Source organism: Polaromonas sp. YR568 (assembly GCF_943369415.1).
Lineage (GTDB): Bacteria > Pseudomonadota > Gammaproteobacteria > Burkholderiales > Burkholderiaceae_C > Polaromonas.
In genome coordinates this window covers 1-111,706 of the sequence record NZ_CALRNF020000013.1, presented here as the reverse complement: position 1 = coordinate 111,706, position 111,706 = coordinate 1, and the positions used below count along the sequence as shown (strand labels likewise).

The 111,706-nt window shown below is 65.3% G+C and carries 101 protein-coding genes and 2 tRNA genes; 53 read left to right on the top strand and 50 right to left on the bottom strand.

Features of this window, described 5'->3' with window-relative positions; genetic code table 11:
* Positions 1-142: 142 nt before the first annotated feature.
* The gene (locus ACLV74_RS10575) at positions 143-265 is read right to left on the bottom strand and encodes a hypothetical protein (RefSeq protein WP_411879354.1); all 123 of its coding nucleotides are present in this window, start codon (positions 263-265) and stop codon (positions 143-145) included.
* Between ACLV74_RS10575 and ACLV74_RS10570 the strand changes: the two genes are divergently transcribed.
* Positions 264-2,699 carry an autotransporter domain-containing protein gene (locus ACLV74_RS10570; protein WP_411879353.1) on the top strand — a complete coding sequence of 812 codons (2,436 nt, stop codon included), beginning with the start codon at positions 264-266 and terminating at the stop codon, positions 2,697-2,699. The genes ACLV74_RS10575 and ACLV74_RS10570 overlap by 2 nt on opposite strands.
* A gap of 25 nt (positions 2,700-2,724) precedes the next feature.
* Here ACLV74_RS10570 and ACLV74_RS10565 read toward each other — a convergent pair whose 3' ends face one another.
* The 20 genes from ACLV74_RS10565 to ACLV74_RS10470 all read right to left on the bottom strand — a co-directional run bounded on the left by ACLV74_RS10565 (position 2,725) and on the right by ACLV74_RS10470 (position 24,707).
* Entirely contained in the window at positions 2,725-5,025 is a 2,301-nt protein-coding gene (locus tag ACLV74_RS10565) for a PAS domain-containing protein (RefSeq protein WP_411879352.1), read from the bottom strand.
* Between the two features lie 220 nt (positions 5,026-5,245).
* Positions 5,246-5,989 carry a M23 family metallopeptidase gene (locus ACLV74_RS10560; protein WP_411879351.1) on the bottom strand — a complete coding sequence of 248 codons (744 nt, stop codon included), beginning with the start codon at positions 5,987-5,989 and terminating at the stop codon, positions 5,246-5,248.
* Positions 5,989-7,029 (bottom strand): L,D-transpeptidase family protein, encoded by a 1,041-nt coding sequence (locus tag ACLV74_RS10555; protein WP_411879350.1) that lies wholly within the window; start codon positions 7,027-7,029, stop codon positions 5,989-5,991. Before ACLV74_RS10555 ends, ACLV74_RS10560 begins: the two co-directional genes overlap by 1 nt.
* Before the next feature lie 148 nt (positions 7,030-7,177).
* Positions 7,178-8,248, bottom strand: a complete 1,071-nt coding sequence (locus ACLV74_RS10550) for a pilus assembly protein PilP (protein WP_411879349.1) — start codon at positions 8,246-8,248, stop codon at positions 7,178-7,180.
* A 180-nt stretch (positions 8,249-8,428) separates the two neighbouring features.
* Complete coding sequence (locus ACLV74_RS10545) at positions 8,429-9,103, bottom strand: alpha/beta family hydrolase (protein WP_411879348.1); 675 nt, start codon at positions 9,101-9,103, stop codon at positions 8,429-8,431.
* A 48-nt stretch (positions 9,104-9,151) separates the two neighbouring features.
* A complete protein-coding gene (locus tag ACLV74_RS10540; protein ID WP_411879347.1) occupies positions 9,152-9,424 on the bottom strand; it encodes a YkvA family protein in 273 nt (90 codons plus the stop codon).
* Between the two features lie 253 nt (positions 9,425-9,677).
* Positions 9,678-9,926: a hypothetical protein gene (locus ACLV74_RS10535; RefSeq protein WP_411879346.1), complete on the bottom strand. Its 249-nt coding sequence runs from the start codon at positions 9,924-9,926 to the stop codon at positions 9,678-9,680.
* Between the two features lie 42 nt (positions 9,927-9,968).
* Positions 9,969-10,178: a hypothetical protein gene (locus ACLV74_RS10530; protein ID WP_411879345.1), complete on the bottom strand. Its 210-nt coding sequence runs from the start codon at positions 10,176-10,178 to the stop codon at positions 9,969-9,971.
* A gap of 34 nt (positions 10,179-10,212) precedes the next feature.
* Complete coding sequence (locus tag ACLV74_RS10525; protein ID WP_411879344.1) at positions 10,213-10,971, bottom strand: 2-keto-4-pentenoate hydratase; 759 nt, start codon at positions 10,969-10,971, stop codon at positions 10,213-10,215.
* Between the two features lie 90 nt (positions 10,972-11,061).
* Positions 11,062-12,339 (bottom strand): amidohydrolase family protein, encoded by a 1,278-nt coding sequence (locus tag ACLV74_RS10520; RefSeq protein WP_411879343.1) that lies wholly within the window; start codon positions 12,337-12,339, stop codon positions 11,062-11,064.
* 12 nt (positions 12,340-12,351) lie between these two features.
* Positions 12,352-12,924 (bottom strand): GNAT family N-acetyltransferase, encoded by a 573-nt coding sequence (locus tag ACLV74_RS10515; protein WP_411879356.1) that lies wholly within the window; start codon positions 12,922-12,924, stop codon positions 12,352-12,354.
* 155 nt (positions 12,925-13,079) lie between these two features.
* Entirely contained in the window at positions 13,080-14,012 is a 933-nt protein-coding gene (locus ACLV74_RS10510; protein WP_411879342.1) for an ABC transporter permease, read from the bottom strand.
* A gap of 333 nt (positions 14,013-14,345) precedes the next feature.
* Positions 14,346-15,419, bottom strand: coding sequence for an ABC transporter permease (locus tag ACLV74_RS10505; RefSeq protein ID WP_411879341.1), 1,074 nt, complete (start codon positions 15,417-15,419; stop codon positions 14,346-14,348).
* Positions 15,420-15,562: 143 nt separating this feature from the next.
* Positions 15,563-17,095 (bottom strand): ABC transporter ATP-binding protein, encoded by a 1,533-nt coding sequence (locus ACLV74_RS10500; protein WP_411879340.1) that lies wholly within the window; start codon positions 17,093-17,095, stop codon positions 15,563-15,565.
* 285 nt (positions 17,096-17,380) lie between these two features.
* The gene (locus ACLV74_RS10495) at positions 17,381-18,346 is read right to left on the bottom strand and encodes a 5'-methylthioadenosine/S-adenosylhomocysteine nucleosidase (protein ID WP_411879339.1); all 966 of its coding nucleotides are present in this window, start codon (positions 18,344-18,346) and stop codon (positions 17,381-17,383) included.
* A gap of 24 nt (positions 18,347-18,370) precedes the next feature.
* Positions 18,371-19,375 (bottom strand): BMP family protein, encoded by a 1,005-nt coding sequence (locus tag ACLV74_RS10490; protein WP_411879338.1) that lies wholly within the window; start codon positions 19,373-19,375, stop codon positions 18,371-18,373.
* A 178-nt stretch (positions 19,376-19,553) separates the two neighbouring features.
* A complete protein-coding gene (gene upp / locus ACLV74_RS10485) occupies positions 19,554-20,195 on the bottom strand; it encodes a uracil phosphoribosyltransferase (RefSeq protein ID WP_411879337.1) in 642 nt (213 codons plus the stop codon).
* A 59-nt stretch (positions 20,196-20,254) separates the two neighbouring features.
* Complete coding sequence (locus ACLV74_RS10480) at positions 20,255-21,547, bottom strand: URC4/urg3 family protein (RefSeq protein WP_411879336.1); 1,293 nt, start codon at positions 21,545-21,547, stop codon at positions 20,255-20,257.
* Positions 21,540-22,865: a GTP cyclohydrolase II gene (locus ACLV74_RS10475; protein WP_411879335.1), complete on the bottom strand. Its 1,326-nt coding sequence runs from the start codon at positions 22,863-22,865 to the stop codon at positions 21,540-21,542. Before ACLV74_RS10475 ends, ACLV74_RS10480 begins: the two co-directional genes overlap by 8 nt.
* Before the next feature lie 315 nt (positions 22,866-23,180).
* Positions 23,181-24,707, bottom strand: coding sequence for a helicase HerA-like C-terminal domain-containing protein (locus ACLV74_RS10470; protein ID WP_411879334.1), 1,527 nt, complete (start codon positions 24,705-24,707; stop codon positions 23,181-23,183).
* Between the two features lie 88 nt (positions 24,708-24,795).
* Between ACLV74_RS10470 and ACLV74_RS10465 the strand changes: the two genes are divergently transcribed.
* The 10 genes from ACLV74_RS10465 to ACLV74_RS10420 all read left to right on the top strand — a co-directional run bounded on the left by ACLV74_RS10465 (position 24,796) and on the right by ACLV74_RS10420 (position 33,985).
* Positions 24,796-25,527, top strand: coding sequence for a YebC/PmpR family DNA-binding transcriptional regulator (locus tag ACLV74_RS10465; protein WP_411879333.1), 732 nt, complete (start codon positions 24,796-24,798; stop codon positions 25,525-25,527).
* A 41-nt stretch (positions 25,528-25,568) separates the two neighbouring features.
* Positions 25,569-26,870 carry a phosphoribosylamine--glycine ligase gene (purD, locus tag ACLV74_RS10460; RefSeq protein WP_411879332.1) on the top strand — a complete coding sequence of 434 codons (1,302 nt, stop codon included), beginning with the start codon at positions 25,569-25,571 and terminating at the stop codon, positions 26,868-26,870.
* A 32-nt stretch (positions 26,871-26,902) separates the two neighbouring features.
* On the top strand, positions 26,903-27,820 hold the full coding sequence (gene hemF, locus ACLV74_RS10455) for an oxygen-dependent coproporphyrinogen oxidase (RefSeq protein WP_411879331.1): 918 nt from the start codon (positions 26,903-26,905) through the stop codon (positions 27,818-27,820).
* Entirely contained in the window at positions 27,817-28,449 is a 633-nt protein-coding gene (gene nadD / locus ACLV74_RS10450) for a nicotinate (nicotinamide) nucleotide adenylyltransferase (RefSeq protein ID WP_411879330.1), read from the top strand. The genes hemF and nadD overlap by 4 nt, the downstream gene beginning before the upstream one ends.
* A 28-nt stretch (positions 28,450-28,477) precedes the next feature.
* A complete protein-coding gene (gene rsfS, locus ACLV74_RS10445; RefSeq protein ID WP_411879329.1) occupies positions 28,478-29,308 on the top strand; it encodes a ribosome silencing factor in 831 nt (276 codons plus the stop codon).
* Positions 29,305-29,772: a 23S rRNA (pseudouridine(1915)-N(3))-methyltransferase RlmH gene (gene rlmH / locus ACLV74_RS10440; RefSeq protein ID WP_411879328.1), complete on the top strand. Its 468-nt coding sequence runs from the start codon at positions 29,305-29,307 to the stop codon at positions 29,770-29,772. The genes rsfS and rlmH overlap by 4 nt, the downstream gene beginning before the upstream one ends.
* 144 nt (positions 29,773-29,916) lie before the next feature.
* Entirely contained in the window at positions 29,917-30,519 is a 603-nt protein-coding gene (locus ACLV74_RS10435) for a Maf family protein (RefSeq protein WP_411879327.1), read from the top strand.
* 31 nt (positions 30,520-30,550) lie between these two features.
* A complete protein-coding gene (gene rng, locus ACLV74_RS10430) occupies positions 30,551-32,056 on the top strand; it encodes a ribonuclease G (RefSeq protein WP_411879326.1) in 1,506 nt (501 codons plus the stop codon).
* 13 nt (positions 32,057-32,069) lie between these two features.
* Positions 32,070-32,810, top strand: coding sequence for a polysaccharide deacetylase family protein (locus ACLV74_RS10425; protein ID WP_411879325.1), 741 nt, complete (start codon positions 32,070-32,072; stop codon positions 32,808-32,810).
* On the top strand, positions 32,807-33,985 hold the full coding sequence (locus tag ACLV74_RS10420; RefSeq protein ID WP_411879324.1) for a glycosyltransferase family 4 protein: 1,179 nt from the start codon (positions 32,807-32,809) through the stop codon (positions 33,983-33,985). The genes ACLV74_RS10425 and ACLV74_RS10420 overlap by 4 nt, the downstream gene beginning before the upstream one ends.
* Positions 33,986-34,001: 16 nt before the next feature.
* On the opposite strand, the gene ACLV74_RS10415 is transcribed toward ACLV74_RS10420, so the two are convergent.
* The 3 genes from ACLV74_RS10415 to ACLV74_RS10405 are packed head-to-tail and all read right to left on the bottom strand — an operon-like array spanning position 34,002 to position 37,907.
* Positions 34,002-34,874, bottom strand: a complete 873-nt coding sequence (locus ACLV74_RS10415) for a glycosyltransferase (protein ID WP_411879323.1) — start codon at positions 34,872-34,874, stop codon at positions 34,002-34,004.
* A 16-nt stretch (positions 34,875-34,890) separates the two neighbouring features.
* Positions 34,891-36,663 (bottom strand): lipid A export permease/ATP-binding protein MsbA, encoded by a 1,773-nt coding sequence (gene msbA, locus ACLV74_RS10410; protein WP_411879322.1) that lies wholly within the window; start codon positions 36,661-36,663, stop codon positions 34,891-34,893.
* The gene (locus ACLV74_RS10405) at positions 36,660-37,907 is read right to left on the bottom strand and encodes an O-antigen ligase family protein (protein WP_411879321.1); all 1,248 of its coding nucleotides are present in this window, start codon (positions 37,905-37,907) and stop codon (positions 36,660-36,662) included. The genes msbA and ACLV74_RS10405 overlap by 4 nt, the downstream gene beginning before the upstream one ends.
* 182 nt (positions 37,908-38,089) lie before the next feature.
* Here ACLV74_RS10405 and ACLV74_RS10400 point away from each other — a divergent pair, with 182 nt between their 5' ends.
* From ACLV74_RS10400 to ACLV74_RS10360, 9 genes are all read left to right on the top strand, one after another.
* Complete coding sequence (locus ACLV74_RS10400; protein WP_411879320.1) at positions 38,090-38,860, top strand: glycosyltransferase family 2 protein; 771 nt, start codon at positions 38,090-38,092, stop codon at positions 38,858-38,860.
* A complete protein-coding gene (locus ACLV74_RS10395; RefSeq protein ID WP_411879319.1) occupies positions 38,857-39,717 on the top strand; it encodes a glycosyltransferase family 2 protein in 861 nt (286 codons plus the stop codon). The genes ACLV74_RS10400 and ACLV74_RS10395 overlap by 4 nt, the downstream gene beginning before the upstream one ends.
* Complete coding sequence (gene tolB / locus ACLV74_RS10390; RefSeq protein ID WP_411879318.1) at positions 39,714-41,021, top strand: Tol-Pal system beta propeller repeat protein TolB; 1,308 nt, start codon at positions 39,714-39,716, stop codon at positions 41,019-41,021. The genes ACLV74_RS10395 and tolB overlap by 4 nt, the downstream gene beginning before the upstream one ends.
* A 66-nt stretch (positions 41,022-41,087) precedes the next feature.
* Positions 41,088-41,624, top strand: a complete 537-nt coding sequence (gene pal / locus ACLV74_RS10385; protein ID WP_411879317.1) for a peptidoglycan-associated lipoprotein Pal — start codon at positions 41,088-41,090, stop codon at positions 41,622-41,624.
* Positions 41,625-41,638: 14 nt separating this feature from the next.
* Positions 41,639-42,400 (top strand): tol-pal system protein YbgF, encoded by a 762-nt coding sequence (gene ybgF, locus ACLV74_RS10380; RefSeq protein ID WP_411879316.1) that lies wholly within the window; start codon positions 41,639-41,641, stop codon positions 42,398-42,400.
* Between the two features lie 336 nt (positions 42,401-42,736).
* On the top strand, positions 42,737-43,846 hold the full coding sequence (locus ACLV74_RS10375) for a YeeE/YedE family protein (RefSeq protein ID WP_411879315.1): 1,110 nt from the start codon (positions 42,737-42,739) through the stop codon (positions 43,844-43,846).
* A 28-nt stretch (positions 43,847-43,874) separates the two neighbouring features.
* Complete coding sequence (locus tag ACLV74_RS10370) at positions 43,875-44,654, top strand: ThiF family adenylyltransferase (protein ID WP_411879314.1); 780 nt, start codon at positions 43,875-43,877, stop codon at positions 44,652-44,654.
* Positions 44,655-44,758: 104 nt separating this feature from the next.
* A tRNA-Lys gene (locus ACLV74_RS10365) sits at positions 44,759-44,834 on the top strand.
* A 10-nt stretch (positions 44,835-44,844) separates the two neighbouring features.
* Positions 44,845-44,920, top strand: a tRNA-Lys gene (locus ACLV74_RS10360).
* Positions 44,921-44,989: 69 nt separating this feature from the next.
* On the opposite strand, the gene ACLV74_RS10355 is transcribed toward ACLV74_RS10360, so the two are convergent.
* The 7 genes from ACLV74_RS10355 to dapC all read right to left on the bottom strand — a co-directional run bounded on the left by ACLV74_RS10355 (position 44,990) and on the right by dapC (position 53,220).
* The gene (locus ACLV74_RS10355) at positions 44,990-45,493 is read right to left on the bottom strand and encodes a hypothetical protein (protein WP_411879313.1); all 504 of its coding nucleotides are present in this window, start codon (positions 45,491-45,493) and stop codon (positions 44,990-44,992) included.
* 58 nt (positions 45,494-45,551) lie between these two features.
* Positions 45,552-47,558, bottom strand: coding sequence for an ABC-F family ATP-binding cassette domain-containing protein (locus tag ACLV74_RS10350; RefSeq protein ID WP_411879312.1), 2,007 nt, complete (start codon positions 47,556-47,558; stop codon positions 45,552-45,554).
* A gap of 103 nt (positions 47,559-47,661) precedes the next feature.
* Complete coding sequence (gene prmB, locus ACLV74_RS10345; protein WP_411879311.1) at positions 47,662-48,567, bottom strand: 50S ribosomal protein L3 N(5)-glutamine methyltransferase; 906 nt, start codon at positions 48,565-48,567, stop codon at positions 47,662-47,664.
* On the bottom strand, positions 48,564-49,727 hold the full coding sequence (gene dapE / locus ACLV74_RS10340) for a succinyl-diaminopimelate desuccinylase (RefSeq protein WP_411879310.1): 1,164 nt from the start codon (positions 49,725-49,727) through the stop codon (positions 48,564-48,566). Before dapE ends, prmB begins: the two co-directional genes overlap by 4 nt.
* A gap of 53 nt (positions 49,728-49,780) precedes the next feature.
* Complete coding sequence (locus tag ACLV74_RS10335; RefSeq protein WP_411879309.1) at positions 49,781-50,926, bottom strand: PilT/PilU family type 4a pilus ATPase; 1,146 nt, start codon at positions 50,924-50,926, stop codon at positions 49,781-49,783.
* 240 nt (positions 50,927-51,166) lie between these two features.
* Entirely contained in the window at positions 51,167-51,994 is an 828-nt protein-coding gene (gene dapD / locus ACLV74_RS10330) for a 2,3,4,5-tetrahydropyridine-2,6-dicarboxylate N-succinyltransferase (protein ID WP_411879308.1), read from the bottom strand.
* 20 nt (positions 51,995-52,014) lie between these two features.
* Positions 52,015-53,220: a succinyldiaminopimelate transaminase gene (dapC, locus tag ACLV74_RS10325; RefSeq protein ID WP_411879307.1), complete on the bottom strand. Its 1,206-nt coding sequence runs from the start codon at positions 53,218-53,220 to the stop codon at positions 52,015-52,017.
* A 344-nt stretch (positions 53,221-53,564) separates the two neighbouring features.
* Here dapC and smc point away from each other — a divergent pair, with 344 nt between their 5' ends.
* The 9 genes from smc to ACLV74_RS10280 all read left to right on the top strand — a co-directional run bounded on the left by smc (position 53,565) and on the right by ACLV74_RS10280 (position 64,933).
* The gene (smc, locus tag ACLV74_RS10320; protein ID WP_411879306.1) at positions 53,565-57,101 is read left to right on the top strand and encodes a chromosome segregation protein SMC; all 3,537 of its coding nucleotides are present in this window, start codon (positions 53,565-53,567) and stop codon (positions 57,099-57,101) included.
* Positions 57,102-57,109: 8 nt separating this feature from the next.
* The gene (locus tag ACLV74_RS10315) at positions 57,110-58,192 is read left to right on the top strand and encodes a cell division protein ZipA C-terminal FtsZ-binding domain-containing protein (RefSeq protein WP_411879305.1); all 1,083 of its coding nucleotides are present in this window, start codon (positions 57,110-57,112) and stop codon (positions 58,190-58,192) included.
* A gap of 110 nt (positions 58,193-58,302) precedes the next feature.
* A complete protein-coding gene (locus ACLV74_RS10310; protein WP_411879304.1) occupies positions 58,303-59,712 on the top strand; it encodes a hypothetical protein in 1,410 nt (469 codons plus the stop codon).
* Positions 59,713-59,804: 92 nt separating this feature from the next.
* Positions 59,805-61,868 (top strand): NAD-dependent DNA ligase LigA, encoded by a 2,064-nt coding sequence (gene ligA, locus ACLV74_RS10305; RefSeq protein WP_411879303.1) that lies wholly within the window; start codon positions 59,805-59,807, stop codon positions 61,866-61,868.
* Between the two features lie 12 nt (positions 61,869-61,880).
* Positions 61,881-62,474: a hypothetical protein gene (locus ACLV74_RS10300; RefSeq protein ID WP_411879302.1), complete on the top strand. Its 594-nt coding sequence runs from the start codon at positions 61,881-61,883 to the stop codon at positions 62,472-62,474.
* A gap of 46 nt (positions 62,475-62,520) precedes the next feature.
* The gene (locus ACLV74_RS10295; protein ID WP_411879301.1) at positions 62,521-63,237 is read left to right on the top strand and encodes an MgtC/SapB family protein; all 717 of its coding nucleotides are present in this window, start codon (positions 62,521-62,523) and stop codon (positions 63,235-63,237) included.
* Between the two features lie 120 nt (positions 63,238-63,357).
* Positions 63,358-63,555: a hypothetical protein gene (locus tag ACLV74_RS10290; protein WP_411879300.1), complete on the top strand. Its 198-nt coding sequence runs from the start codon at positions 63,358-63,360 to the stop codon at positions 63,553-63,555.
* Between the two features lie 34 nt (positions 63,556-63,589).
* On the top strand, positions 63,590-64,129 hold the full coding sequence (gene def, locus ACLV74_RS10285; protein ID WP_411879299.1) for a peptide deformylase: 540 nt from the start codon (positions 63,590-63,592) through the stop codon (positions 64,127-64,129).
* A gap of 84 nt (positions 64,130-64,213) precedes the next feature.
* The gene (locus ACLV74_RS10280) at positions 64,214-64,933 is read left to right on the top strand and encodes a class I SAM-dependent methyltransferase (protein WP_411879298.1); all 720 of its coding nucleotides are present in this window, start codon (positions 64,214-64,216) and stop codon (positions 64,931-64,933) included.
* Positions 64,934-64,942: 9 nt separating this feature from the next.
* Here the strand turns inward: ACLV74_RS10280 and ACLV74_RS10275 are convergent, their stop codons facing one another.
* Positions 64,943-67,534 carry a [protein-PII] uridylyltransferase gene (locus tag ACLV74_RS10275; RefSeq protein WP_411879297.1) on the bottom strand — a complete coding sequence of 864 codons (2,592 nt, stop codon included), beginning with the start codon at positions 67,532-67,534 and terminating at the stop codon, positions 64,943-64,945.
* A gap of 54 nt (positions 67,535-67,588) precedes the next feature.
* On the bottom strand, positions 67,589-68,431 hold the full coding sequence (map, locus tag ACLV74_RS10270; protein WP_411879296.1) for a type I methionyl aminopeptidase: 843 nt from the start codon (positions 68,429-68,431) through the stop codon (positions 67,589-67,591).
* A gap of 202 nt (positions 68,432-68,633) precedes the next feature.
* On the opposite strand from map, the gene purL reads away from it, so the two are divergent.
* On the top strand, positions 68,634-72,641 hold the full coding sequence (purL, locus tag ACLV74_RS10265) for a phosphoribosylformylglycinamidine synthase (protein WP_411879295.1): 4,008 nt from the start codon (positions 68,634-68,636) through the stop codon (positions 72,639-72,641).
* 36 nt (positions 72,642-72,677) lie between these two features.
* Positions 72,678-73,211 carry a hypothetical protein gene (locus tag ACLV74_RS10260; RefSeq protein ID WP_411879294.1) on the top strand — a complete coding sequence of 178 codons (534 nt, stop codon included), beginning with the start codon at positions 72,678-72,680 and terminating at the stop codon, positions 73,209-73,211.
* 10 nt (positions 73,212-73,221) lie between these two features.
* Here the strand turns inward: ACLV74_RS10260 and ACLV74_RS10255 are convergent, their stop codons facing one another.
* The 7 genes from ACLV74_RS10255 to ACLV74_RS10225 all read right to left on the bottom strand — a co-directional run bounded on the left by ACLV74_RS10255 (position 73,222) and on the right by ACLV74_RS10225 (position 78,959).
* Positions 73,222-74,016, bottom strand: a complete 795-nt coding sequence (locus ACLV74_RS10255) for an ABC transporter substrate-binding protein (protein ID WP_411879293.1) — start codon at positions 74,014-74,016, stop codon at positions 73,222-73,224.
* On the bottom strand, positions 74,016-74,882 hold the full coding sequence (locus ACLV74_RS10250) for a metal-dependent hydrolase (protein WP_411879292.1): 867 nt from the start codon (positions 74,880-74,882) through the stop codon (positions 74,016-74,018). The genes ACLV74_RS10255 and ACLV74_RS10250 overlap by 1 nt, the downstream gene beginning before the upstream one ends.
* Positions 74,883-75,047: 165 nt before the next feature.
* A complete protein-coding gene (locus ACLV74_RS10245; RefSeq protein WP_411879291.1) occupies positions 75,048-75,833 on the bottom strand; it encodes a peptidyl-prolyl cis-trans isomerase in 786 nt (261 codons plus the stop codon).
* 112 nt (positions 75,834-75,945) lie between these two features.
* Positions 75,946-76,239 (bottom strand): BolA family protein, encoded by a 294-nt coding sequence (locus tag ACLV74_RS10240; protein ID WP_411879290.1) that lies wholly within the window; start codon positions 76,237-76,239, stop codon positions 75,946-75,948.
* A complete protein-coding gene (locus ACLV74_RS10235) occupies positions 76,236-76,862 on the bottom strand; it encodes a septation protein A (protein ID WP_411879289.1) in 627 nt (208 codons plus the stop codon). Before ACLV74_RS10235 ends, ACLV74_RS10240 begins: the two co-directional genes overlap by 4 nt.
* 176 nt (positions 76,863-77,038) lie before the next feature.
* Complete coding sequence (msrB, locus tag ACLV74_RS10230; RefSeq protein WP_411879288.1) at positions 77,039-77,449, bottom strand: peptide-methionine (R)-S-oxide reductase MsrB; 411 nt, start codon at positions 77,447-77,449, stop codon at positions 77,039-77,041.
* A 22-nt stretch (positions 77,450-77,471) separates the two neighbouring features.
* Positions 77,472-78,959 (bottom strand): protein adenylyltransferase SelO, encoded by a 1,488-nt coding sequence (locus ACLV74_RS10225; protein ID WP_411879287.1) that lies wholly within the window; start codon positions 78,957-78,959, stop codon positions 77,472-77,474.
* Positions 78,960-79,085: 126 nt separating this feature from the next.
* On the opposite strand from ACLV74_RS10225, the gene ACLV74_RS10220 reads away from it, so the two are divergent.
* The 19 genes from ACLV74_RS10220 to ACLV74_RS10130 all read left to right on the top strand — a co-directional run bounded on the left by ACLV74_RS10220 (position 79,086) and on the right by ACLV74_RS10130 (position 100,311).
* Complete coding sequence (locus ACLV74_RS10220) at positions 79,086-80,714, top strand: 3-(methylthio)propionyl-CoA ligase (protein ID WP_411879286.1); 1,629 nt, start codon at positions 79,086-79,088, stop codon at positions 80,712-80,714.
* A gap of 311 nt (positions 80,715-81,025) precedes the next feature.
* Entirely contained in the window at positions 81,026-82,294 is a 1,269-nt protein-coding gene (locus ACLV74_RS10215) for a branched-chain amino acid ABC transporter substrate-binding protein (RefSeq protein ID WP_411879355.1), read from the top strand.
* A 110-nt stretch (positions 82,295-82,404) separates the two neighbouring features.
* Positions 82,405-83,358 carry a branched-chain amino acid ABC transporter permease gene (locus tag ACLV74_RS10210; protein ID WP_411879285.1) on the top strand — a complete coding sequence of 318 codons (954 nt, stop codon included), beginning with the start codon at positions 82,405-82,407 and terminating at the stop codon, positions 83,356-83,358.
* Between the two features lie 92 nt (positions 83,359-83,450).
* Entirely contained in the window at positions 83,451-84,743 is a 1,293-nt protein-coding gene (locus ACLV74_RS10205) for a branched-chain amino acid ABC transporter permease (protein WP_411879284.1), read from the top strand.
* Complete coding sequence (locus ACLV74_RS10200; protein WP_411879283.1) at positions 84,740-85,528, top strand: ABC transporter ATP-binding protein; 789 nt, start codon at positions 84,740-84,742, stop codon at positions 85,526-85,528. The genes ACLV74_RS10205 and ACLV74_RS10200 overlap by 4 nt, the downstream gene beginning before the upstream one ends.
* Positions 85,529-85,610: 82 nt before the next feature.
* Positions 85,611-86,306, top strand: coding sequence for an ABC transporter ATP-binding protein (locus ACLV74_RS10195; protein WP_411879282.1), 696 nt, complete (start codon positions 85,611-85,613; stop codon positions 86,304-86,306).
* Positions 86,307-86,512: 206 nt separating this feature from the next.
* Complete coding sequence (locus tag ACLV74_RS10190) at positions 86,513-88,621, top strand: 3-hydroxyacyl-CoA dehydrogenase NAD-binding domain-containing protein (RefSeq protein ID WP_411879281.1); 2,109 nt, start codon at positions 86,513-86,515, stop codon at positions 88,619-88,621.
* A gap of 46 nt (positions 88,622-88,667) precedes the next feature.
* Positions 88,668-89,843: an acetyl-CoA C-acyltransferase gene (locus tag ACLV74_RS10185; RefSeq protein WP_411879280.1), complete on the top strand. Its 1,176-nt coding sequence runs from the start codon at positions 88,668-88,670 to the stop codon at positions 89,841-89,843.
* Positions 89,844-89,934: 91 nt separating this feature from the next.
* A complete protein-coding gene (locus tag ACLV74_RS10180; RefSeq protein WP_411879279.1) occupies positions 89,935-91,758 on the top strand; it encodes an acyl-CoA dehydrogenase in 1,824 nt (607 codons plus the stop codon).
* Positions 91,758-91,988 (top strand): hypothetical protein, encoded by a 231-nt coding sequence (locus ACLV74_RS10175; protein WP_411879278.1) that lies wholly within the window; start codon positions 91,758-91,760, stop codon positions 91,986-91,988. The genes ACLV74_RS10180 and ACLV74_RS10175 overlap by 1 nt, the downstream gene beginning before the upstream one ends.
* Positions 91,989-92,199: 211 nt before the next feature.
* Complete coding sequence (locus tag ACLV74_RS10170) at positions 92,200-92,991, top strand: SDR family oxidoreductase (RefSeq protein WP_411879277.1); 792 nt, start codon at positions 92,200-92,202, stop codon at positions 92,989-92,991.
* Positions 92,992-93,015: 24 nt separating this feature from the next.
* Positions 93,016-93,450 (top strand): PaaI family thioesterase, encoded by a 435-nt coding sequence (locus tag ACLV74_RS10165; protein ID WP_411879276.1) that lies wholly within the window; start codon positions 93,016-93,018, stop codon positions 93,448-93,450.
* A 51-nt stretch (positions 93,451-93,501) separates the two neighbouring features.
* Positions 93,502-94,518 (top strand): NADP-dependent oxidoreductase, encoded by a 1,017-nt coding sequence (locus tag ACLV74_RS10160; RefSeq protein WP_411879275.1) that lies wholly within the window; start codon positions 93,502-93,504, stop codon positions 94,516-94,518.
* 159 nt (positions 94,519-94,677) lie between these two features.
* On the top strand, positions 94,678-96,417 hold the full coding sequence (locus ACLV74_RS10155; RefSeq protein WP_411879274.1) for an acyl-CoA dehydrogenase family protein: 1,740 nt from the start codon (positions 94,678-94,680) through the stop codon (positions 96,415-96,417).
* Between the two features lie 26 nt (positions 96,418-96,443).
* A complete protein-coding gene (locus tag ACLV74_RS10150; RefSeq protein WP_411879273.1) occupies positions 96,444-97,382 on the top strand; it encodes a glutathione S-transferase family protein in 939 nt (312 codons plus the stop codon).
* Entirely contained in the window at positions 97,379-97,834 is a 456-nt protein-coding gene (locus tag ACLV74_RS10145; RefSeq protein ID WP_411879272.1) for a GNAT family N-acetyltransferase, read from the top strand. Before ACLV74_RS10150 ends, ACLV74_RS10145 begins: the two co-directional genes overlap by 4 nt.
* Positions 97,835-97,917: 83 nt before the next feature.
* Positions 97,918-98,823 carry an SDR family oxidoreductase gene (locus ACLV74_RS10140; protein WP_411879271.1) on the top strand — a complete coding sequence of 302 codons (906 nt, stop codon included), beginning with the start codon at positions 97,918-97,920 and terminating at the stop codon, positions 98,821-98,823.
* On the top strand, positions 98,823-99,662 hold the full coding sequence (locus tag ACLV74_RS10135) for an alpha/beta hydrolase family protein (protein WP_411879270.1): 840 nt from the start codon (positions 98,823-98,825) through the stop codon (positions 99,660-99,662). Before ACLV74_RS10140 ends, ACLV74_RS10135 begins: the two co-directional genes overlap by 1 nt.
* Positions 99,663-99,708: 46 nt before the next feature.
* Positions 99,709-100,311 carry a thioredoxin fold domain-containing protein gene (locus tag ACLV74_RS10130; protein ID WP_411879269.1) on the top strand — a complete coding sequence of 201 codons (603 nt, stop codon included), beginning with the start codon at positions 99,709-99,711 and terminating at the stop codon, positions 100,309-100,311.
* A gap of 2 nt (positions 100,312-100,313) precedes the next feature.
* On the opposite strand, the gene serA is transcribed toward ACLV74_RS10130, so the two are convergent.
* The 8 genes from serA to ACLV74_RS10090 all read right to left on the bottom strand — a co-directional run bounded on the left by serA (position 100,314) and on the right by ACLV74_RS10090 (position 105,527).
* Entirely contained in the window at positions 100,314-101,543 is a 1,230-nt protein-coding gene (serA, locus tag ACLV74_RS10125; protein ID WP_411879268.1) for a phosphoglycerate dehydrogenase, read from the bottom strand.
* A 99-nt stretch (positions 101,544-101,642) separates the two neighbouring features.
* Positions 101,643-102,161: an MOSC domain-containing protein gene (locus ACLV74_RS10120; RefSeq protein WP_411879267.1), complete on the bottom strand. Its 519-nt coding sequence runs from the start codon at positions 102,159-102,161 to the stop codon at positions 101,643-101,645.
* A complete protein-coding gene (locus ACLV74_RS10115) occupies positions 102,158-102,643 on the bottom strand; it encodes a rod shape-determining protein (protein WP_411879266.1) in 486 nt (161 codons plus the stop codon). Before ACLV74_RS10115 ends, ACLV74_RS10120 begins: the two co-directional genes overlap by 4 nt.
* Positions 102,644-102,672: 29 nt before the next feature.
* On the bottom strand, positions 102,673-103,185 hold the full coding sequence (locus ACLV74_RS10110) for a hypothetical protein (protein ID WP_411879265.1): 513 nt from the start codon (positions 103,183-103,185) through the stop codon (positions 102,673-102,675).
* A gap of 12 nt (positions 103,186-103,197) precedes the next feature.
* Complete coding sequence (locus ACLV74_RS10105; protein WP_411879264.1) at positions 103,198-103,548, bottom strand: GlpM family protein; 351 nt, start codon at positions 103,546-103,548, stop codon at positions 103,198-103,200.
* 72 nt (positions 103,549-103,620) lie between these two features.
* On the bottom strand, positions 103,621-104,115 hold the full coding sequence (locus ACLV74_RS10100) for a GNAT family N-acetyltransferase (RefSeq protein WP_411879263.1): 495 nt from the start codon (positions 104,113-104,115) through the stop codon (positions 103,621-103,623).
* Positions 104,116-104,148: 33 nt separating this feature from the next.
* Positions 104,149-104,919 carry a DUF1223 domain-containing protein gene (locus ACLV74_RS10095; protein WP_411879262.1) on the bottom strand — a complete coding sequence of 257 codons (771 nt, stop codon included), beginning with the start codon at positions 104,917-104,919 and terminating at the stop codon, positions 104,149-104,151.
* An 89-nt stretch (positions 104,920-105,008) separates the two neighbouring features.
* A complete protein-coding gene (locus tag ACLV74_RS10090) occupies positions 105,009-105,527 on the bottom strand; it encodes a hypothetical protein (RefSeq protein WP_411879261.1) in 519 nt (172 codons plus the stop codon).
* A 210-nt stretch (positions 105,528-105,737) separates the two neighbouring features.
* Between ACLV74_RS10090 and ACLV74_RS10085 the strand changes: the two genes are divergently transcribed.
* Together ACLV74_RS10085 and ACLV74_RS10080 are read left to right on the top strand one after the other, a co-directional pair.
* Positions 105,738-108,107, top strand: coding sequence for a Tex family protein (locus tag ACLV74_RS10085; protein WP_411879260.1), 2,370 nt, complete (start codon positions 105,738-105,740; stop codon positions 108,105-108,107).
* Between the two features lie 77 nt (positions 108,108-108,184).
* The gene (locus tag ACLV74_RS10080) at positions 108,185-109,291 is read left to right on the top strand and encodes a patatin-like phospholipase family protein (protein ID WP_411879259.1); all 1,107 of its coding nucleotides are present in this window, start codon (positions 108,185-108,187) and stop codon (positions 109,289-109,291) included.
* Between the two features lie 4 nt (positions 109,292-109,295).
* Here the strand turns inward: ACLV74_RS10080 and ACLV74_RS10075 are convergent, their stop codons facing one another.
* Together ACLV74_RS10075 and ACLV74_RS10070 are read right to left on the bottom strand one after the other, a co-directional pair.
* Entirely contained in the window at positions 109,296-110,399 is a 1,104-nt protein-coding gene (locus ACLV74_RS10075) for a porin (RefSeq protein WP_411879258.1), read from the bottom strand.
* Between the two features lie 135 nt (positions 110,400-110,534).
* Positions 110,535-110,852: a hypothetical protein gene (locus ACLV74_RS10070; RefSeq protein ID WP_411879257.1), complete on the bottom strand. Its 318-nt coding sequence runs from the start codon at positions 110,850-110,852 to the stop codon at positions 110,535-110,537.
* Between the two features lie 242 nt (positions 110,853-111,094).
* On the opposite strand from ACLV74_RS10070, the gene ACLV74_RS10065 reads away from it, so the two are divergent.
* Positions 111,095-111,568 carry an acyltransferase family protein gene (locus ACLV74_RS10065; protein ID WP_411879357.1) on the top strand — a complete coding sequence of 158 codons (474 nt, stop codon included), beginning with the start codon at positions 111,095-111,097 and terminating at the stop codon, positions 111,566-111,568.
* Positions 111,569-111,706 lie beyond the last annotated feature (138 nt).

The window sequence follows — 111,706 nt, the reverse complement described above, 5'->3', positions numbered from 1 at the left end:
GCGGCGCACTTTGAGGCAGATCCACACAGACTCAGCCCAAAAAGGAGAAAACCAAGAACTTATCCACATCGTGAGCACCTTCTGCTCACAAAGAGTGTGGGTCAATATTCGATGGAAAACTCGGGTCAGACTTCAGCGGAATTCAACAGAACCGGGGAACGATCGCGACGGGGCAGCAGATCGGCGTCAACGTCAACGGCACGCTGACCAGCCTGGTCAACAGCGGCACCATTTCGTCGGGCGTGCGGCGCGGCGTGGTGATCATGAGCTCCACCAGCATCCTGGGCACCCTGACCAACACCGGCTCCATCATCGGGCCGTTTGCGGGCATCACCAACAACGCCGGCACGCTGCAGACCTTCAACAACCTGCAAGGCGCGGGCAACGCCAATGGCGCGGTCACCTACGCCGGTACGGTGCCGGTCAACTACAACATCATCATCAACAGCCCGGGCGTCTACGGCAAGCTGAGCGGCAACGGCGTGACGGGCGCCATGAGCTTCGGCATCTACGGCACCTCGACGGTGGCCATCGGTTCTTACACCGGCGTGCTGAACAACTTCACGGCCGCCAACGTCACGGGCGCGACGACGGGCGTTTACGGCGGGCTCAACTGGGCGCTGGGCCTGGCCTCGGGCAGCACCACCGTCTGGAACCTGGTTTTTTCGGCGGCTCCCGCCAACACCAACATCACGGCCGGGGGCACCTACACGCTGGGCGCGGTGGGGGTGACCCTCAACCCGGTGTTTGACGGCGGCACGCTGGTGCTGCCGGCCAATGCCAGCTCGGCCCAGGCCTTCACGCTCAACGGCGCGGGCGGCACGCTGAGCACTTCACCGGGCGGCACGGCAACACTGTCGGGCGTGTTCTCGGGCGCCGGCGGGCTGACGGTCAACGGCGGCGGCACGCTGGCGCTGTCGGGCAACAACAGCTATGCGGGCGGCACCACCGTGGCGGCCGGCACGCTGGCTGTCAGCGGCGCCTCGCCGCTGGGCACGGGCCCGGCGTTTGTGGCGGCGGGCGCCACGCTGATGGGCACCGGCACGCTGCGCGGCGCGCTCACGGTGGCCGGCACGCTCAAGCCCGGCAATTCGCCGGGCCGCTTGGCGGTGAACGGCACGGTGACCATGAACAGCGGCAGCACCTTCCAGCAGGACATCGCGGGCACGGTGCAGGCCGGCGCCGCCAGCCCGGTGGGCGCGACGGGCTATTACTCGCTGCTGAACATCACCGGCGGGCAGTTCGTGATCCAGCCGGGCGCGACGCTGGCGCCGCGCCTGCTGAACCTGTTCACGCCCGGCGAGGCGGGCTTCGGCAGCGCGCCCTACGTACCGGTGCTGGGCGACAGCTTCCGTGTGGTCAGCGCGGACGGCGGCATCACCGGGCGCTTCAGCACGCTGGCGCAGCCGGCCGGGCTGGCGGCGGGCACGCAGTTCGTGCAGTTCTACAACCTGGGCGGCAGCAAGAGCCTGGACCTGGCCGTGATCCCCGTCTCCTACGCCACCACGCTGGTCGATGGCAACCTCAACACCCGTTCGGCGGCCGGCGCGCTCGACCGCCTGGCGGCGGCCAACCAGTCCGGCACGGCCACGGCGGCGCAAGACCTGCTGCTGGCCGTCGCCGCGACGCGCAACGCCGCCGCCTTGCCGGCCTTCACACGCGGCCTGGCCGGGGAGGTCTATGGCGCGACGCTGGCCGCCGCGCCCCAGGCGGGCCTTCTGATGCAGCAGGCGGTGCTGGCGCACCTGGACGATGCCAGCCCGGCCGCCAGCCAGTTTGCCGCGCAGCCGGCCGGCCGCGGCAGCCTGCTGGCCAGCGCGGGCGCAGGCCCGGTGCCGGGCCTGCAGCTGTCCGCGCCTGGCGATGAAACGATGGGCCCGCGCAACGACGCGGTATGGGGCGAAGTCGCCTACCAGCGCGGGCGCCGATCTGGCGACCAGCGCGCCAGCGGCTTCACGCAGGACCTTTACCAGGCGGTGCTGGGCGGGGATGTTTATGTGCGTGACGGCGTCAAGGCCGGTGCCGGCCTGGCGCTGTCGAACACCGACGTCAGCGCCGCGCAAGGGCAGGGCGTGTTGCGCCAGGGCGCGGTGTTTGCCTATGCCCGCTTGCCCGCGGCCTCGTGGACGGTGGACACCCTGGCCAGCTGGGGCGTGCAATCGACCAGGCATACGCGTGACGACGTGACCGGCCTTGGCGGCAGCCTGGGCGGCAAGACCAGCGGCCGCGATGCCTTGCTGAGCGCGGGCGTCAGCCGGCCCATGGACTGGCGCGGCATGGTGGCGTCGCCCTATGCCAGGCTGACCTGGCAAAGCCAGCACCGTTCCGCCGTGGACGAGGGCAGCGCCGCCGCCGCGTTGAAGGTGGACGGCTTTGATGCCCAGGGCCTGCGCGGCGTGCTCGGCGTGACGCTGGCTTCCACCCACAACCATCCGCTGCAGGAAGACCGGACCTACCGCTTCAACCTGGGCCTGGGCGCGGACTCGGGGAAACTGCTGAACCCCGAGCTCACAGCCTCCCTGGCGGGCATGCCCACCACCATCCGGGCGCCGCAGGCCGGCAAGGGCTTTGTGCAGCTGGGGTTCTACGGCACGCAGCGCCTGGGCGGCAAGGTGTTTGGCTACCTCGGTGTGAGCACCGAGGCGCGGCGCGGCTCCGTGCAGGGCAGCGCGCAGGCCGGGGTGCGGATGGCGTTCTGAGTCGCGGGCCCCTGCGCGCGGCCTGTCATGCGCTGGCCTGCATCTGCAGCGGCCTTGCGTTGTGGGGGCCTTCCAGGTCCGCCAGCAGCTTTTGTAAAGCGTCAATCTCCGCCGGCTTGAGCAGGTGGTGGTCAAACCCCGCTTCGCTCGCGCGGCGGCGGTCGTCTTCCTGGCCCCAGCCGGTCAGGGCCACCAGCACGGTCGGGTGGCCGGGGAAGCGGCTGCGGATGGCGCGGGCCACTTCATAACCGTTCATGCCGGGCATGCCGATGTCGAGCAGCACGACGGAGGGCTGGTAGGCGGCGAAGGTCTCAAGCGCTTCGGCCCCGTCGCGCGCCACGCGCACCTCGGCGCCCAGCATGTCGAGGATGACGGCCAGGGTGTCGCCGGCGTCGGCGTTGTCGTCGACCACCAGCACGCGGGTTTTGTCCAGGCGCGGCGCATCGGCTGTTTCATCGGGTGTATCGGCGCCGGCGGTCTTGAGCAGCGGCAGGCGCAGGGTGAATTCCGCGCCCCGGCCCGGGCCGTCGCTGTGCGCCTCCAGCGTGCCCTGGTGCATCTCGGCCAGGCGGCGCGCCAGGGCCAGGCCTATGCCCAGGCCGCCCTGGTTGCGGGCGTTGTCGCGGTTGCCGCGGCTGAACATTTCAAACATGTGCGCAATCGTGGCGGGCTCCATGCCTATGCCGGTGTCCTTCACGCTGATGCGTGCCTGCGGGCCTTCGCGGCGCACCGTCACGGTCAGCGTTCCGCCCGCATCGGTGTAGCTGGCGGCGTTGTTGAGCAGGTTGGAGATCACCTGCGCCAGGCGCACCGCGTCGCCTTCGACCCACAGCGCGTCGGGCGGCAGGTCGAGCACCAGCTTGTGCCCGGCCGACTGCACCAGGGGGTTGCTGGTTTCCACCGCGGTCCTGACGACGGCGGCGACCTCGACGGGCTCGCTGCGCAGCGACAGCACGCCGCGGCTGATGCGCGAGACCTCGAGCAGGTCGTCGACCAGGCGCACCAGGTGGTTGACCTGGCGCTCCATGATGCCGTGTATTCTGGCGAGCCTGTCGCCTTCGAGGCCGTCGCGGCGCAGCAGGGCGATGGAGTTGCGCAGCGGCGCCAGCGGGTTGCGCAGCTCGTGCGACAGGGTGGCCAGGAAGTCGTCCTTGGCCCGGTCTGAGGCGGCCAGGCGCGTGGCCTGCTCCTGGATGGACTGTTCGGCGGCCTGCCGGTCGGTGATGTCGCGGGTGGTGCCGGCCACGGCGACGACCTCGCCGTGTTCGTCAAACACCGGGGCGAAGATGTAGTCGTACATGCGCGTGCCGTTGGTGCCGCGGAAGGGGATCTCGCCGCGTATGGGCGCGCGGGTCTGGATGACCTCGTCGAGTTCGCGGTCGTGCAGGTCGGCATGCCATTGCTCGTAGCCCAGGTCCATCCACTTCTTGCCGCGCACGTCGGCCACGCCCCAGGTCTTGAGCAGGGCGTCGTTGGCGTAGAGCGCGCGGTGCTCCAGGTCGAACACATAGACGAAGTCGGGCGTGCTGTTGAGCGCGGTTTCGTAAATGCGCTTTTGCCTTTCCGACTCGGCCAGCAGGGTGCCGCGTTCGGAGGTGAGCCTGCGCTGCTCGGTCACGTTGCGGAAGTAGACCGACATGCCTTCGGGCGCGGGGAAGGTGGTGACCTCGTACCAGCGCTGCTGGTCGGGGTAGAAGGCGGTGAAGGAGGACTTCTCCCTTTCCACCATGGTGCGCCGGTAGAAGTGTTCGAACTCCGTGCCTTGCAGGCCGGGGTATTCGTCCCACAGGCCCTTGCCGGTGAGGTCGCCGGGATGTCTCTCCAGGATGCGGTGGGCCTCGCTGTTCACGTAGTCAAAGCACCACTGCCTGTCCAGCGTGTAAAAGCCTTCGGTGATGCTTTCGAGGATGGCGACGGAGTCGCGCCGCTCCCGGGCGCTGGTCTGCTCGGCCGCCTGCACGATGTAGTCGACCTCGCCGCGCTCGTCGAACGCCGGGCTATGCGTCACCGTCCAGTAGAGCTCTTCATAAGCGTCTTTCTGCGGCACGCGAACGTCGTAGCGCAAGGGCTCCATGACATGCGGCTGGCCGGTGGCCATCACCTGCCTGAAGGACGCGGTGACCTTGTCCACGCTCGTGGACTTGGGCTCGTCCGGGTTGGCGGGAAACACTTCGAACAGCTTGCGCCCGAAGATGCCGGTGTCGGTGCAGGTGGCCTTCAGGTAGGCCTCGCTGGCGCCGGCAATGGTGAAGTCCGCGTCCGCCTTGACGATGAGGACGAGGCCGGGCAGGGTGCGGATGAGGCGCTGGATGTCGGAAGGGGTCACGGTGATGGACTTGAGGGCTGCGGTTCGGGAACGCGCCTCAAGTGTTTTCCCCTCCAGGCGCTTTTATTTTTATTCTATCGAGAGGAGTGGATTTTGAAACCGTTTGCAGCGCCCGCAAGCGCTGTGGGCGCTGCATTGCGGCGTTCTCCTACAAGCCGGCCGAGTCGGCGCGGGGGGCGGCCTGTTGTCGCGGCGCCACTGGGCGCCGGCCCGGTGCCTGTTACGGCTTGGGGTCGCGCCAGACAAGGTAGGGGTTCAGCGGCGTGCCGCGCCACCATTGCTTTTCCGGCCCCAGCTTGAAGATCGCGAAGTGCAGGTGGGGTGCGTCGGGCGAGGCATTGCCGGTGCTGCCGACGTAGCCGATCACCTGGCCCTTGCGCAGGGGGGCGCCTTCGGCGAGGCCGTCGGCGTAGCGGTCCAGGTGGGCGTAGTAGTAGGCGTACCGGCCGCCCGGGTCGAACTGGTAAATCGTGATGCCGCCGGGCTTGCTCAGGAACAGCTTGACGACCTTGCCGTCTTCGACCGCGAGCACCGGCGTGCCGCGCGCGCTCATGATGTCGATGGCCTCATGCGGCGCGCCGGCCGCGCGCGACTGGGTGTAGGTGTCGCTGAGCTCGGCCGGCGCGACGCCCTGCACGGGGAGCGTGAGGGTGCGCTGGCGCAGTTGGGAAATGTCCGGGTCGTCGCCTGGGGCAAGTGCGGGTGGTGATGCGGATGGTGATGCGGATGGTGATGCGGATGGGGGTTGCAGGGCGGGCGAGGGAGTGGCGGTTTCGGTGGTCTGGGCGACCGGCGCCGGTTTGTCGGCCACCGTTGTCTGTACGGCCGGCGCCAGGCTGGCCGGCGGCGGCACCTGCGTGGCCGCCTCCTTGCGCGCGCCCAGCATCATGCCTGCGGCCACGGCCAGCAGCGCGCACACGGCCAGCGCCGTTCTTTTCAGCCGTGCGGGATTGGTGGAAGCCATCAGGCCTTGACGTTCACTTTGAAACCGGCCTTGGCCAGGGTCGCCAGGCGCTCGGCGTCCCAGTTGGTCATGTGGATGCAGCCGTTGGTTTCGGAGTGGCCCACGTTGGAGGGGTTGGGCGTGCCGTGTATGCCCCAGTGCGGTTTGCTCAGGCCCAGCCAGATGCTGCCCACGGGGTTGTTCGGGCCGGCCGCGACGTCGACTTTCTGCGCATTCTTGGGCGCGGTCTTGAGCAGCGCGGGGTTGTAGGTGAAGCCGGGGTTCTTGACTTCGTTCTTGATGGCCATCATGCCCAGCGGCAGCGGGTCGTTCTTTTCATTGCCTATGCTGATGGGGAAACCGGCCACCAGGCGCTGGGCGGTGTCCAGCACATACAGCACGCGCTCGGACTTGTCGATCTCGATGGAGGCCGCGCTCGTCGGCGTGGCGCTGGCCGCGACATTGGGCACGGTGATCTGCTTGCCGGCCTCGATGCCGGCGCCTGCGTTGAGCTGCTTGAGATAGCCCGGGCTGGTGTGGAATTTTTCGGCCAGGGCTTCGTCGAGCGACTCGTAGACCAGCGCCTTCATTTTGGCGCGCTCGTCCATCGCGACGGGGGTTTTCTCAAACGGGCCGGCGGCGTCCTTGTCGGTCACGGTGTAGGTCGTCAACAACGGCGCGCCGTCCTTGCGCAGCGAGGCCCAGGTTTCGGCGGTGACTGTGCCGGTCACTTTCAGGTCGTTCGCGGTCTGGTAGGCCTTGACCATGCGCTGCATGTTGGCGGCAAAGCGCCCGTCGATCTCGCCGCAGGAAAACCAGGCCCTGTCCAGCATGATCTGCGCCCGCGCCACGGCCGCGCCGTTGCTGCCGCTGCGCAGCAGTGGACTGTCGGTGGCGTTGTTGAAGGCTTCCATGTCCAGCGGCTGGCTGGCGGCGGCTTTGGCCCTGGGCTTGGCCGCCCAGGCGCCATGGCCCGCCAGGCCCAGGCCGGTGAAGCACAGGGCGAGGACGAGGGTGCGGCGCGGGAGATGGGCGGGAGAAGACGTGGAATTGAAGGACATGGAGACTGCTTTGGAGGTTATCTCCCCAGTCTGCGGCAAGTCGCACTCGCAGGCTGTCAGCAGACATGCCTGGCGGTGGTCAGGTTTATGCGGCGACTGCGATGCCAGGTCGCATGTCAGTGGCGGCCACTCCGGACCGCGGCCGCTGTCACCGTTCCCAGGGAGGCCGGCCCGGGAGGGGGACGGCGAGGACGGAGCGGCGCTCGGTGTTTTTGCCGTCCGGGCCCTGGGCCTGCTCGACGATGACAACTTCCTGGTCCGTGATGGAGACGATCCGCCCGCGCTCGGGGCCGAGATAATTTCCGACGCGCACCCTGTAGAGCTGGGCCGGCGGCTTTTTGTGCATCACCAGGGCAAACTTTTCGCTCCCCTGGCCCATAACGCCGACCACGGCCAGGTCCGCCAGCAGGGCGGATTCAAGCGGTTCCCGCCTGCCTTGGGCGGTGTCCGTGCCGGTGAACGGGTTCCTGCTACCCAGGGCGCTTTGCCTTGCCTTGGCGAGTTGCTGGCGGTATCCGGCGGCCTGCGCCTGCTCCAGCACCAGGTCGCCGAGATAGACCCAGCCTTCCGCGGTGACGGATGCGGCATTGCCCTTCACAAAACTGATTCGCTCCACCAGCGCCTCGCTGAGCACGGGCGCATTGACCAGGAAATCCAGCATCTGCTTGTAGGGCGCCGAGATCTTGAAGCGGACGCGAAACAGGCCGCTGTTCAGGCTGCCGACCGGGTCGGCTTTAAAGATGTCGAAACGCATGCCCTGCTGGAATGCATATTCCTGGAGGCGCAGCGTATAGGTATCGCCCAGCCTGGGTTGGGACGGGGTTGGAAGGGGAACGGCCAGGCCGTGCTGGATCCTTGCCTGGAACTCTGCCTCCGCACTGCCGGGCAAGGGCTTGACCGTATAGGGGCCCAGCCAGTGACCGGCATCCGGCGTGAGCCTGCCGGCCAGGGCGGCGGCGTCGGCCGCGCCGCTTTCGAAGCTGAAACCACCCTCCGACAGGCCTGCTTTTTTCAGCGCGCCGGGGGCGGGCAGTTGCTGCGCAACCCGGTCGAGTTCCTGTGCGACCTGGTAAAGCGCCGGGTACCGGGCCTCTTCGGCCGCGCCTTGCGCCGCCACATGGATCGCCGGCAACAAGGCCAGGGCACCAAGAAGCAGAACCCGCGCAAACGGGTCTTTGAAGGTCAAGGCTTGTGTCGCCCGGCTGTTGGCTGTTCTCACTTATGGGTCCTCCTGGCGGCAGGCGGCTTGCAGCGCACGCTCGTTGTTTGGGTGATTGCGCTGATCTTAGGGGCCAAAACCAACCCCAGGGCGGGATCGCTGCCCTGTTCTTCACGGTAAAAATAGCATTCTCAAATTTGGCTTGAAACGGCCGGGTGCCGGCGGTGATCGCGCGGGCCGCTAGCGGCGTGTCATCCACGCGGCCATGGTGTCGAGCAGTTCGTCGCGCACCTGCGCGTCGGTGCGACCTGAACGCACCAGCACATGGAAGACGTGGTCGGCGCCCTCCACGATATGCAGGGTCGCCTTTTTGCCGAGGCCTGCCGTGGTCTGCGTGACCAGGTCCAGGTCGGCGAGCGCGTCGCGCGTGCCTTGCAGAAACAGCATGGGAAGCTTGACGTCCGCCAGGTGCGCGGCGCGTTCGGTGGACGGCTTGCCGGCGGGATGCAGTGGAAAGCCCACCAGCACAATGCCCTTCACGCCGGGCAATGGCTCGGCCGCCTGCGCCTGCGTGCTCATGCGCCCGCCGTAGGATTTGCCGCCGGCAAACAGCGGCACACCCGGCAAGTGCCGCGCCGCTTCAGCGACGGCGGCACGAATCGCCGCATGCGCGACGGCGGGGGAGTCCGGGCGTTTGGAGCCTTGTTCCATGTACGGAAAGTTGAAGCGCAGGCTGGCGATGCCGCGTTCGGCGAGGCCCTCCGAGATTTGGACCATGAAGGCATGGTCCATGCCCGCGCCTGCACCGTGGGCAAACACGTAGCAGGCCCTGGCGCCGGCGGGCGCCTGCAGCCGGCCGGAGACAGAAGCGCCCGAGGGCAGCGGAATCGTCAGTGAAATGGGGCGTGTGGACATCAATGGCGCGTGCCGGGTTGGGCTACGCCATTAAAACACCGCCGGCGCTCAGCGCGAAGGTTTTGCTACCGGATCGGCGATCCCGGGCGGCAGGCGATTGAGCAGCCAGCGGATCGCCAGCGGAACCAGCACCAGGTCGTCGGCAATGCCGATGATGGGCAGGACGTCGGGGATGAGATCAATGGGCGAGAACAGGTAGAGGGCAATGGCCGCGGTCCCCCATTTCAGCCAGGCGGGCGCTTCGGGGTGGCGCAGCGCCGTCCACAGCCGGCGCGCGTCGCCGCGTATCAAAACCCAGAGCAGGGTCAGGCGTTTGAACATGAAAGCTCCTCGGGTGAAGGTGCGGGCCCGGCGGGCCGCTGGCATGCAGATGGCGCCGCTTGCCCGGGCTGCAAGGGCACCGGCAGGGCGTTACATTCGCTCGCCGGCATGCGGTTTGTTCTTCTTGCTCCTTCCCCCTTTGGGGGAAGGTTGGGATGGGGGCCTGCGGCGTTTGATGACACCGCAGCTTTGGATTGGAGGCCGGTGGCCCCCATCCCTGCCTTCCCCCAGCGGGGGAAGGAGTAAGAGGAGGTCAGTGCGCCAGATCGGCCACCAGCTTGTCCGCCGCCTGGACAGCCTCCTGGCGCGTGGGCCAGGTTCTCTCGCCGCTGTCGTGCAAAGGCGGCAGCGATTCAACGTGTATGACGTCGATGTACCAGGGACCGTCAGGCAGATGGCACAGCCTGGCCATATAGTGCCTGCCGTTGGCGACGCCGGGGACGTATTCCTCTATCGGCTCCGCTTCTTCCTGGTCTTCTGCTTCTTCTGGTTCTGGGTTCATCAGCTTTCTTTCCAAATCCTGATTATCCGCAACCGGGTACTGCTACTCCTTGAGATCCACCCCGAGCGCCGCGAGCTTTTTGGCGTAGGCATCCCGGCGTTTTGCGGCTTTGTCCGCTGTCTCGACGGCCATCTGGATCGCCTTGGGTCCTTTTTTCGCGGCCGCTGTGATCAACCCGGATTTATGGGCGGCCTCGGCCTCCGCCCTCCGGAAAGTGGCGATGAGTTCGGCATGGGCAATGGATGGATTCACGGGCTACTCTTGACTGGTTTTATTTGTTGATGGGTTATCGCACCTGAGATTCAAAACGCAATTCCACCGCGCCGACTCCCGTTATTTCACCGCGCACGATCTCATCCACGGGGGCGGTCAGCAGGCCGGTACACGAGCCGGCGGTCACGATCTGGCCTGCCCGAAGTGGTTGGCCTCGCCGGGCGCAGTGCAGCGCCAGCCACGACAGCAAGCGCCAGACATCTTGCGCGGGATTGCCGCCGAGGGTGTGGGCCGCGGATACCGCGCCGAAACGCAGGGACGCCTCCAGCGTGCGCAAGTCTACCTGTGCCGGCGCCAGCGTCGACGGGCTGCCCAGCACCAGCGCGCCGTGGCATTGCAGGTCGGCCAACTGGGCGAGCGGGTCCGCAGTTTGCCCTTCAAGCAAACGGCTCTCCACCACCTCGATCACCGGCAGCACGGCGTCGAAGGCGTCGGCCAGTTCGGCGGGTGCCAGCAACTTGCCCTGGGGGTCCAGGTCGCGGCCCAGCCGGAAGGCGACTTCGACCTCGACACAGCGCCAGCGCCAGGCGGGGCCAGTAAGCGTGACGCCCGAAGCATGGATGCCCGAGGCGGGCAGCGGTGCGCAATGGGGTTCAGTGTGCAAGTTTTTGGCGCCTACCTTCCAGCCCGCGATGGGGCCTGTCGCGGCGAGCGTGGCGTCCTGGATGGCGTAGGCGCCGGCGCGGTCGGCGGGGAGGATGTCGCGCCAGGGAACGGTCGGCCCACCGGTTCGGGCGGCTGTCAGCAGTTGCGCGGCTTGTTCGGGATTCATGCGGATCGCGCCTGGTTCTTCAAGGTAAAAGTGGCGTTTTGCACTTTTACCTTGAGGTTCAATGCCCAGGCTGGTTGGCTGGCATGGGGTTTAACGGGAAAGCATGAAACGGGTGGAGGGCAGGCGCCCTGGCAATTGCAGTTGGGCGGAAACCTCAGGCGTCTCCGCCAGCAGCGTCCCCTTCTTCCACACTTTCAAGCGGTTCGCCCGCAGCCGGATCGCCTCCACCGGGTCGCGCGCCTGCAGCAACACAAAACTCGCGTCGCAGCCCACGTCCAGGCCATAGCCGTGCAGGTGCATGACTTTGGCGGCGTTGCTAGTCACCGCGTCGAAGCAGGCGCGTATGCCTTTCTGGCTGGTCATCTGCGCCACGTGCAGGCCCATGTGGGCGACTTCGAGCATGTCGGCGCTGCCCATGCCGTACCAGGGGTCCATCACGCAGTCGTGGCCGAAGGCGACGTTGACGCCTGCGGCCATGAGTTCGGGCACGCGGGTCATGCCGCGGCGTTTGGGATAGGTGTCGTGGCGGCCTTGCAGGGTGATGTTGATCAGGGGGTTGGCGATGACGCTGACGCCGCTTTCGGCGATCAGGGGCAGCAGCTTGCTGACGTAGTAGTTGTCCATGCTGTGCATGGAGGTGCAGTGGCTGCCGTTGACGCGGCCGTGCAGGCCCAGGCGCTGGGTTTCATAGGCCAGGGTTTCGATGTGGCGCGACAGCGGGTCGTCGGATTCGTCGCAGTGCATGTCGACCAGCAGGCCGCGTTCGGCGGCGATGTCGCAGAGCAGCTTGACGCTGGTGGCGCCGTCGGCCATGGTGCGTTCAAAGTGCGGGATGCCGCCGACCACGTCGACGCCCTTGTCGAGCGCGCGCTCCAGGTTGTTGATGCCGCCGGGGGTGCGCAGCACGCCGTCCTGCGGGAAGGCGACCAGTTGCAGGTCTATGTAAGGCGCGACCTGTTTTTTGACTTCCAGCAAGGCGTCGACGGCCAGCAGGCTGGCGTCGCTGGTGTCGACGTGGCTGCGGATCGCCAGCAGGCCTTTGGCGACGGCCCAGTCGCAGTAGGCGAGGGCGCGTCCGATCAGTGCCTCGGCCTTGAGCAGCGGTTTGAGTTCGCCCCACAGCGCGATGCCTTCGAGCAGCGTGCCGCTTTCATTGACGCGCGGCAGGCCGTAACTCAGCGTGGCGTCCATGTGGAAATGGGGGTCGACAAAGGGCGGGCTCAGCAGGTAACCGGCGGCGTCCACCGTTTCATGGGCCGGTGCCTGCAGGCCGGCTTCGACGGCGGTGATCTTGCCGTTCTGCACGGCGATGGAGATGTTGGTGCGGCCGTCGGGGAGGGAGGCGTTGGTGATCAGGAGGTCGAGCATGGGGTAAGCCTTTCAGCGGCGATTTTGCGGGTTCGCGGACCAGCGCGCGCGGGGCAGGCGGTACACACAGCAGCGCCGTTCGGGGTTGTCGGGCGGGAAAGCCGGGTGGTCGAATTCGTCGGCCGTGCTCTCCTGCATGCCCAGGCGCTGCATGACGGCGCGTGAGCGGGTGTTGCGCAGCGTCGTCACCGCGACGATCTCTTCCAGGCCCAGTGATTCGAAACCCGCGCGCAGGGACAGCCGTGCCGCCTCGCTGGCCAGGCCCAGGCCCCAGAACCGCGGTGCCAGCCGCCAGCCCACTTCCACGCAGGGGCCAAAGGGCAGTTCCGGGTCGGGAATGTTGAGGCCGGTGAAGCCGGCGAATTGCGGCGCAGTCGCCGTCTCGCTGGTGTAGTCGAGGGCCCAGAATCCCCAGCCGCGCTCGCTGATCTTGCGCATCATGCGGTCCACCCAGGCGTCGCTCTCTTCGCGGGTCAGCAGCGCCGGAAAGTGCCGCATGACTTCAGGATCGGCGGTCATGGCGGCAAACGGCTCGCGGTCGGCGTCCGTCCAGGGGCGCAACCGGATGCGCGGGCTGGCCAGCATGGCCGGCGGGATGGCATTGCCGGGCGCCCATTCGATGGGGGCGGCTTCCACCCCGCCGCTCATGGCGTCCAGCAGGAGTTGCCGCTCCGCCTGTTTGCGTGCGGTTTTTTCGTTGAGGAAGGCCGGGTCGGCGCTTTCGTGTTGGCGGCTGCGCATCAGCGCTCACCCTTGCGATAAGGTTTCATCAGCGCCTGAGGATACGCCGCCTTGCGCGCCACCAGCACCAGCGCGAGGATGGACAGCAGGTAAGGCAGCATCAGATAGACCTGGTAGGGCACGTTGACCAGGCCGGCGGTTTGCAGGCGCAGCTGCAGCGCGTCGAAAAACGCAAAGAGCAGGGCGCCCAGCAATGCCTTGCCGGGCCGCCAGGAGGCAAACACCACCAGCGCCACGCAGACCCAGCCGCGGCCGTTGACCATGTTGAAGAAGAAGGCGTTGAAGGCCGACAGCGTGAGGAAGGAGCCGGCCACGCCCATCAGAGCCGAGCCGGCGACGATGGCGGCCGTGCGTGTGGCCGCGACCGAGACGCCCTGGCCTTCGGCGGCCTGCGGGTTCTCGCCGACCATGCGGATGGCCAGGCCGGCCGGCGTGCGGTAGAGCAGCCAGGCGACCAGCGGCACCAGGGCCAGGGCCAGCAGCGTGAGCGGGGTTTGCGCGGCCAGCACGTTGAGGCCTGTGCCGTCCAGCCAGTGCATGGGTGCGAAGGGCGTGACGGTAGGCGGTGTGTCGACTTTGGGGAAGCTCACGCGGTAGCCGTAGTAGCTCAGCGAGGTCGCGAGCAGGGTGATGCCCAGGCCGGCAACGTGTTGTGACAGCGCCAGACCCACGGTGAGGAAGGCGTGCAGCAGGCCGAAGACGGCGCCGGTCAGCGACGCCACACCCACGCCCACCCACAGCGGCGCGCCGGCATGGACGGCCAGCCAGCCGCTGAAGGCGCCTGCCACCATGATGCCTTCGATGCCGAGGTTGAGCACGCCGGCGCGCTCGCAGAGCAGCACGCCCAGGGTGCCGAGGATCAGCGGCGTGGCGATGCGCAATACGGCGATCCAGAAAGGGGCGGCGCTCAATATGTCCAGGAGGTCAGACATGGCAGGCCTCCGTGAGTAAACTCCCTCCCCCTCTGGGGGAGGGCAGGGGTGGGGGCCGACGGCCGTGTTGGCGCCGGCAGCCCCCATCCCAACCTTCCCCCAGCGGGGGAAGGAGAGAAATCAGAAAGCCTTGCGCGTGCAAGCTCCCTCTCCCTCTGGGAGAGGGCTGGGGTGAGGGCCGGCTGCGGTGTTGAGGCCGCTGGCCCCCATCCCGGCCTTCCCCCAGCGGGGGAAGGAGAGGATTCGGGGTCAGGAAGCGGGGATCCCTCATCCCTGCCTTCTCCCGGAGGGAGAAGGAGCAAGATTCTTTGCGTGCGGACATGGCGGTGCGCTTCATGCTTTTCTGATCTTCCACACCAACCGGTACTGCGTCATCAGCGTCGCCACCAGCACCGAAATCAGCGAAGCTGCCACGATCACATCCGCGATATAGGTGGGCACACCCACCGCGCGGCTCATGGTGTCGGCGCCCACCAGCACGCCGGCCACAAACACGGCGGCTGCTATCACGCCCAGTGGGTTCAGCGCGGCCAGCATGGCGATGACGATGCCGGTGTAGCCGTAGCCGGGCGACATGTCCAGCGTGACGTAGCTGGTGCGGCCGGCCACTTCGATGGCGCCGGCCAGGCCCGCTAGCGCGCCCGACAGCAGGGCGACCAGCACCACGGTGCGGGTGACGGGAACGCCGGCAAAGGCGGCGGCTTTGGCGTTGGCGCCCATGGCGCGTATGTCAAAACCCAGCACCGTGTATTTGAGCAAGGCCCACAGCGCGACGGCGAGGCCGCAGGCCCAGAACAGGCCGGTGTGGATGCGCGTCTGCTCGATCAGTTTGGACAGCTCCAGCTCGCCCAGCAGTGCCACGCTTTGCGGCCAGCCCATGGCGGTCGGGTCTTTCATGGGGCCGTCCAGCATGGCCGAGACAAACAGCAGCATGACAAAGTTGAGCAGCAGGGTGGTGACGACCTCGTCGACGCCGAGTCGCGCTTTCAGCAAGGCCGGCCCCAGCAGCAGCAGGGCGCCGGCCAGTGCGGCGGCCAGCATCATGAGGCCGAACAGCAGCCAGACGGGCAGCTCAAAACCCGTGCCGCCATGCAGGCCGCCCACGGCCACGGCGGCCAGCGCGCCGGCGTAGAGCTGGCCTTCGGCGCCTATGTTGAAGAGCCGCGCCTTGAAGGCCACGGTGGCGGCCAGGCCGGTGAGGATCAACGGGATCGCGCGCGTCAGGGTTTCGCTGAGCGCAAAGACCGAGCCGAAACCGCCCTTGAACAACAGGCTGTAGGTCTGTCCCAGCGGCGCGCCGGCCCACAGCACCAGCAGCGCGCTGACAAGCAGCGTGAAGGCGATTGCGCCTATCGGGGCCAGCAGCAGTGCGAGCCTGGAGGTCTGGGTGCGCTTCTCAAGCCTCATGGCATGCCTTCATTCTTCTCCCTCTCCCTCTGGGAGAGGGTGGGGTGAGGGCTGACGGCGAACACGCACGGCCATTGTTTGTATGCCGCCGGCCCTCATCCCTGCCTTCTCCCAGAGGGAGAAGGAGTAAGACCGGGCCAGCATCATGAATGTGCCCCCGCCATCGCAAGGCCAATTGCCTCCCGCGTCCAGGCCTCGCCGGGCAAGGCCTCGGTGAGCCGGCCCGCGTGCATCACCGCCACACGGTCGCCGAGTGCCATGACTTCGTCGAGGTCGTCGGAGATCACGAGCACCGCCGCGCCGGCGTCGCGCGCGGCGATCAGTCGCTGCTGCACGTAGGCGACGGCGCCTATGTCCAGGCCCCAGGTGGGCTGGTGGGCGATGATGAGTTTGGCTGGCTGGGGTGCGGCTTCGGACGAAGGCGCAACCAGCGCTCGCCCGAGGATGAGCTTTTGCATATTGCCGCCGGACAGCGAGCGCGCCGCCGTGTGCGGCCCGCCGCCGCGCACGTCGAACTCGCGCACGATGCGCGCCGCGTGGGCCTGCGCGGCCTGGCGCTTGACCCACAGCGCTCTGGAGAACGCCGGGCTGCGCAGGCGCTCGGAGACGGCGTTCTCCCAGACGCTGAGGTCGCCGACCATGCCCACGCCATGCCGGTCTTCGGGGATGCGCGCCACGCCTTGCGTGACCAGCCAGGCGGGCGAAGCCTTCAGCGGCTGGCCCAGGAAGCTCACCGTGCCCCGGCTGGCAGTGCGCGTGCCGCAAAGCAGTTCGGCCAGGGCGAGCTGGCCGTTGCCCGAGACACCGGCAATCGCGACGATCTCGCCGGCCTTGAGTTGCAGCGAGACGGCGTCCAGCCGGTCGCGCCCGGCGTCGGCCGTGCTGACGCCGTCCAGCGTGCAGACCGCCGCGCCCGCCGCCAGCGCGGGCCGGCGCTGCGCGGCCGTGACAGCGTGGCCGACCATCCACTGCGCGAGCTGCGCCTGGCTGGTGCCCGCCGCCGGCGCCAGGGCCACCAGCTTGCCGCCCCGCAGCACGGCCACGCGCTGCGAGACGCGCAACACCTCGCCGAGCTTGTGGCTGATGAAGATGATGGAAAGCCCCTGCGCCACCATCTGGCCCAGGGTGTCGAAGAGCGCCTCGCTTTCCTGCGGCGTCAGCACGGCCGTGGGTTCGTCCAGGATCAGGATGCGCGCGCCGCGGTACAGGGCCTTGAGGATCTCGACGCGCTGGCGTTCGCCGACCGACAGGCTGCCGACTTTGGCTTCGGGTGCCACCGGCAAGCCGAAGCGCTGCGCGACGTCCAGCAGTTTTGCGCGCGCGGCGCCGCGCCGCGAGAAGGGCTGCCACAGCGGTTCGCTGCCCATCATCACGTTGTCGAGCACGCTGAGGTTGTCGGCCAGCGTGAAATGCTGGTGCACCATGCCGATGCCGGCTTCGAGCGCCGCGCGCGGGTTGCCGGGCGCCAGCGGCTTGCCGAAGATTTCGATGCTGCCTTCGTCGGCCGTGTAGTGGCCGAACAGGATGGACACCAGCGTGGACTTGCCGGCGCCGTTCTCGCCGAGCAGGGCGAGGATTTCGCCGGCGTGCAATTCCAGCGAGATCGCGTCGTTGGCGACGAGGGGACCGAAGCGTTTGGTGATGCCGGTGAGGCGGAGGACGGGGGCGGCTGTCACGGTGTGGCTCCTTCCCCCGCTGGGGGAGGGCTGGGATGGGGGCCGGCGGTGCTGGAGGGTGTACCGCTCGTGTTTGAAGGCAGCCGGCCCCTCACCCCCACCCTCTCCCCGGAGGGGCGAGGGAGTGAAGAGGGGAGCGCTGCGGCTGTTCTCATGGTGTTACTCCTTCTCCCTCTGGGAGAAGGTGGGGATGAGGGTGTGCGGCGCTGGATGCGCTGCGGGTGTTCAAAGGCCGCCGGCCCTCACCCCAACCCTCTCCCAGGGGGAGAGGGAGCGAAAGCCCCATCAGGGTGTCCATGCCAGGAGGAAGGCCAGCAGCACCTTGGCCGAGTTGTCCGCGGCGATGTTCATGAAGGTGAGCATCTCATTGGCGCCTTCGCCGCCGCCGGCCAGGTCGCTGAGCGAGCGGAAGGCGATGTAGGGAATGCCGTTGCTGTAGGCCACCATGCCCACGGCGGCGGTTTCCATGTCGAGCACATTGGCGCCAAAGGTCTTGAAGGTGTATTCGCGGAAGGCCGCGTTGTCGACAAAGGCCTGGCCGGAGACGCCGTTGCCGCCCACCAGCAACTGCGGCTTGTGCGTCAGGCAGACGCCGGCGTTGCAGGACTCCAGCGCGAGGGCGCCCAGGCTGCGGGCCGTGGCCAGCATGCGCGGGTCGACTTCGAACCAGAACTTGCGCAGCGGCGCCGGGCTGGCGGCGGTGCGCGTTTCCACCGGGCGCGGGTGCAGCATGCCGAAGGGCGCCATGGTCTGGGCTTCCATGCGCGGCGGGATGGTGAATTTACCGGGCGCGGTTTCGCGCGCCATCAGCACCTCGAGGTACTGGCCCCATTGGGCCGGCACGCTGACGTCGCCGATGTGCAGGGCGGGGTCGACACCGCCGGCGATGCCGCTGAAGACGATGCCGTGGATGTTGAAGCGGTCCAGCACGAGCTGCGTGCTCATCGACGCGTTGACCATGCTGATGCCCGAGAGAAACAGCACAGCCGGCTTGCCCTGCAGCGTGCCGGTGGTGAAGTCTATGCCGTTGATGCGGTGGCGGGCGGGGTTTTGCAACTGCGCCAGCAGCAGGGTGAGTTCGGGCTCAAAGGCCGACATCACCGCGATGCGCGGCGTGTCGTCGAGCCGCACCGGCGTGCCGGTGGCCGCCCGCGTGGCGCAGCCGCTGAGGCTGAAGGCCAGCAGCCCGGCGACCAAAAAAGCCGCCAGCCGGGACGGGAGGAGGCGCCGCAGGCAAAACAGGTCATGCATACGGCGCGCTTTCCGGTTGAGGCTTTACTTGGTGGTCGACTTGGGCTGGCTGTCGTCGACCTTGATGGTGACCTTGCCGTCCAGGATGTCTTTCTCTTTGGCCTTGACCTTGGCGACGATGTCGGCCGGGACCTTCTTCTCGAAGGTGCCCAGCGGTGCAAGCTCGGAGCCCTTGTACTTCATCATCGAATACGGGCCGTAGTCCTCGGCCTTGAACTTGCCTTCCTTGACCAGCTTGATGGCGCGGTCTATGCTGGGCTCCATGTTCCACAAGGCCGACGCGACCACGGTGTCGGGGTATTTGTCCTGCGTGTTGATGACGTTGCCGATGGCGAGCTTGCCTTTTTCCTTGGCGGCGTCGCTCACGCCGAAACGCTCGGCGTACATCACGTCTGCCCCCTTGTCGATCATGGCGAAGGCGGCTTCCTTGGCCTTGGGCGGGTCAAACCAGCTGTTGATGAAACTCACGCTGAACTCGACCTTGGGGTTGGTTTCTTTCGCGCCGGCCATGAAGGCGTTCATCAGGCGGTTGACTTCGGGAATCGGGAAGCCGCCGACCATGCCGATCTTGTTGGTCTTGGTCACGCCGCCGGCGATCATGCCGCTCAGGTAGGCCGGCTCCTGGATGTAGTTGTCGAACACCGAGAAATTGGGCGCCTGCACCTTGCCGGACGAGCCCATCAGGAAAGACACTTTCGGGAAATCCTTGGCGACCTTGCGGGCCGCGGCCTCGACGGCGAAAGCCTCGCCGACGATCAGCGTGTTGCCGGCCGTGGCGTATTCGCGCATCACGCGTTCGTAGTCGGCGTTGGAGACGTTTTCGGTCGCCTTGTATTCGATCTCGCCGCGCGCTTCGGCGGCTTTCAGCGCCTTGTGCAGGCGGCTGACCCATTGCTGTTCAAAGGGCACGGTGTAGAGCGCGGCGACCTTGGTCTTGGCCTGGGCGAAAGCCAGGCCGGGCAGGGCAATGGCGGCGGCCGTGGCCAGCAGGACGAGTTGGCGGCGCTTGAAGTGCGAAGCTTGAAACATGGGACTCTCCGGGTTGGTGGGTTCAGGTTCAGGAAAAACAGCGGCAAAAAATCAACAGGTCACCGGCTCCCGCTTTTTCAAGCATGGGCCGCGGAACCGGCTTTGCCGGGCCGCAGGCGCAGTCCCCTGCAAGGGGAGAAGGCGCTACACGCAGTGAGCGTCCGACAGGGGTGTGCATTTATTTGGTTCCGAAGATCCTGTCGCCGGCGTCACCGAGGCCGGGCAATATGTAGCCGTGGCTGTTGAGCTCACGGTCAATCGCTGCGGTGTAGATGGGCACGTCCGGATGCGCGGTCTGCAAGGCCTTGATGCCTTCAGGGCAGGTCAGCAGGCAGACGAACTTGATGGACTTGGGGTTGAGTTCCTTGAGCCGCTCGACGGCCGCGATGGCCGAGTTGCCGGTGGCCAGCATCGGGTCCACCACCACGATGTCGCGCTCTTCCATGTCGTGCGGCATCTTGAAGTAGTACTCGACGGCCGTCAGCGTTTTCGGGTCGCGGTAGAGGCCGACGTGGCCCACGCGCGCCCCGGGCACCACGCTGAGCATGCCTTCCAGGATGCCGTTGCCGGCGCGCAGGATGGAGACGAACACCAGCTTCTTGCCGTCTATGACCTTGGAGGTGGTTTTTTCGAGCGGGGTTTCGATCTCGATGTCCTGCATGGGCATGTCGCGCGTGACCTCATAGGCCATCAGCATGCTGAGCTCGTTGAGCAGGGTGCGGAAGGTGTTGGTGGAGGCATCCTTGCGGCGCATGAGGGTGAGCTTGTGCTGCACCAGGGGGTGGTCTATCAGGTGGACTTTGTCGCTGAGGATGGTCATGTAGGTGTGTGCCTCTGTTCTTGTGTTGGGTCGTGTCTTGCCGAATCCCGGGAAAAATCTCAGAAAACCGTGCCGTCGCTTTCGATGTTCAGGGGCGGTAAACCTTGATGCAATTGCTGTGCCAGTGCGCGGCCGGCAGCCCAGGTGCCGCCTTCCAGCACGCAAGCCAGCGGCATCTGTCCGGCGGTCAATCCTAACTGCCCGCGCACCAGCGGCGCGAGCTCGTCAAGCAGCGCCACCGTGAGCGCGCGCCATTCGACGATGAGTTCGTCGCCGGCATCGTGCAGGCGCGCGGCCTGGGCCGGATCCTTGAGGAGCAGCACGCCGGCGTCGAGGAACAGGCCGCCGTTGCGGTACTCGGGCAGGCCGGTCAGGGCGTCCAGCCCGTTGACCTGCACGCCGGCCCACTCAAAGGGCTCGAGCAGCGAATAGGTGAGCCACTGCGACAGCTTGTGAAACGGCATCCAGCCCTGGCTGGGCCCGCCGTCCGCGTCGCCGGCCGCCGCGTGCCGCCAGCAGTCGCCCAGCGGGATGTTGCCCATCATGTTCTGCGCCGGCCAGATGGACGACAGGCCTGTCAGCAGGAGGGACAGCAGCTCATGCGCCTCTATGGTGTTTTTACCGGGCAGCACCAGCACTTCAAACAAATGCCCGGGCCGGCCGCGCGGGCCGAAGAGCGCTGGCTGGTCCTGCATGGCCTGGCCCAGGCGGCGCAGCAGCGCGGCGCGGCCTTCGAGGCCGACCAGCGGGTTGCTGTCGGTGACCTGGAAGGCGGCGGCCAGCTGTTCGGCCGTGACGGCCTTGAGGCCGGCGGCATCGGCCTGCAGCGGGTACTGCGGGTCGCTGGAAAACAGGCCGGACATGAAGGCGTGAAAACTCGCCACGCCCAGGCCTTCGGAGCGGCTGTATTCGCAGCCGGGCTTTTCGCCCTGGGCGGCTTCGAGGTAGCGCCACTGCGGGCCGGCGCCGGCGTCCAGCAGCACGCTGACCAGGGCCAGGTCGATCTGCGCGCGGGCACGGCCGGCCGGTGTGGCCGAGGCCAGCGCTTCGCTGAGCAGGGCCGGGCGGTTGATGCCGCCGGCCTCGAAATGCCGCCAGCGCGAGTGATAGGGGATCTTCAGGTCCGGGTAGCGGGCGCGCGTGACTTCGGCGACCAGCCCGGCGGCGGTGGACAGGGCGCTGTCGTTGACGGTAAACCAGGCCGATTCGCCGCGCCGCGCGCGTTCCAGCAGGGCGCGTGCGCGCGTGCGGATCGTGGCGGTGGAGCGCAGTTCGGCCGCGGCGCCTATGCCGCGCAGGTTACCGGCGATGGTGAAGGCGGCGTTGACAGGGGGAATGGTGGCTTCAGACATCCAGCCCCCGGCCCTTGGCTTTTTTGAGTTCCTCGGCGTCGGGCACGGCGCCGGGCGTGAAGTAGCCGGCCGCCATCTTGGCGTCCATCTCGACCTGGGCGTCGGCGGGAATCATGTGGTCGGGGATGTTGACGCGCTCGACGACCTCGATGCCGGCGCGCGTGATGGCGTCGTATTTCATGTTGCTCATGGAGACCAACCTGTGGATCTTGCGTATGCCCAGCCAGTTCAGCACGTCGGGCATGAGCTCCTGGAAGCGCATGTCCTGCACGCCGGCCACGCATTCAGTGCGGGCGAAGTACTGGTCGGCGGTGTCGCCGCCCACCTGGCGCTTGCGGGCGTTGTAGACCAGGAACTTGGTGACTTCGCCGAGCGCCCGGCCTTCCTTGCGGAAGTAGGACACCAGGCCCACGCCGCCGCGCTGCGCGCCCTGGATGCATTCCTCGATGGCGTGCGTGAGGTAGGGGCGGCAGGTGCAGATGTCGGAGCCGAAGACGTCCGAGCCGTTGCATTCGTCGTGCACGCGGGCGGTGAGCTCGATGTCGGGGTTGGCCAGGTCGCGCGGCTTGCCGAAGATATAAGCCGTGAGGCCGCCTATGGGAGGAAGGAACACCTCCAGGTCGCTGCGCGTGACGAGTTCGGGGTACATGCCGCCGGTTTCCTCGAAGAGCACACGGCGCAAATCCGTCTCGCTGCAGCCGAAGCGCCGGGCGACTTCGGGCAGGTACCAGACCGGCTCGACCGCGACCTTGGTGACCATGGCCGCGCCGCCGGCCGTGAGGTATTTGCCGTCGGCCTTCAGGCGCCCGGACTGCAGGGCCTCGATGACCTCGGGCAGGATGACGTGCGCCTGCGTCACCGCGATGGTCGGGCGTATGTCGTATCCGGCGGCCAGCTCGGCCGAAAAAACGTCGGCCACCATGGCGCCCCAGGGGTCCATGGCGGCGATGCGGCCGGGCTCGCTCCACTGCGGGTAGGGGCCGATGACGTCGGTGGGCGAGGTGTTGGTGAGGTCGGCCTTGTGCTTGGCCGACAGCGCCCCGGAGGCGACGGCCAGCGCGCGGTAGACGCTGTAGGAGCCGCTGTGCGTGCCGATGACGTTGCGGTGGCTGCGTTTGGTGGTGGTGCCGACCACCGGCCCGCGTTCGGCGGGGGTGGCCGCGCCCCAGTGGATGGGCAACGCGCCGAAACCGCCTGCATGCGAGGTCAGCCGGATGTGGGACGTGGAGGTGGTGGAGGCGGTGGGCGCGACAGGCGCGGTCGAGGCGGGCGGAACGGGCTGGGAACCGGAAGACGGGGCGGCAACTTCAGCAGGCATTACGTATCCTTCAAAAAAACCAATGTAGCGATGCGTGCCGGGCTTGACAAGCCCGGCTTGCACCGGGTCGCCAATTTGCGACAGCTGCATTGCTCCTTCTCCCTCTGGGAGAAGGCTGGGATGAGGGGCTGCGGCGTGTGATGCATCGCCGTGCTTGATCACGGGGCGTCGGCCCTGTCTTGCAGACCGCAGCCAGGCTGAGCCTGGGCTTCTTCGCGCTGTCCAGATGCGCGCAGGCGCATCCGGAGCCGCAGCGCTCAGCCCCCACCCTCTCCCAGGGGGAGAGGGTGAAAGAGTGAAGAAAAAAGAATTGCCTCAGCGTTTTTTCCCGCCGAAGATGCTGCCCAGCACACCGCGGATGATCTCGCGGCCCACGGCCGAGCCCATGGTGCGCACCGCCGACTTGGCCATGCTTTGCGCCAGGCCGTCGTGTTTGCCGCCGCGCGGGCCGGTGGTGCCGAACAGCACGTCGTTGATCCCGCCCATGATGCCGCCCGAGTCGCTGGTGCCGGCCGCACCGCCCTGGGGCGCCTTGGCGGCTTCAGTGGCGGCCGCGTCGGCGCGGCCCTTGATTTTTTCGTAGGCCGATTCGCGGTCCACGGTTTTTTCATAGACGCCCGCCACCAGCGAACCCTGGATCAGGGCCTGGCGCTGCTGCGGCGTGATGGGGCCGATCTGGCTGCCGGGCGGCAGCACAAAGACGCGCTCGGTGATGCCGGGCCGGCCCTTGGCGTCCAGCAGGCTGACCAGCGCCTCGCCGACGGCCAGCTCGGTGATGGCGGTTTCGATGTCCAGGCCGGGCTTTTGCCGCATGGTCTGCGCAGTCGCCTTGACGGCTTTCTGGTCGCGCGGGGTGAAGGCGCGCAGCGCGTGCTGCACGCGGTTGCCCAGTTGGGCAAGCACCGAATCGGGGATGTCCAGCGGGTTCTGCGTCACGAAATAGACGCCGACGCCCTTGGAGCGCACCAGGCGCACCACCAATTCGATGCGCTCGACCAGCGCCTTGGGCGCTTCGTTGAAGAGCAAATGCGCCTCGTCGAAGAAGAAGACCAGCTTGGGTTTTTCCGGGTCGCCGATTTCTGGCAGCTGCTCGAACAGCTCGGACAGCATCCACAGCAAAAAGGTGGCATAGAGGCGCGGCGAGTTCATGAGCTTGTCGGCGGCCAGGATGTTGATCACCCCTTTGCCATCAACGGTTTGCATGAAGTCGCTGATGTTGAGCATGGGCTCGCCGAAGAATTTTTCGCCGCCCTGGCTTTCGACCTGCAGCAGGCCGCGCTGGATGGCGCCCACGCTGGCGGCGCTGACGTTGCCGTACTGGGTGGTGAACTCGCTGGCGTTGTCGCCCACGTACTGCAGCATGGCGCGCAGGTCCTTGAGGTCCAGCAGCAGCATGCCGTTGTCGTCGGCGATCTTGAACACCAGGTTGAGCACACCGGCCTGGGTCTCGTTGAGGTTGAGCATGCGGCCCAGCAGCAGCGGCCCCATGTCGGACACGGTGGCGCGCACCGGGTGGCCCTGCTCGCCGAAGACGTCCCACAGCGTGGCCGGGCAGGCCAGCGATTCGGGGATGTCTATGCCGCGCTCCTTGAGGACGGCGGCCATTTTGGCGCCGATCGTGCCGGCCTGGCTGATGCCGGTCAGGTCGCCCTTGACGTCGGCCATGAAGACCGGCACGCCGATTTTGGAGAAATTCTCGGCCAGGGTCTGCAGCGTGACGGTCTTGCCGGTGCCGGTCGCGCCGGTGATCAGGCCGTGGCGGTTCGCCAAGCCGGGCAGCAGTTCGCACTGGGTGTCGGCGTTGCGGGCGATGAGCAGGGGAAGTGCGGTGGTTTCGGCCATGGGGGTGTGCGGTGGGTGAAAAAGTAAAATGCGAGTTGTAGATTAAATCAATTAATCACCGAAAAGCATTGAAAAAGGGGTTTGCGTCGTGGCTGGTCATAGTAAATGGGCGAATATTCAACACCGCAAGGGCCGGCAGGACGAAAAGCGCCAGCGCATCTGGACGCGCGTGATGCGCGAAATCATGGTGGCGGCCCGCATGGGCGGGGGCGACCTGAGCATCAACCCGCGGCTGCGACTGGCGGTGGACAAGGCCAAAGCGGCCAACATGCCCAATGAAAACGTCAAATACGGCATCGCCAAGGCGACCGGCAGCCTGGAAGGCGTGCATTACGAAGAGGTGCGCTACGAAGGCTACGGCATAGGCGGGGCGGCCATCATCATCGACTGCATGACCGACAACAAGGTGCGCACCGTGGCCGAAGTGCGCCACGCGTTTTCCAAGCACGGCGGCAACATGGGCACCGAAGGCTCGGTGGCCTTCCAGTTCAAGCACTGCGGCCAGCTGATTTTTGCGCCCGGCACCAGCGAGGACAAAATCATGGAAGTGGCGCTGGAGTCCGGCGCCGACGACGTGATCACGCATGAAGACGGCGCGATTGAGGTGCTGACGCCTTACACCGGCTTTGAAGCCGTGCGCAACGCGCTGGAAGCCGCGGGCCTCAAACCAGAGATCGCCGAAGTCACCATGCGCGCCGACAACACGATTGAACTGGGCGGCGACGACGCCCGCAAGATGCAAAAGCTGCTGGACGTGCTGGAAGACCTGGACGACACCCAGGACGTGTTCCACAACGCGGCCCTGTCCGAAGACGCATAAAGAAACAACAACAAACAACCGCAATCAATGAAAGCAGCAGCATGAAAGTTCTCGTAGTGGGCGGCGGCGGCCGTGAACACGCCCTGGCGTGGAAACTGGCGCAGTCCCCCAAGGTGCAGGCGGTCTACGTCGCGCCCGGAAACGGCGGCACCGCGCTCGATTCGCGGCTGGAAAACATCGCGATCACCGATGTGAAGGCGCTGCGCGAATGGGCGCAGGCCGAAAAAATCGCGCTGACGGTGGTCGGCCCCGAGCAGCCGCTGGCCGCCGGCATCGTGGATGAATTCCGCGCCCACGGCCTGCGGGTCTTCGGGCCGACCAAGGCTGCCGCGCAGCTGGAAAGCTCCAAGGCCTTTTCCAAGGCCTTCATGAAGCGCCACGGCATCCCGACGGCCGAATATGAAACCTTCACCGACGCGGCCGCGGCCCACGCCTATGTGGACGAAAAAGGCGTGCCCATCGTCGTCAAGGCCGACGGCCTGGCGGCCGGCAAGGGTGTGGTGGTGGCGATGACGCTGCACGAGGCGCACGAGGCCATCGAATTCATGCTCGCGCCCAACCCGGACTTCAACCCGCTGGGCGTGACGCACAACGAAGGCGGCGCGCGCGTGGTCATCGAGGAGTTCCTGCAGGGCGAGGAAGCCAGCTTCATCGTGATGTGCGACGGCAAGAACGTGGCGGCGATGGCCACCAGCCAGGACCACAAGCGCCTGCTGGACGGCGACGAAGGCCCGAACACCGGCGGCATGGGCGCGTATTCGCCGGCCCCGGTGGTCACGCCTGAGGTGCACGGCCGCGCCATGCGCGAGATCATCCTGCCGACCATCAAGGGCATGGAAAAAGACGGCATTCCCTTCACCGGCTTCCTCTATGCCGGCCTGATGATAGACGCCGAAGGCAAGCCCAAGACGCTGGAATTCAACTGCCGCATGGGCGACCCGGAAACCCAGCCCATCATGATGCGGCTCAAGACCGACCTGTTCGACGTCATGATGGCGGCGACTTCGGGCGCGCTGGACCAGATCGAGCTCGACTGGGACCGCCGGCCGGCCCTGGGCGTGGTGATGGCCGCGCACGGCTACCCGCTGAATCCGCGCAAGGGCGACGTGATCCACGGCCTGACCAAGCCCGGCGATGCGCCCGAGGACGCCATGGTGTTCCACGCCGGCACGCGCAAGGACGGCGATACGACGGTGACCTCGGGCGGCCGCGTGCTTTGCGTGACCGCGCTGGGAAGCACGGTGAAAGCCGCGCAGCAGCGCGCCTATGAAGTCGCCCAGGGCCTGGGCTTTGACGGCGCGCAGTACCGCAAGGACATCGGCTGGCGCGCGCTCAAGCCCTGACCGCGGGACCAACCTCGCTTTTGAGCCTCAGCATGACCGATATTTCAGGCGTTAAAGACTTTTTGCTGGCGCTCCAGCAGCGCATCACCAGCGCCATCTCCGCCATCGACGGCCAGGCATTCGTGGCCGACCGCTGGCAAAAGGAGCCCGGCGAGACGTTGCAGGGCAACGGCCTGACCATGATCCTGGAGCAGGGAAGGGTGTTCGAGCGCGCCGGCTGCGGGTTTTCGCATGTGCGCGGGCCCAGATTGCCGCCCTCGGCGACGCAGCACAGGCCCGAACTGGCCGGCGCGCCGTTTGAGGCTTTGGGCGTTTCGCTGGTGTTCCACCCGCGCAACCCCTATGTGCCCACGGTGCACATGAACGTGCGCATGCTGGCCGCGGCGCCGCTTGCCAGCCCCGATGCGCCCGTCTGCTGGTTCGGCGGTGGCATGGACCTGACGCCGTACTACGGCTTCGAGGAAGACGCCGTGCATTTCCACCAGGCCTGCAAGGATGCGCTGGCGCCTTTCGGCGACGACAAATACCCGCGCTTCAAGCAGTGGTGCGATGAATACTTCTACCTCAAGCACCGGCAGGAGCAGCGCGGCATAGGCGGCGTGTTCTTCGATGACTTCCAGGAGTTGGGCCCGGAACGCAGCTTTGCCATGATGCAAGGCGTGGCCGATGGCTTTTTGCAGGCCTACCTGCCCATCGTCGAGCGGCGCAAGGACACCGCCTATGGCGAGCGGGAGCGTGAATTCCAGCTCTACCGGCGCGGCCGCTATGTGGAATTCAACCTCGTCTGGGACCGCGGCACGCATTTCGGCCTGCAGTCGGGCGGGCGCACGGAGTCCATCCTGATGTCCATGCCGCCGCTGGCAAGCTGGTCTTACCAGCGCGGCGTTGAGGCCGGCAGCCCCGAAGAGCGGCTTTACACGGAGTTTTTGCCCAGGCGGGACTGGGTTTGAACACCCAGCCACCCGCACCGGACAAGCGCATCGGCGTCTTCGGCGGCGCCTTCGACCCGCCGCACAAGGCCCACGTGGCCCTGGCCGAGGCGGCCATTGCCCAGTTCGGGCTGGACACGCTCTACGTGGTGCCCACCGGCATTGCCTGGCACAAGTCGCAGGCCTTGAGCGCGCCCGAGCACCGGCTGGCCATGGCCAGGCTGGCGTTTGAGGCCATCCCCCACGTCCAGGTGGACGAACGCGAGGTGCAACGCCCTGGGCCGACCTTCACCATAGACACGCTCACGGCGCTGCAGGCCGAGAATCCGGGCGCCCAAATCCACCTGTTCATAGGCGGCGACCAGTTCGCCGCCTTCCGGCAATGGCACCGGTGGCAGGACATCCTGGATATTGCTATAATTTGTATAGCTGGCCGCGCACAATCCATGCCGGTCCTGCCTCAGTTTGAGGCTTATGAAAGCCGCAGCAACCGTTTTACGCTGCTCGATCTCCCCCTGATGCCCGTGAGCGCCACCCAGATCCGCCAGCTGGCGGCCTCGGGTGCGGCGACCGCAGGGGAGATTACCCGCTTGGTTCCTGAAGCCGTTGCGCGTTATATTTCACTGCACCAGCTCTACCGTTCCCATTAATTCCTTACCTTATCGAAGCAAACACTGCATGACCTCCACCATCGCCAAAACCTCCGCCGCCACCGAGAAAAAGGATGTGCAGAAACTGCAGCGCGCCATCATTGATGGCCTGGAGGACGTCAAGGCGCAGGACATCCAGGTCTTCGATACCGAACACATCACCTCGCTGTTCGAGCGCGTGATCATCGCGTCGGGCAGCTCCAACCGCCAGACCAAGGCGCTGGCCGCCAGCGTGCGCGACGCGGTGCGCGACGCCGGCTTTGCCAAGCCGCGCATCGAAGGCGAGGAAAACGGGGAATGGATCATCGTCGACTGCGGCGCCGCCGTGGCGCACATCATGCAGCCGACCATACGCCAGTACTACCACCTTGAAGAACTCTGGGGCGACAAGCCCATCAAGCAGAAGCTGGGCGCACCCGCACCGCTGGTGAAGGCGTCCAAGCCCGTCGTCGAGCCGGAGGCCAAGCCCAAAACGGCCCGTGCAGGCGCGAAATCTCCGGCCAAGGCCGGTGCAAAAACCGCTGGCAGGTCCTCCGCCAAGGCGCCGGCAAAACCCGCTGCCAAAGCACCGGCACCGGCCAAAGCACCTGATTCAAGCTATGTGGGCCGCGTCGGCAAGACCAACGACTGGACCGCCAAACGCAATGCGACGGCAACCGTCGCCGAGCCTGCCGCCAAACCCGCCCGAGCCGGCGCCAAGGCCGCACCCGCGAAGTCGGCCAAGCCGGCCGTGAAGACGCCCATCATCAAGGTGCCCGTGGCCAAGAAGGTCGCGGCGAAGAAAACCGCGGCGAAAACCGCTGCCAAGACGGCGGCCCGCAAACCCGCCGCCAGGAAAACCGCTCCCCGGAGCAAATGAGGCTGACGATCGTAGCCGTCGGCCAGAAGGTGCCCGACTGGGCGCAGACGGCTTATGACGACTACGCCAAACGTTTTCCGCCCGAGCTCAAGGTAGAGCTCAAGGCCGTCAAGACCGAGCCGCGCGCCTCCAAAACCCTGGACAACCTGCTGTCCGCGGAGCGCGGGCGCATTGAGGCCAGCATCGCCCGCGGCACGCACGTCGTGGCGCTGGACGAGCGCGGCACGGCCGTCACCACCGTGGCGCTCGCCGAAAGGCTCAAGGCCTGGCAGCTTTCCGGCGACGACGTCGCCATCGTCATAGGCGGGCCCGACGGGCTGGACGCCGGCTTCAAGAAAGCCGCGCACGAACGCCTGCGCCTGTCGGACCTGACCTTGCCCCATGCCATGGTGCGTGTGCTGCTGATCGAGCAGCTTTACCGCGCCTGGAGCATCACCATCAATCACCCCTACCACAGAGAATAGAGGCCCCCACGCTTTTCACTGCGTCTTCGACTTCGTGTAATGCGCTGCCCCCCGAGGGGGCGCTGCGCCTGCGGTCTGGCAAAGCCAGTCCCGCGGCCCCTGCTGATGTTGAACTCCCCCGGCCAACCGCTAAACCCTGTTTTTATGCCTGAATTTATCTACCTGGCCTCGCAAAGCCCGAGGCGGCGGCAGCTGCTGGAGCAGCTCGGCGTGCGCCACGAGCTGCTGCTGCCGGATGCCGACGAAGACGCCGAATCGCTCGAAGCGGTGCTCAAGAATGAAGCGCCCGCCACCTACGTGCAGCGCGTCACCGGCCTGAAGCTTGATGCCGCAGTCGCCCGCATGAACCGGCGCAAGCTGCCGCCGGCGCCCATCCTGTGTTCAGACACCACGGTGGCCATGGGACGCGTGATTTACGGCAAGCCCGACGATGCGAAAGACGCCGTCCGTATGCTGGGCGAACTTTCGGGCGGCACGCACCGGGTGCTGACGGCCGTGGCCGTGCAGGCCGGGCGCCGCCGCTTTGAAGCGCTGAGCACTTCACGCGTGAGTTTTGACGAACTGACGCCGGCCGAAATCCGCCGCTACGTCGCCAGCGGCGAGCCCATGGGCAAGGCCGGCGCCTATGCGGTGCAGGGCAGGGTGGCGATGCACATCAGCCGGATAGACGGCAGTTACAGTGGCATCATGGGGCTTCCGCTGAGGGAAACGGCGCTTTTGCTGAAGGCCGCCGGCATTCGCCTCTAGCCTCTGAGCCTTCACATTTTTCAGGACCCACATGCAACAAGACATCCTGATCAACTGGTCGCCCCAGGAAACCCGGGTCGCCGTGGTCGAGCACGGCGCGGTGCAGGAGCTGCACGTCGAACGCACGCTGGAGCGCGGCCTGGTCGGCAATGTGTACCTGGGCAAGGTCGCGCGCGTGCTGCCCGGCATGCAGTCGGCCTTTATCGACATCGGCCTGGACCGCGCGGCCTTTCTGCACGTGGCCGACCTCATGAGCAGCATCAACAGCCGCCATGCCGACAGCGACGCGCAGGCCGCCGCCGCGGGCGGGCTCACCACGCCGGTGATGGCCTCGCTGCAGCCGATTGAAAAGCAGCTCTTTGAAGGCCAGGCGGTGATGGTGCAGGTCCTCAAGGACCCCATAGGCACCAAGGGCGCGCGCCTGACGGCGCAGATCAGCATCGCCGGCCGCCTGCTGGTCTTCCTGCCTCAAGACAACCACATCGGCGTGTCGCAGAAGATACCGCCGCGCCAGCGCGAGGAATTGCGCCAGCGCGTGCAGGCCCTCGCAGGCGATATGGGCGGCGGCTTCATCCTGCGCACCAACGGCGAGGACGCGACGGATGCCGAGCTGGCCGAGGACATCACCTACCTACGCAAGACCTGGGCGCGCATCAAGGGCGCATCGGTGCGGCTGCCGCCGGCCTCGGTGCTGCACCAGGACCTGAACCTGCTGCAGCGCGTGCTGCGCGACCTGGTGGTCGAAGGCACGCAGACCATACGCATTGATTCGCGCGAGCAGTTCGAAAAGCTCAAGACCTTCGCCGTGGAGTTCATGCCGGCCACCGAGCAGAAGCTGCAGCACTACGGCGGCGAGCGGCCCATCTTCGACCTCTTCAGCATCGACGAGGAAATCGCCAAGGCCCTGGGCCGGCGCGTGGATCTGAAGTCCGGCGGCTACCTGATCATCGACCAGACCGAGGCGCTGACGACCGTCGACGTCAACACCGGCGGTTTTGTCGGCGCGCGCAATTTCGACGACACCATCTTCAAGACCAACCTGGAGGCCTCGCAGGCCATCGCGCGCCAGCTTCGCCTGCGCAACCTGGGCGGCATCGTGATCGTCGACTTCATCGACATGATCAAGGAAAACCACCGCGACGCGGTGCTGGCCGAATTCCAGAAGCAGCTGGCGCGCGACCGCATCAAGACCACGGTCAACGGCTTTTCGGCGCTGGGCCTGCTGGAGATGACGCGCAAGCGCACCCGCGAATCGCTGGCCCACCAGCTGTGCGAGCCCTGCAGCGCCTGCATGGGCAAGGGCGTGGTCAAGACCGCGCGCAGCGTGACCTACGACATCCTGCGCGAGATCCTGCGCGAAGCCCGGCAGTTCAACCCGCGCGAATTCCGGGTCGTGGCCTCGCCCAAGGTGATAGAGCTTTTCCTCGACGAGGAAAGCCAGCACCTGGCCAGCCTCAGCGACTTCATCCGCAAACCGATTTCCCTGCAGGCCGAAGCCGCCATGGCGCAGGAGCAATACGACATCGTGCTGCTCTGATTTTTCTTTTTTCATGCTGACCCTGAACCGCCAACCCATTCCCATCCTGGTCTACCACCAGATCGCCGGGGCGCCGCCCAAGGGCAGCCCGTTTCGCGGGCTCTACGTGGCGCCCGCGGCTTTCGCGCGGCAGATGGCCTGGCTCAAGCTGCTGGGCTACAAGGGCCTGTCCATGGGCGCGCTACAGCCCTACCTGCGCGGCGAACTGAGCGGCAAGGTGGTGGGGATCACCTTTGACGACGGCTACCGGAACAACCTCACGCATGCCTTGCCGGCGTTGGTGAAACATGGGTTTTCGTCCACCTGCTATGCGGTCAGCGGCTTGCTGGGCAAGACCAATATCTGGGACGAAAACATCGGCATCCCGCAGACCCCCTTGATGGATGAAGCGGAGATTCGCCAATGGGTGGCGGGCGGGCAGGAGATAGGCTCGCACACACACCGGCACGTCAACCTGCTGGAAACCGACGAATCGGGCTGCCGTGAGGAAATGCTGCTCGGCAAGACCGGCCTGGAAGCCGTCATAGGCCGGCCCGTCGAGCATTTCTGCTACCCCTACGGCCACTACAAGGCCAGGCACGTGGAGCTGGCCAGGGAGCTGGGTTTTGCCACCGCCACCACCACGCAGCGCAGCCGCTGCCATGCCGGCATGGACCTGCTGCAGCTGCCGCGGGTGCCGGTGCTGCGCTCGACCACCTTGCCGGTGTTCTGGCTCAAGATCGCCACGGCCTACGAGGACCGCCGGAGAAAATGAGCCCGCCCGAGTCTTTACCCCCGAAACTGCGCGTCGCCGTCTTTAACCGCACCTTCTCGCCGACCGGTGGCGGCGCCGAGCGTTATTCCATCGCGCTGGTCGAGCAGCTGTCGGCCCGGCACGAGATGCATGTGTTCGCGCAGAACATCGGCCACCAGTGGCCCGGTGTGACTTACCACAAGGTTTCTTCCCCGCTGCGCAAGCCGCGCTGGATCAACCAGCTATGGTTTGCCACGGCCACCTGGTGGGCGACGCGGCGCGGCTTCGACGTGGTGCACTCACATGAAAACACCTGGCACGGCGAGGTACAGACGGTGCACGTGATGCCGGTCAAGTACAGCCTGTTCCAGGGCCGCCATGGCGTTCGCCGCGTGCTGCGCTGGATCAAGGTCGTGACCAGTCCGCGCCTGCTGGCCTACCTGGGCCTGGAGCGCGCCCGCTATGCCGCCCGCCCGGGCCGGCAGGTGGTGGTGACCTCCGAAAGCCTGCGGCCCGTCATGGCGGCCGCTTACCCGGGCAGCAGCGCCGCGATTTCAGTGGTGACGCCGGGGATCACCCTGCCCGGTGCGTTGACCGCCGACCGAAAACGCGAGGTGAGGGCGCAGCTGGGCTTGCCGGCGGAGGGCCGCTGCCTGCTGTTTGTGGGCAACGATTACCGCAAGAAGGGCTTGGAGGCTTTGCTGCAGGCGCTGGTGCAATTGCCGGCCGACGTGGTGCTGGCGGTGGTCGGCAACCCGGCGCATATCGCTGAATTCCGCGCGCTGGCCGAAACGCTCAAGCTGGGCGCTCGGGTGTTCTTCCTGGGCGCGCTCATGGACGTGAGCCCGGCCTACGAGGCCGCCGACATCCTGGTGCATCCGACCTTCGAGGACACCTTTGCGATGGTGGTGCTGGAGGCCATGGCCCATGGCCTGCCCGTGGTGGTCAGCGGGCCCACCTATTGCGGTATTGCCGGACTGTTGAGCCAGCGCGCGAATGCGCTGCTGCTGGATGACCCCAGGGACGCGGGCGAACTGGCGCGGGTGCTGGAAGATTTGCTGGTGCGGGCGCCGCTGCGGGAAACGCTGTCGCAGGGCGCTGTGGCCTTTGCGGCGCACTACCAGTGGCGGGAAATCGCGCTGCAGCAGGAAGCGCTGTATTTTGCGGCGGTCGCGGCGAAGACCGCGCCCGCCTGAGTGCCGCCCGGCCGGTTCAGGCCACCAGCTTGAAGTGCTTGCGGCTGAAATCCAGGCCGGTCAACGTCTCCACCTGCCGCATGAAGTGGTACTTGTTTTCCTTGGGCGTCGGCTTGTAGGCCGGGTCTATGGTCAGCACCGGCTCGGCCTCGGTCGCCAGCCACTGCTGTACCGCCTGCGGGTGCGTGCCGGTGAAAGGGGCGAGGGCGCGGCGGTCGAACTGGCTGTAGGTGATCTGCGCGGCCTGGACTTCGCCCCAGTACTTGCTGACCTGGTCCAGCTTCTTCTGCATCTCTTCATTGCGGCGTATCCAGCCGTAGTGGTAGATGTGCGCGTTGGCCAGCGCGGCCTGCGGGTTGCGCCCGCGCTTGTGCTGCGTGGTGACCAGCCAGTACTGGCCGTCGGGCGCGTAGCTGCGTATGGTGTTGCGGATCAGCCGGCATTCGCGGCGGTACCAGCCGGGGCTGATGGAGATCCAGTCGGGCGAACCGTAGAAGTGCAGGTAATCAAAGACCAGCGCCTCGACGGCCGGGTTGTTGTGGTGGCGCTCGACGCTGGCGCGTATGGCGGCCAGTTCGCCCTCATGCACGACTTCATCGCCTTCGAGGTAAAAGGCCCAGTCGCCGGTGCACGAGTACTGCGCGATCATTTTTTGCTGGGCATAGACAAAGCCGCGGTCGGCCATGCGCTCGTTCCACAGAGTCTCGATGATGCGGATTTTCGGGTCGGCTATGGCCTTGACGCGCGCCAGCGTGTCGTCTTCGCCCTTGCCCACGGCCACGACGAATTCATCGACCAGGGGCAGCAGGGAGCGTATGGAGGCTTCAAAGGGAAAGCCCAGGCCCACGCCGTTGCGAATAAAGGTAAAGCCGCTGATGGAGACTGGCATCGATGAATTCCGTGTTCTAGGCCGCGCCCTGGAAGCCCAGCCGGTAAAGATGGGCATAAGCGCCGTTATTTTGGAGCAGTTCGGCATGGCTGCCTTGTTCGACGATGCGGCCCGCGTTCATCATGATGATGCGGTCGGCATGCTGAATGGTGGACAGCCGGTGGGCGATGATCAGCGAGGTGCGGCCAGCGGCCAGCCGCTGTATGGCTTCCTGAACGGCTTTTTCCGATTCGGTGTCCAGGGCCGAGGTGGCTTCGTCGAGGATGAGCACGGGTGCATCCTTGTACAGCGCCCGCGCAATCGCCAGCCGCTGGCGCTGGCCGCCGGACAGCTGCATCGCGTTGTGGCCCAGCACGGTGTCTATGCCTTGTGGCAGCTCTTCCAGCAGTTGCCCCAGGTTGGCGGCCCTCAGGGCGCTGACGACCTTGTCGCGGTCGAAGGACTGGCCCAGCGCGACATTGAAGGCCATGCTGTTGTTGAACATGACGACGTGCTGGCTGACAAAGGCGAACTGCGAGCGAAGGCACGCCAGGTCCCAGTCCCGCAGCTCCGTGCCGTCCAGCGTGATGCTGCCGGCGCTGAAATCCACAAAGCGCGGCAGCAGGCTCACCAGCGTGGTCTTGCCGGAGCCGGAAGAGCCAACCAGCGCCACCGTTTCGCCGGCGCGTATGGACAGGCTGACGGCGTCCAGCGCCGGTGGCGCATCCGGCTTGTACAGCACGCTCACGTTGGAAAACTCGATGCCGCCGGCCACCCTGGCCTTGGTGAAGTTTCCGCTGCTTTCGTCGTCGATCAGGTCGACCAGGTCCAGCCCGCGTTCCAGCGCCGCCAGCCCGCGCGTGATGGGCGTGGCGCCGTCGGAGAGGCTCTTGATGGGCGCGATCAGCAGCAGCATGGCCGTCACGAAGGCCACAAAACCGCCCACTGTGGTGGTGTTTTCCGAGCCCTGGAGCAGGGCGATGGAGATCACCGCCGACAAAGCCATGGCGGCCAGCACCTGGGTGATGGCGCTCATGCCCGCATAGGCGACGGTGGATTTGATGGACAGCCGGCGCAGCGTGTTGCTCAGCGCCTCGAAGCGCGAAGCCTGGCCGGCCTGCGCGCCGTGCAGCCGCACGTCGCGGTGGGCCAGCACATTTTCTTCCACCACGTAGGCCAGGTTGTCCGTCGCGACCTGGCTTTCTCGGGTCAGGCGGTAGAGGCGGCGCGTCAGCAGCTGGATCACCAGGGCAACGGCCGGGAACAGTAGCGAGACGATCAGCATCAGCTTCCAGTTCAGGAAGAGCAGGTAGGCCACCAGGGCCGCCAGCGTGAGGATGTCGCGCGCCAGCTTCATGACCGCGTTGATCATCATCGACGAGCCGTTGAACACCTCATAAACCACGGTGTTGGCGATGGCGCTGGAGGACTGGTCCGCGAACAGCGACAGACGCGAGCTCAACAGCTTGCCGAACATCGCCCGGCGCAGGGCCTGCAGGCCCTCATTGGTGACCTTGGCCAGCGCGTACTGCGCCACGAAACCGGCCACGCCGCGCACGGTGAACAGCAGGATCAGCGACACCGGCACCAGCCAGAGCTCGAGCGCGCCCTTCTGGAAGCCCCGGTCCAGCAGCGGCTTGAGCAGCGCGGGCACGAAGGGCTCGGTGGCCGAGGCGGCGATGGTCGCGCCAATGGCCAGCGCCCAGCCAGCGCGCGAGCCGCTGAAATAGGGCCAGACCCGGACGATGCGGCGCCACAGGCCCGGCCTGGCGGCCGCGGCGGCGGCAGGTGTGTCGGTGGAGGCGCTCACGTTGCGCGCTCGGGTGGGGATGCATCCGCGGGCTTGCTCAGCCCCAATGCCAGCAGCAGGCCGATCAGCACGCAGAAGAAGTCCCCGATGAGGCCGTCGTAGAGGCTGGCGTTGAACAGGCAGCAGACGGCCAGCGCCAGCAAGGCGGATTGCGCGGCCCGGGCGTAGGGCGCCTCCATCTTCATCGTGTCGCGCAGCACCGAAAGCAGGAAGCCGGCAAACAGCAACAGGCCCGGAATGCCGAGTTGCACGCCCCAATACAGGTATTCCTGGTGGGGGTTGCCGTTGGGGTCTATGTCTTTGTGTTCGGGGTTTTTCTGGCGCTCGATCCGGTTGTATTCGGTGCTCCAGCTGCCGATGCCCGCGCCGGCCAGCGGCCTTTGGGCGATGAGCTGGGCGGCCGTCCGCCAGAACGTGAGCCGCACGCCCGACGAGGTGTTGGTGTCCTGCTTCGGCGAGTAGGCCTGCACCTCGGTCTTGAGCAGCGTCAGCCGTTCCCGCATCGTCGGTGAGCTCACAAACAGCGCCAGCATCAGGAGGAATGGCAGTACGGCCACGACGATGCGGTACTTTTTGGGGAGTTGCCACATGATGGCCAGGGACAGCATCGCGACGCCGACCACCTGGCCGCTGCGGCCGGCCAGCACGAAGAACACATTGGCCAGGGAGGCCACGGCCACCGCAACGGCGACCTGCGGACCATAGCGGCCGGGGACCAGGCCTCGCAAGTGCCAGCACACCGCGGCGAATACGGCGCTCATGATCCCTTGGTCAAGGTAGCCGGAAAAGACCGTGTAGTGGCTCAGGGTCGTGCGGGAGGTTGCCCAGGCGACAGGCAGATCGGCAAAAAGCAGCCACGAACTGGCCACCACCAGCAATTGTGAAAGCGCAAACGCGCCCACCGCGTAGACAGCCTCACGGCGCTCCCGGATCAGGGCCATCATGACGATGATGATGATCAGCTTGCCGTATTTGATGAGCGAACCCAGGGCCTCTTCCTGCGGCGCGACCGTCCAGAGCAGGCTCAGCGCAAACGCCAGCAAGGCGAGCGCCACGGCCGGCAGCGTCCAGGTCTTCATCAGGGAGGCGCCATTTTTCGGGAGGTTTTTGGCGAGCAAGGGGACTGCCAAGACACAGCCCAGCAAGAGCAGCTTGGCGATGCTGATGATGGCGATTGGCAAGCCCACGGAGGCGGCCATCAGGCAGATGACGGCGAGCCGGAAATTGATCTTTGTTGTTCGCAAAATGGTCGTAGGGGTTGCCGATGGATTGCCCGCATTATCGGCCATTCCATTTCCCGCCAGGGCACCAAACGCCGGGGTGCCTCTGCTATGCTGTCAGCGCATCGGAAGGGGGCGCGGAAGGGGCGTTTCACTGGCAAAATCCTGTGCGTTTTCTTCTCCCTTCATCATTGCAAAGGCATTCGTTGGCAAGCTTGTCCGTCACCGTCATTACCCACAACGAGGCCCACAACATAGAGGCCTGCCTTCGCTCCGTGAGCTTCGCGGACCAGCTTGTGGTGCTGGACTCCGGCAGCACCGACGGTACCGTGCAGATCGCCCGCTCCCTGGGTGCCGAAGTCAGTGTCAGCCCGGACTGGCCGGGCTTCGGCATCCAGAAAAACCGGGCCCTGGCGCTGGCCACCTCCGACTGGGTGCTGTCGCTTGATGCCGATGAACGGGTCACGCCTGAACTGCAGGTAGAAATCCTCGCCTGTCTCAGGTCCCCGGCCTTCGACGTGTATTCATTTCCCAGGCTCTCCAGCTACTGCGGCCAGTACATGCGCCATTCGGGCTGGTACCCCGACCGCGTCACCCGTTTGTTTCGCCGCACAGCGGCCCGCTTCAGCGACGATCTTGTGCACGAGAAAGTTGTCGCCCAGGGGCCGGAGGGGCAACTGCAGTCGCAACTGCTGCATGAAAGCTTCCGCAACTTCGAAGCCGTCCTCGACAAGGCCAACCGCTATTCCACGGCCGGCGCCCAGAGCCTGCACAACAAAGGCAAGACGGCGTCTGTCGGCAAAGCCATCGTGCACGGGCTCTGGGCGTTCATCCGCACCTATTTTCTGCGCCTGGGTTTCCTCGACGGCAGGATGGGCCTGGTCCTGGCCATCTCCAACGCCGAAGGCACGTATTACCGCTACCTGAAGCTGTGGCTGCTGCAGCGGGACGGCAAAGGGGCACCGGCCGGGCAATGAAAATCAGCTTTGTCGTCCTGACCTACAACCGCACCGATGCCTTGCTGGCCGTGCTGCGTTCGCTGGCCGCCCAATGTGACGAGCGTCATGAGGTGCTTGTAGCCGACGATGGTTCACGGGCGGACCAGGTTCAGATGCTGTTCGACCAGTGCCCGGCCTTCAGGTGCCCGGTCCGCCATGTGTGGCACCCTGATGTGGGTTTTACCGCGGCGCGGGCCCGCAACCTGGGCGCCAGCCAAGCCACGGGCGACTACCTGGTCTTCCTGGACGGCGATTGCGTCCCCAACAAGGCTTTTGTGGCCGCGCACACGCGGCTTGCTGAAAAGGGCTGTTTCCTGAACGGCAGCCGGGTGCTTATCAGCCAACGTCTGACAGAACGTGTAGTCAATGGCGCTATTGATCTGCCCAGCCGCCCTGTATGGTTCTGGCTAGGCGCGCGATTCAGGGGGGACAGCAACAAATTATTGCACCTCCTTCGCTGGCCGCGGCGTTTATTCAGGGTAAAACAAGGCTTTCACTGGCATGGCATACGCAGCTGCAACTTTGGTGTCTGGCGCTCGGACTTTGCCGGCGTCAATGGATTTGACGAAACTTTCGAGGGATGGGGGCATGAAGATGCCGACCTCGTGCTCAGGCTTCACCACCTCGGCATCCATCGCAAAAACGGTTTCATGGGCACCGAAGTCTTTCACCTCTGGCACCGCGAGAACCCGCGCGACCAGGAATCCATCAACAAAAAAAGGGTGCTTGAACGCATGAAAACCGATGTGATCCTGGCCGAAAAAGGCCTTCGTGAACTTGATTCATCTTCCACCGTCAAAATAACTCCCCTGAATGGACCCAAGTCTCCCCTATGAGCATTGCACCTCCTCTTCGTCCTCTTAGCCGCCGCACCCTTGTGAGCCTTCTTGCCGCGGGCGCATTGCCGGCTTTGCCCTTCACGTCCGCTTTTGCGCAGTTTCGCGTTGAAGTCTCCGGTGTGGGCCTTACCCAGCTGCCCATTGCCGTCGCCGCATTCCGCGGCGATGCGCAGGCGCCGCAAAAAATCGGCGCCATCGTGCGGGCCGACCTTGAGCGCAGCGGCATGTTCCGCCCGGTCGACACCACCGGCGTCGCCGCCGATGAAAACACCCGCCCCGACCTTGCCGCCTGGCGGCAAAAAGGCGCGGATTCCATGGTGACCGGCAGCGTCTCGCTTCTGGCCGACGGGCGCTACGACGTTCGCCTTCGCCTCTGGGACATCGTGCGCGGGCAGGACCTGGGCGGGCAGAGCTACACCGTGGGCCCGGCCGACCTGCGCCTGTCGGCGCACCGCATTTCCGATTTTGTCTATGAAAAGCTCACCGGCGAGAAAGGCGTTTTCTCCACGCGCATCGCCTATGTGACCAAGGCGGCCCAGAAGTACAACCTCTGGGTGGCCGATTCCGACGGGGAGGGCGCCCAGTCGGCCCTGACCAGCCCGGAACCCATCATTTCGCCCGCCTGGTCGCCCAACGGCTCGCAATTGGCCTATGTGTCCTTCGAGTCGCGCAAGCCGGTGATCTACTCGCACGACGTGGCCAGCGGAAAACGGCGCCTGCTGGCCAACTTCCGGGGTTCCAACAGCGCGCCGGCCTGGTCGCCGGACGGCAAGCAACTGGTCGCCACGCTGAGCCGTGACGGCGGCTCGCAGCTCTATTCGATCGGCCTGAACGGCGGCGAGCCGAAACGGCTGACCCAGTCTTCCAGCATCGACACCGAGCCGGCCTTTTCGCCCGACGGGCGCTATATCTATTTCGTCAGCGACCGCGGCGGCGCGCCGCAGATCTACCGCATGAGCCCCGGCGGCGGCAATGCCGAGCGGGTCACTTTCACCGGCAGCTACAACATCTCCCCGGCCATCAGCCCCGACGGGCGCTGGCTGGCGTATGTATCCCGGGTGGGCGGCGCCTTCAAGCTGCACGTCATGGAACTCGCCAGCGGCACGGTCACTCCAATCACCGACACCTCGGCCGACGAAAGCCCGAGCTTCGCGCCCAACAGCCGCCTGATCGTCTACGCCACCCAGCAGCAGGGCAGGGAAGCGTTGATGACCACCACGCTGGACGGCAAGATCAAGGCGAAGCTGTCCGGCGCGAGCGGCGACATTCGCGAACCCGATTGGGGTCCTTTCCAGCGCTGACCCGCAGCGTCAACCATTTTTCAATCGTCATCCGGCCCATTTTTTTTAATTTTGTAGAGGTACTCCATGAAGCGCATTGTTTATTCCCTCATCTCCTCCCTGGTCCTGGCGCTCACGCTGACGGCCTGCGGCTCCGGCGTCAAGCTCAACGACGTGCCCGTCGAAGACCGCACCGGCCAGACCACGCCAGGCGGCGACACGTCGGGCGCCAGCGGCCGGGCCGTCACGCCGGTGCAGATCGAGGGGACCGACGCGTCGCTCGCCGGCCCGACGAACGTCGCCAGGATCATCTACTTCGACTTCGACAGCTATGTGGTCAAGCCGGAGTTCCAGGGCGCCATCGAGGCCCATGCCAAGTACCTGACCGCCAACAAGGGCCGCAAGATGGCCATCGAAGGCCACACCGACGAGCGCGGCGGCCGCGAGTACAACCTGGCCCTGGGCCAGAAACGCGCCGAAGCCGTGCGCCGCGCGCTGGGCCTGCTGGGCGTGTCGGATGCCCAGGTCGAAGCCGTGAGCTTTGGCAAGGAAAAGCCCGCGGTTGCCGGCTCCGACGAAGAAGCCATGGCGAAGAACCGCCGCGCTGAACTCAACTACCGTTAAGCCGGGTGCCGACCGTGAAGCCGTTCCGGATTGCCGCGACTGTCGCGGCCTGCCTGCTGGCATTCAATGCGCATGCGGGCCTGTTTGAAGACGACGAGGCTCGCCGCGCGATCCTTGATTTGCGCCAGAAGGTCGATGCGGCGCAGCTGCGCACCGCCGACGAGTTGCGCAAGACCACCGAAGACAACGCCCAGCTGCGCCGCAGCCTGCTGGACCTGTCCAACCAGATCGAGGCCCTGCGCAACGAACTGGCCACCATGCGCGGGCAGAACGAAAACCTCGCGCGCAACGTGGCCGAGATGCAGCGCACCCAGAAGGATTTGACGACCGGCGTGGACGAGCGCCTGCGCAAGTTCGAGCCGGGCAAGGTCAACGTAGACGGCAAGGAGTTTGTGGCCGAGCCCGCCGAAAGGCAGGAATTCGAAACCGCGCTGGCCACCCTGCGCAAGGGCGACTTCGCGGCCGCGCAGACCAGCTTCCTGGCCTTCATGAAGCGTTATCCGCAAACCGGCTACCGCGCTTCGGCCCTGTTCTGGTTGGGCAATGCGCAGTACGCGTTGCGCAACTACCGCGACGCGGTGACCAATTTCCGTACGCTGGTCACGGCCGAGCCCGACCACATGCGCGCGCCGGAGGCCATGCTCTCGCTGGCCAACTGCCAGGTGGAACTCAAGGACATCAAGTCGGCGCGCAAGACGCTGGAAGACCTGGTCAAGGCCTACCCCCAGGCTGAAGCCGCATCCGTCGCCAAGGAACGGCTGGCCAAGCTGAAGTAATCCGTCTCCCGGGCAGGCCATTCGGCACGCCCGGGATTGCCGGCCATTCCCTAAGAACCTGTTTACGGTCTAAACGAGGCCGCGTTGAGGTGCAATCGGGATGAGTGGGCCGACCGGGCACGCCGCATGGGCTAATGCCCATGCAAGTGTCTGGGTGGCTCAATCGCCCGATTTCACCCCAACCCGGAGGGCAAGCCAATTTTCGGGCGGTCTGCTGTGTTGCGGCGCTGGCCCATAGCTGTGCTATGGGCTGGCGCACCGCGCCTTGCATCCCATCCCCCGAAAAGGGGCTTGCGCGGCCCCGTTTAGACCGTAAACAGGTTCTAAAATCGGGCGATGGATATCTCCGCACTCAACAGTCTCACGGCCCAGGTTCTCTGGGCCGGTTTCATTCTGGCCATGGTTTTTGGCGCCATTGCCCAGCGCACCCACTTCTGCACCATGGGCGCCGTCAGCGACATCGTGAACATGGGCGACTGGACCCGCATGCGCATGTGGGGCATGGCCATAGGCGTGGCCATGATCGGCTTCTTCACCATGGCTGCGGCCGGCGTCATCGACCCGGCCAAGGTGCTCTACGCTTCCAACCGCTTCATCTGGCTCTCGGCCCTGGTGGGCGGCGCGCTGTTCGGCTTCGGCATGGTGCTGGCCTCGGGCTGCGGCAGCAAGACGCTGGTGCGCATAGGCGGCGGCAGCCTCAAATCCGTCGTGGTGTTTGCCGTCATGGGCATCGCGGCCTTTGCCACGCTTAAAGGTATCACCGCCGTGGTCCGCGTGGCCACGGTCGACAAGGTGGCCGTCGATTTCGCGGTCAACGCGACCCTGCCGAACTGGGTGGCCGGCGCCATCGGCATCACGCCGGCAGCCGCCGGCATTGCCCTGGCCATACTGATCGGGCTGGGCCTGATCGTTTGGGCCCTGTTCGCCGAAGACTTCCGCCATTTTGACAACCTGCTCGCAGGCCTTGGCATAGGCGGCGTCATCGTGGCCATGTGGTGGGTCAGCGGGCACCTCGGCTATGTGGCTGAGCATCCCGAGACGCTGCAGGAAGCTTTCCTCGCCACCAATTCCGGCCGGGCCGAGGCCTTGAGTTTTGTCTCGCCCGTGGCTTACACCGTCGACTGGCTGATGTTCTTCAGCGACAAGAGCAAGGTGCTCACGCTGGGCATCGTGTCGGTGTTCGGCGTGGTGGCCGGCTCGGCTGTGTATGCCGTGGCGTCTCGCAATTTCCGCTGGGAAGGCTTTCGCGATGCGGAGGACACAGCCAACCACCTGGTGGGCGCCACGCTGATGGGCGTGGGCGGCGTCTGCGCCATGGGCTGCACTGTGGGGCAGGGCCTCTCGGGCATCTCGACCCTGAGCGCCACCAGCTTTGTGGCGCTGGCCGCCATCCTGGCCGGCTGCGTGGCAGGACTGAAGTACCAGGTCTGGCGGCTTGAACGCTAGTCCTGAGGCGCGCATTGATTCACAAGCCATGACGTCCGTCCTTGAAGAACTCCCCGCCGACCTGGAGCGCCGCTTCGGCGGCCTTGCGCGCCTCTACGGCGCCGCAGGCGCGCAGCGCATACGCCAGGCGCACATCGTGGTGGTGGGCCTGGGCGGCGTGGGCTCGTGGGCTGCCGAGGCCGCGGCCCGCAGCGGCGTGGCCCGCCTGACCCTGATCGACCTCGACCACATCGCCGAATCCAACATCAACCGCCAGGTCCATGCGCTGGACAGCACGCTGGGGCAGGCCAAGGTGCAGGCCATGCGCGAACGCATCGCGCAGATCCACCCGGGCTGCCGCGTGGACGGCATCGAAGAGTTTGTCGACGCCGCCAACTGGCCGGGCATCCTGGGCCTCGAAGAAGGCTTTGACCGCAAGCAGCTGGCCGTGATCGACGCCTGCGACCAGGTCAAAGCCAAAACCGCCATGGCCGCCTGGGCGATTGCCAACAAGGTGAACCTGGTCAGCGTGGGCGCGGCGGGCGGCAAGCGGCTGGCGCACCGCGTGGACATCGACGACCTGGCGCTGGTCACGCACGACCCCTTGCTGGCGCAGCTGCGTTACCGCCTGCGCAAGGAACACGGCGCGGCGCGCAAAGGCAAGATAGGCGTGGCCTGCGTGTTCAGCCGCGAGGCCGTGCTGCAGCCCGATGCGGCGGACCAAAGCGACGGCAGCCTGAACTGCCACGGCTATGGATCGGTCGTCAGCGTGACCTCGACTTTCGGCCTGTGCGCGGCCGGCTGGGCACTCGACAAAATTGCGGCCTGAGTTTTTGCGAAGGCCTGAAAAACCACGCTATAATTCAAGGCTTTGCTGCTCTTGAAGTGGCAAATACCGGAATGTATCGCGAGGGCAACCCCGTGATATAAATCGGGACCATAGCTCAGTTGGTAGAGCAGCGGACTTTTAATCCGTTTGTCGTGGGTTCGACCCCCGCTGGTCCCACCAGAAGAATTCCGGGTTCTTAGCTCAGTTGGTAGAGCAGCGGACTCTTAATCCGTAGGTCGACAGTTCGAATCTGTCAGAACCCACCAGTTACACAAGGACTTAGCCGCAAGGCTAAGTCCTTTTGTTTTGGGTCAACGAAATCGCCGGGCCGGGCTTCAGGCCGAGTAGCCCAGCGCAGGCGCCTCCAGCTGCGCCTGCTTCGCCACCCGTATGCAGTCCTTCATGTGTTCTTCACCGAAGTAGCGGATGGCGGCATAACCCACGGCGGCCGAAATGACCTGGCCGGCCAGTGGCACGTACTTGGCGACCTGTTTGGTGGTCAGGCGCACGCCTATCTTGGTGGCGGCCTTGATGAGGAGGTCGCGGCTGATGAATTTTCCGATCAGCACCGAGCCCACCATGCTCACGGCTTTTTGCACCTGGTCGCGCTTCCTGGGCTCGAGCTGGTCGAGCTGCTGCGGCGTGAGGCCGAATTCCTTGTTGATCTCGGGGATGAGTTTGGACAGCATGGCCGCGTCCACCATCCAGTCGAGGCCGGGCACCGGCACGGCGCTGGCCGCGGCCGCGACCATGGCGCGCTTGTTCAGCAGCTTGCGGCTTCGTTTGACGGCGGCTTCGAGGGCGGCGTTGTCCGCGGCCATGTGCAAGGCGGAAGGCATGGATCAAACCCCTTTCAAGGACGAGCCCCGCCTGCGAAGGCAGGGCCCTGCGCCCACTTTACACCGCAGCGGTTTCGATCTGTTCGGTCAGTTCCAGCCACCGCTCTTCCAGCATGTCTATTTCGCCCTCTACGGCTTTGAGGCGCTTGCCGGTCTGGGCGAGTTCCGCCGGCGCCGTCGTGGTGGCGAGCAGGGCCTGCAGGCTGTCGCGTTCGGTGGTGAGCGCCTTCATGCGCAGGTCGATCTTCTCGATTTCCTTGCGCAGCGGCTTGGTGGCTTCGGCCTGTTGCTGGCGGCGCTGCGCGTCAAGCTTGCGCTGCTCGGGCGTGTCGCGAGGCACGGGTTTCTTCTCTTCGAGCGCTGCGGCCGGCACGGCTGCCTTGGCGGCCGGGGCCGCGCCGCCGGCCTTCTTGGCTTCTTCGCGCTGGCGTTTGGCGTGGTCAAGGAGGTATTTCTGGTAGTCGTCAAGGTCGCCATCAAAGGGAGCGACACCGCCTTGCGACACCATCCAGAATTCGTCGCAGACGGCGCGCAGCAAGGCGCGGTCATGGCTGACCAGCATCACGGTGCCTTCAAATTCATTGAGCGCCATCGACAGTGCCTCGCGGGTGGCCAGGTCCAGGTGGTTGGTCGGCTCATCGAGCAGCAGCAGGTTGGGGCGCTGCCAGACGATCATGCACAGCACCAGGCGGGCTTTTTCGCCGCCGCTCATGCTGCCCACGGCCTGCTTGACCATGTCGCCGCCGAAATTGAAATTACCCAGGAAGCTGCGCAAGTCTTGCTCGCGCGTGGGCTGGTTGCCCATCTTGCCGGCGGCAGTGACTTCCTTGACCAGCCGGATCATGTGCTCCAGCGGGTTGTCGGCAGGGCGCAGCACATCCAGTTCCTGCTGGGCGAAGTAGCCGATGTTCAGGCCTTTGCCCTCAATCATCTCGCCTTCGATGGGCGCCAGCGCACGGGCGACGGTTTTGACCAGCGTGGATTTGCCCTGGCCATTGGCGCCCAGGATGCCGATGCGCTGGCCGGCCAGCACCGATTTGCTGACGTTTTGCACAATGACGGTAGGCGGCGTGCCCTCAGGTGCGCTCTCGGGCGGCGGGTAGCCGAAGTAGGCGTTCTGCATCGACAGCATGGGGTTGGGCAGGTTGGCCGGTTCCTTGAACTCGAAGGTGAAGTCGGCTTCGGCCAGCAGCGGGGCGATTTTCTCCATGCGGTCCAGTGCCTTGACGCGGCTTTGCGCCTGTTTGGCCTTGCTGGCCTTGGCCTTGAAGCGTGCGATGAACTTTTGCAAGTGGGCGATTTTGTCCTGCTGCTTGGAAAACGCGGTCTGCTGCAGCGCCATCTGCTCGGAGCGCAGGTCTTCAAATTTGCTGTAGTTGCCGCCGTAGCGGGTCAGCTTGGCGCTTTCGATGTGCACCGTCACGTCGGTCACGGCGTCGAGGAATTCGCGGTCATGGCTGATGACCAGCATGGTGCCCTGGTAACGTTTGAGCCAGGCTTCCAGCCAGACCAGTGCGTCCAGATCCAAATGGTTGGTGGGTTCATCGAGCAGCAGCAAATCGGAAGGGCACATCAGCGCGCGCGCCAGCTGCAGGCGCATGCGCCAGCCGCCGGAGAAGCTGTTGACCGGGTTGTCCAGTTCGCTGACCTTGAAGCCCAGACCCAGGATCAGCGCCTGTGCGCGCGCCTGCGAGTCATGCGCGCCAGAGTCATACAACTCCATGTAGGCGTGCGCCATGCGGTCGCCGTCGCCGCTTTCTTCTGCGGCTGTCACCTCGGCTTGCGCGGCCATCAGCACGACGTCGCCCTCGATCACATAGTCGGTGGCACTTTGCTCGGTTTCGGGCATGTCCTGTGCCACCTGCGCCATGCGCCACTGTGTGGGAATGGAAAATTCGCCGCCATCCTCATGCAGTGTTCCGTTGAGCATGGCAAACAGCGAGGACTTGCCCGCGCCGTTACGCCCCACCAGGCCGACGTTCTCGCCCGGGTTGAGGGTGACAGACGCGCTGTCCAGAATCACTTTGGCGCCGCGGCGCAGCACGACGTTTTTGAGGGTAATCATTTAATTCGCAGTTTCAGGAAAAGTAGTCGGGCGGCGGCGTCCATGCCTTGCCCTTGCGGTGCAAGAGCCGCGCCAGGGCTTGTACCGGCCGTCGAGCCCCGGCTCAGGCCAGTTGTTCGCGGGTCAGCAGCAGCACCTGGTCGGCGCCCGAGCTGGTTTCGAACCACAGCGGTTCAAGTGTCGGGAAAGCGCGCTCGAAGTTCTCGCGCTCATTGCCGATTTCCAGCACCAATACGGCATTTTCGCTCATATGCCGTGCCGCGTTTTGAATAAGGCCTCGAATGAAGTCCATGCCGTCGGTGCCGCCGTCCCGGTTACCGTCCAGCGCCAGGCCCGGTTCGGCGCGGAATTCTGCCGGCAGGGCGGCCATGCTGGCCGCGTTCACATAGGGCGGGTTGCACAGAATCAGGTCATAGTGGCCCGCGCAGGCTGCCAGGCCGTCGGACTCGACCAGCGTGATGCGGCTGTCCAGGTGGTGGCGGTCCACATTGATGCGGGCCACTTCCAGGGCGTCCAGGCTGATGTCGGCGGCTTCCACCACCACGTCGGGGTAGGTGATGGCCGCCAGCACAGCCAGGCTGCCGTTGCCGGTGCACAGGTCCAGCACGCGGTGGGTGTGTTCGCCCAGCCAGGGGTCTATGCTGGCGTCGGCCAGCAACTCGGCGATCAGCGAGCGCGGGATGATCACGCGCTCGTCCACGTAAAAGGGCAGGCCCATCAGCCAGGCTTCGTTGGTGAGGTAAGCCGCGGGCTTGCGGCTGCTGATGCGCGCGTCCAGCAGGGCGGCGACCTCCGCTTCTTCTTCAGGGCTCACGGGCCGGGTTTCAACCGAATCAAGGTCGTCCAGCGGCAAACCAAGCTTCCACAGCACCAGCCAGGCGGCCTCGTCAAACGCATTGGTCGTGCCCTGGCCGAAGCCGTCGGAATAGTTGAGCCCTGCGGCCTCCAGCCTGGCCGCCATCTGCTCGACCAGCGCCAGCACCGTCAGGGGCGTTGCGGCGCCCGTCATGCCGCCGCCAGGCGCTCCAGCACGCCCTTGTAGATGTTCTTGAGCGGATCGAGCGAACTCACCAGAACGTGCTCGTTGATCTTGTGGATGGTGGCGTTGAGCGGGCCGAACTCGATGACCTGGGGGCAGATCTTGGCGATGAAGCGTCCGTCGCTGGTGCCGCCCGTGGTCGAGAGTTCGGTCTCCAGCCCTGTTTCGGCCTGGATAGCGCCGCGCACCGCATCGACCAGCGTGCCGGGCGTGGTGAGGAAGGGCAGGCCGCCCACGGTCCATTTGAGGTCGCAGTCCAGCTGGTGCCGCTCCAGCACCGCCTGCAGGCGCTGCTGCAGGCTTTCGGGTGTGGATTCGGTGCAGAAGCGGAAGTTGAAGTCCACCACCAGCTCGCCAGGAATGACGTTGGAGGCGCCAGTGCCGCCGTGGATGTTGGACACCTGCCAGCTGGTGGCGGGGAAGAAGGCATTGCCTTTGTCCCATTCTGTGGCGACCAGCTCGGCCAGCGCCGGTGCGAACAGGTGGATCGGGTTTTTCGCCAGGTGCGGGTAGGCGATGTGGCCCTGTACACCCTTGACGGTGAGCTTGCCGCTCATGGTGCCGCGCCGGCCGTTCTTGATCATGTCGCCCAGGTGGGCGACCGAAGTGGGCTCGCCCACGATGCAGTAGTCCAGCGCCTCGCTGCGCGCCTTGAGTTGCTCGCAGACCATCACCGTGCCGTCGACTGCAGGGCCTTCCTCGTCGCTGGTGATGAGGAAGGCGATGGACAGGGCGGGGTCGGGATGGGCAGCCAGGAATTCCTCGACCGCCACCACCATCGCCGCGATCGACGTCTTCATGTCGGCGGTGCCGCGTCCGTACATTTGCCCATCCCGATGCGTGGGCGTGAACGGGTCGCTCAGCCACTGGTCCAGCGGGCCGGTCGGCACGACGTCGGTGTGGCCGGCGAATACCAGGGTTTTTGCGGGCGCCGCGCCGGGAGCCGGCTTGCCCGCGCGCTTGGCCCAGAGGTTGGTCACGCGAAAGCTGTCCGGGCCGCTGACGATGGTTTCGCAGCTGAAGCCCAGCGGCGCCAGCCGCGCGATCAACAGAGGCTGGCAGCCGGCGTCGTCGGGCGTGACGGAAGGACGGGAGATCAGTTGTTCGGCAAGGTGCAGGGTTCGGGACATGGTCGTTCAGTCGCGTTCGAGTCGGCCCGAAGAAGCGAGCACCGTCGTGTGTTTCAGTGTTTCACGTCCAGCGTGATCTCGGTAAAGGACGGCTCGTCGTCCGGGTCCTCTTCGGGCTCCAGCAGCTTGGCCTTGACGGCGAAGTCGTTCTCCAGCCGCCACATCAGGTTGGTCGGCGAGTCGGCGTGCAGAAGGCCTTCCTTGCGGGTCACGGTGCCTTCGACGATGAGTTTGGCGATGTCCTGTTCAAAAGTCTGCGAGCCCTCGGCCATGGATTTTTCCATGGCTTCCTTGACGCCGGAGAAGTCGCCTTTTTCAATCAGCTCGGAGATCAGCTTGGTGTTGAGCATGACTTCCACCGCCGGCGTGCGGCCGCCGTCCTGGGTGCGCAACAGGCGCTGCGACACGATGGCCTTGAGGGCCGCGCCCAGGTCGCCCAGCATGGTGGGGCGCACTTCCACCGGGTAAAAGCTCAGGATGCGGTTAAGCGCCTGGTAGCTGTTGTTGGCATGCATGGTGGCCAGGCACAGGTGGCCCGACTGTGCATAGGCAATCGCAGCCGACATCGTCTCGCGGTCGCGGATTTCGCCGATCAGGATCACGTCCGGCGCCTGGCGCAGCGCGTTTTTCAGCGCGACCTGCAGCGACTGCGTGTCGCTGCCGACCTCGCGCTGGTTGACCACGGATTTCTTGTTGGTGAACAGGAATTCGACCGGGTCTTCAATCGTGAGGATGTGGCCCAGCGTGGTTTCGTTGCGCAGGTCGATCATGGAGGCCAGCGTGGTGCTTTTGCCGGCGCCGGTGGAGCCCACCATCAGCAACAGGCCGCGCTTTTCCATGATCAGGTCGGCCAGGATGGGCGGCACGTTCAGGCTGCTCAGCGGCGGAATTTCCGTGGGGACAAAGCGGATCACCGCGGCATAGGTGCTGCGCTGCCTGAAGGCGCTGATCCGGAAATTACCCAGCCCGGCAATCGGCAGCGCCATGTTGAGTTCGCCGATTTCCTCCAGCTCCTCGATGCGCTCGGGCGGCACCACTTCGGCCAGCAGGTTGCGCGGCGCGTCCGGCGGCAGGATTTGCGCATTGATGGGAATGGCCTGGCCGTTGATCTTGATCAGGGCGGGTGAATGGGCCGACAGGTAAACGTCCGAGGCTTTTTTGTCCGCCATCAAACGCAGGATTCTTTCCATCGTGCTCATAGTCCACCCTCTTGATTGAAATGAAATACAACGTCGGCCACCAGGCTTACGGCTCCTCGCCAGCAGGGGCCGCGGAACCGGCTTTGCCGGGCCGCAGGCGCAGCGGCCCCCGAGGGGCTGGAGCCCGCGGCTCCAAGCCTGCCTGCGCAGGTTTGGACGGGCGACAGAGGCGAAGCGTCTCGCGAGCCGCGGCCTGCAAGGCCATGCGTACTACGCGAAGCGAGAAGCGTGGGGGCCATGTCAATCACGCAGGAGATCATTCAAGCTCGTCGTGGAGCGGGTTTTCGCATCCACGCGCTTGACGATCACCGCGCAGTACATGCTGTACTTGCCGCCGGCCTTGGGCAGGTTGCCCGACACCACGACGGAGCCCGCGGGGATGCGGCCGTAGGTGACGGTGTCGGCTTCGCGGTCGTAGATCGGCGTGCTCTGGCCGATGTAGACGCCCATGGAGATCACCGAGTTTTCTTCCACGATCACGCCTTCGACCACTTCGGAGCGCGCGCCGATAAAGCAGTTGTCTTCAATGATGGTGGGGTTGGCCTGCAGGGGTTCGAGCACGCCGCCCAGGCCCACGCCGCCGGAGAGGTGCACGTTGTTGCCGACCTGCGCGCAGCTGCCCACGGTGGCCCAGGTGTCGACCATGGTGCCTTCACCGACCCAGGCGCCGATGTTGACGTAGCTGGGCATCAGGATCGCGCCCTTGGCGATGAAGCTGCCGCGGCGGGCCACGGCGGGCGGCACCACGCGCACGCCGGTGGCGCGCATTTCGCTTTCGCTGAGGTCGGCGAATTTGGTGGGAACCTTGTCGAAAAAGCCCAGGTCGCCGGCGCGCATGAGTTCGTTGTCTTTCAGGCGGAAGCTCAGCAGCACGGCCTTTTTGATCCACTGGTGGGTCGTCCACTGGCCCACGCCTTCACGGGTGGCTACGCGCAGCTTGCCGCTGTTGAGCTGGGCGATGGTGTGTTCGACGGCGTCCAGCACTTCCTTGGGAGCCGACTGGGGCGACAGGTTCGCGCGATTTTCCCAGGCAGCGTCAATGGTGCTTTGCAGGTTGTCTTGTGTCATGTTGGATATCAGTCTTGTTTTCAGTGAACTCTGGATTGAATGAATTGAACGATGCGCTGCGCCGCTTCCACGCATTCGGCGGTTTCTGCCACCAGTGCCATGCGGATTCTGCCGGCGCCGGGATTGTGCCCCTGCGCGTCGCGCGCCAGGTAACTGCCCGGCAACACCACGACATTGTAGAGAGCGAGCAGCTCGCGCGAAAACGCGGTGTCCGAGCCCTTGAATACCTCGGGGATTCCGGCCCACAGGTAAAAGCCCGCATCGGGCAGGGCGACGTCCATCACCGCCGAGAGCATGGGCGTGACCTGTGCGAATTTCTCGCGGTACATCGCGCGGTTGGCCACCACGTGCTGCTCGTCGTTCCACGCGGCGATGCTGGCGGCCTGCACAATGGGGCTCATGGCGCTGCCGTGGTAGGTGCGGTAGAGCAAAAAGGGCTTGATCAAGGCAGCGTCGCCGGCCACAAAACCGCTGCGCAGGCCGGGCACGTTGCTGCGCTTGGACAGGCTGGTCAGCGAAATCAGGTTCTTGAAGTCATGCCGGCCCAGCCGCGCCGCCGCCTGCAGGCCGCCCAGCGGCGGCTCGTCGCGGAAGTAGATTTCGCTGTAGCACTCGTCGGAGGCGATGACAAAGCCGTAGCGGTCGCTGAGTTCGAACAGCAGTTTCCATTCCTTCAGCGACATCACGGCCCCGGTGGGGTTGCCGGGCGAGCAGACAAACACCAACTGGGTTTTGGCCCAGACGGTCTCGGGCACGCCGGCCCAGTCGACCGCGAAATTGCGGGCCGGGTCGCTGGGCGCGAACCAGGTCTGGGCGCCGGCCAGCAGGGCCGCGCCCTCGTAGATTTGATAAAACGGGTTGGGGCAGACCACGGTGGCGCCCGGCTTGCTGCCGTCGAGCACGGTTTGCGCCAGCGAAAACAGCGCTTCGCGCGAGCCGTTGACCGGCAGTATCTGGGTCGCCGGGTCCAGCTTCAGGTCATAGCGGCCGGCCATCCAGTCGGCCATGGCCTGGCGCAGTTTGGGCTCGCCCAGGGTGCCCGGGTAGCTGGCCAGGCCGCCGAGGCTGGCCGTCAAGGCGTCCTTGATCAGCTGCGGCGTGGCATGGCGGGGTTCGCCTATACCCAGGCTGATGGCTTTGTAGGCGGGATTGGGGGTGACGTCGGCGTGCAGCTGGCGCAGCCGCTCAAAAGGGTAGGGCTGAAGGCGTGAGAGCAGGGGATTCATACCCGGATTATCCAGCCTCGGCCCGGTACCGGGCCGCCGGCATGCCGGGAACGGCGGCGCCTGCTACAAAAGCCATAGCTCCGGGCACAGGGTGCATAAGGCCGTGAAGCCGAGTCCGGGCCGGGCTTTCGGGCGCGCGGGCCAGCAGGGCTGCGCAGCGCGAAGCAAAGTGTTTCACCCTGGCTCCGTCAAGGGCCTTTTTCCCGGCAAAATCCCGGGCCCGCTCGGGTAACATGGCGGACCGTGCGCTACCGAAAGTGGTACACGTTGCGCCGGTGTTTTGCCGTAAAAGCGCTATAAAAATCAACGAGTTAGCCTCAGGTTCACAAAAAGCAGGGACAGCCGTGCGTCTCAATTCGATCAAGCTATCAGGTTTCAAGTCATTCGCGGAGCCGACCAATTTCGTCTTGCCCGGCCAATTGGTGGGTGTGGTGGGCCCCAACGGTTGCGGCAAGTCCAACATCATGGACGCGGTGCGTTGGGTGCTGGGCGAGAGCAAGGCCTCCGAGCTGCGCGGCGAGTCCATGCAGGACGTGATCTTCAACGGCACCACCACGCGCAAGCCGGCCAGCCGCTCCAGTGTGGAACTGGTGTTCGACAACGCCGACCACCGCGCCGGCGGCCAGTGGGGCCAGTTTGTCGAGATCGCCGTCAAGCGCGTGCTGACGCGCGACGGCACTTCCAGCTACTACATCAACAACCAGCCGGTGCGCCGCCGCGACGTGCAGGACGTGTTCCTGGGCACCGGCCTGGGCCCGCGCGCCTACGCCATCATCGGCCAAGGCACCATCAGCCGCATCATCGAGTCCAAGCCCGAAGAACTGCGCCTCTTCCTCGAGGAAGCCGCCGGCGTTTCCAAGTACAAGGAACGCCGCCGCGAGACGGCCAACCGCCTGTCGGACACCCGTGAAAACCTGACCCGCGTCGAAGACATCCTGCGTGAACTCAACGCCAACCTCGACCGGCTCGAAAAGCAGGCCGAGGTGGCCATGCGCTACAACACCCTGCATGCCGACGCCAGCCTGAAGCAGCACCAGCTGTGGTTCCTCAAGCGCGCCGAAAGCGAAGCCGACCAGTCCAAGGTCAAGGCCGACGCCGAAAAGGCCGTGAACGACCTGGAAAGCCGCGTGGCCGATTTGCGCCACATCGAGGCCGACCTCGAAACCATTCGCCAGGCGCATTACTCGGCCGGCGACCAGGTCAACCAGGCCCAGGGCAAGCTGTATGAAGCCAGCGCCGAAGTCGGCCGGCTGGAAGCAGAAATCCGCTTTGTGGTCGACGGCCGCCAGCGCGTCGAGCAGCGGCTGAACCAGCTCAAGGAACAAACCGCGCAGTGGGCCACCCGCAAGGAAGACGCCGCCGTCGAAACCGAAAGCCTGGCCGCGCAGGCCATTGAAGCCGAAGAAAAGGCCGAACTGCTGGCCGCGCAGACCGAAGAACACCAGACGCAGTTGCCCGCCCTCGAAGACGCGCTGCGCCAGGCCCAGGCCAAGGCCAACGAGCAGCGCGCCAGCGTCAGCCAGGTGCAGCAGCAGATCCAGGTGCTGGCCGCCGACCAGCGCAACATCGAAGAGCAGTCGCGCTCCTTAAGCCTGCGCCTGGAAAAGCTCACCGCCGACCGCAACGCGCTCAATGCCCCCGACGAAGCGCGCCTGGCCAACCTGAACACGCAGTTCGCCACCGCGCAGGAAGCCCAGGCCGAAGCCGAAGCCCGCCTGCACGACCTCACCGACAGCGTGCCGCAGCTCGACGAAGAACGCCGCACGCTGCAGCAGACCGTCAACACCGAATCCGCCAAGCGGGCCGACCTGTCGGCGCGCATGGAGGCACTCAAGGCCTTGCAGGAAAAGGTCAAGACCGACGGCAAGCTCAAGCCCTGGCTGGCCAAGCACGGCCTGGACGGCCTGCAGGGCCTGTGGAGCCGCATCCACATCGAGCAGGGCTGGGAAAACGCACTTGAAGCCGCCCTGCGCGAACGCCTGGGCGCGCTCGAAGTCAGCCGGCTCGACATGGTGCGAGGCTTTGCCGGTTCCGACGGGCAGGGCACGCCGCCGGCCAAGCTCGCGTTTTATTCGCCGCCCAGCGCCGCCGCGCCCGCGCGCGTCAACGCCGCGATCAACCTCAAGCCGCTGACCGAACTGCTGCGCCTCAACGACGCCGGGCAATCCGCGCTGCTGGGCGACTGGCTCAACGGCTGCTACACCGCGCCCAGCCTGGACGACGCCCTCGCCGCGCGCGACAAGCTTCAGGCCGGCGAGGTGATTTTTGTGCAGAGCGGCCATGCCGTGACGCACCACAGCGTGAGTTTTTACGCCCAGGACTCCGAGCAGGCCGGCCTGCTGGCCCGCGCGCAGGAGATCGAAAACCTCGACAAGCAGCTCAAGGCCCAGGCCCTGATCAGCGAAGAGGCCCGCTCGGCCCTGGTGCGCGCCGAAGCAGCCTATGCCGACGCCGCCCAGCGCCTGGCCACGGCCCGCCGTGAAACCGCCGAAGGCCAGAGCCGCACCCATGAGCTGCAGGTCGAGGTGTTGCGCCTCACGCAGCTGGCCGAACAGACCCGCGCACGCAGCGAACAGATCCAGGCCGATATGGCCGAAATCGAAGCCCAGCTCGGCGAGCTGCAGGAGCGCAAGGTCACGGCCGAGGGGCGCTTCGAAGAACTCGACATGCAACTGGCCGACAGCCAGGAACGCCATGCGCAGCTGGACGACCGCGTGATCGAGACCGAGCGCAAGCTCGGCGAGTCGCGCGAGCAGCAGCGCACGCTGGAGCGCCAGGCCCAGGAAGCCGCGTTCGCGCTGCGCAGCCTGGCCTCGCGCCGCGAAGAGCTGACCCGCTCCATCGACATCGCGGCCCAGCAGGCCGCCTCCATCGCCAGCGAGGAAGCGCAGGCCCGCGAAGAACTCACGCGCCTGACCGACGCGGCCGCGCAGGCCGGCCTGCAAAGCGCGCTGAGCGTGAAGCTCGAGCGCGAGGCCGACCTGGGCGCCAAGCGCAGCCAGTACGACGACCTGACCAACAAGCTGCGCGCCAGCGACGAGCGGCGCCTGCAGCTCGAGCGCGAGCTCGACCCGCTGCGCCAGCGCATCACCGAGTTCCAGCTGAAAGAACAGGCCGCGCGCCTGGGCTTCGAGCAGTACGCGCAGCTGCTGGCCGACGGCCAGGCCGACCTCGCCGCGGTGGAGCAGTCCATCCAGTCCGGCAATGTGCGCCTGACCGGCCTGCAGGGCGAGATCGACCGCATCAACCGCGAAATCCAGTCGCTGGGCGCCGTCAATCTGGCCGCGCTCGACGAGCTGAGCACCGCGCGCGAACGCAAGCAGTTCCTCGATGCGCAGTCCGCCGACCTGAACGAGGCCATGACCACGCTGGAAGACGCGATCCGGAAAATCGACATCGAAACGCGCGATTTGCTTTCGAGCACCTTCGAGACGGTGAACGGCCATTTCGGCCGCATGTTCCCCGAGCTCTTCGGCGGCGGCAATGCCAAGCTCATGATGACGGGCGAGGAAATCCTGGACGCCGGCGTGCAGGTGATCGCCCAGCCGCCCGGCAAGAAAAACCAGACCATTCACCTGCTGTCCGGCGGCGAAAAGGCGCTGACGGCCATCGCGCTGGTGTTCGCCATCTTCCAGCTCAACCCCGCCCCTTTCTGTTTGCTGGACGAGGTCGACGCGCCGCTGGACGATGCCAACACCGAGCGTTATGCCAAGCTGGTGCGCTCCATGAGCAAGGAAACGCAGTTCCTGTTCATCAGCCACAACAAGATCGCCATGGAAATGGCCGAGCAACTGATAGGCGTGACCATGCAGGAGCAGGGGGTCTCGCGCATCGTGGCGGTGGACATGGAAGCCGCCCTCGGTTTCGCCGAGGCCGCCTGATCCCCAAAATGAGCACTTTGCAGATCAGTCTGGCGGTGGTGGGTGGGCTTGTGCTGGCCGGGGTTGTGGCCCACAGCGCCTGGTCGTCGCGCAGAAACTTGCCCAAACGCGCCACACCCGAGGCCGCGCCCGCGCCTGAGACGGCTGCCGCGGATCACCCGAAAACCGCTGGCAGTGACAGCGAGGCCGAACGCCTTGAGCCCAGCTTTGACGCCGATTCAGGCCTCGCGTCCCTGAACGCGCTGACCCGGCTCACCACGCCTGAGCGCAAGCCCGGCCTGGACATCCTGATCGACGCCATGGCGGCGATTGCCCTGGACAACGTGGTCTCGGGCGAAGCCGCGCTGGCGGCCATGCCCAGCACACGCCGGGCCGGCAGCAAGCCCTTTGGCGTCGAAGGCCTGAGCGTCATCACCGGCGAATGGGAATTTCCCACGGCCGGCCACCGCTACAGCGCCTTCCAGTGCGGCGTGCAACTGGCCAACCGTACCGGCGCGCTGAACCAGATCGAATACTCCGAATTCGTCATGAAGGCGCAGGCCTTCGCCGACGCCGTGGGCGGCGAGCCCGAATTCCCCGAAATGCTGGACGAAGTCGCCCGTGCCCGCGAGCTCGACCAGTTCGCCAGCGGCCACGACGCGCAGCTGAGCTTCACCCTGCGCGCCGTCAACACCGCCTGGAGCCCCGGCTATGTGCAGCAAAGCGCCGCCAAGCTCGGTTTTGTCGCCGGTTCCATCCCCGGCCGCATGGTGCTGCCGGCCAGCCAGCAGGGCCATGCGCCCATCCTGGGCCTGGCCTTCGACACCCAGGCCGCCATGGCCGAAGACCCCGAGCAGACGGCCTTGCGCGAACTCACGCTCTCGCTGGACGTGCCGCAGGTGCTGCGCTCCGAGCAGCCCTTCGCGCGCATGTGCGAAGCCGCGCTGTCCCTGGCCGCCAACATGGACGGCGTGATCATCGACGACAACGGCAACCTGATCCGGCCCGAGGCGATGGAAGTCATCCACGCCGACCTCGAGCAGCTCTACGACACGCTGGACAGCCGCGACCTGTCGGCGGGCTCGGTGCTGGGGCGGCGGCTGTTCAGCTGATTCAGCGGTAGCAGGTGCTGGCGCCACTTCACGCCGGCTTCATTTTCTTCACGACGGCCTCATGGGGGCCTTGCAGACTGCGGTCTTTTCTTCGCGAAGAGGCTTACGCAGTGGAACTCTTTTCTTTTGTTCTGGTCCCTTTGGCCTTGGCGCTGGTCATTCCGCGCCTGTGGCTGGTGCCGTGTACTTTTCTGGTTCTCCTCGCTTTCACAGGTTTATGGGTTGATGAACAGCGCATGCAATGCGCATCGTGCGGCGGTCCTTTTTCCGGGTTGGGATTGGCCCTCCTTGTCATCGCGGTGGCGGGCTTCATCATCGGCGTTGCCGTCCGGGCTTTGATAGCGTTCTTCAGGCCGGCCAGAAAATCTGCGCCGGGACAAGCCCGCGCCGCCAAGCTGCTGACCTGGGCCCTCGTTTCCGCCACCATGGCCGTGCTGGTGACCGGATTGGCTGTCGTCCTGCTCAACAAAATGTTTGATTCCGGATGGCTCACCCATCTCGGCATCTGCCTGCTGGCGGTGGCTTGGTTCTGCTGGACGCCTTTCTTCTGGCCAAAGGGCAGCGAGGCAGAACCGGTGTGGCGTTCCCTTTTGCATCCTGCCGGCGTGTTCAGGTGGATCGGTGCGGTCGCCGTGTTCTTTTTAGTGGCATGGTCTGTCCGGGTTATTGCGGCCACGCAGGAGGCCGCAGAACTGGCCGCTGTCGATCATCCTTATTGCCTCACTATCAGCACCGAGAAAGGCCAGCGTCCAGTCCAAACATTCTGGGATTTATCGGGGTTTTCAATGCAGGCTGACCGCGGCTCCTCGCGCCACGCAGCATTGGTGACCGGCGGCGTACGGGCACCGGTCTGGTTTTATTGGTCATACAGGCGTGGCGCATTTGAGCCGGATTTCATGGGCTGGCCGTTGACGTGCGAGCTTCAGTCGGGTTTTGCCAAGAACCTGCCTGCGGTGCAACCAGTCTCGGCAGCCGATCCAGGGCGCAGTTTTTGGCTGGGGCGCGGTCAGTGGTATATACCCGCTGACTATCGAGGCGGCGCAAGGGACCAGCCGCCGGTGCTGAGCTTTCACGCGCAGGGCAAGGACTTCGAACCCTTGCCAGCGTCTCCACAAAGCCCGGCTATCGTGGACCTGATCCAGGCCGAGGTCAGCGTCACCTTGTGCGACCTCGAGAACTTGCATGTCTGGCAGACGCGGAACGACGTCAATTACAAGGTCGAACCTGCGGGGACGGAGGCCGGCCTGGAAAAGCAGTCCGTGGAATCGCGCGGATCGCTTCGCAGGGAATTCCAGTATGTGGGCCGGGATGAAACCGGGAGAATTTCGACCTGGATGATGTGCCCCCAGAGCGGTAACACCTGCCGCCATGCGTTCCGGCGCGAGGGCGTGGTGGTGGCATTCCAGCGACCCTCGAGCCAGTTCGCCGAATGGAGGGAAATTGAGGATGCCGCCTGGAAACGCGTCAAAACGTTTGCGGTGGAGTGGCCGGATGCGGAGCCTCAAAGCTGTAAATCTTGAGTTCCGGCCGTGTATCGGCGTGCGGCTGGCTGCGCCTCCCCTAAACTGGCGGATGTTTTTCAATCGAATTCAAGAAATAGGACCGCTCTGAGATGCCGGGGAACGCCAAGACAGCCGCACAACAACGCGATGAACTGCACCGGGTTTTGCATCAGCATGCCCATCGCTACTACGTGCTGGACGACCCCAGCGTTCCCGATGCCGAGTACGACAGGCTGTTCAGGGAGTTGCAGGACCTCGAAGCCGCCCACCCCGAACTGCTGACGCCGGACTCGCCGACGCAGCGCGTGGGCGGCAAGCCGCTGGACCAGTTCGCCAGCGTGCGCCACAAGGTGCCCATGCTCAGCATACGCACCGAAACCGACACCGAAGCCACCGGCGCGCAAAACTTCGACACCCGCGTGCGCAAGGAACTGGGCCTGGCCGAGTCCGACCCGCCGGTCGAATACGTGGCCGAACTCAAGTTCGACGGCCTGGCCATGAGCTTGCGCTACGAGAACGGCATCCTGGTGCAGGCCGCCACGCGCGGCGATGGTGAGGTCGGCGAAGACGTGACGCAGAACATCCGCACCATCAACCAGATTCCTTTGCGGCTGCCCGCCGATGCCCCTCCTGTGATGGAAGTGCGCGGCGAGGTCTACATGCGCCGTGCCGACTTCGAGGCGCTCAACGAAAAGCAGCGCGAGAAGATCGCGCAGGGCGCCAAGGGCGAAAAAACCTTCGTCAACCCGCGCAACGCCGCGGCCGGCGGGGTGCGCCAGCTGGACCCGGCCATGGCCTCGCAGCGCCGCCTGAGTTTTTTTGCCTACGGCCTGGGCGAGGTCACACCGGTGGAAAATGGCGGCCCGGCCTTTGAAACCCATTTCCAGCTGCTGCTGACGCTCAAATCCTGGGGTTTTCCGGTGGCCGTCCAGACGCAACTGGCGCAGGGCGCGCCCGAGCTCATTGCCTTTCACCAGGCTATGGGCAAGCTGCGCGACAGCCTGCCTTACGACATCGACGGCGTGGTCTACAAGGTCAACAGCCTGGCGCTGCAAAAGAAGATGGGCTTTGTCTCACGCGAGCCGCGCTGGGCCGTGGCGCACAAATACCCGGCGCAGGAGCAGCTCACCACCGTGCAGGCCATCGAGGTGCAGGTGGGCCGCACCGGCAAGCTCACGCCGGTGGCCAAGCTGGCGCCGGTGTTTGTGGGCGGCGTGACCGTGACCAACGCCACGCTGCACAACGAGGACGAAGCGCGCCGCAAGGACGTGCGCGTGGGCGACACCGTCATCGTGCGACGCGCGGGCGACGTGATCCCCGAAGTCGTCAGCGTGCTGCTCGACAAACGCGTGCAGGACGCGCCGCAGTTCACCATGCCGCGCAAATGCCCGGTCTGCGGCTCGGATGCCGTGCGCGAAGAAGGCGAGGCCGACTACCGCTGCACAGGCGGCCTGTTTTGCGGCGCCCAGCGCAAGGAAGCCATCCTGCATTACGCGCACCGCCGCGCAGTGGAAGTCGAAGGCCTGGGCGACAAGCTGGTCGAGCAACTGGTGGACGCCAACGTCATCCGCACCTTGCCCGACCTCTACAAGCTGGGCCTCACGGCGCTGGCGAACCTGGATCGCATGGCCGAAAAATCGGCCAACAACCTGCTCGAAGCCCTCGAAAAGTCCAAGCAGACGACCCTGCCGCGTTTTTTGTTCGGCCTGGGCATACGCCATGTCGGCGAAGCCACGGCCAAGGAGTTGGCGCGCCATTTCGGCAAGCTGGACGCCATCATGGACGCGACCGCGGAACAGTTGCTGGAAGTCAGCGACGTGGGCCCCATCGTCGCCCAAAGCATTCGCACCTTTTTTGAGCAACCCCACAACCGCGAGGTGGTCGAGCAGCTGCGCGCCTGCGGCGTGACCTGGGAGGAGGGCGAACCGGCCGCACGCGCGCCGCAGCCGCTGTCGGGCAAGACCTTTGTCATCACCGGCACACTGCCCACCCTGAGCCGCGACGATGCCAAGGACAGGGTGGAGGCCGCCGGCGGCAAGGTGGCCGGTTCGGTCAGCAAGAAGACCGATTTCGTCGTGGCAGGCGAGGAGGCCGGCAGCAAGCTGGTCAAGGCGCAGACGCTGGGCGTTCCGGTGATTGACGAAGCGGCGCTGCTGGCCATGCTGGCCGAGTGACTAGGGGTGCCGATGGAAAAATCCTCGCCTGCCACCGGCGACGCCGATAGCCGGGCCATCGCGCGGCGCCAGCTGATTTTCGAGTGGTACATCGGATTGGCCATTGGCATGGTGCTGCTGGCCGTAGCTTTCGGCAGCAAGTTCACCACGCCTGTTCACGCGACATTTTTGGGTGGATGGTCGTTTCTGCCCTTGGCCGACTGGGGGATGATGTGTCTCGTCGCCGGTTTTTTCATCGGCATTGTTGCTATCCCGTTCGAACGGGGGCACAGGGCGGCCAGCGAAATCGGCAAGCTTGCCGCAGGGTCAGTGCTGTTCGGCGGAGTTTGCCTGTTCTGCGCCCAGATCATCGTGGAAGGTGCCAACGTACACTTTGATTCGTCCCCACCGATCAGGGTCACCGCGCAGATTCTCCGGATAGAACCTTCCGGCGGCAAAGGGGGCTCGACATTGCATCTCGCCTGGTGGGGTGCGGACCATCCCGGGAAAGTCGTGAAAGCAAGGCAGAACCGGTTCGTTTTTCATATGGATCTGGATACAAAGTACGTCACGTTTTATGTCCGCAGAGGGTACTTTGGCGTGCCCTATGCCGCTGAATTCCAATAACAAAACACATTCGATTCAATGATGTCTGATTTTCGGAGGGCACACCATGCAGGCGTTTGAAACCATCAGTTCCCCCGACCTCCTGGACTCGCTCGTCAGCCTGTCGTCCGCCTTCGTCTTTGGCGCCCTGATCGGTTTTGAGCGCCAGTACCGCCAGCGCACCGCGGGCCTGCGCACCAATGTGCTGGTCGCCGTGGGCGCCGCGATTTTTGTGGACATGGCGAACCGGCTCAGCGGCTCGTCGGGGGCGGTGCATGTGGTGGCCTATGTGGTCTCGGGCATAGGCTTCCTGGGCGCCGGCGTGATCATGCGGGAGGAAGGCAATGTGCGCGGCTTGAACACCGCCGCCACGCTGTGGTGCTCCGGCGCGGTGGGCGCCTGCGCCGGCGCCGACCTGGTGCTGCAGGCCGGCATCGCCACGCTCTTCGTGCTGGCGGCCAACACCTTGCTGCGGCCCATCGTCAACCAGATCAACCGGTTGCCGCTGGACGTGCAATCGGCCGAGGTGACCAACACGGTGTATGTGGTGACGAGTGGGGAGCACCAGAAAGAGGTGCTGGCCATCCTGGAAAAATCGCTCGAGGAACTGAATTACCCCACCAATGACCTGGAGGTGTATGCCTTCGGCGAGGAAGGCGTGAAGATCCAGGCCACGCTGGTGGCGATCGCGGTGGACGGCGCCGTGATGGACCGCCTGGTCAAGCAGCTGGGCGACCTGCCCATGGTCAGCCAGGCCTACTGGAGCGCCAGCACGACGGAATAGCGTAATAGCGCAATAACGCGTCGCACCTGGGCTTACAGGGCGTTACCGGGGTTTGCACGCGGGATGTCACGCCGGGCCGCCGCGCCGGGCGTTGAAAGACCTGTACCCCAGGAGCTTTTCATGAATTACAAGCGTTTATCCGCCTTGGCCGCGTCCGCCGGCCTGGCTGTTTTGCTGTCCGGCTGCATCGTGGCCCCCATTGGGCCGGGCCCGGTGGCGGTTTACCCGGGCCGCCCCGTCTATGTCGAGCCCGCCCCCGTCGTGGTGGTGCCCGCGCCAGGCTACTACCGGGGCTGGGGTTACAGACGCTGGCACTAGACACAAAAGGGCTCCGCGCCGCGATAATCGGCGCATGACCATCCGCGAAATCCTCAAGATGGGCGATCCCCGGCTGTTGCGCGTTGCCCAGCCCGTCACCGCCTTCGACACCGACGAGTTGCACCTGCTCATCTCGGACATGTTCGACACCATGCGCGCCGTCAACGGCGCGGGGCTGGCGGCACCGCAGATAGGCGTGGACCTGCAACTGGTGATTTTCGGCACCGATGCGGTGAACCCGCGCTACCCCGACGCGCCGCTGGTGCCGCGCACGGTCTTGCTCAATCCGGTGATCAAGCCCCTGGGCCCCGAGGAAGAGGACGGCTGGGAAGGCTGCCTCTCGGTGCCCGGGCTGCGCGGCGTGGTGCCACGGTATTCGCGCATCCACTATGCCGGTTTCGACCAGTACGGCGATGCGATCGAGCGCACGGTTGAGGGCTTTCACGCGCGCGTGGTGCAGCATGAGTGCGACCACCTGATAGGCACGCTGTACCCCATGCGCATACGCGACTTCACGCAGTTCGGTTTTACCGAAGTGCTGTTTCCCGGGCTGGACGCGTCGGACGACGACTGAAGCCCGCGCCCTGGGGCGTACACTGGCTGCGGTTGAGGGCTATTTCGCCCCGCTTGAGCGTGTTGTACGCAAGGAAATTTCCGGATGTTGCTCGCTCCCGTTCCGGGAGCAGTTCCCATCCCCGGAACTGCTTCCGCGCCGCCGCCTCCGCCTTACCTGCTCAAATATGAAACCGTGAGCGGCAGCGGCGACGACCTGCAACTGCGCTCGCTGCTGGACCGGCAGCAATTCCATGACCCCTTGGGCGAGGCCGAACGCGAAGGCATTTCCTCCTCGGCCTGGCCCATCTTCGGGCTGCTCTGGCCTTCGGGCCGGGTGCTGGCCCATGCCATGCAGGGCTTCGAGCTCGAAGGCAAACGCATCCTGGAACTCGGCTGCGGCCTGGCGCTGGCCAGCCTTGTGGTGCACAGGCGCGGCGGCGACGTCACCGCGAGCGACTGCCATCCGCTGGCAGCGGCTTTCCTGCTGGAAAACCTCAAACTCAACCACCTGCCGGCGATGAAGTACCAGACCGGCAACTGGTCTCGCGCCAACCCGCTGCTGGGGCGCTTTGACCTGATCATCGGCAGCGACGTGCTCTACGACCGCGGCCAGCCCGAGGTGCTGTCGCAGTTCATCGAACTGCATGCGCTGCCGCACACCGAGGTGCTGATCGTCGACCCGGACCGCGGCAACCGGGCCGACTTCAACCGCAAGATGGACGTGCTGGGCTATTCACGTACCGAAACGCGCGTGACGCAATTGCCGGCCGGCGGCCACTACAAAGGGCGGCTGCTGCAATACCTGCGCAAACCCGCCGTTTGAAGATCAGCTTCAGGTATTGAGCGCTTCGAGCAGCTCGGTTTCGATCGCGATCTGCGCCTTGTTGTGCTGCAACTCGGGCCCGTCGATCAAAAACGTGTCTTCCACGCGCTCGCCCAGGGTGCTGACCTTGGCCAGCTGCAGGTTGATGCGGTGGCGTGCCAGCACCCGGGCGATGCGGTACAGCAGCCCGACCCGGTCGCTGGCGGAGACGCTGAGCAGCCAGCGCTGGGCTTTTTCGTCGGGCCGCAGGTCCACGCGCGGCGCAATGGGGAAGCTCTTGACCCGGCGTGACACGCGGCCTTTGCCGGGCGGGGGCAGCGGGCCTGGCTCCTCGATGGTGCGGTCCAGGTCGGCCTCCACCATGGCGGCCAGCTCGCGGTAGTGGTCGGCCAGCGTCGGGCTGACGACCTGGAAGGTGTCCAGCGCATAGCCGTTCTTGGCGGTGTGGATCTTGGCGTCCAGGATGCTGAAGCCGGCTTCGTCGAAGTAACCGCAGATGCGCGCGAACAGGTCGGGCGCGTCCGGCGTGTAGACCAGCACCTGCATGCCTTCGCCCGCCGACGAGCGGCGCGCGCGGACAATCGCCTTGGCCTTGCCGACGTGGCGCGAGAGCTGGCGCGCATGCCAGGCAATGTCGGAGGCCTCGTGGCGCATGAAATAGCTGACGTCCAGCGTGTCCCACAGCGCCTTGTGCGCTTCGAAGGGTTCGGCGTGCAGGGCCAGGGTGGTCAGGGCCTCGCGCTTGCGGGCCTCCACCTCGGCGTCGGCGTCGGGCGCGCGGCCGCCCAGCACGCGCAGGGTGTAGCGGTACAGGTCTTCGAGCAGCTTGCCCTTCCAGGCGTTCCAGACCTTGGGGCTGGTGCCGCGTATGTCGGCCACCGTTAGCAGGTAGAGCGCAGTCAGGTAGCGCTCGTTGCCCACGCGTTTGGCGAAGGCCGCGATGACTTCGGGGTTGCTCAGGTCTTCCTTTTGTGCGATGCGGCTCATGCTCAGGTGCTCACCGACCAGGAATTCAATCAGTTTCGAATCTTCGGTGGAGATGCCGTGCTGGCGGCAAAAAACACGCACGTCCTTGCAGCCCAGCTCGGAATGGTCGCCGCCGCGGCCCTTGGCGATGTCGTGGAACAGCGCGGCGATGTAGAGGATCCAGGGCTTGTCCCAGCCGGCCGCGAGCTGCGAGCACATCGGGTACTCGTGCGAATGCTCGGCCATGAAGAAACGCCGCACGTTGCGCAGCACCATCAGGATGTGCTGGTCCACCGTGTAGACGTGGAACAGGTCGTGCTGCATCTGCCCGACGATCTTGCGGAAGATCCAGAGGTAGCGGCCCAGCACCGAGGTCTGGTTCATCAGCCGCAGGGCGTGGGTGATGCCCTCGGGCTGCTGCAGGATGCGGCGGAAGGTGTCGCGGTTGACCGGGTCGCTGCGGAACTTGCTGTTCATCAGGCCGCGCACGTTGTACAGCGCGCGCAGGGTGCGCGCCGACAGGCCCTTGATGCCTATGGTGGTCTCGTACAGCAGAAAGGTTTCGAGGATGGCGTGCGGCTCGCGCGTGTACAGGTCGTCACTGGCCACTTCCAGCATGCCGGCCTTGTCGTAAAAGCGCTCGTTGATGGGCCGCAGCGGGTAGGTGTTGGGGTTCAGCCGCTCCTCGATGTTGAGCAGCAGGATCTGGTTGAGCTGGGTCACGGCCTTGGCCGCCCAGTAGTAGCGCTTCATCAGCGCCTCGCTGGCGCGGCGCGGCAGCTTGCTGCCGTCGTCGGCCTCCGCGGAGTAGCCAAACGATTCGGCCACAGCGGTCTGCAGGTCGAACACCAGGCGGTCCTCGCGCCGCCCGGCGATCAGGTGCAGGCGCGCGCGTATCAGGCTCAGCAAGGCCTCGTTGGCCTTGATCTGCCGCACTTCAAAGGCCGTGGCCAGGCCGTTGCGGGCCAGGTCGTCCCAGGACTTTCCCAGGCCGGCGGCGCGCGCTACCCAGAGGATCACCTGCAGGTCGCGCAGGCCGCCCGGCGACTCTTTGCAGTTGGGCTCCAGCGAGTAGGGCGTGTTCTCGAACTTGTTGTGGCGCTGGCGCAGCTCCAGCGTCTTGGCCACGTAAAAGGCCTGCGGGTCCAGCACGGCGGCCAGGCGCTTTTGCAGCTGCTGGAAGTTCTTTTTGGCGCCGGCGACCAGGCGTGCCTCCAGCAGCGAGGTCTGCACCGTGACGTCCTTGGAGGCTTCCTCCACGCAGCCGGAAGCCGTGCGCACGCTGGAGCCGATTTCCAGGCCCACGTCCCAGCAGGCGCCGATAAAGCGCTCGACCTTGGCCTTGAGGGCCGGGTCGGCGTCGACGTCGGCGTTGTCCGGCAGCAGCAGCAGAACGTCCACGTCGGAATGGGGAAACAGCTCGCCGCGGCCGAAGCCGCCCGCGGCGACCAGGCAGGCCGCGGCCGGAAAGCCGGTGCGCTCCCACAGTGTTTGCAGGGTGGCGTCGGTGTGGCGGGCGAATTTTTGCAGCAGGCTGTGGATGCCGCGCGAGGAGGCGCCGCTGGCGGCCAGCGAGGCCAGCAGGGCGGCTTTTCCGGCCTTGTAGTGCTCGCGCACCTCGGCCAGGTCGGTCATTGCCGCAGGGGCCGTGTCAGGGGACGCGCGCGGCACGGGCACTGGGCGGCCCGTTCAGGCGCTGACCGTGGCCTGGACCGGGCTTTGCTGCGGCACAAAGGCCGGAATCGCCGGGCTGCCCGCGGACAGGGTCAGCACCTCGTAGCCCGTCTCGGTCACCAGGATGGTGTGTTCCCACTGGGCGGACAGCGAGTGGTCGCGCGTCACGATGCTCCAGCCGTCTTTTTCCGGGCCGTCCTTGATGTCGCGCTTGCCGGCGTTGATCATGGGCTCGATGGTGAAGGTCATGCCGGGCGTTAGTTCTTCGAGCGTGCCGGGGCGGCCGTAATGCAGCACCTGGGGTTCTTCATGGAAGCTCTGGCCTATGCCGTGGCCGCAGAACTCGCGCACCACGGAAAAGCCCTGTTTTTCGGCAAAGGTCTGGATCGCGAAGCCGATGTCGCCCAGGCGCACGCCGGGCTTGACGCGCATGATGCCCTGCCACATGGCTTCGTAGGTGATGTTGCACAGGCGTTTGGCGGCAATCGAGGCTTCGCCCACCAGGTACATGCGGCTGTTGTCGCCGTGCCAGCCGTCCTTGGTGATGACCGTCACGTCGATGTTGACGATGTCGCCTTTTTTCAGGGGTTTGTCATTGGGGATGCCGTGGCAGACCTGGTGGTTCACCGAGGTGCACAGCGATTTGGGGTAGGGCACATAGCCCGGGGGGCCGTAGCCCAGGGTCGCGGGGATGGTGCCCTGGACCTGGGTCATGTAGTCATGGGCCAGCCGGTCGATCTCATTGGTGGTCACGCCCGGTTTCACGAAGGGGGCCAGATAGTCCAGCACCTCGGACGCCAGCCTGCCGGCCAGGCGCATGCCTTCAATCCCTGCCGCATCTTTGTAGGTAATACTCATACGCACGATTATCCCACCGCTCCCGGGCACGTGGATTTTCAGCACGGGGGCAAGGGGCTTTGGCCGGATGGGGCGTGAATCTGCCCGTGTTTGGCGGCACGGCCGCCCGCCGGCGCCCCAGTCACTGATAAAATTACGGGTTAACGCGTACCCCCCAAACAGCCATGAGCTGCCCACCTCCCACTACAAGGCCACCGCTACCGTGACCCTGCACCTGACGACTTTTGAGGGCGAACCCCACGGGATCAGCGCCCTCAGCGACTTCCGCGTCCAGCAACTCCTTCCCCGCCTGCAAGCCATCCACGACAAGATTGTCGGCATCAGCGCCCGCTTTGTGCACCTGGTGGCGACCGAGTCGCCGCCCTCAGAGGCCGCCAAGGCCCAGCTCGCGGCGCTGCTCACCTACGGCGACCCCTGCCCGCCGGCCGCCGGCAAAGAGGGCGATGCCCTCGCGTTCATCGTTTCCCCGCGCTTCGGCACCGTTTCGCCCTGGGCTTCCAAGGCCACGGACATCGCCCACAACTGCGGCCTGGCCGTCAAGCGCATCGAACGCATCACCGAATACCGCGTCACGCTGAAAACCGGGTTTTTCAGCAAGACGGCCCTGAGCGCCGCCCAGCGCGAACAGGTCGCCGGCCTGCTGCATGACCGCATGACCGAAAGCGTGATGTTCGACCGCGCCGAAGCTGCGGGCCTCTTCACCGAACTGCAGGGCGCGCCCCTGCAGACGATTGACGTGCTGGCCGGCGGCAAGGCCGCGCTCGAAAAAGCCAACACCGAGTTCGGCTTGGCACTGGCCGCCGACGAGATCGACTACCTGGTCAACGCCTTCACGCAGCTCAAGCGCAACCCGACCGACGTCGAGCTGATGATGTTCGCCCAGGCCAACAGCGAACACTGCCGCCACAAGATTTTCAACGCCGACTTCACGATTGACGGTGTGGCACAGGACAAAAGCCTGTTCGGCATGATCCGTAACACCGAAAAGCTGCACCCCCAGCACACGGTGGTGGCCTATTCGGACAACGCCTCCGTCATGGAAGGCTACAAAACGCAGCGTTTTTACGCCAAACCGGGCTCAACCGGCCAGCAGACTTACAGCGCCACCGACGACGTGCAGATGCACGTGCTGATGAAGGTCGAGACGCACAACCACCCGACGGCAATTTCGCCTTTCCCGGGCGCCTCCACCGGCGCGGGCGGTGAAATCCGCGATGAGGGCGCGACCGGCCGCGGCTCCAAGCCCAAGGCGGGCCTGACCGGCTTTACGGTCTCCAAACTGTTTGATGGCGGCTATGGCAAGCCCGAACACATCGCCAGCCCGCTGCAGATCATGACCGAAGGCCCCTTGGGCGGCGCGGCTTTCAACAACGAGTTCGGCCGGCCCAACCTGGCCGGCTATTTCCGCGAATACGAGCAGAGCGTGGGCGGCCAGCGCTGGGGTTACCACAAGCCCATCATGATCGCGGGCGGCGTCGGCACGATTGACGCGGCGCTGACCAAAAAGATCCTGTTCCCGGCCGGCACGCTGCTGATCCAGCTCGGCGGCCCCGGCATGCGCATAGGCATGGGCGGCAGCGCGGCCAGCTCCATGGCCTCGGGCGCCAACGCGGCCCAGCTCGACTTCGACTCGGTGCAGCGCGGCAACCCCGAAATCGAACGCCGGGCCCAGGAAGTCATCAACCAGTGCGCCCAGCTGGGCGCGGCCAATCCTATTCTGGCCATCCACGACGTGGGCGCCGGCGGGCTGTCCAACGCCTTCCCGGAACTCGTCAACGACGCCGGACGGGGCGCGAAATTCGACCTGCGCGCCGTGCCGCTGGAGGAAAGCGGCCTCTCGCCCAAGGAGATCTGGAGCAACGAGAGCCAGGAGCGCTACGTGATGGCGATCGCGCCCGAATCGCTGCCGCAGTTCCAGGCTTTTTGCGAACGCGAGCGTTGCCCGTTTGCGGTGATCGGTGTGGCGACGGAAGACAGGCAACTGGTGCTGTCCGACAAGGACGCGGCCCCGCCCGTGGACATGCCCATGAATGTGCTCCTGGGCAAGCCGCCCAAGATGCACCGCGACGTGAAAACCGTCAAGCACACGATCAAGCCGATAGACCTGACCGGCGTGGACCTGCAAAAAAGCGCGATCGCCGTGCTGAGCCACCCCACGGTCGCCTCCAAGCGCTTCCTGATCACCATTGGGGACCGCACCGTGAGCGGCCTCACGCACCGCGACCAGATGGTCGGCCCCTGGCAGGTGCCGGTGGCCGATTGCGCCGTCACGCTGGCCGACTACAGCGGGTTTGCCGGCGAGGCCATGAGCATGGGCGAACGCACGCCGCTGGCCACCGTCAATGCGGCAGCCTCCGGCCGCATGGCGGTCGCCGAGGCCATCACCAACCTGCTGGCCGCGCCGATTGAGTTGCCGCGCGTCAAGCTCTCGGCCAACTGGATGGCCGCCTGCGGCGAGCCCGGCCAGGATGCCGCGCTGTACGAAACCGTCAAGGCCGTGGGCATGGAACTGTGCCCGGCGCTGGGCGTGTCGATTCCCGTCGGCAAGGACTCCCTGTCCATGCGCACGGTGTGGAGCGATGGCGATACGGCCAAAAAAGTCACCTCGCCGGTCTCGCTGATCGTGACCGCTTTTGCCACCTTGCCCGACGTGCGCGGCACGCTGACGCCGCAGCTGGACGCGGCGCAAGCCGACAGTACGCTGATCCTGATCGACCTGGGCAAGGGCCAGAACCGCATGGGCGGCTCCATCCTCGCGCAGACGCTCAACAAGGAAGAGGGCGAAGTGCCCGACCTCGACGACCCCAAAGACCTGGTCAATCTCGTCAACGCCATCAATGCGCTGCGCAAGGAAGGCAAGCTCATGGCCTACCACGACCGCAGCGACGGCGGCCTGTTCGCCGCGGTCTGCGAGATGGGTTTTGCCGGCAACGTGGGCGTGTCGCTCAACATCGACATGCTGCTGGTCGAAGGCGACGGCATTTCCGACAGCCGCATGGACACCGGCGACAGCAAGAACTGGGCAAGCCAGGTCGGCGCCCGCCGCGAAGAGCTCACGCTGAAGGCCTTGTTCAATGAAGAGCTGGGCGCCGTCATCCAGGTGGCGACCGCCACGCGCAACGAGGTCATGCAGACCCTGCGCGAGCACGGCCTCTCCAAATTCAGCCATTTCATCGGCAAGACCCGCCCGCAGCACGCGTCGCTGGAAGTCGGCAAGGGCGAGATACAGGTCTGGCGCGACACCAAGGCCGTGTTCTCTGCCAAATTGCAAGACCTGCACCAGGTCTGGGACTCCGTCAGCTGGAAGATCTGCCAGCAGCGCGACAACCCCGACTGCGCCAACACCGAACACGCTGCCGCCGGCAACCCCGCCGACCCGGGCCTGCATGTGCAATTGACTTTCGACCCGGCCAAGGTGCCGGCGGCACCCGCGCTCAACCTGTCTGCGCGTCCCCGCGTGGCGGTGCTGCGCGAGCAGGGGGTCAACTCGCATGTGGAAATGGCTTATGTCTTCACCGAAGCCGGTTTTGAAGCCTGCGACGTGCACATGACCGACCTGCAGACCGGCCGCGCCAAACTGGCCGACTTCAAGGGCATCGTGGCCTGCGGCGGCTTCAGCTATGGCGACACGCTGGGCGCAGGCATAGGCTGGGCCCGTTCGGTCACCTTTAACCCCGTGCTCTCCGACGAGTTCAAGGCCTTCTTCGCGCGCCAGGACACCTTCGGCCTGGGCGTGTGCAACGGCTGCCAGATGTTCGCCGAGCTGGCCGACATCATCCCGGGCGCCGAGGCCTGGCCGCGCTTTACCACCAACCGCAGCGAGCGCTTCGAGGCGCGCTTGAGCATGGTCGAGGTGCTGGAGTCCCCCAGCATCTTCCTGCAGGGCATGGCCGGCAGCCGCCTGCCGATCGCGGTCGCGCACGGCGAGGGTTATGCCAATTTCGCCTTCCGGGGCGATGCGGCCAAGGCCATCGCCGCGATGCGCTTCACCGACAACCATGGCCAGCCCACGGAAGCCTACCCGGCCAACCCCAACGGCAGCGCCGGCGGCCTGACGGCCGTGACCACGGCCGACGGCCGCTTCACGGCCATGATGCCGCACCCTGAGCGCGTGTTCCGCAACATCCAGAAGAGCTGGACTTCAGGCGACGCCAGCGAACGCAGCCCGTGGATGAGCCTCTGGCACAACGCGCGAAAGTGGGTGGGTTGATCAACTAACGAGAACGGAGGGATGTCCATGAACCGATTGCTCAAGCGCGCCTTCATCGCCGCTTTGTCCGGATTGCTCGCCTTCGGCGCGATGGCTGCCGACATGCGCGTGCCGCTGCCCGGGCGGGCGGCGCTGGTCATCCCCCTTCCCGTGGGCTGGCGGGGCCATGTGCGGCGCGCGGTGCCCGACCTGCCGCCCACCATCATCCTTTCGTCCATCACCGAAAAAAATTTCGAGCTCATGATCACGCCGATCTGGCCGCTCAGCGCCGACGCCAAGCCGCCGACGCCGGACTTCCTGCGGGCGATGGTGGCAGCCGGGGCACAGAAAGCCAAGGAGCAGGCCGTCGAGAAAGACCTTCCGGTACGTGATCTGACAGGCCAAGGCCTGTTCGGCGCCTATTTCTCAGCCACCGACAAGGCGCCGAAACCCGGTGAATACCGCAACATGACACAGGGCATGGTCGCGGTCGGTGAATTGCAGGTGGGTTTCACCGTCCTGAGCAACGGCGACGCTGCAGCGGTCAACGGACCCGCGATCCAGATGCTGCAATCCTTGCGGCGGGATTGACCTCCCGGCCTTAGCGGCTGGGCGGCGCAACCGCCGCGCCCTCAATGCCGTGGCGCGCCAGCGCTGCCGCCACAAAGCCCGAAGCCTTCATCTCTTCGACAAAACCCGTCAGGTAGCGCGCGCCAGCCTCGCGGCCCTTGGGCAGGCCCATGGCCTGGTTGATCACCATGAAGCGCCCCGGCAGCAGGCGCACGCCCGGCACGCGCTTCGCGTCGGCTTCCAGCTGCTGCTTGACGCCGGCCGCCACCTCGATGTTCTGCGCGACCATGACGTCGGTCACGGCCGGCGAGGTCGGCGCCTTCACCAGCTTCGCGGCCTTCAATTCACGGGTCAGGTAGAGGTCGTAGGCGCTGCCGTTGCCGACCACGACGCGATTCGCCGCCTGGTCCACCTCTTCATTGCGCCGAAGCGGCGAACCGTTGCGCACCAGGTAGGCGCCTTCGATGATGACGTAGGCCGGCGTCTGCAGCATTTCGGCGCCGCGCACCGGGTCTATCGCCACAAAGGCGATGTCCACCTGCGCGTCGCGGACCGCTTCGACCACCTTGCCGGCCGAATTGAAGGTGACAAGCTCCACCGGCACGCCCAGGCGTTTGCCGAGCTCGTTGGACAAGTCCACCGAGACGCCGCGCGGCGAGCCGTCCGGCGCGCGAACCGCCAGGATGGGGTTGCCGAAGTTGATGGCGGCCTTGAGCTTGCCGGAAGGCGCGAGCTCGGCGACGGGTGCGGCGGGCCGGGTCGCGCAGGCGGCAAGAAAGGCGGTGGCTGCAAGCGCCGCCGCCCCGAGGACAAGAAGGCGCCGCATCAGAAGTCGAACTTCTGGCCGGGCTCAACGACCAGCATGCGCGCTGTGCCCGGTGCGGTGCCGAGTGCGGCATTGAACTCGGCAGGTGTGCCGCGCAGCTGGGGCGTGGTGCCGTAATGGATGGGCAGCGCGAAGCGGGGCCGGATCATGTCGCGCACCGCCATGGCCGCATCCACCGGGTTCATCACGAAATGGCCGCCAATGGGAATCAGCACGAGGTCGGGCCGGTACATGTCGCCGATCAGCCGCATGTCGCCGAAGACGGCGGTATCGCCCATGTGCCAGATCTTGAAGCCGTTTTCCATTTCCAGGATAAAGCCCACCGGCTCACCGCCGGGCTGTACTTCGTCCTTGCCGGTGGCGGGGTTCTTGTAGGCCAGCTCTGAAGAGTGCTCGGCATGCACGGCCGTGATTTTCACGCCGGTGGGGCCGAAAGGCATGATGGTGCCGCCCTTGCCGAAGCGGGGCGACAGTTCGGCGGGCAGTATGCCCAGCGTGGTCACCGTCTGGTTCAGGCCCGCGGGGCCGTACATGGGCGCGTTGTTCAGCCTGGCGAGCGCGGGCGCGTCGGCGAAGTGGTCGAAGTGCGCATGCGTCACCAGGATCAGGTCCACCTTGCCCAGCGCTTCGATATTGCGGAAGTTGGCCGGCGTCTTGGGGTTGGACGTGAGCCACGGGTCGATCATGATGACCTTGCCGGTGGGCGTGGTGATGCGCGTGGCCGCCTGGCCCAGCCAGAGCACCTCGGTCTTGCCGTTCTGGGCCGCCGCCAGCGTGGCGCTGAACAGGGCTGCGGCGAGAAGCAGCCCTCGTAAAAGAAGAGCGGGGATTGCGGAAAAAGCGGAAAAAGCAGGGCGAATGGACATGGGACCTCCTGTTGGATGTGAGCCATTGGAGCGGTCCGAACCGCCGTCGTCAATCAGCAATTGACGCAAATTGCCGTCGGATTGAAGGCCTCAAACAAAAAAAGCAGCCAAAAGGCTGCTTTTTTGCTTCACGGCGGGACAAGCCAGGCCGTGTGGAGGAGGTGTTTATTCCACCTTGGCTTTTTTGCGCAAGCCGTCCTGGAAGGCGGCCAGCTTTTGCTGCTGCATCTGCTGGGCGATCTGCGGTTTGACTTCTTCATACGAGGGCAGCTGCGCCGTGCGGATGTCGTCCACGCGGATGACGTGGTAACCGAACTGGGTTTTCACCGGGGTCTCGGTGGTCTGGCCCTTGCTGAGTTTGCCCAGCGCTTCGCTGAACTCAGGCACGTAGCTGGAGGGGTTGGCCCAGTCGAGGTCGCCGCCCTTGGCGCCGGATCCGGGGTCCTTGGATTTCTTCTTGGCGATCTCGTCGAACTTGCCGCCTTTTTTCAGGCTGGCGATGATGTCCTTGGCTTCGCTTTCCTTCTCGACCAGGATGTGGCGCGCCTTGTATTCCTTGCCGCCGTTGGCCGCGGCAAACTTGTCGTATTCGGCCTTCATCTCTTCTTCGGTGACCGGGTTCTTCTTCTGGTAGTCGGCGAACAGTTCGCGGATCAGGATGGTCTGGCGTGCCAGTTCCATCTGGATCTTCACGTCCTCGCTGGTCGACAGGCCCAGCTTCTCGGCTTCCTGCATGAACACCTCGCGCGCGATGACTTCTTCGCGCAGCTGGGCTTCCATGTCCGGCGTCACGGGCCGGCCCGACTTGGTGACTTGCAGCGCCAGGGAGTCCAGACGCGTCTTGGGCACGGCCTTGCCGTTGACGATGGCGACGTTCTGCGCCATGACGCCTTGGGCGCCAAAGGCCAGAAGGCCCGCAACAGCGGTAGCCAGTAAAAATTGTTTCTTCATGATGTCTTGCAGTCCTTTTGATGAAAGCTTGTCAGCTTCTTTGTGATGCTTGCGGAAAATGGTTGATTGGCTGGTTGCCGCCCCGGGTGCCGGGATTGGATTGCGGCGGATGTCAGGGCGATTCGATGATCTCGATCGCCAGGGCATGCAGGCCCTGGTCAATGAAATTTTGCAGTGCATCATACACAAGCCGGTGGCGCGCCACCCGGGTCATGCCGGTAAAGAGCGGGCTTGCGATGCGGATGCGGAAGTGGGTGCCGAAGCCTTCGGCATTGGCGCCCGAATGCCCGGCGTGGGCCGCGCTTTCGTCCAGCACCTCCAGCCTGGTGGGTTGAAGCCTGGCCTGGAGCTGCTGCTCAATCTCCCGGGTGCGCACGGGCAGGGCGCTGGAAACGCCGGCGATCATGGCGTGGTGCCCGGTTTGATGTGCTTGTTGAGGTACACCGCCTGCACCAGCACGAACACCAGCATCAGGCCCAGGCCGCCGAACAGCTTGAAGTTGACCCAGGTGGCGGTGGGGAAGTTGAAGGCCACCCACAGGTTGAGCACGCCCATCACGGCAAAAAAGCCGACCCAGCTGAGGTTGACCACGCGCCAGATCGAATCGGGCAGGGCCATCTGCGCGCCCATGATGGACTTGATGCCGTTTTTCCTGAAGACCAGCTGGCCGATCAGCAGCGCGCTGCCCATGACCCAGTACAGCACCGTGGGCTTCCATTTGATGAAGGCCTCGCTGTGGAAATAAATCGTCGCGCCGCCCAGCACGGTGACCAGGCCCAGGCTGATCCACAGCATGGTGTCGACCTTTTTGCCGCGCGCCTTGAGCCAGAGGATTTGCGCCAGTGTGGCGACGATCACCACCACGGTGGCCAGCAGGACGGGGGCTTCGGAAGGGCCCACCACGCCGCCGGAAACCATAAAACCCAGCCAGTCGGTGGCGGTGGAGGCGGCCCATTCCTTGTGGCCTTCGGCGTACTTGAACATGCCGAAAAACAAAACGATGGGCAAAAAGTCGAAAAGAATTTTCATGTGCTGATTATCGCGGTCGCGCTACACGGGGTCGTTATTGAAAAGGCCCGCTGCATTCAAGCCAAGCAGGGACCGCGGAACCGGCTTTGCCGGGCCGCAGGCGCAGCGGCCCCTTTCGTGATGAAAGGGGCAGGGAGAAGCCGCAGGCTTACACGAAGTGAGCGACCGTGGGGGCATTATTTTGGTTTGAAGTCGAGGGAGGCGGAATTCATGCAGTAACGCAAACCGGTTGGCGTGGGGCCATCCGGAAACACATGGCCCAGATGCGCGCCGCAGCTACCGCACACGGTTTCGGTGCGCACCATGCCGTGCTTGCGGTCCACGATCTCCTCGATGGCGCCGGGCACAGCTTCCTCGGAAAAGCTGGGCCAGCCGCAGCCCGCGTCGAATTTGGTTTCCGACTCGAACAGTTTGGCGCCGCAGCAGATGCAGTGGTAGCTGCCGTCGGCCCAGACGGCTTCGTATTTGCCGGTGTAAGGGCGCTCGGTAGCGGCGTGGCGGGTGACTTCAAAGGCGGCCGGCTCGGCGCCTTTTTCGGCCAGCAGGGCTTTCCATTCGGCGTCGGTTTTCTGGATCTTGGCGCTCATGTTCCATGTCCTGGGTTAGGTGTTACGAACTGCAACTGATTTCAATCGATGAAGCCCAGTCGGGCGGGAAACCGGCAAAGCTGTCATGGCCGGGATGCTCTTCAAATGGGGCCTGCAACAGGGCAAGCAAGGTATCGACACCGGAAAAGTCTTTTAGTTTCGCGGCACGTATGGCTTCTTCGCCCAAATGGTTGCGCAGCACGAATTTCGGGTTGTTCTTTTGCATCAAACCAGCCCGCAGGCCCTGGTCCACGCCGGCGAGCCGCTGCGAATACTGCAGCGCCCATGCATTGAAGGATTCACGGTCGAAAAACAGGTCGCGCACCGGCTCATGGCCGCTTTGCGCCGTGAAACCGTTCAGGCGGCGCCAGAAGATGCTGTAGTCCACCTTGTTGGAGGCCAGCAGCTTGAAGGTGTTGTCCACCAGGACCTTGTCCTCGGGCTGCTCGTCCGCCAGGCCCAGCTTGCCGCGCATGCGGGCCTGCAGGGCGTCGGGGAAGAGGGTTTTGTAGGGCTCCAGTGCCGCCAGCGCCTGTTCCTGGTCTTCGATCAGCGGCAGCAGCGCCTGCCCCAGGCAGAACAGGTTCCAGTAGGCCATATTGGGCTGCCGGTTGTAGGCGTAGCGGCCCTGGGTGTCCGAATGGTTGCAGACGTGGCCGGGGTCGAAGGCGTCCAGGAACTGGAAGGGGCCGTAGTCTATGGTCAGACCCAGGATGCTCATGTTGTCGGTGTTCATCACGCCGTGGCAAAAGCCCACGGCCTGCCAGCCCGCCATCAGGTGGGCCGTGCGCGCGCTGACGGCTTCCAGCAGGGCCGCATAGGGCTGCGGCGCCTCGCGGCAAGCGGGGTAGAAGCGGTCTATGGCGTAGTCGGCCAGCGTCTTGAGCTGCTCATGCTGGCCGGTGTAGCTGAAGTGCTCGAAGTGGCCGAAGCGTATGAAGCTGGGCGAGGTGCGCGCCACCACGGCGGCGGTCTCGATCTCTTCGCGCCGCACCGGCGCGTCGGAGCCCGTGACGCACAGCGCCCGCGTGGTGGGGATGCCCAGGCCGTGCATGGCCTCGGAGCACAAAAATTCGCGGATGGAGCTGCGCAGCACGGCCCGGCCGTCGCCCATGCGGGAGTAGGGGGTTTTGCCCGCGCCCTTGAGCTGGATTTCCTGCGGCCCGCTCGGCGTGTCTATCTCGCCCAGCAGCAGGGCGCGGCCGTCGCCGAGTTGCCCGGCCCAGACGCCGAACTGGTGGCCGCTGTAGACGCTGGCCAGCGGGTCGGAGCCCGGCAGGACCTGGTTGCCCGTAAAGGCCTCCAGCGCGGCCCGGGATTCAAACCATTCGGCCTGCAGGCCCAGCTCGCGTGCCATGCCGCGGTTGCGGCCGACCCAGTAAGGATCGGGCAGGGCTTGCGCCTGCAGCCGCGTGAAGAAGCTCTCGCCCAGTTGGGCGAAGCTGTTGCGCCAGGGCAGGGCGTCACCGGTTCCGGTGGCGTCCGGTGCGGAAAGGTTTGCGGAGGTCATGGCGCAAATTGTCCCCTACCTGACATGGGCCTGCGGATTCACGGGCAATCCCGCATGACCGTGCTGCCGCACTGCGGCATGATGGGCCGCTTGCGGATGTTTACTTAAAAACAATGGAGACTCTTGATGCTCGGGTTAATGCAAAGCCAGCCACTGCTGATTTCCGGTTTGATCGAATTCGCGGAACGCCACCACAGCGACGCGGAAATCGTCTCCCGCCGGGTCGAAGGCGACATCCATCGCTATACGTATAAAGACCTGGGCCAGCGGGCCCGCCGCGTCGCCAAATCGCTGGACGGCCTGAAGCTCGCCTTCAGCGACCGGGTCGCCACGCTGGCCTGGAACGGCTACCGCCACCTGGAGCTTTATTACGGCGTGAGCGGCTCGGGCCGCGTGCTGCACACCATCAACCCGCGCCTGCACCCCGACCAGATCGCCTGGATCGCCAACCACGCCGAAGACCAGGTGCTGTGCTTCGACCTGAGCTTTCTGCCGCTGGTGCAGGCCGTGCACGCCCGGTGCCCCACCATCAAGCACTACATCGCGCTGTGCGACGCCGACAAGCTGCCGGCCGATTCTGGCGTCCCTAACCTGCAAAGCTATGAAAGCTGGATAGGCACGCAAAACGCCGATTACGCCTGGCCTACCTTTGACGAGAACACCGCTTCGAGCATGTGCTACACCAGCGGCACCACGGGCAACCCCAAGGCTGCGCTGTACAGCCACCGTTCCAGCACGCTGCATGCCTATGCCGCCGCGCTACCCGACGTCATGAGCATTTCCGCGCGCGACGCCATCCTGCCGGTCGTGCCCATGTTCCACGTCAACGCCTGGGGCATTCCGTATTCGGCCGCGCTCACCGGTGCCAAGCTCGTGTTCCCGGGCCCGGCGCTGGACGGCAAGTCTATTTACGAATTGATCGAGGCCGAGAAGGTCACCTACGCGGCCGGCGTGCCCACCGTCTGGCAGATGCTGCTGACCCACATGAAGCCCGGGGGCCTGAAGTTCTCGACGCTGAAACGCACCGTCATAGGCGGCTCGGCCTGCCCGCCGGCCATGATCCACGCCTTCCGCGAAGACTACGGCGTGGAAGTGCTGCACGCCTGGGGCATGACAGAGATGAGCCCGCTGGGCACGCTGTGCACGCTCAAGAACAAGCATGACGCGCTGCCGGAAGCGGAAAAAATGAAGATACGCCTCAAGCAGGGGCGCGCCATCTACGGCGTTGACATGAAGATCGTCGATGCGGACGGCAAGGAACTGCCCTGGGACGGCAAGGTCTTCGGCGACCTCTATGTCAAAGGGCCGTGGATCGTGCGCGAATACTTCAAGGGCGAAGGCGGCGACCCGCTGGTGGACGGCTGGTTCCCCACGGGTGACGTCGGCACCATAGACCCCGACGGTTATTTGCAGATCACCGACCGCAGCAAGGACGTCATCAAGTCCGGCGGCGAATGGATCAGCTCCATCGACGTCGAGAACATCGCCGTTGCCCACCCGGCCGTGGCCATGGCCGCCTGCATAGGCGTGGCCCATCCCAAGTGGGATGAGCGCCCCATCGTCGCGGTGGTCAAAAAGCCGGGCATGGACGTCACGCGCGACGAACTGCTCCACTTCTACGACGGCAAGACCGCGAAATGGCAGATCCCCGACGACGTCGTCTTCGTCGACGCCATCCCGCTGGGCGCCACCGGCAAGATGCTCAAAACCCGTCTGCGCGAGATGCTCAAGGACTACAAACTGCCACAGCAGTAAAACAAAAGTGCGCACGCTCCTCTTTATCAGGCGGGGCCGCGGAACCGGCTTTGCCGGGCCGCAGGCGCAGCGCCCCCTCGGGGGGCAGAGAGTTACACGCAGTGAACGAACGTGGGGGCCCCAGCTCTGGTCACATCCGTGACATGGCGCTAGGGCATTCCCTGACGCAGTGCAGCATTTTTTACCCTAACCTTTGCCCGGTTCCCCCGCGGATTCACCGCCCAATTCATACAATTTTCAGGAGACAAGGGATGACAACCCAGAACCGATTTTTCGCAAGGCATGCAGGCGTCGCCCTGGCGGTGTCCGCCATGCTCTACAGCGGCGTGACGCTGGCCCAGGCGCCCGCCAAGGCCGCCGCACCGGCCAAAGCCGCAGTCGCTGCGCCCGCCGCCGGCGGCGGCGCCGTCAACCTGAACCAGACGGTCAAGATCGCCTGGCTGGATCCGCTGTCCGGCTTGATGGCCGCCGTTGGCACCAACCAGCTCAAGGGCTTCCAGTTCCTCGCCGAGCAGTTCAGCAAAAAGAACAAGGCCGGCGTGAAGTTCGAGATCATCGGCATCGACAACAAGCTGAGCCCGCAGGAAACCACCAACGCGCTGAAGTCCGCCATCGACCAGGGCGCTCGTTACGTGGTGCAGGGCAACGGCTCGGGCCCGGCGCTGGCCATCATGGACGCGCTGTCCAAGTACAACGAACGCAATCCCGGCAAGGAAGTCGTCTACCTCAACTACGCAGCGGTGGACCCCGACCTCACCAACAGCAAGTGCGAATACTGGCACTTCCGCCTGGATGCCGACACCTCCATGAAGATGGAAGCCCTCACGGCCTTCATGAAGGAGCAGCCGGACATCAAGAAGGTCTACCTGATCAACCAGAACTACTCGCACGGCCAGCAGGTCGCCAAGTTCGCCAAGGCCAACCTGGCCAGCAAACGGCCCGACATCCAGATCGTCGGCGAAGACCTGCACCCGCTGGCGCAGGTGCGCGACTTCGCGCCCTACATCGCCAAGATCAAGCAGTCGGGCGCCGACACCGTGATCACCGGCAACTGGGGCTCCGACCTTTCGCTGCTGGTGAAGGCCGCCAACGAGGCGGGCCTGAACAACGTCAAGTTCTACACCTACTACGGCGGCGTCACCGGCACCCCCACCGCGCTGGGCGCGGCCTCCGCGGGCCGTGTCTACATGGTGGCCTACAACCACCTCAACATGGGCGGCGAAATCCAGCAGATCCAGGCCGAGTACAAGAAGAAGTTCAACGACGACTTCTACACCGGCGCGATCTACCACGCCTTCACCATCCTGATTGAGGCCATGGCCCAGACCAGGTCGACCGAGCCGGCCGCGGTGGCCAAGGCCATGGAAGGCCTGCGTTTCAAGAGCTTCAACGGCGACGTCGAGATGCGCAAGACCGACCACCAGCTGCAGCAGGGCCTCTACATCGACAAGTGGGAAAAAGCCGGCGGCAAATACCCTTACGATGCCGAGAACACGGGCTACACCTTTGTGCCGGTCAAATACTATGAGCCCTATGTGGCCAGCACGCCGACCTCGTGCCAGATGAAACGCCCGGGCTGATGCGCTGAGGCGCCCACCCGGCGAAGGCCCGACCAATCCTCGGGCCTTTTTCTTTATATCGGCAGCTTCCCTGCCTGTGTCCGTTTTTCTTCCAGCTTCAGGCGGTATTGATGAATTTGGAATTTTTCACCATCTCCCTGCTCAACGGCCTGAGCTACGGCTTGCTGCTGTTCATGCTGAGCTCGGGCCTGACGCTGATCTTCAGCATGATGGGCGTGCTCAATTTCGCGCACGCGTCCTTCTACATGGTCGGGGCCTACATTGCCTACAGCACCTCGCAGGTCATAGGCTTCTGGTGGTCGCTGCTGGTGGCGCCGCTGCTGGTGTTTGTGATCGGCGCCGCCTTCGAGCGCTTTTGCCTGCGCAGGGTGCACAAGTTCGGCCACGTGCCCGAGCTGCTGATCACCTTCGGCCTGTCCTACCTGTTGCTGGAACTGGTGCAACTGGTGTGGGGCCGCTCGGCCGTCAACTACGTGCTGCCCGAAGGCCTGCAGGGCCCGCTCTTCACCGTGTTCGGCACGAACTTCCCCAAGTCGCGCGCCTTCATCATGTTCATCTCGCTCGCCATGCTGGCCGGCATCTGGCTGCTGCTGACACGCACGCGCATAGGCCTGGTCATCCAGGCGGCACTGACCCATCCTGAAACGGTGGAGGCGCTGGGCCACAACGTGCCGCGCGTCTTCATGCTGGTCTTCGGCGGCGGCGCGGCGCTGGCGGGCCTGGCCGGCGTCATAGGCGGCAACACTTTCGTCACGGAGCCGGCCATGGCCGGCTCCGTGGGTGCCATCATCTTTGTGGTCGTGGTGGTGGGCGGCATGGGGTCGCTCAGCGGCGCCTTCCTGGCCTCGCTGCTGATAGGCCTGATCCAGACCTTCGCGGTGGCGATGGACCAGTCGCTGATGACATTGCTGGCCAAATTCAGCTACACCGTGACGCCCGAGACCTTCGGCTACCCGCTGCTCAAGCTCACGATTTCGCAGGTGGCGCCCATACTGCCATTCCTGTTCCTGGTGCTGATCCTGATCTTCCGGCCCAAGGGCCTGCTCGGTACGCGGGAAGGATGAAAAATGTTTACCCCCACGTTTGCGGCGTTGCCGCTGCACTGCCCCCCGAGGGGGCCGCGGCCTCCTTGGGGCGGCCCGGCGGAGTTCCAACAATGACCACTGCCTACTACCAATTCAAACCCTATAACGTCGGCCGCTGGGTGCTGTGGTCGCTGTACGCGCTGCTGCTCATCGTCGCGCCCATGATGTTCAAAAGCAGCCTGGCGCTCACCATGCTGTCGCAGGCCGGCTACCTGGTCATCATCTGCCTGAGCTACAACATCCTGCTGGGGCAGGGCGGCATGCTCAGTTTCGGCCATGCGGTCTATGCCGGGCTGGGCTCCTTCCTGGCCGTGCATGCGATGAACCTGGCCGCCAAGGGCACCTTCTACATCCCGCTGCCGCTGATCCCGCTGGTGGGGGGTCTCTCGGGCCTGCTCTTTGCCGTGCTTTTCGGTTACGTCACAACCAAGAAGGCCGGCACCACCTTTGCCATGATCACGCTGGGCGTGGGCGAGTTGGTGTTCGCCATGTCGCTGATGTTCCCCGAGTTCTTCGGCGGGGAGGGCGGCATCACCACCAACCGGGCCTACGGCAAGCCGGTCTTCGGCATCAGCTTCGGCCCGCAGATCCAGGTCTATTACCTGATCGCGGTGTACTGCTTTGTCTGCACCGCCGCGATGTTCGCCTTCACGCGCACGCCGCTGGGCCGCATTTTGAACGCCGTGCGCGACAACCCCGAGCGTGTGGAGTTCATCGGCTACAACACCCAGCGCGTGCGCTACTACGCCTTCATCATCGCCGGATTTTTCGCCGGCATAGGCGGCGGGCTGGCCGCCATCAACTCGGAAATCGTCACGGCCGAGGTCGTCAGCGGCGTGCGTTCGGGCAGCCTGCTGCTGTTCACCTTCCTGGGCGGGGCGACCTTTTTCTTCGGCCCCATCATCGGCGCCGGCCTGCTGGTGCTGGCGCTGATTTTGCTATCGGAGCTCTCCATGGCCTGGCTGCTCTACGTGGGCCTGATCTTCCTCTTCATGGTGATGTACGCGCCCGGCGGCATCGCCAGCCTGATCATGATGAACCTGCGCGTGGCCTCCTTCGGCAGGCTCAAGGAATTGTGGGTGGGCTACCTGGGCATGGCCGTCACGGCGCTCACCGCGCTGGCCGGCGCGGCCGCCATGGTGGAGATGATTTACCACCTGCAGCTCAACGCGGCACTGGGCCCCGAGCTGGCCTTCATGGGCGTGCGGCTCAACGCCACCAACCTCAACAACTGGCTGGGCGCGGGTTTTGTGCTGCTGACCGGCCTCGGCCTGTTTGAACTCACGCGGCGCCAATTCCTCATGCAATGGGGCGAGATCCAGAATGACATCGAGAAAGAAATCAAGCGGAGGGAACTGGCATGAGCGAGGCATCCTGTTCCCTTGAACTCAAAGACCTGCGCAAAAGCTTCGGCAAGACCGAAATCATCCGCGGCACCAACCTGAAGGTGCAGGCCGGCGAGCGCGTCGCCATCATCGGCCCCAACGGCGCGGGCAAATCGACACTGTTCAACCTCATCAGCGGCCGCTTTGAACCCACCAGCGGCCAGGTGCTGCTCAACGGCCAGCGCATAGACGGTAAAAAGCCGTTTGAAATCAACCGGCTGGGTTTGTCGCGCAGCTTCCAGATCACCAACATCTTTCCCAAGCTCAGCGTGTTTGAAAACCTGCGCTGCGGCGTGCTGTGGAGCCTGGGCTACAAGTACACCTTCCTGCGCTTCCTGGCCGACCTGGACGACGCCAATGAGCGGGCCGAGCAGCTGATGGCCATGATCAAGCTCGACAAAAAGCGCGACGTGCTGGCCATCAACCTGACTTACGCCGAGCAGCGCGCGCTGGAAATCGGCATCACCATCGCCGGCGGCGCCAGCGTCATCCTGCTGGACGAACCCACGGCCGGCATGAGCCGCTCTGAGACCAGCCGTTTCATCAGCCTGATCAAGGAAGTCACCGTGGGCAAGACGCTGTTGACGGTAGAGCACGACATGGGCGTAGTGTTTGGCCTGGCCGACAAGATCGCCGTCGTGGTCTACGGCGAAATCATTGCCTACGACACGCCGGAAGCCGTGCGCGCCGACCAGCGCGTGCAGGAGGCCTATCTCGGCTCCTCGGTAGCCGATGCCCAGGCACATGGAGGTGGTAGACCATGAGCCCCCACGTTCGGCACTTCGTGTCCTCTCTGCCCCCCAAGGGGGCGTCGGCCTCCTCGGGGCGGCCCGTCGGAGTCCTGTGATGCTGCACATACAAAACCTCCACGCCTTCTACGGCAAAAGCCACGTCTTGCATGGCGTGCATTTCGACGTGCAGCCCGGCCAGATCGTCGCCTTGCTGGGCCGCAACGGCTCGGGGCGCTCCACCACGGCCAAGGCCATCATGGGCCTGGTCGACTGCAAAGGCTCCATCCTCTGGAAAAAACAGGAAATCGTCGGCAAGAAGGCCTACCAGATCGCCCACCTGGGAATCGGCTACGTGCCCGAGAACCGCGACATCTTCCCCAAGCTCACCGTGCACCAGAACCTGCTGCTGGGCCAGAAAGGATCCGGCAAGGGCTCGCGCTGGTCCTTCGAGGACATGTACCAGATGTTCCCTAGGCTGCGCGAACGCCAGCACACCGAAGCCGGCGTGCTCTCGGGCGGCGAGCAGCAGATGCTCACGCTGTGCCGCACGCTGATGGGCGACCCGGACCTCATCATCATCGACGAGCCCACCGAAGGCCTGGCGCCCAAGATCGTTGAACTGGTGGGGCAGTATCTGCAGACGCTGAAGGCCAAGGGCATTTCGGTGCTGCTGATCGAGCAGAAGCTGACGATCGCCATGGCAATCTCCGACCGCGCGCTGGTCATGGGCCACGGCAGCATCGTGTTTGACGGCACGCCCGACAGCCTGCGGGCCGACACCTACATCCGGAAAGAGTGGCTGGAGGTGTAAAACCCTGTTTAGATTGCCCTGGGATGTCACCGCAGGGACAAAAATAGACTGAACAGCCCATCCGGGGCCTTGTGCCGTCACAAACGCCCCCTACAATGGAAAAAGAACGGTCGTACTTTTTTACGGCCGCCATAGATACAGCCGGGCCGCAGCGCCAGCCGAGACAAGCAAAAACTGAAACTCCCATCCAAGGAAAGAAGCACGCAATGACCACCCTTTACGAAGTCCACGGCCCCGTCGCGCTCATCACGCTGAGCAACCCGCCCGTCAACGGCCTGGGCCACGCCACGCGCCTGAGCCTGACCGACAACATCCAGAAGGCCAATGCCGATGCGGCCGTCAAGGCCATCGTGATCACCGGTGCCGGCAAGGCTTTTTCGGGCGGCGCCGACATCAAGGAATTCGGCACCCCCAAGGCGCTCTCCGAGCCCAACCTGCACAGCGTGATCCGCGTGGTCGAAAACTCGTCCAAGCCCGTGGTCGCGGCCATCCATTCCGTCTGCATGGGCGGCGGCCTGGAACTGGCGCTGGGTTGCCACTACCGCATCGCCGCGCCCGGCACCAGCGTGGCCCTGCCGGAAGTCAAGCTGGGCCTGGTGCCCGGCGCCGGCGGCACGCAGCGCCTGCCGCGCGTTCTGGGCGTCGAGCCGGCCCTGAACATGATCGTCAGCGGCGAGCCCGTCAAGAGCGAACTGCTCGCGCAAATCCCCGGCCAGAAGCTGTTCGACAAGCTCTCCGCCTCGCCCGAATCGCTGGCCCAGGAAGCCCTGGCGTTTGCGCAGTCGATTTCGGACACCCGGCCGCTGCCGCTGGTGCGCGACCTGCGCGCCAAGCACCCCAACGGCGACGCCTACTTCCAGTTCGCCCGCAACATGGTCAAGGGCATGGCCAAGAACTTCCCCGCGCCGCTCAAGTGCGTGGACGCCGTGGAAGCCGCCACCAAGAAGAAGTTCGAGGATGGCCTGGCCTTTGAGCGCGAGCTCTTCATCAACCTGATGTGGACGCCCGAAAGCCGCGCGTTGCGCCACATCTTCATGGCCGAGCGTGCCGCCTCCAAGATCCCGGACGTGCCGGAAGACACGCCCAAGCGCGAGATCAAGTCCGTCGCCGTCATAGGCGCGGGCACCATGGGCGGCGGCATCGCCATGAACTTCCTGAACGCCGGCATCCCCGTCAAGATCCTGGAAATGAAGCAGGAAGCGCTGGACAAGGGTCTGGGCATCATCAGGAAGAACTACGAATCCCAGGTCAAGAAGGGCAAGCTCAAGGAAGACAAATACGAGCAGCGCATGGGCCTGCTCAGCACCACGCTGAGCTACGACGACCTGAAAGACGCCGATCTGGTGATCGAGGCCGTGTTTGAAGAGATGGGCGTCAAGGAAAAAGTCTTCAAGGAACTGGACCGCGTGATGAAGCCGGGCGCCATCCTGGCCTCCAACACCTCCACACTCGACGTCAACAAAATCGCCGACTTCACCAAGCGCCCGCAAGACGTGGTGGGACTGCATTTCTTCAGCCCCGCCAACGTGATGAAGCTGCTGGAAGTGGTGCGCGGCGCCAAGACCGGCAAGGACGTGCTGGCCACCGTGATGGCGATGGGCAAGAAGATCAAGAAGACGGCCGTGGTCTCCGGCGTCTGCGACGGCTTTATCGGCAACCGCATGATCGAGCAGTACGGCCGCCAGGGCGGTTTCCTGCTCGACGAGGGCTGCACACCCGAGCAGGTCGACAAGGCCATCGAGAAATTCGGCTTCGCCATGGGCCCTTTCCGCATGGGCGACCTGGCCGGCAACGACATCGGCTGGGCCATCCGCAAGCGCCGCTACACCGAAAAGCCGGACATGAAGTACAGCAAGACGGCCGACCTGCTCTGCGAAAAAGGCCGCTTCGGCCAGAAGACCGGCGCCGGCTGGTACGACTACGTGCCCGGCAAGCGCGACGCGATCCCGAACGCCGAAGTCGTCAAGATGATCGAGGACCACCGCAAGAGCCTGGGCATCACGCCGCGCAAGATCTCCGACGAGGAAATCGTGCAGCGCCTGGTGTATTCGCTGGTCAACGAGGCCGCGCACATCCTGGAGGAGGGCATCGCCTCCAAGGCCAGCGACATCGACATGGTCTACATCATGGGCTACGGCTTCCCGGTCTACCGCGGCGGCCCCATGCTGTACGCCGACCAGGTCGGCCTCTTCAACGTGGTGCAGAGCATGAACCGCTTTGCCCAGAACCCGCTGGACGATGCGAAGTTCTGGAAGCCCGCGCCCTTGCTGGCCAGGCTTGCGGCTGAAGGCAAGACCTTCAACCAGTCCACCTGAACCCAGCGCACCGCACAGATCAACGTCCCAGATTCCGGAGAATTTCATGAGCTCAGCAGTCATTGTTTCCACCGCACGCACCCCCCTGGCCAAAAGCTGGAAGGGCTCCTTCAACATGACGCACGGCGCCACCCTGGGCGGCCACGCCGTCGAGCACGCCATCCAGCGCGCCGGCATCGAGGCTGGCGAGGTCGATGACGTCATCATGGGCTGTGCCAACCCCGAGGGCGCCACCGGCGCCAACATCGCGCGCCAGATCGCGCTGCGCGCCGGCTGCCCGGTCACCGTGTCGGGCATGACCATCAACCGTTTCTGCTCCTCCGGCCTGCAGACGATTGCCACCGCGGCCCAGCGCGTGATCGCCGGCGAAGCCGACATCTACGTGGCCGGCGGCGTCGAAAGCATCTCCTGCGTGCAGCAGGAAATGAACACCCACATGCTGGCCGATACCTGGCTGGCCAAGAACAAGCCCGAGATCTACTGGAACATGCTGCAGACGGCCGAGCAGGTCGCCAAGCGCTACAACATCTCGCGCGACCGCATGGACGAATACGGCGCACTGAGCCAGCAAAAAGCCACGGCCGCGCTGGCCGCGGGCCTGTTTGAAGCCGAAATCGCACCCATCACCGTGACGGCCGGCGTGGCCGACAAGGTCATGGGCCTCTCCACCAAACAGGTCACCGTCAGCAAGGACGAAGGCATACGCGAAGGCACGACAAAGGAAGGCATCAGCGGCATCAAGCCGGCCATTCCCGGCGGCGTCATCGCGGCCGGCAATGCCAGCCAGTTCTCCGACGGCGGCGGCGCCGTGGTGGTCATGCATGAAACCGTGGCGGAAAAGAAGGGCCTCAAGCCCCTGGGCCGCTTCCTCGGCTTTGCCGTCGCCGGCTGCGAGCCCGACGAAATGGGCATTGGCCCGGTCTTCGCCATTCCAAAGGTTCTCGCCAAGCTGGGCCTGAAGATCAGCGACATCGACCTGTGGGAACTCAACGAAGCCTTCGCCGTGCAGGTGCTGTACTGCGCCGACAAGCTGGGCATTCCCATGGACAAGCTCAACGTCAACGGCGGCGCGATTGCCGTCGGCCACCCCTACGGCGTGACCGGCCAGCGCCTGACAGGCCACGCGCTGATCGAAGGCAAGCGCCGAGGCGCCAAACGCGTCTGCGTGACCATGTGCATTGGCGGCGGCATGGGCGCGGCCGGTATTTTCGAAGTCCTCTAAATCGGGCGAGCACCATGAATGAAACCCTGCTCCTTCAGAAAGGGCAGGCGTTTCCTGCCTTGCCGTCTTGCCGTGCACCCGGGAGGCCGTCATGAGCCTGCGGCCCACCCTCGACTTCCTGCTTTACCACTGGCTGGACGCCGAATCGCTGAACCAGCGCGCGCGCTTCGCCGACCATTCGCGCGAAACCTTTGACGCGGTGTTCGACACCTGCGAGCGCATCGCGCGCGAAAAATACGCGCCTTTCAACCGCATCGTGGACACGCAGGAGCCGCATTTCGACGGCGAAAAAGTCATCCTGCCGCAGGCCACGCATGACGCGCAGAAGGCCTACGCGGCTTCCGGCATGCTCAGCGCCGCGCAGGACTATGAAGTCGGCGGCATGCAGCTGCCCTACACGGTGGAGGCCGCGGCCAATGCTTTCTTTGCGATGGCCTCCGTCAGCATTGGCTCGGGCCTGCTCACCACCGGCAATGCCAACCTGCTGATGGTGCACGGCACGGAAGCGCAAAAAGAGGTCTTCGCCAAAAACGAATTCTCGGGCCGCTTCTCGGGCACCATGTGTTTGTCCGAACCGCAGGCCGGCTCCTCGCTGAGCGACGTGACCACGCGCGCGGTGCCCGACGGCGAAGGCTTTGAGGCCGACCCGCTGGGTGCGCGCTACCGCCTCAAGGGCAACAAGATGTGGATTTCGGCCGGCGAGCATGAGCTGACCGACAACATCATCCACCTGGTGCTGGCCAAAATACCGGGGCCGGACGGCAAGCTGATCGCCGGCACGCGCGGCATCTCGCTGTTCATCGTGCCCAAGAAGATGGTCAATCCGCGGGGCGAACTCACCGGCGTGCGCAACGACGTGGCGCTGGCCGGCCTGAACCACAAGCTGGGCTGGCGCGGCACCACCAACACGCTGCTCAATTTCGGCGAAGGCAAATACCCGGTGGACGGCCAGGCCGGCGCCGTCGGCTACCTGGTCGGCAAGCCGCATGAAGGCCTGCGCTGCATGTTCCACATGATGAACGAGGCGCGCATAGGTGTGGGCACGGCCGCCACCATGCTGGGCATGGCGGGTTATTACGCCAGCCTCGATTACGCCAAAAACCGGCCGCAGGGCCGGCCGGTGGGCGTGGGCGGCAAGGATGCCTCCCGGCCGCAAATACGCATCATCGAGCACGCCGACGTCAAGCGCATGCTGCTGGCGCAAAAAGCGTACTGCGAAGGCGCGCTGGCGCTGGAGCTGTACTGCGCGCGCCTGGTCGACGAGCACCACACCGGCGACACGCAGGCCGCCGACGATGCGCGCCTGCTGCTTGAGGTGCTGACGCCGATTGCAAAAAGCTGGCCCAGCGAATGGTGCCTGGAGGCCAATTCCCTGGCCATCCAGGTGCACGGCGGCTACGGCTACACGCGCGACTTCCCGGTGGAGCAGTACTGGCGCGACAACCGCCTGAACATGATCCATGAAGGCACGCACGGCATCCAGGCCATGGACCTGCTGGGCCGCAAGGTGCTGATGGAAGGGGGCAGGGGGCTGCAATTGCTGGCAGCGCGCATCAACGCCACGATTGAAAAAGCCATACAGCGGCCCGAACTGGCGGTGCACGCCAACGCCCTGGGCAAGGCGCTGCAGCACGTGGGCAGCGCCACCAAGGCCGCGTGGGCCACGGGCGAGCCGGGCGAGGCCCTGGCCAATGCGGTACCCTATATGCAGGCCTTCGGCCACACCGTACTGGCGTGGATCTGGCTGGACGTGGCGCTGGCCGGTCTTTCCTTGCCGCAGGATGCGCCGCAGGCGGGAAGAATGGGGGCCATGCGCTACTTTTATCATTACGAATTACCGAAGATCGACGCCTGGCTCAAAGTGGTTGAAACCCGCGACCTGACCTGCGCCGACCTGCCCGAGGAGGCTTTTTAGTGTCATTTTTCAAACCGTCCGCCGACCCTGTGTCCAACAAGAACATTGCGCGCCTGCAGGCCCTGATCTGGGTGCTGATCTACGGCGGGCTGCTGATTTTGGTGCTGGGCCTGTCGATGGAACGCCTGGACGATGCCATAGGCTGGTCCATGGTGGTTATTGGCGGCATCATTGCGGCGATAGGTTTTGTGCTGATCTACGTGCGCTCCCGCATCAACGTGGGGTCCTAGGCCGGCTCCCGTTCGAAGTCGCCACGACGACAGCCCAGGCCAAAAGCCGCCCCATCTTGTGCCAACATGGCGAGGCCTTACGCATCCAGAGCAAGTGAACATCGCAGCTGCGGCTGCCCGACAATCCCCCTCAATCCCACCCCATCATCCTCGCCAATGCCGCGCATGCAGCGCAAGGCGGGCACGATGACAACACACCAGGAGACCGCCCATGACCCGTACCATCCAGCAACTGTTTGACCTCAAAGGCAAGACCGCCCTCGTGACCGGCGGCTCGCGCGGCCTGGGCCTGCAACTGGCCCAGGCGCTGGGCGAGGCCGGCGCCAAAATCATCCTGAGCTCGCGCAAGGCCGAAGACCTGATCGAGTCCGCCGCCGAGCTCAAGGCCGCCGGCATCGACGTCGACTGGATCGCCGCCGACTGCTCCAAAGAGGAAGACATTCGCGCGCTGGCCGATGAGTCCATCAAGCGCCTGGGCCACGTCGACATCCTGGTCAACAACGCCGGCGCCGCCTGGGGCGCGCCCGCCGAAGACCACCCGGTCGAAGCCTGGGACAAGGTCATGAACCTCAACATCCGCGGCTACTTCATCCTGAGCCAGCACATCGCCAAGCACAGCATGATCGCCCGCAAGTCCGGCCGCATCATCAACGTGGCCTCCATCGCCGGCCTGGGCGGCAACCCGCGCGAGATGACCACCGTGGCCTACAACACCTCCAAGGGCGCCGTCGTCAACTTCACGCGCGCGCTGGGCTGCGAATGGGGCAAGTACAACATCACCGTCAACGCCATCTGCCCGGGCTTTTTCCCGAGCCGCATGACCGTCGGCACGCTGAAAGCGCTGGGCGAGGAAAAACTCGCCTCGCATGCGCCGCTGGGCCGCCTGGGCGACGACGAGGATTTGAAGGGCCTGTGCGTGCTCTACGCGTCGGATGCCGGCAAGCACATCACGGGCCAGTGGCTGGCCGTCGATGGCGGCGTGTCCGTAGTAACCGGCGGTTAAGCCGAGATGGGCTGGGAAGAGCTAATGGACTTCGGCGCCGACATCCCCTTCGTCAACCACCTTGGCTTTGCGCTCGAGCTGTTCGAGGGCGGCGCCTCGGCCATCGGCTATGCGCCCAAGCCCGAGCACCTCAACTCCTTCGCCGTCACGCACGGCGGCGCCATCATGACGCTGCTGGACGTGACCATGGCGACGGCCGCGCGCAGCGTGCAGAAAGACGCGGGCGTGGTCACCATCGAGATGAAGACCAGCTTCATGCGGCCGGCGCCGGGCGACGGCAGCCGGCTCACGGCCAGGGGCCGGCTCATGCACCGCACCGCGACCATGGCGTTCACCGAAGCCACGCTCTACGACGCGCAAGGCCAGGCCTGCGCGCATTCAACCGGCACCTTCAAGTACGTCAAACGCAAGCCCGCCGCCGGTACGCCGGCATCGGGCGGCGCGATTTCCACGGACTGACACCCGCATCCCGCCGCAGCCGCGGCATCCCATACACACCAGGAGACAAGCATGCCCATCAACCAGCAAATCCTCCTCGACAACCGGCCCACCGGCGAGGCCACCGCAAGCAACTTCATGCTGGTCTCCAGCGACACGCCGCCGCTGGAGGACGGCCAGGTGCTGGTGCGCCACCACTACCTGAGCCTGGACCCCTACATGCGCGGCCGCATGAACGACACCAAAAGTTATGCCGCGCCGCAGCCGCTGGGCCAGGTCATGATTGGCGGCACGGCCGGCGAGGTGGTGGAAAGCCGCTCGCCCAAATTCCAGCCCGGCGACAAGGTGGTCGGCATGGGCGGCTGGCAGGAGTTCAGCGTGGTCAACGCCGAGCAGCCCGGAGCTTTGCGCAAGGTCGACACCACCCACGTGCCGCTGTCGCATTACCTGGGCGCGGTCGGCATGCCGGGCGTCACCGCCTGGTACGGCCTGGTCAAAATCATTGAGCCGAAAGCCGGCCAGACCATGGTGGTCAGCGCCGCCACGGGCGCCGTGGGCAGTGCCTTTGCCGCGCTGTCGAAAGCGCGCGGCTGCCGCACCGTCGGCATCGCGGGCGGGCCCGACAAATGTAAATATGCGGTCGACGAACTCGGCTTTGACGCCTGTATCGACTACAAGCAGCATGCCGACGCGGCTTCACTGTCGAAGGCCTTGCGCGACGCCTGCCCCGACGGTGTGGACGGCTATTTTGAAAATGTTGGCGGCATGGTGCTGGACGCCGTGCTGCCGCGCATGAAGGCCTTCGGCCGCATCGCGCTGTGCGGCATGATCGCCGGCTACGACGGCCGGCCCATGCCGCTGGCTTATCCGGCGCTCATCCTCACCAACCGCCTCAAGCTGCAGGGTTTTATCGTCAGCGAGCACATGGAAGTCTGGCCCGAAGCGCTCAAAGAACTCGGCGCGCTGGTCGGCACCGGCAAGCTGCGCCCGCGTGAAACCGTGGCGCAGGGGATTGAGGCCGCGCCAGAAGCTTTCCTGGGTCTTCTCAAAGGCAAGAACTTCGGCAAGCAACTGGTGAAACTGATCTAGATATGTGGCCCCCACGATCGCGCACTGCGTGTCGCTTCCTGCCCCCCGAGGGGGCCGCTGCGCCTGCGGTCTGGCAAAGCCAGTCCCGCGGCCCCGGTTGGCATGAAGAGTCACTACATTCACGCACCGTGATCGAACCCGGCTGTGGAAAGGAAAGTGATGAGCCCCACCCATGAAGTCTTCAACCAGCCGGCGCCGCTCGCGGACTACAACCTGTTCGCCACCAACCGGCCGCTGCGCGATGCGCTGAAGTTCAATGCGCCGGCACTGGACACGGCTGAACTGGGCCGGCTGGGCGCCGCGCTGGGCAGCAGCGCCATGCAGGCGCATGCGCGGCTGGCCAATGTGCATGGGCCGGTGCTGCACAGCCATGACCGTTTCGGGCGGCGTGTGGACCAGGTGGAGTTTCATCCCAGCTATCACGAACTCATGAAGCTCGCGACCGGTTCGGGTTTGCACGGCACGCCGTGGGGGAGCCCTCACCCTGACCCTCTCCCGGGGGGAGAGGGAGTAGGAGGGGCGACGGCTTCCCCGGTTTTACTCCCTCTCCCTCTGGGAGAGGGCAGGGGTGAGGGCTCCCCGGGCTCCCCGCACGTCGAACGCGCCGCAGGCTTCATGCTGTTCACCGAGCTGGAACCCTCGACCCTGTGCCCCATCTCCATGAGTTACGCGGCCACGCCCGCGCTGCGCGGCAACACGGCCATCTACGCCGACTGGGGGCCCAAGCTGGCCAGCCGCGCCTACGACCCCGAACTCAAGCCCTGGCAGGCCAAGGCCGGCCTCACCATGGGCATGGGCATGACGGAAAAGCAGGGCGGCTCCGACGTGCGGGCCAACACCACGCGGGCCGAGCCCGTGGGCCGCGACGGCTGGGGCGAGCGCTATGCCCTCACCGGCCACAAATGGTTTTTCTCGGCGCCCATGTGCGACGCTTTTCTGGTGCTGGCCCAGGCGAAGAGCGGGCTCTCCTGCTTTTTCCTGCCACGTGTATTGCCCGACGGCAGCCTCAACGCCATCCGCATCCAGCGCCTCAAGGACAAGCTCGGCAACAAGGCCAACGCCAGTTCCGAAGTGGAGTTTGAGAACGCCCAGGCCTGGCTGGTCGGAGAGGAGGGCCGGGGCATCCCGCAAATCCTCGAGATGGGCACCATGACGCGGCTGGATTGCGCGCTGGGCACCAGCGGCCTGATGCGCCAGGCGCTGGCCTTGGCGCTCAACCACACCTCGCAGCGCAAGGCCTTCGGCAAACTGCTGGTGGACCAGCCGCTGATGCGCAACGTGCTGGCCGACCTGGCGCTCGAATCCGAAGCCGCCACCGCGCTGGCCATGCGCCTGGCGCGCGCCTTCGACCGCCCGGGTGATGCCCACGAGGCCGCCATGGCGCGCCTGCTGACGCCGGTCGCCAAATTCTGGATCTGCAAGCGCGGCAGCCACTTCGCGCAGGAGGCCATGGAATGCCTGGGCGGCAACGGCTATGTGGAGGAGGGCGGCGAAGGCGTCATGGCCCGCATCTACCGCGAGATGCCGCTGAACTCCATCTGGGAAGGCGCGGGCAACATCATGGCGCTGGACCTGCTGCGCGCCCTGCGCAAGGCCGACGCCGTGGCCGCGCTGGCGCAGGAGCTGTCCGTCGCCAAAGGCGCGCACCCGGCGCTGGAAAAGCTGGCCGCCGCCCTGCCCACACGCATCGAGGAGATGGCGACGGAAATCGAGGCGCGCCGCCTGGCGCAGGACGTGGCGCTCGCGGTGCAGGCCGCGCTGCTGCAGCAGACGGCGCCCGCGGCCGTCTTCAGCGCCTTTTGCGATTCGCGCCTGGCCGGCAACTGGGGCCAGTCCTTCGGCACGCTGGGCGCGGGCACGGATTTCGACGCCATCATCGCCCGCGCCATGCCGCGCTGAAGCCAACAAAATAATCGGAGACACCCATGAGCGAGCTGATCCTTCACCACTACCCCACGTCGCCCTTCGCCGAAAAAACGCGGCTGATGCTGGGCTACAAAAACCTGCCCTGGAAGTCCGTCATCATCCCGATGATCATGCCCAAGCCCGACGTGGTGGCGCTCACGGGCGGCTACCGCAAGACACCCATCCTGCAGATAGGCGCCGACATTTACTGCGACACCGCGCTGATCAGCGACGTGCTCGAACACTTGCAGCCCGAGCCATCCGTGTACCCCGAGCCCAGCAAGGGCCTGGCGCGCACGCTGGCGCACTGGGCCGACAACACGCTGTTCTGGACCTCCATGGCCTACAACACCCAGCCCAAGGGAATCGCCCAGATTTTCGAAAAAGCACCGCCCGAAGCCGCGCGCGCCTTCGGCGAAGACCGCAAGGCCATGAGTTTCGGCATGGCGCGCATCCGCTCCACAGATGCCGCGGCGGCCTACAAGTCCTACCTGCGCCGCATCTCCGACATGCTGGACGACAGGCCCTTCCTGCTCGGCGAGGTCCCCTGCATCGCCGATTTCGCGATGTACCATCCGCTGTGGTTCACGCGGGTGCAGACCCCGGTGCTCGCGGGCATCCTCAAACTCACGCCGGCCGTGCTGGACTGGATGGACCGAATGGCCGCCATAGGCCACGGCACATTTGAGACATCCAGCCCCGCCGACGCCATCGCGACCGCAGCCGCCAACGCCCCCGCGCCCATGCACGACGACATCTTCCAGGACGAACACGGCATCCCGCTGGGCAGCCAGGTGCTGGTCACCAGCGAAAGCTTCGGCCCCGAGCCCACCGAAGGCGAGCTGATCGCCGCCACGCGCATGCACTACACGCTGCGCCGCACAGACCCGCGCGCCGGCACCGTGCACGTGCATTTCCCGCGCATAGGCTATTCATTGAAAGCGGCTATCCCGGCATGAGCGGCATCATCACGTGGCGTTTTGTCCCTTTCAGCGCGCTGACCACGCTGGAGCTTTACGACCTGCTGCAACTGCGCAGCGAGGTTTTTGTGCTCGAACAGGCCTGCGCCTTCCTGGACCTGGACGGCGCCGATACCGAGGCCATGCACTTGCTGGGCGAGCGCGACGGCCGGCTTGCCGCCTATGCGCGCTGCTTTGCCGCCGGCGTGAAGTTTGCCGAAGCCAGCATAGGCCGGGTCGTCACGCATGCCTCGGCGCGCGGCGGCGGCATCGGCCACGTGCTGATGAAGGAGGCGGTGGACCGCCTGCAGGCGCACTGGGGGCCGCAAGCCATACGCATAGGCGCCCAGGCGCGGCTGGAAAAGTTCTACGAGCAGCACGGTTTTGTGCAAAACGGCGAGCCCTACATCGAAGACGGCATACCGCACATCGAAATGCTGCGAGTTGCCTGAGTTGACTGAGTTGCCTGAGTGACAGCTGCCGCGGCGGGCCTCAGGGACAATTTTCCCATTCAAGCCATCAAGAAAGACACGCAATGATCACGGACTTCAAAGGCAAAACGGCGGTGCTGACCGGCGCGGGCTCGGGCTTCGGCCTGGAATGCGCGCGCCTGGGTGCCAAGCTCGGCATGAACCTGGTGCTGGTCGACGTGCAGCAGGACGCGCTGGACAAGGCCGAAGCGGAAATGAAGGCCGCCGGCGCCCAGGTGCTGTCCTTCAAGCTCGACGTTTCCAGCGCCGCGCAGATGGAGGCCATGGGCAAAGCCGTGTTCGAGCGCTTCGGCGCGCCGCACTTCGTCTTCAACAACGCCGGCGTGGGCGCGGGCGGCCTGATCTGGGAAAACAGCCTCAAGGACTGGGAATGGGTGATGGGCGTCAACGTCATGGGCGTGGTGCACGGCGTGCGCATCTTCACCCCCATGATGCTCGAAGCCGCCGCCAAAGACCCGGCCTGGCAAGGCCACATCGTCAACACCGCCAGCATGGCCGGCCTGCTGAACCCGCCCAATATGGGCGTCTACAACGTCAGCAAGCACGCCGTGGTGTCCTTGAGCGAAACCCTGTACCAGGACCTGGGCCTGGTCACCGACCAGGTCGGCGCCTCGGTGCTGTGCCCTTTCTTTGTGGCCACCGGCATAGGCATGAGCCACCGCAACCGCCCGGCCGAGTTGGGCGCGGACAAGCCCACCAAAAGCCAGATGATCCAGCAAGCCATGACCGGCAAGGCCGTGGGCTCCGGCAAAGTCACGGCCGAAGACGTGGCAAAGCTGGTGTTCGACGCCATCGCAAACAACAAGTTTTATATCTACAGCCACCCCAAGGCCATCCAGTCGGTGCAGACGCGGCTCGAAGACGTGCTGCAGGCGCGCAACCCGACCGACCCCTTTGCCGACAAGCCCGAAATCGGCCAGCAACTGAAAGCCGCCTTGCGCGGCGCCTGATGCGGCGCGTTTGCCTGGCTGTTGCCGGCCTGCTGCTGGCCGGCTTGCCTTGGGTAGCCTTCGCCCAGCAGGCCACATGCCCCGACGGCAAAAAGGCCGACGGCGTGGAGCGGGCAGGGAACAGCCGGCATTGCCTGGTCATACGCACGCTGCAGCCCGCGCAGGCATCCGCCCGGGTCACGCCCAGGGTGCTGGTCGTTTTCCTGCATGGCGATAACGGCGGGCGCACGGAGCTGAAGGCCGACAGCGGCGCGGCCGCCATGCTCGCGGAAAAGCTCCAGGCCGTCACGGTGGCGGTGCAGCGCCCCGGCTACCGCAGCGAGCTGGGCACGTCGGACGGCCAGTCCGGCCCCGGCGACGACGATTACACAACGCAAAACGTCGGCATCGTCTCCGATGCGCTGGCCCAGTTGCGCAGCTTGAATCCGGCCAAAAAAATCCTGCTGGTCGGCCATTCGGGCGGCGCGGCCACGGCGGCCCTGCTGGCCGCCCGCTTCCCTGGCAGCGCCGATGCCTACCTGCTGGCCGGCTGCCCCTGCGATGTGCCCGCCTGGCGCCAGTGGCGTGGCAACTCGGCCGGCAAGAAGGGCGCCTGGACCAGCCTGTCGCCGCTGGCCGAGGCCGGCAAGGTGCCGCCCGCCACGCTGATCAGCCTGGTCGTCGGCAACAAGGACGAAAACACCTTGCCCCTCTTCAGCGAAAGCTACGTGAGAGCCCTGCAGGCCCGCGGCGTCAAGACCCGTGTGACCTATGCGATGAACGCCACCCATGTGTCGGTGCTGCGCTCGCCCGAGTTCTTCATGCTGGCGGGGGAATTGGCGGACGCGCTGTCCAGGTAAGCGGCCTCAGTTATTCTTGCGCTTTCGTTCACTGATGGCCGCCACCATGTTCAAACCCTTGCCCTCACTCCTTGCCGCCGTGCTCACGGCCTGCGCCTTGCTGCTCGCCGGCTGCAACGACGCCCCCGAAACCGCCGCGCAAAAAGCCGCGACGGCCGCCCCCATCTCGGTCGAAGCCATCGCGGCCGAAGCCCAGGGTTTTGTCGTCGGCTCGCAAATGAGCAAGCGCACCGTCTATATCTTCTTCGACGCGCAGTGCCCGCACTGTGCGGTGCTGTGGGAATCCGCCAAGCCGCTCAAGTCCCAGGCCAAGTTTGTCTGGATCCCCGTCGGCCTGCTGAACGCCGCCAGCACCGCGCAAGGCGCCACCCTGCTGGCCGCCGGCGACCCGATAGCCGCCATGGACGAACATGAAACTTCCCTGAAAGCAGGGCGCGGCGGCATCAGCGCGGGCAGCAACACCGACAGCAAAAAAGACGCCGTCGCCAAAAACACGGCGCTCCTGAACCGCCTGGGCTTCACCGCGATCCCCAGCATCGTCGGCACCCATGCCCAGACCGGTGCGGTGGTCTCACGGGAAGGAGCCTTGCCGACGGCCGCGCTGGCGGACCTGCTGGGCTTGCAGGTGCCGGCTGCCCCCGCGCAGTAAGCCTAGAACAACACGCGGCTGCGAATCGTCCCCGGCACCTCGGCCAGCTTGGCCAGCGCCATGTCGGAGTGGGCTGCGTCGATGTCGATCACGACGTAGCCCACAGCCTCGTTGGTCTGCAGGTACTGCGAGGCGATGTTGATGCCGTTGCTGGCGAACACCTTGTTGATCTCCGACAGCACGCCGGGCACGTTGCGGTGGATGTGCAGCAGGCGGTGTTTGCCGGGGTGGGCGGGCAGCGCGACTTCGGGGAAGTTGACGGAAGAGGTTGAGGTGCCGTTGTCGCTGTACTTGACGAGTTTTTCGGCGACTTCGATGCCGATGTTTTCCTGGGCTTCCATGGTGGAGCCGCCCACGTGCGGTGTCAGGATCACGTTGTCCAGGCCGCGCAGGGGTGACTCGAAGATGTCCTTGTTGCTGCGCGGCTCGACCGGGAAGACGTCGATCGCGGCGCCCAGCAGCTTCTTGTTTTTCAGGGCTTCGGCCAGCGGCTCGATCTCCACCACCGTGCCGCGTGAGGCATTGATCAGCACGCCGCCGGGTTTCATCGCCGCGATCTCGGCCGCGCCCATCATCCACTGCGTGGCCTGGGTTTCAGGCACGTGCAGGCTGACCACGTCGGACTGGGCCAGCAAATCCTTGAGCTGGCCGACCTGGCGGGCATTGCCCAGGGGCAGCTTGGTGACGACGTCGAAGAACACGACATGCATGCCCAGCGCCTCGGCCAGCACCGAGAGCTGCGTGCCGATGGAACCGTAGCCGACGATGCCCAGGGTCTTGCCGCGGATTTCATAGGCGTTGTCGGCCGACTTGAGCCAACCGCCGCGGTGCGCGACCGCGCTTTTTTCGGGCACGCCGCGCAGCAGCAGGATCGCCTCGGCCAGCACCAGTTCGGCCACCGAACGCGTGTTGGAAAAGGGCGCATTGAACACCGCGATGCCGCGTTCACGGGCCGCATTGAGATCAACCTGGTTGGTGCCTATGCAAAAGCAGCCGACGGCGGCTAGCTTGCCGGCCCGGGCAAAGACCTCGGCCGTGAGCTGGGTGCGCGAGCGTATGCCGACAAAATGCACGTCGGCGATCTTGGCCTTGAGCTCGTCGTCGGGCAGGGCGCCGGACAGGCTTTCGATGTTGGAATAACCCGCGGCCTTGAGAACCTCCACGGCGGAGGGGTGTATGCCCTCCAGCAGCAGGAACTTGATTTTGTGCTTGTCGACCGAGGTTTTAGTCATGGAGGCGGGCAGGGCGGTGAGTGAATGGCAGGCCAGTATGAAGCATGGCAAATACCCATGCTGCTCCACGGTTTGGCCGAACCGGCTAGCGCCTTGCGCTCAGGCCCGTTCGCAAACCACAGCATCACCCACCCGCAGCAGGCCGCCCTGCAGCACGCGCGCCGTCAGCCCGCCATGGCCGCGCATCATGTTGTAGCCGCCGGCGCCCAGCACTTCGTCCATGCGCGAGCAGGGCTCGCAGGGGCCGGTGATTTCCAGCACCACGGGGCCTAAACGCAGCACCATGGGCTGGTCCTTGAACAGCGATTTGGCGGCCAGCAGGTTCAGGCCCGACACCACAAGGTTGCGGCGAAGGTCCGCGGCGTTCACGGCTTCCAGCCGCGCGAGGGAGGCCAGCACAGGCAGGTGCTCCGCCTGCATCAGCGTGACCTGGCGTTTGCCGCCTGGCGCGCCGCTGGCGCTGCGGTCGCCCTCAAGTCCGTGCCCCGCGAGCGCCGTGGCGCTCTCTACGGCCAGCACCGGAACGCGCCGGGCGGGCCTCAAAAATATCTGTTCAAGCCGGCCCGCATGGGGAAACTCGCGCGTCAGCGCGCGCAGGTCGCCCGGCCCCGCTTTCACTCGAGCACCCGGCCCGTGGGTGGGTAGTCGCGCGACAGTACCTGCTCATCCGTCAGGTCCTGGCCTTGCCAGATCGTGACTTCCGAGGCGCCCGCGCCCAGTGCCATTTCATGGAAGGCGCGTATCTCCACCTGCGTAAAGCCGCCGGCCGGATCGCCCTGGAGATGGAATACCACGCGGGGCGCCGCAGCCAGGGCTCGGCTTTTGGGCAGCTTTTTCACAAAGGCCTTGAGCACCTGCTGGCCCAGTGTGAAGTCGGACATCAGCGAGCGCGGGTGGCTGAAAGGGTTGCTCACCAGCGCCGACTTGCTGGATTTGTAAAGGGCCGCTTCGTCGCCCACGCCCAGCACCTTGGGCTTGGGCCCGCGCGAGATGGCGATTTCGGGCACTTCGGAGACAAAGGCGCCGGTTTTGGCGTTGCGCACCGTGAGGCGCACAGGCGACAGGCGTATGTACAAAGGGGGTTTGAAGAGGTTGAACATGGCGTGAAAAATTCCGGTGAACCTCGGCCTTACGAAAACACGGCCTTGAGCGCCGCCAGCAGCCTGGCGCCCGCCACTTTGACCCGCGTCTTGAGGCGCCGCGCCATGCGCCAGGGCCAGGAGGCGCGGGCTTGCGCGATGATTTTGTCTTTCCAGGCTTTCCAGGGCGTATACAGCCGCGCAAACCAGGCCATGCGCATCAGCGCGGGCTGCGTCAGCTGGAAAAGGCGGGCCGCCATCGCCGTTCCCGCCAGCTTTGCAGCAAGAATCAAGCCCAGGCCCAGGGTGATATGGCCCTGGCCGAAGAGGTAAAGCGCCAGCAGCTTGATGGGAATCAGCGCGAGCACCGGCACGCCGAAGGCCAGCAGCGCGGCCCAGGGCGGCAGGCCCGTGATAAAGCGTTCCAGCCGCGCCCACCAGGGCAGCCGGCCAAGCGCCGCGAAGGCGGCCGCCAGGGGCTCCCAGCCCCATTCCTCGAACAGCAGGAACAGGGCCACGGGGGCCAGCAGCAAGCCACGCAATATTTTTTTGAGCCTGTTCACGTGGCTTTCACTTCAAAGCGCCGCGGGGTAGGCGCGGCTCCAGCCCAGCATCAGCGCACCGGCCGCCACGGCCCAGGCCAGGGTGGCGGCGGCGAGGGTCACCGTCAGCGTGGTGCGCACGCTGAGCCAGTAAACCGCCAGCAGGTAGGCCGCGTAAGGGATCAGCGACCACAGGCCGAACAGCGCGGTGGCGCGCAGGTCGGCGGTGTTGCGTTCACTGCCCACGATGTAGTGCGCGATGAGCGCAAAAGTTGGAAACAAGGGCACCAGGCCGGCAATGACAAAGCTGCGCGAGCGGGACAGCAGGGCGATCAGCAGCACGGCCAGCGCGCCCAGCAGGCATTTGAGAAACAGGGAAATCATGGGAGAAGACGGGGCGCGGGGCGGGAAGAAGGCATGCGCCACAGTTTAGCGAGCGGCCCGGAAGCCGGAAACCTAGGCCTGCTTGCGCATCGAAAAAACCTGCCCATTCGACAGGCCGGGCACGACGGCAAAACCCAGTCGCTCATAGATGGCCAGCGCCGGGTCGTTGTCGCGGTACACGCGCAAGGTGAAAGCGCCGGCGCCCGTGCTGTGCGCGGCCTCGGCCATCAGCAGTTCGCACAGCGTGGTACCCAGGCCCTGCCCGCGCGCTTCGGGGGCCAGGATGATGCGCGCCAGGTGGGCGACGCCGGGCTCACGCATCCAGAATTGGCCGAAGCCCAGGGCCGGGGCGAATCCGTGGCTCATCACAAAGCTGTTGGCGCCGGGCTCGGCCAGCAACTGCGGCAGGCGCGCCGGCGTGAACGGGAACTTGAGGCGGGGCCCGGCCCAGCGAAGGCAGGTGTCGGCATCCTTGATCCAGCCGCCCAGCGCCAGGTAGTCCGCGGCTTCAGGTGGGCGCAGGGCGGGAGGCGGTGAAACGGGGGAGGGCGTCGGCCGGGGATCCATGCAGCGATTGTGCTGCAAGCCGTGAATGGGCTCTCAGGCCGCGCACTGCAAGCTCACGGCCTGCAGCGTCCGGCCGGTTTTCAGGTCGAACACCACCAGGTTGATCTGGCGTTCATGGCCGGGCGTTGCCGCGATGCTGCGGAAAGCGAGCTTTTGCGGCGAAGCGCCCTCGCTTTTGTAGTCGCCCGCCGGGGTGTACTGGCGCACGACAAAATCGTGCTTGAGGAACTCGCCGGCGTTTTCGCCGGCCTGCACCTTCGAGTTGTGGCCGTGTTCGGTCACCGTCCAGTAGGCGGACCAGGAGGGTGCCAGCTGCAGCGCCGCCACCGGCGTCACGACGGCTTCGTACTGGTCCGGCCCAAGTTGCGTCAGCACGATGCCGGCGCGCGCCGGCTCCTTGCCGCCGGGCGGCCTGGGCCCCCAGGCGGGCAGGTCCTTGCCGTTGAGCACCGCCTGCGGGGTGTACACGCTGCGCAGCTTGTTGCGCTCGGCGACCTCGTGCTGGCGCCTGGTGTAGGCCGGCGCGGCAAAACGGTCTACCCAGCCGATGTAGTCCCAGTAACCGACATGGAAGGCCTGCACCACCATGCCCGAACCCTTGAGCGAGGACAGCCATTTGTCGGCGGGCGGGCAGGAACTGCAGCCTTCAGAGGTGTAGAGCTCCATGACGGGGGTGACCGCCGGCCCCGATGCGGCGGTGCAGGCGTTTTGGGCGGCCATCGCATGGCAGGCCACCGACAGAAGGGCGGCTGCGGTGACGATCTTGATCCGGGGTGGGGAAGGGGGCGTGGAAGGCTTTGGCATCAGCGGCTCCAATGGCGTTGAAAAACAGGCGCCATCCCCGCAAGGAGTGCGCCTGTGCATAGCCGTTGGTCGCGGGACGCCGGACTTTCTTACACCAGGGGCATGGTCAGGTGGTCTTTTTGCAGGCTGCTGATGCCGTTGCGCCGCTCCAGGCGGTCTTCCAGCTGGCCCATGTAAGCGGCCATGCTGTTGTCGGACTGCTCCAGGCGCGCCAGCAAGGCTTGCTGCTGCTGGGCGAAGCGTTCGGCCAGCACGGTGGCGGCGGCGGCTTCGCGGTGCTGGGCGGCCAGCGCCTGCACTTCAAGGTAGCTGCGCAGTTCGGTGAAGCGCGAGGCTTCGGCCTTGTCGGCGAGTTCGCGCTGGGTGTTGAGCTCGCGCGCGTACTTGCGGGTTTCGATGAGGTTGGTGCTTTGCATGTACAGCGTCGTGGCCAGGAAAATCACGGTGGCGATCACCAGCAGCAACAACATGACCAGGCCCAGCGGCACCTGGATGGTGGTAAAGCCCAGGCTCAGCATGCTGGTGCGCGTGAACTCATCCATGTTGAGCGCCGCAAAGCCGGCCAGCAGAAGAATGGCAACCACCAGAAAAATTGTGCGAGTACGCATATCCATCTCCCGAAAAATGTAAGAAATTGCTTTTCAGCTTATGCCAATTATGGGAAGCAAACCCTCGTTTTTCCTGTGGGACAATGCCGACCCTTGGCGTCAGTTTGTGGGGTTCGCCATGTGACCCCAAGGCCTGCGACACTGAGCCCTGTTTCTTTCGTTTCAGCTTCCAAGCCATTTCTCCAGCCCCTCATAGCACCTTTTTCCGATATGCAAAAAATCATCCGCCAGATCGCGGCAGAAATCAAAGTCCAGGAACACCAGATCAAGACGGCGGTGGAGCTGCTCGACGGCGGCGCCACGGTTCCCTTTATCGCGCGCTACCGCAAGGAGGCCACCGGCGGGCTTGACGACATCCAGCTGCGTGAACTCGAACACCGGCTCGGTTACCTGCGCGAGCTGGAGGAGCGCCGCGAAGCCGTGATCAAAAGCATCGAGGAGCAGGGCAAGCTCACGCCCGAGCTGCGCGCGGCCCTTGAGTTCGCCGCCACCAAGCAGGACCTGGAAGACCTTTACCTGCCCTTCAAGCCGCGACGCCGCACCAAGGGCCAGATCGCGCGCGAAGCCGGCATCGAACCGCTGGCCGACAAGCTGTTCGCCGACCCTTCGCTGGTGCCGGCCGACGAGGCTGCGGCCTTTGTGAAGGCCGATAAGAACGAAAGCGGCGACGACTTCACCACCGTGCAGGCGGTGCTGGACGGCGTGCGCGACATCCTCAGCGAGCGCTGGGCCGAAGATGCGGGCCTGGTGCAGTCACTGCGCAACTGGCTGTGGAGCGAAGGGCTGTTCTCCTCCAAGCTGGTCACCGGCAAGGACGAGAACCACGCCGACAACAGCAAGTTCCGCGACTACTTCGATTACGACGAGCCGATAGGCCGCGTGCCTTCGCACCGCGCGCTGGCCGTGTTCCGCGGCCGCGGGCTGGAGATCCTGGACGCCAAGCTGGTGCTGCCCGAGCAGGCCGAGCCCGGCAAACCGAGCATCGCGGAAGGCAAGATCGCGCTGCACCTGGGCTGGAGCCACAAGGCGCGCCCGGCCGATGACCTGATCCGCAAGGCCGTGGCCTGGACCTGGCGCGTCAAGCTCAGCCTGTCGCTGGAGCGCGACCTCTTCACCCGCCTGCGCGAAGAGGCCGAAAAAGTCGCCATCAAGGTGTTTGCCGACAACCTGCGCGACCTGCTGCTGGCGGCGCCCGCCGGCCCGCGCGTGGTGATGGGCCTGGACCCGGGCATTCGCACCGGCGTCAAGGTGGCGGTGGTCGACGCCACCGGCAAGCTGGTGGAGACCTCCACCGTCTTTCCGCACGAGCCGCGCAAGGACTGGGACGGCTCGCTGCACACGCTGGCCAGGCTCTGCGAAAAACACGGCGTCAACCTGATCGCCATCGGCAACGGCACGGCCAGCCGCGAAACCGACAAACTCGCCGCCGACCTGATCAAGGGCATGGCCAAGGTGGAGCAGGTCATCGAAAAAGTCGTGGTCAGCGAAGCCGGCGCCTCGGTCTACTCGGCCAGCGAGTTCGCCTCGCAGGAAATGCCCGACGTGGACGTGAGCCTGCGCGGCGCGGCCAGCATCGCGCGCCGCCTGCAGGACCCGCTCGCCGAACTCGTGAAGATCGACCCCAAATCGATTGGCGTGGGCCAGTACCAGCACGACGTGAACCAGAGCGACCTGGCGCGCAGCCTGGACACCGTGGTCGAGGATTGCGTGAACAGCGTGGGTGTGGACCTCAACACCGCCAGCGTGCCGCTGCTGGCCCGCGTCTCGGGCCTGTCGCAAACCGTCGCCAAGTCGGTGGTGCGCTGGCGTGATGCCAACGGCGCGTTTGCATCCCGCGCCGATTTGCTCAAGGTGACCGGGCTGGGCGCCAAGACTTTTGAACAAAGCGCGGGCTTTCTGCGCCTGCGTAGCAGCAGCAATCCGCTGGACATGACCGGCGTGCACCCCGAAACCTACCCGGTGGTCGAAAAAATCATGGCCCACACCGGCAAGCCGGTGGCCGAGCTCATGGGCCGCGCGGAGATGCTCAAGACCCTGAAGCCCGAGCTCTTCGCCAATGAGCAGTTCGGCGTGATCACCGTCAAGGACATCATCACCGAGCTCGAAAAACCCGGCCGCGACCCGCGCCCCGACTTCAAGGTGGCGCGCTTCAACGACGGCGTGGAAGACATCAAGGACCTGAAGGAAGGCATGACGCTGGAAGGCACGGTCAGCAACGTCGCGGCCTTCGGCGCCTTTGTCGACATCGGCGTGCACCAGGACGGCCTGGTCCATGTGAGCCAGCTGGCCAACAAGTTCGTGACCGACGCGCGCGAAGTCGTCAAGACCGGCGACATCGTGAAAGTGCGTGTGACCGAGGTCGACGTGGCGCGCAAGCGCATAGGCCTGACCATGAAGCTGGACGCCGCGCCGGCACGCCGGGACGGCCCGCGCGACAACCGTTTTGAAAGCGCGCGCCCGCCCGGCGGGCAGAACCGCGGCGGCGGCAACTACGGCGGCGGGCGCGGCGGTACGCAGCAGCCCGCGGGCGCTACGGCCATGGAGTCGGCCTTCAGCAAGCTGGCGGCCCTCAAGAAGTAGGGGAGGGCGCGTCCCGCAAAGGACAGCCTCGCCCCCGGCCCGATGGTTCAATACGCCCGCAGCCCAATCTACCTTTCATGAAAGCCCTCCGCATCTACGCCGGCCCCAAGGCGCGCCGGCACATCGAACAGAACGGCCTGCAGCCTGCGGACATCGGCGTTGTGCCGGGTGCGGCCGGCGGGCCCAAGGGCCTGGTCCTGGGTGCGCTGGACCGTTTTATCTTCGGCGACTGGCTCGCAAAAACCGGCCACCCCGTGCATCTGGTCGGCTCGTCGATAGGCGCCTGGCGCATGGCCACGGCCTGCCTGAACGACCCGGCCGCGGGATTCTCGCGGCTGGAGGACGACTACATCCACCAGCATTACGAGCTGCAGCCCGGCCAGAAACGCCCGACCGCCGAATTCGTCAGCGAGCAGTTCGGGCAAAGCCTGAAAGAGTTTTACGGCGGCCGCGTGCACGAGGTGCTGCAACACCCGCGTTACAGGCTGCACATCGTGACCTCGCGCGGGCGCCACATGCTGGGCCGCGAGCACAAGCTGGCCACGCCGGTGGGCTACCTGGGCGCCTTCCTTACCAACAGCCTGCACCGCAAGGCCATGGGCGCCTGGCTGGAGCGCGTGGTGTTTTCCACGCCCGGCGCGAAGCTGCCGTTTTCCACCAGCGACTACCGCACGCGCCAGGTCGACCTCAGCGAAACCAACTTCAAGCTCGCGCTGCAAGCCAGCTGCTCGATTCCCTTTGTGCTGCGCTCAGTGCACAACGTGCCCGGCGGGCCGCCCGGCGCCTACTGGGACGGCGGCATCACCGACTACCACCTGCACCTGAATTACGCGAGCGACCGGAGCGGCGACGGCACGGAGGCGAAGGGCGGCGCGGGCCTGGTGCTCTACCCGCACTTCCAGAAATCCGTGGTGCCCGGCTGGCTGGACAAAGGCCTCAAGTGGCGCCACAAGTCCACCCCTTTCCTCGACAACATGGTGCTGCTGGCGCCCGACCCGGAGTGGATCAGGCACAAGCTGCCCAACGGCAAGCTGCCCGACCGCACGGACTTCGTGCGCTATGGGCCGGACCTGCAGGGCCGGATAAAGGCCTGGAGCGCGGCGACCGCGGCCAGCGCGCAGCTGGCTGAGGAATGGCAGGAATGGCTGGCGCGGCCCGACCTGGAGCGGGTGGGCGCGCTTTGATGGCTTAGAACATGTGCGCGATACCCGCGTACACCGATTTCGGGCTCTGGCCGACGGCCGAGAGCGCCAGGCCCGGCGAGCTTCCGCCGCCGCCGCTGATGGTGTAGCCGGCATTGGCCTGGTTGCTGATTTTGGTCGCGCCGGCGTAGAGCGTGGTGCGCTTGGACAGCGCGTAGTCGTAGCGCACGCCGAAGGCCTTGGAATCCGCGTTGGCCGTGGTCTTGTTCTTGAGCTGGCCGTAGGTGGCGATCAGCTTGCCGGGGCCCAGGGGCGCCGACGCGCCGACCTGGTAGGCATCCAGCGCCGGCGCTCCCACGACGTCGCCGCGGCGGCGCACAAAGATGGCCGAAGGCTTGATCACCCCGAAATCGTAGGAAATCGCAAAGTCGGTGTACTTGTCGGTGTTGCCGATCAGGTAAACGGTTTTTTCCGTGAGGTAGCTGATTTGCGCGGCCAGCGTGCTGCTGCTGTAGCCGGCCGCAATGTTGAGCGTGTTGCCGGTGGATTTGGGCTGGCCCACGCCGGTCGACTCACCCAGCGCATAAAACACCTGGCCCTTGAAGCCGCTCCAGGTCGGCGTGGTGTACTGGATGGAGTTGTCGCGGCGCGTGGTGGCGTCGGCGGGCGAGCCGCCGTTGATGCCCACGCCGGGGCCGGCGTAATAGTTCAAGGCCCCCGACATGGTGAAACCGGTCGGGTCAAACGCCGCCATGGTGCCGAAGTGCGGGGTGTATTGGCGGCCCAGGTTGATGGCGCCGAAGTCGCCGCTGAGGCCCACAAACGCCATGCGCTGGAACATGTAGGAGGCGCCCGTCGGCACGGTGCTGGTCGGGCTGAAGGCCGTCCCCGTGCTGGCACCCGTGTCCAGCAAAACACCCGCTTCCAGCACGAAATTCGCCTTCAGGCCGCCGCCCAGGTCTTCCGTCCCGCGAAAACCGAAACGCGAACCCATGGCGCCGCCGCTGGAGATGCGCGTCACCGTGCCGTTGCCCGCGGACGCCAACTCCAGAAACGAGTCAAGCACGCCGTAAATCGTGACGGAACTCTGGGCCTGAACCGCGCAGCTGGCGGCCGAAAGCACGGAGAGTGCAAACAATTGGGTTTTCATGAGGTCTCCTGGGTGTTATTGATCTGGCGTGCTCAACGACCCGGCATTCCCCCCTTGGGCGATGCACCCGCGACCCGCCGCCGGGCGGTTGCACGGAAATCGTCAATCACGGACCAGAGCGTAACGGGAATTTGGTTATAAATAATAAGTAAATAGACTCTTGCCAAGTTGCCCGTTTATGGTTATGAAAAGTAACCATATTTGGTATTTAGAACCCTGCCGCCCCTGATCAGCGACGCGCCCCGGCGGCAAGCGGGGAATGGGGTGCGCCGGTGCGCGGGGTTGATTCAACCCTGCGTCAGCGGCAGCCTCCTGAGGCGAGGCCGCCAGCATTTTTTCGTATTTCCCGTTGGCGATGCGCGGGTTCGTCTTGTGGCAATGGTGTGCCAGTGCTCCGGTGATGATTTGCCCGAACTGCTCGCGCCAAGTCGACCTCAGCGAAGACAGCTTCAAGCCCGCGCCGCAGGCCGGGTACTCGATCCCGTTTGTGCGGCGCTCGGTGCACAACGTGCCCGGCGGGCCGCCTGGCGCGGGGCCCCGGCAAGTAGCCCTAAGCATGCTGGCGCCGAAATATGAACAATGCGGCATCCCGGATTGGGTGTGAGCCTTGTTGTTTAACAGCGACCTTGTAATTTTTTCCTGAACACAAGCGGTGACAAGGGGCACGCCTCTTATTAGACTGCGTGCACATTGGTTTGGCCGAAGCGCAACCAAAACAAGAAGAAATCAAAGAGGGAATCCATGAACTTGTTTCAATGGCTCGCACCGAGGTTGGTGCGAGCGAATCGAGCGCGGCTGTGCAAGGGGTTGGTCGCATCCCTGGGAATGCCCTGGCCTTCTTCCTGCTCAGTAGCTGCGGTATGCGGTCACCTGGAGGCGGCGTTGACAACGGCCGGCAAGGCAACCTGAGCGGAAAGTTGATAATCCCGGTCGTACTAAAAACCCCAATCCAATTGACTTCATTCCTGCGCGTAGCTAAATCAATTATCAATTCTGGCAATGTAAACGCGCCCGGTTTATCCCAATCAACTTCACGCACGAGGTCATTGGTCTACCGGCCAGACATTGATGGGCTTCGAGCCTTCGCCATACTTTCAGTTCTGGTATTTCACGCTTTCCCCCATTTTCTTCCTGGCGGATTTATTGGCGTCGATATCTTCTTCTGTTGAATTCCGTCGAAATCTGATCCACTTAACGCAGTAATTTCCATCCAAATCTGACCCACGTAGGCACTACCCTGCTTGTTTTAAAAGCAGGGGAAATTAGGAGTGATAGACGTGGCGACATTGAATGTCATCAGACGCTGG

What these genes read in the sequence shown, in the direction of transcription:
- ACLV74_RS10155 (WP_411879274.1), top strand. Translation starts at nt 94,678, where the DNA reads ATGAGCCCCACCCATGAAGTCTTCAACCAGCCGGCGCCGCTCGCGGAC.
- ACLV74_RS10130 (WP_411879269.1), top strand. Translation starts at nt 99,709, where the DNA reads ATGTTCAAACCCTTGCCCTCACTCCTTGCCGCCGTGCTCACGGCCTGC.
- ACLV74_RS10475 (WP_411879335.1), bottom strand. Translation starts at nt 22,865, where the DNA reads ATGCCTGCTGAAGTTGCCGCCCCGTCTTCCGGTTCCCAGCCCGTTCCG.
- ACLV74_RS10280 (WP_411879298.1), top strand. Translation starts at nt 64,214, where the DNA reads ATGTTGCTCGCTCCCGTTCCGGGAGCAGTTCCCATCCCCGGAACTGCT.
- ACLV74_RS10180 (WP_411879279.1), top strand. Translation starts at nt 89,935, where the DNA reads ATGAGCCTGCGGCCCACCCTCGACTTCCTGCTTTACCACTGGCTGGAC.
- ACLV74_RS10560 (WP_411879351.1), bottom strand. Translation starts at nt 5,989, where the DNA reads ATGGCTTCCACCAATCCCGCACGGCTGAAAAGAACGGCGCTGGCCGTG.
- ACLV74_RS10290 (WP_411879300.1), top strand. Translation starts at nt 63,358, where the DNA reads ATGAATTACAAGCGTTTATCCGCCTTGGCCGCGTCCGCCGGCCTGGCT.
- upp (WP_411879337.1), bottom strand. Translation starts at nt 20,195, where the DNA reads ATGACCATCCTCAGCGACAAAGTCCACCTGATAGACCACCCCCTGGTG.
- ACLV74_RS10075 (WP_411879258.1), bottom strand. Translation starts at nt 110,399, where the DNA reads ATGAAAACCCAATTGTTTGCACTCTCCGTGCTTTCGGCCGCCAGCTGC.
- hemF (WP_411879331.1), top strand. Translation starts at nt 26,903, where the DNA reads ATGACCGATATTTCAGGCGTTAAAGACTTTTTGCTGGCGCTCCAGCAG.
- ACLV74_RS10160 (WP_411879275.1), top strand. Translation starts at nt 93,502, where the DNA reads ATGCCCATCAACCAGCAAATCCTCCTCGACAACCGGCCCACCGGCGAG.
- ACLV74_RS10225 (WP_411879287.1), bottom strand. Translation starts at nt 78,959, where the DNA reads ATGACCTCCGCAAACCTTTCCGCACCGGACGCCACCGGAACCGGTGAC.
- ACLV74_RS10185 (WP_411879280.1), top strand. Translation starts at nt 88,668, where the DNA reads ATGAGCTCAGCAGTCATTGTTTCCACCGCACGCACCCCCCTGGCCAAA.
- ACLV74_RS10090 (WP_411879261.1), bottom strand. Translation starts at nt 105,527, where the DNA reads ATGCGTACTCGCACAATTTTTCTGGTGGTTGCCATTCTTCTGCTGGCC.
- ACLV74_RS10205 (WP_411879284.1), top strand. Translation starts at nt 83,451, where the DNA reads ATGACCACTGCCTACTACCAATTCAAACCCTATAACGTCGGCCGCTGG.
- ACLV74_RS10575 (WP_411879354.1), bottom strand. Translation starts at nt 265, where the DNA reads ATGATCACCACGCCGCGCCGCACGCCCGACGAAATGGTGCCGCTGTTG.
- ACLV74_RS10105 (WP_411879264.1), bottom strand. Translation starts at nt 103,548, where the DNA reads ATGATTTCCCTGTTTCTCAAATGCCTGCTGGGCGCGCTGGCCGTGCTG.
- ACLV74_RS10515 (WP_411879356.1), bottom strand. Translation starts at nt 12,924, where the DNA reads ATGCTGGCCAGCCCGCGCATCCGGTTGCGCCCCTGGACGGACGCCGAC.
- ACLV74_RS10525 (WP_411879344.1), bottom strand. Translation starts at nt 10,971, where the DNA reads ATGAATCCCGAACAAGCCGCGCAACTGCTGACAGCCGCCCGAACCGGT.
- ACLV74_RS10195 (WP_411879282.1), top strand. Translation starts at nt 85,611, where the DNA reads ATGCTGCACATACAAAACCTCCACGCCTTCTACGGCAAAAGCCACGTC.
- dapC (WP_411879307.1), bottom strand. Translation starts at nt 53,220, where the DNA reads ATGAATCCCCTGCTCTCACGCCTTCAGCCCTACCCTTTTGAGCGGCTG.
- ACLV74_RS10540 (WP_411879347.1), bottom strand. Translation starts at nt 9,424, where the DNA reads ATGTTCAAACGCCTGACCCTGCTCTGGGTTTTGATACGCGGCGACGCG.
- msrB (WP_411879288.1), bottom strand. Translation starts at nt 77,449, where the DNA reads ATGAGCGCCAAGATCCAGAAAACCGACGCCGAATGGAAAGCCCTGCTG.
- ACLV74_RS10555 (WP_411879350.1), bottom strand. Translation starts at nt 7,029, where the DNA reads ATGTCCTTCAATTCCACGTCTTCTCCCGCCCATCTCCCGCGCCGCACC.
- ACLV74_RS10190 (WP_411879281.1), top strand. Translation starts at nt 86,513, where the DNA reads ATGACCACCCTTTACGAAGTCCACGGCCCCGTCGCGCTCATCACGCTG.
- ACLV74_RS10210 (WP_411879285.1), top strand. Translation starts at nt 82,405, where the DNA reads ATGAATTTGGAATTTTTCACCATCTCCCTGCTCAACGGCCTGAGCTAC.
- ACLV74_RS10495 (WP_411879339.1), bottom strand. Translation starts at nt 18,346, where the DNA reads ATGCATGACCTGTTTTGCCTGCGGCGCCTCCTCCCGTCCCGGCTGGCG.
- ACLV74_RS10200 (WP_411879283.1), top strand. Translation starts at nt 84,740, where the DNA reads ATGAGCGAGGCATCCTGTTCCCTTGAACTCAAAGACCTGCGCAAAAGC.
- ACLV74_RS10080 (WP_411879259.1), top strand. Translation starts at nt 108,185, where the DNA reads ATGAAAGCCCTCCGCATCTACGCCGGCCCCAAGGCGCGCCGGCACATC.
- ACLV74_RS10370 (WP_411879314.1), top strand. Translation starts at nt 43,875, where the DNA reads ATGACGTCCGTCCTTGAAGAACTCCCCGCCGACCTGGAGCGCCGCTTC.
- ACLV74_RS10115 (WP_411879266.1), bottom strand. Translation starts at nt 102,643, where the DNA reads ATGTTCAACCTCTTCAAACCCCCTTTGTACATACGCCTGTCGCCTGTG.
- ACLV74_RS10145 (WP_411879272.1), top strand. Translation starts at nt 97,379, where the DNA reads ATGAGCGGCATCATCACGTGGCGTTTTGTCCCTTTCAGCGCGCTGACC.
- ACLV74_RS10490 (WP_411879338.1), bottom strand. Translation starts at nt 19,375, where the DNA reads ATGTTTCAAGCTTCGCACTTCAAGCGCCGCCAACTCGTCCTGCTGGCC.
- ACLV74_RS10300 (WP_411879302.1), top strand. Translation starts at nt 61,881, where the DNA reads ATGGAAAAATCCTCGCCTGCCACCGGCGACGCCGATAGCCGGGCCATC.
- purD (WP_411879332.1), top strand. Translation starts at nt 25,569, where the DNA reads ATGAAAGTTCTCGTAGTGGGCGGCGGCGGCCGTGAACACGCCCTGGCG.
- rng (WP_411879326.1), top strand. Translation starts at nt 30,551, where the DNA reads ATGCAACAAGACATCCTGATCAACTGGTCGCCCCAGGAAACCCGGGTC.
- ACLV74_RS10240 (WP_411879290.1), bottom strand. Translation starts at nt 76,239, where the DNA reads ATGATCGCCGGCGTTTCCAGCGCCCTGCCCGTGCGCACCCGGGAGATT.
- dapE (WP_411879310.1), bottom strand. Translation starts at nt 49,727, where the DNA reads ATGTCCCGAACCCTGCACCTTGCCGAACAACTGATCTCCCGTCCTTCC.
- map (WP_411879296.1), bottom strand. Translation starts at nt 68,431, where the DNA reads ATGAGTATTACCTACAAAGATGCGGCAGGGATTGAAGGCATGCGCCTG.
- ACLV74_RS10355 (WP_411879313.1), bottom strand. Translation starts at nt 45,493, where the DNA reads ATGCCTTCCGCCTTGCACATGGCCGCGGACAACGCCGCCCTCGAAGCC.
- ACLV74_RS10315 (WP_411879305.1), top strand. Translation starts at nt 57,110, where the DNA reads ATGAGCACTTTGCAGATCAGTCTGGCGGTGGTGGGTGGGCTTGTGCTG.
- ACLV74_RS10100 (WP_411879263.1), bottom strand. Translation starts at nt 104,115, where the DNA reads ATGGATCCCCGGCCGACGCCCTCCCCCGTTTCACCGCCTCCCGCCCTG.
- ACLV74_RS10510 (WP_411879342.1), bottom strand. Translation starts at nt 14,012, where the DNA reads ATGTCTGACCTCCTGGACATATTGAGCGCCGCCCCTTTCTGGATCGCC.
- ACLV74_RS10480 (WP_411879336.1), bottom strand. Translation starts at nt 21,547, where the DNA reads ATGTCTGAAGCCACCATTCCCCCTGTCAACGCCGCCTTCACCATCGCC.
- ACLV74_RS10350 (WP_411879312.1), bottom strand. Translation starts at nt 47,558, where the DNA reads ATGATTACCCTCAAAAACGTCGTGCTGCGCCGCGGCGCCAAAGTGATT.
- ACLV74_RS10435 (WP_411879327.1), top strand. Translation starts at nt 29,917, where the DNA reads ATGCCTGAATTTATCTACCTGGCCTCGCAAAGCCCGAGGCGGCGGCAG.
- pal (WP_411879317.1), top strand. Translation starts at nt 41,088, where the DNA reads ATGAAGCGCATTGTTTATTCCCTCATCTCCTCCCTGGTCCTGGCGCTC.
- ligA (WP_411879303.1), top strand. Translation starts at nt 59,805, where the DNA reads ATGCCGGGGAACGCCAAGACAGCCGCACAACAACGCGATGAACTGCAC.
- ACLV74_RS10095 (WP_411879262.1), bottom strand. Translation starts at nt 104,919, where the DNA reads ATGCCAAAGCCTTCCACGCCCCCTTCCCCACCCCGGATCAAGATCGTC.
- ACLV74_RS10150 (WP_411879273.1), top strand. Translation starts at nt 96,444, where the DNA reads ATGAGCGAGCTGATCCTTCACCACTACCCCACGTCGCCCTTCGCCGAA.
- ACLV74_RS10570 (WP_411879353.1), top strand. Translation starts at nt 264, where the DNA reads ATGAGCTCCACCAGCATCCTGGGCACCCTGACCAACACCGGCTCCATC.
- ACLV74_RS10545 (WP_411879348.1), bottom strand. Translation starts at nt 9,103, where the DNA reads ATGTCCACACGCCCCATTTCACTGACGATTCCGCTGCCCTCGGGCGCT.
- ACLV74_RS10335 (WP_411879309.1), bottom strand. Translation starts at nt 50,926, where the DNA reads ATGAGCACGATGGAAAGAATCCTGCGTTTGATGGCGGACAAAAAAGCC.
- ACLV74_RS10215 (WP_411879355.1), top strand. Translation starts at nt 81,026, where the DNA reads ATGCTCTACAGCGGCGTGACGCTGGCCCAGGCGCCCGCCAAGGCCGCC.
- ACLV74_RS10295 (WP_411879301.1), top strand. Translation starts at nt 62,521, where the DNA reads ATGCAGGCGTTTGAAACCATCAGTTCCCCCGACCTCCTGGACTCGCTC.
- ACLV74_RS10220 (WP_411879286.1), top strand. Translation starts at nt 79,086, where the DNA reads ATGCTCGGGTTAATGCAAAGCCAGCCACTGCTGATTTCCGGTTTGATC.
- ACLV74_RS10425 (WP_411879325.1), top strand. Translation starts at nt 32,070, where the DNA reads ATGCTGACCCTGAACCGCCAACCCATTCCCATCCTGGTCTACCACCAG.
- ACLV74_RS10250 (WP_411879292.1), bottom strand. Translation starts at nt 74,882, where the DNA reads ATGTCCATTCGCCCTGCTTTTTCCGCTTTTTCCGCAATCCCCGCTCTT.
- def (WP_411879299.1), top strand. Translation starts at nt 63,590, where the DNA reads ATGACCATCCGCGAAATCCTCAAGATGGGCGATCCCCGGCTGTTGCGC.
- dapD (WP_411879308.1), bottom strand. Translation starts at nt 51,994, where the DNA reads ATGACACAAGACAACCTGCAAAGCACCATTGACGCTGCCTGGGAAAAT.
- ACLV74_RS10245 (WP_411879291.1), bottom strand. Translation starts at nt 75,833, where the DNA reads ATGAAGAAACAATTTTTACTGGCTACCGCTGTTGCGGGCCTTCTGGCC.
- ACLV74_RS10135 (WP_411879270.1), top strand. Translation starts at nt 98,823, where the DNA reads ATGCGGCGCGTTTGCCTGGCTGTTGCCGGCCTGCTGCTGGCCGGCTTG.
- ACLV74_RS10470 (WP_411879334.1), bottom strand. Translation starts at nt 24,707, where the DNA reads ATGGCCGAAACCACCGCACTTCCCCTGCTCATCGCCCGCAACGCCGAC.
- ACLV74_RS10375 (WP_411879315.1), top strand. Translation starts at nt 42,737, where the DNA reads ATGGATATCTCCGCACTCAACAGTCTCACGGCCCAGGTTCTCTGGGCC.
- ACLV74_RS10235 (WP_411879289.1), bottom strand. Translation starts at nt 76,862, where the DNA reads ATGAAAATTCTTTTCGACTTTTTGCCCATCGTTTTGTTTTTCGGCATG.
- ACLV74_RS10535 (WP_411879346.1), bottom strand. Translation starts at nt 9,926, where the DNA reads ATGAACCCAGAACCAGAAGAAGCAGAAGACCAGGAAGAAGCGGAGCCG.
- ACLV74_RS10505 (WP_411879341.1), bottom strand. Translation starts at nt 15,419, where the DNA reads ATGAGGCTTGAGAAGCGCACCCAGACCTCCAGGCTCGCACTGCTGCTG.
- serA (WP_411879268.1), bottom strand. Translation starts at nt 101,543, where the DNA reads ATGACTAAAACCTCGGTCGACAAGCACAAAATCAAGTTCCTGCTGCTG.
- ACLV74_RS10085 (WP_411879260.1), top strand. Translation starts at nt 105,738, where the DNA reads ATGCAAAAAATCATCCGCCAGATCGCGGCAGAAATCAAAGTCCAGGAA.
- ACLV74_RS10420 (WP_411879324.1), top strand. Translation starts at nt 32,807, where the DNA reads ATGAGCCCGCCCGAGTCTTTACCCCCGAAACTGCGCGTCGCCGTCTTT.
- ACLV74_RS10520 (WP_411879343.1), bottom strand. Translation starts at nt 12,339, where the DNA reads ATGCTCGACCTCCTGATCACCAACGCCTCCCTCCCCGACGGCCGCACC.
- ACLV74_RS10395 (WP_411879319.1), top strand. Translation starts at nt 38,857, where the DNA reads ATGAAAATCAGCTTTGTCGTCCTGACCTACAACCGCACCGATGCCTTG.
- ACLV74_RS10140 (WP_411879271.1), top strand. Translation starts at nt 97,918, where the DNA reads ATGATCACGGACTTCAAAGGCAAAACGGCGGTGCTGACCGGCGCGGGC.
- rlmH (WP_411879328.1), top strand. Translation starts at nt 29,305, where the DNA reads ATGAGGCTGACGATCGTAGCCGTCGGCCAGAAGGTGCCCGACTGGGCG.
- rsfS (WP_411879329.1), top strand. Translation starts at nt 28,478, where the DNA reads ATGACCTCCACCATCGCCAAAACCTCCGCCGCCACCGAGAAAAAGGAT.
- ACLV74_RS10275 (WP_411879297.1), bottom strand. Translation starts at nt 67,534, where the DNA reads ATGACCGACCTGGCCGAGGTGCGCGAGCACTACAAGGCCGGAAAAGCC.
- prmB (WP_411879311.1), bottom strand. Translation starts at nt 48,567, where the DNA reads ATGACGGGCGCCGCAACGCCCCTGACGGTGCTGGCGCTGGTCGAGCAG.
- tolB (WP_411879318.1), top strand. Translation starts at nt 39,714, where the DNA reads ATGAGCATTGCACCTCCTCTTCGTCCTCTTAGCCGCCGCACCCTTGTG.
- ACLV74_RS10165 (WP_411879276.1), top strand. Translation starts at nt 93,016, where the DNA reads ATGGACTTCGGCGCCGACATCCCCTTCGTCAACCACCTTGGCTTTGCG.
- ACLV74_RS10170 (WP_411879277.1), top strand. Translation starts at nt 92,200, where the DNA reads ATGACCCGTACCATCCAGCAACTGTTTGACCTCAAAGGCAAGACCGCC.
- ACLV74_RS10255 (WP_411879293.1), bottom strand. Translation starts at nt 74,016, where the DNA reads ATGCGGCGCCTTCTTGTCCTCGGGGCGGCGGCGCTTGCAGCCACCGCC.
- ACLV74_RS10415 (WP_411879323.1), bottom strand. Translation starts at nt 34,874, where the DNA reads ATGCCAGTCTCCATCAGCGGCTTTACCTTTATTCGCAACGGCGTGGGC.